The sequence below is a fragment of the Saccharothrix sp. CCNWYY140 genome (assembly GCF_037401995.1).
In the GTDB taxonomy this organism is placed as follows: domain Bacteria; phylum Actinomycetota; class Actinomycetes; order Mycobacteriales; family Pseudonocardiaceae; genus Actinosynnema.
Window position 1 is genome coordinate 133,226 of the sequence record NZ_JBBEGC010000001.1, and the last position, 111,570, is coordinate 244,795.

Consider the following 111,570-nt stretch of genomic DNA (forward strand, 5'->3'; position numbering starts at 1 on the left):
TCGGGCGCCTCGCCCTCGTATAGCCGCCGGTCCGCGATCCAGTCGTACAGGCTGCCGCCGGGGACGTACTCCGCGAACACCCGCGGCACACCTCCGAGCACGCGCACGTAGTAGCAATGGCACACCTGCGGGTGCAGCCCGAGCGACACCCAGGTCTCCGCCTCGTCGACGAACCGCTGCCTGCTAGCCGAACTGTCGAACAGCTCCGGCCGAGGACACTTCACCGCGAGATCGATGTTCCACCCCAAGTGCCGGACCCGGTACACCACACCCATCCCGCCCTGTTCGTGCACCGCCGTCACCGCGTAGCGGTCGTCGACCACCTCGCCTTTCCGCCACATCGGCGCCGGCTCACTCATCCGCATCGCCGAACACGTTCAGGTCGGACGGCACCAGCGTGCTGGTCCGCAGCAGCGCCAGGATCAGGTTGTGGTTCAACGCGTTGCCCACCGGCTCGCCGACGCCGTCCTCGCGCCGGAGGCCGGGAACCGGATCCGGGCCCGCGGCGAGCCGCTTGCGCACGGCGTTGACGGTGTGCGCCGCCTTGTTCTGCGTCCACCGCCTGCCGTCGTCCAGTTCGTTGAGGTCCTCGGCCACCTGTTTCCACGACACCGGCTGGGCGTAGCGGTCCTGCCGCAGGTACCGCTGGGCCAGCGCGGTGAGCACCAGCCGTTCCTCCGGGCTCAGGTCGTAGACCTCAGGGGGCTTCGTCCGCTCGTGCTCTCCGCCTTCGGAGCCTGCCGTCCCGGCACCGACGACATGCAACTCCAGCAGGTGTGCCCGGTGCTTCGAGGAACAGATGAACAGCGGGGTGTAGCCGGGCGCGAGGGCCATCTCCTGACCGGCGAGCAGCAGGAGATCGCCGGGAAGCTGAAGCGGCAGGCTGCCCTTGTTGTTGTGGATCCACCACTCCCGGCCGTCACCGACCACCGTCCCGTGCGACCGGCTGACGTAGGGATCGGTGACGCCGATGGGCACGTGCACGTCGTCCCTGCTCCGCCCGAAGCGGAGGACGAACTCCTGCTCCTGGGGCGGCACGACGAACCCACCGTCCGCCGCCAGCGCGAAGATGGTGCCCGTCGGCATGTCCGGCACCCCACGCGCCAGGCTGGGGGTGCCCGCCGGCAACGGATGGGGCCGAAAATTCCCGTTCGTCACGCAGGCTCCTTTCAGGCGACGGCAGGCTATCGCGCACGTCTTGAGACCGGTCTCAAACGCGCACCCACCCCGCGTCCACCTGCGGCGATAGTCCGTGACGCCGGGTCCGCGCTCAGAAAACGCGGCGTTTGATCCGCCATGCGACGAGTGCCAGCAGGGCTGCCGCGAGGCCGACGAAGATGGCCGCCTCGACGAGTTGGAACGTCCAGAAGCGATCAGCCGGTTGGTACAGGACCCATTGCTGGATGCCGCGCTCGTGCAGGTACGCGCTGAAATCCACTCCGGCGCCTCGTGCCGCGACGTCCATCTCCACGGCCTCGTAGACCGAGAGGTGACGGCCCGACGGGTCCGCGTAGCCCGACGCGAGGATCCAGTCGGCGCGGTCGCCTGTCGACAGCCGGGAACCTCCGGGGTCGAGGGTCGGGTCGTCGGCGGCCACGCGTTCCATGATGCTCCGCGGCGCTTGGACGTTCGGGCGCAACCACCCCGCCACGACGACGCGGACGGCGAGGTAGGCGCCGAGCGCGACCGCGAACGCGGGCAGGCTGCGCCGCAGCAACGCGCCCGCCACCGTGGCGGCGGCGAACGAGAACAGCGCGTACCCCGCCGGAACGAGCCCTTCCAGGTCGAACGCGTCGGTGGTGAACCGGCTGTTGAGCACGTCCAACGGCTGCCGGTACCAGGTGATCGACGCCGTGAGCGCGCCGGCGAGCACCGCGGTCAGCGCGCCCAGGGCACCCAGTTTGACCGCCAGCCAGCGCATCCTCGGCACCGCCTGGGTCCACGCGAACTGCCAGGTGCCGGCTTCCAGTTCGCGGGCCACCAACGGTGCGCCGAGGAACGCGCCGATCAGGAACGGCACCAGGTTGAACAAGGTCAGCATCTTGGACGCGTACCCGTGCTCCTCGTTCAACCGCCTGATAGCGGTCGAGCACGCGTCGGAACCGTCGGTCAGCCCGCCCGCGCAGGCCGCGGGTCCGTCGGGGAACAGGGAGCGCATCGACGACCCGGCCACGAGCAGGAAGAGGCCGATCACCGCCACCAGCAGGGCAAGCGTGAACACTTCGGCGCGGTGTTGCCGCCAGGTCAGCCACGTCATGCCGACACCTCGGAGACGGCCGGGACCTCGGCGTCGTGCCGGGTCGGGCGGCGCAGGTAGGCCAGCACCAGGTCTTCGAGCCCGATCGGGTCGGCCTGCCACCCGGGCGCGGTCGGCCCGCCGCCGTCGCGCACCAGCAGCGTGGTGTGCCGGTCGCTGTGGGACGCCTCGACGACCGTGCCCGCCCTGTCGAGATCGGCGGTCGTGCGCGGACCGACGAGCAGTCGGTGCTCTGCCAACAGGGTCTCGATGTCCCCGGCGAGCGCGACCCGGCTGTGGTCGAGCACGATCAGGTGGTCGCAGACCCGTTCCAACTCGGGCACGACGTGGGACGAGAACAGCACGGTCATACCGTCGGCGGCGACCGCGCCCATCAGTGCCCGGAGGAATTCGAGTCGGGCGACGGGGTCGAGGCTGGCCATCGGCTCGTCCAGGACGAGCAGATCCGGCCGCTTGGCCAACGCCAACGCCAGTGCCACCTGGGCTTGTTGGCCGCCGGAGAGGGCGCCGGCCTTGCGGTCCAGCGGGATGTCCAGTTGCGCCAGCCGCCGTTCGGCGAGGCCCTGGTCGAAGCGCAGGTTGCAGGAGCGGCCCATGCGGAGCAGGTCCGCGACGGTGAAGTGCTTGTAGAGCGGGTGCTCCTGGGCGAGGAAACCGATGCGCGACAGCACCTGCGGGGTGTTGGTGGCCGGGGACTGGCCGAGCACCTCCACGGTTCCGGACGTCGGCGCGAGCAACCCCACCACCAGGCGCAGCAGCGTGCTCTTGCCCGCACCGTTGGGGCCGACCAGAGCGATCACCCGGCCGGCCGGCACGGACAGGGTGCAGTCGCGCAGCGCCCACGCCCGGCGGTAGCGCTTGCCCAACCCGTCGGTTCGCAGCGCGTACTCGGTTGTCGTCATGCGATGTTCTCATTCTTCGCTCGGTTGACCACGGCGGTGAAAAGCGCGTTGACCGCCTGCTCGTCCAGCCCGGCGGCGTGGGCCCGGTTCAACCAGCTCTCCAGGCCACGCCGCAACGAGGTGTACGTCGTGGCGGGGATCCCCGCGGTGGGCGTCTCGTTGACGAACGTGCCCTGCCCGGGGCGCCCGGTGACGAGACCTTCCTGCTCCAACTGCCGGTACGCCTTGGCGACCGTGTTCGGGTTGATCGCCAAGCTCTCGACCACCTCGCGGATCAACGGCAGTCGGTCGCCCTGCCGCAGGAAGCCCAGCAACGCGGCTTGACGCACCTGCTGGACGAGTTGGAGATAGGGCGGCACACCCGAGCGGTTGTCGATCCGGAAGACGAACACGAGACCCTCCTCCTGCTTTACTAGTAACATAGTAAAGCAGTAAAGATCGGCTCCCGGCAAGCAGACGCGTCTCTCACGCGCAACAGCTCGAACTGGCGGACACCGGCACCACGCCCAGGCGATGAACCGCCGTCGAATTTCGCCCGATCGGCATCCCGGCGCGCGATTACAGTGTGATCCGTTCAAGTTCCGAGGGTGGGGAGTGCTCCGATGCAGACGATCGGGATCAGAGGGCTGTTACCGGCGGTGCGGCGATCCTTCGCGAGCGTCGTCGTCGCGATGCTGGCCGCGTTCGGGGTGGTGGCCGCCGCGCCCGTGGCCCAAGCCGCGGACACCGAGTTGCTGTCATGCGTGGGCAGCGGCGCCAACACCTACCAGCCGGGGGTGACCGCGCAACCCAGGGTCGTCTCGATCACCTCCAGCGCGGACTACGGCTCCTGTGCCTCCACCGGATCACCCGCCATCACCTCCGGCGGGTTCGCGATCACGGCGAACGGCCTGGTGTCCTGCCTCGGGGGCGGCGTCTCGATCACCGTGACCATCACCTGGAACACCGGCGAGACCACCACCGTGGCCGCAGTCGGACTCGTGGTGCTGCGCCCGGCCAACGAAGTCGTCGTGGTCTACCAGGGCACGGTGACCGCGGGCAGGTTCACCGGCGCGGCCGTCGTGATGACCGCGGCCCTGCTCAACACCACCCCCGCGCAGTGCTTCACCCCCGACGGGGTCACCGGCACCAGCGGACCCGCCGACATCACCATCACCCAACTCGCCTGACCCGGCCGGCGCACAAGTCCCCGACCCGCACGCCGTCTGCGCGAGGGGATGTCCGGCCAACCGCTACTCTGGGCAACCCGCGGTGATCCACACGTGTCAGCGCACCTCGGTGGACGACGAATCGAGGCCGACCGATGTCGACTCGCCGGAGACCTTGGCGGGGACGGGCGATGCTCCGCCCCGGCATGCTGATCTACGCGGGTGAGATCGCGTCCGCGCACCGGCATCGGCACGCCGCGGTGCAGATCGTCGCCACCCGGGACGCGGTCGAGTTGCGCGACGCGTCGGGCGACCGGGTCCGCGGCGGTTCGATGGTGATCCCGGCCGGTGCGGAGCACGAGATGGTCGGTGGTTCGGCCGGTCTGCTCGTGTTCGTCGATCCAGCCGGGGTCACCGGGCACGCGCTGACCGCGCGGGTGCGGCGAACCGGGTTGCCTGTCGACTCGGCCGCGGCCTGGGCCGCCGCGGGCCTGGCACCGCTCGACGTCGAGTTGTGCTCCCTCGAACCAGGGCAGTGGGCGGACCGACTGCTCGGCGAGGTCGGGGGTGACGTTCCGCCGCGCTCGGTGCACCCGGCGCTGCGCCAGGCGACGGCCCTGCTCCCGTCGATGCTCGACGGTGAGGCCGGACTCGGTCGGCTGTCCGCGGCCGTGGGCCTGTCGGCATCGCGGCTCGGACACCTGTTCGGCGAGGAACTCGGATTGCCGTTTCGCGCGTATGTGCGGTGGGCTCGGCTCCGGCGCGCGATCGATCACGCGCGTGCGGGTGGGACGCTGACCGCGGCGGCGCACGCCGCCGGGTTCGCCGACAGCGCCCATCTCACCCGTGTCAGCCACGAGATGTTCGGCCTGGCGCCCTCACACCTGGTCGGCACGGTGCGCTGGTGTGAGCCGGATCGCGAGGGTCAGCGAGTTCGTCCAAGTCGCCGCCCGCCTGTGGCCAGCAGGCTTGGGACGTGCGAACACTCGTGAGATACGGCTACGTGCCGTTCATGCTCCTCGCCGTCAACGGCGCCGGCATCGCCATCGCCGCGGCAGGGGCCCCCAAGTTCTGGTTGGTCGGTCTGGTCTTGTTGGCCATCGCCGTGTCCTTCGCCGCCGAACGCGTCCTGCCCTACCGGCAGGAGTGGAACGCGGCGCGTGGCGACGACCGGCGCGATGCCGCCCATGCGGCGGTCAACGAATCCCTCACGATCGCCAGTCTCGCCGTGGTGCCCGTGCTCACCGCGATCACGCCGTTCGACGGGATCTGGCCCGGCGAGTGGCCGTTCGTCGCGCAGGTGTTGGCGGCGATCCTCGTGGCCGATCTCGGTATCACGCTGGTCCACCTGGCCAGCCACAAGGTCCCGGCACTGTGGCGGCTGCACGCGGTGCACCACAGCGTGAAACGCGCCTACGGGTTCAACGGGCTGATGAAACACCCCCTGCACCAGACCCTGGAGACCGCCGTGGGATTCACCCCGCTCATTCTCCTCGGCCTGCCCACCAGCGTGGCCTACGCGGTCGCACTGTGCGCCGTCGTCCAACTGTTGCTACAACACTCCAATGTGGACTACCGCGTCGGGCCGCTGCGCGTCGTGCTGGCGCTGAACCAGGCTCACCGCTTCCACCACCTCAAATGGGCGGGCGTCGGCGACGTCAACTTCGGCCTGTTCACGCTGCTCTGGGACCACCTGCTCGGCACCTACTCCTACGATCCCAAGCGTGAATTCACCAGCGACGACCTCGGCATGGCCGCCAAGCCCGACTACCCGGACGCCTACCTCGCCCAACTCGCCGAACCATTCCGCGCCAGCGGGGCCTGCACGTCCGACGACCTCGACGCGCAGGCGTCCACCAAACCGGCAGCATCCACTTCACCCTGACCACGCGCGTGCGCTCGCTGCGGGCGGCGGCCCGCAGCGAGCGCACGGCGTTCCTCGACGCGGCAAGCACGTGGAGCCTCGGACCACTCACGCACCGGCGACCGGCGTCACCGAGATCGCCCAGAAATCGGCATAGCGGCTGCCGCGGCGCAACAACTCGTCGTGACTGCCGTCCTCCACGATCCGGCCGCCGTCCAGGAAGACGACGCGGTCGGCACGCCGCACGGTCCGCATCCGGTGCGCCACCATCACCACCGTCCGGCCCGCCATCAAGCGTTCGATGCCCTCGTGGACAGCCGCCTCGTTCACCGGGTCCAGTGCCGAGGTCACTTCGTCCAGCAGCACGATGGGCGCGTCCTTCAACAGTGCTCGGGCGATGGAGACACGTTGGCGTTCCCCGCCCGAGAGCAGTGCGCCGCCCTCGCCGACGTTCGTCGCCCACCCGCCGGGCAGTCGCTCGATCACCTCGTCGAGCCGCGCCGCGGTCGCCGCCGCCCGCACCTCGACGTCGGTCGCGTCGGGACGGCCGAGACGCACGTTCTCCTCGATCGTGCCGTCGAAGAGGAAGACGTCCTGGAAGACGAAGGCGATCTGGGCCATCAGCACCTCGGTGTTGATCGCACGCACGTCCACACCGCCCACGCGCACCGCACCCGCGTCCACGTCGTAGAACCGCGCGAGCAACCGCAACAGTGTGCTCTTGCCCGCACCCGAGGGCCCGACAACGGCGAGTCGTTGCCCCTGCGGCACGGACAACGACACGTCGTCGATCACCGTGCGGTCGCCATGCCGGAACGCGACGGAGTCGAACTCCAGGTCGTGTCGGTCCGGCTGGATCGGTTCGCGGGGCTCCGGCAGCGACTCGGTGCGCAACACGGTGTCGAGTCGTGACAGCTCGGATCGCGCGCCGCGGAGTTTGCCGCCGATGTCCGCCAGCGACAGCAGCGGATCCGCGCAGCGGGCAGCGAGCACCAGGATCGCCAGGACCTCCGCCACCCCGACACTCCCGGCGAGCGCGAGGTGGGCGCCCAGCGCCAGCAACACGGTGAACATCGCCTGCACCGTGAGCGTCAAGCCCACCACACCCGGAAGCGCCGACAGCGTCTGACGGCGAGACGCGCGCTCGACCTCCCGCAGCGCGTCATCGAGCAACCGGAAGCGTTCGATGGTCCGGCCGCCTGCGCGCAGCACCGGCTGGGCTTGGAGGTACTCGATGACCCGCCCGGTAGCCTCGTGGCCGCGCTCGGCGCTGTCCGCGTCGCGGGCGGCCATCGAGCGTCCGGTCCAGAGCTGGATCGCCGCGACCACCGGCACGGCGACCACCGCGGCCAGGCCCAACTGCCAGTTGAAGGCGAGCAGCACGACGAGGATCGTCAGGGGAGTCACGCAGGCGGAGATGAACGGTCCCAGCAGGTGCGCGATGACACCCATCGCGTTCAGCACACCGGTGCCCGCCAGGACCGACAGCTCCCCGACCCGGACCGCGCTGTACCAGCCGATGGGCAGCCGGGCCAGGTGATCGCCGAGCCGGTGGTACATACCGCTCAACAACGTGGTCGCGGAGCGGAACCCGGACAGATCGCTGCCGAAGCGCAGCGCCGCGTAGACCGCGACCGCGGTCCCGAACGCGATGAGCCAGGGCCAGGCATCTCCGGGTCTGGTCCCCAACAGCGCCCGTAGAACGGGAACCAGCAACGCGTAGGACAGACCCTCGGCTATCGCCGTCGTCGTCATCAGCGCCACGGTGCGTCGCACCGGCAGGGCGTACACGGGCCCCAGGACCCGCAGCAGCATTCGAATCACCGGGGTTCGTCTCCTTGGTGGGATCGCCAGAACGCGGCGAACTTCCCGTTCAGCGCCAGCAGTTCGGCGGGCTTGCCGCGCTCGACGATCGACCCGTTCTCCAGCACCACGACGGTGTCGGCGTCGGCGATCGTCTCCAGGCGGTGTGCGATGACCAGGATCGTCCGGTCCTCCAGCGTGGCCAGGGCCCGGCGCACCGCCTGTTCGGTCTGCGGGTCGGCGAAGGCGGTCGCCTCGTCGAGCACCAGGACCGGCGTGTCGGCGAGCAGTGCGCGGGCGATCGAGATCCGCTGCGCCTCGCCACCGGAGAGCCCGGCGTCCTCACCGATCACCGATTCGTAGCCGCGCGGCAGTTCGAGGATCCGGTGGTGGATGTTCGCCAGCCGGGCGGCGCGCACCACGTCGTCGAAGTCGGCGTGCGGCACCGCCAGCGCGATGTTGTCGGCGACCGACGCCCGCAGCAGCGCGGTGTGCTGGAAGACGAAGGAGACTTTTCCGTAGAGCTCCCGGCTGGCGAGCTCGCGCAGGTCGACACCGCCCAGGACGACCGAGCCGTGTGTGGGGTCGAAGAACCGCGGCAGCAGCTGGACCAGCGTGGACTTGCCGCTTCCCGACGGCCCGACGATCGCGGTGACCGTCCCCGGTTCGAGCACCAGGTCGATGCCGCGCAGCACCTCGTGATCGGCCTCGTAGCCGAAGCGGACGTCACGGAGTTCCACCCGGTGGCCCTGCGGCACGACCGGGTGTGCGGGCTCCGGAAGTGACCGCACCGCGAGCAGGTCGCGGATCCGGCCGACGGCACGCCGCGCGGCCTGCAAGTCGTCGAAGCCGTGGCCCAGCGCCGCCACCGGAGCGGTCAAACCCAGTCCCAGCAACAGGAAGGGCAGCAGGTCGGCCGGAGCCAGGCCACCGCCGGTGATCAGCACCGCACCACCGATCAGCACGACCAGCAGCACGAACGGCGGCGACAGCGCCAGCTGCATCGCGGCGGCGGGCCCGGCCATGCCGCGCACCCACCGGGTGAAGGTGCCGACGAAGTCGTCCGTGGCGGTGCGGAACCTGCGGTGGGCGCGACCGGTCCCACCGAACGCCTTGACCACCGAGATGCCCTGCACGAACTCGACGACCGCATTGGAGATCCGGCCCATCGCCCCGTCGAACTCCTCCTGCTCGCGCAGCCGGGTCGGGGTCATCATCAGCGGGACCAGCGCCACGGCCAGCACGACCGGTATCAGCGTGATCAGCGTGAGCCGCCAGTCGATGGCGAACAAGTAGACCAGCGACACCATCGGCACCACGAACGCCGAGACGAGCTCGCCTGGCGCGTGGGCGATGAACGGGTGCACGGCGCTCACGTCCTCGCCGACGACCTTCGCCAGCTCCCCGGTCCGGCGCCGGGAGAACCAGCCGATCGGGACCCGCCCCAGCCGCGCGGCCAGTCGCAGGCGGAACGCCAGCTGCACCCGGCCGTCGAGGACGTGCCCGATCCCGGCCGACGCGGCCGTGCACACCAGCCGGACGAACAAACCGGCCGCACCCGCGATCACCACGAACCGGACGTGGGACTGGTCGACCGGGCCAGGTGACAACAGGGTGCGCCCCAGTTCGACGACCGCCAGCAGCGGCGCCAGACCCGCGACGGCGCCGAGGACTTGCAGGACCACCACGGCGGCGAAGCTCCCGAGATGGGGTCGGAGCAGCCGCGCCGTGCTCGGCTCCGCGTCGGTGAGGTCAGTCGCGGTCATCGCACATCGCCCGCTGCTTGAAGGCCGACAGCGCGCCGTCGATGGGGTGGGGCTGCGGATTCCCGGAGGAGTCCAGCTCGTTCCACCGCGCCAGGTTCACCGCGAAGGACACCTGCCGCCGCCCGTCGGCTCGGATCCAGGACTCCGACTGGGCTCCCCAGGTCGAGCCGTCGTGGCCCCAGAAGGTCCCGCAGCCCGGGATCTCGGCCTTGTGCAGGCCCAAGCCGTAGTCGACCAGCTGCCCGTCCTGGGCGATGACCGGGACCGTGTGCTGCATCTGCGCCAGCGATGACCGGTTCACGATCCCGCCGGCGAGCAGCTGGGCGAAGAAGCGGTTGAGGTCCTCGACGGTCGAGACCAGACCGGCTCCCATCATCACCCAGGACATGTTGTAGACGCTGTAGTCGCGCGGCGGGTCGACCAGGCCGAACAGCGCCTCGTACATCCGCGGGTGCGGCCCCCTGATCCGCGGCCCGTCCGGGAACTCGGTGTGCCGGAGCCCGGCGCGCTCGATGACGTTGCGGGTGATGTACCTCTCGGCCGTGGTGCCGGTCACCCGCTCCAGGAGTTCGCCGAGCAGCAGGTAGTTGGTGTTGGAGTACACCCCGGGGGTGCTGCCGGGCTCGCCCGTGGCGGGCGCCCGGACCCCCATCCCGATCAGGTCGGCCGTGCGGAACTGCTTGAACCGGTTGTCGTCCACGCTCTGCGCCGAGATGTCCGGCAGCGAAGGCCACGGCTTGAACGACGGGTAGGCGTAGGGGAGGTATTCGGCGAGGCCGCTGGTGTGGTTGATCAGCATCCGGACCGTGATCTCGCGCCCGCGCTCCCCCGGCACCAGGTGCGGCAGGTAACCGCCGATCGGCGCGTCGAGCTGGATCCGGCCCCGCTCGACCTGTTGCAGGACCGCGGCGGCGACGAAGGTCTTGGTGATGCTGCCGACGCGCTGTCGCATGTCCGCCCGGATGGGGCGGCCGGTCCGGACATCGGCGACCCCGGACGCGCCGCGCCAGGTCCGGCCCGCATCACGCACCTCGGCGAAGACGCCCGGCATCCCGGCGCGGTGCACACCGTCCAGGGTGGACTGAAGTGCGGCGGGATCGAGGCTGGGCGTGGCGGCCACCGCCACACTCGCACCGACGACCAGCGCGGCCACGCTTGCCGTCGCGACCAGTTGGATCTTCAAGACCCGTCCTCTCAATCGGCCAGGGCGCGGCGCACGGCCGCGGTGATTTCGGCGAACTGCCGCTGCGAGACGTCGGCGGGGACCGCCCCCGACCCGTGGAAGGTGCCGGGCCACTGGTGCAGCTCGACCGACACGCCCGCCTGGAGCAGCCGCAGCGCGTAGGTGATGCACTCGTCGCGGTTCGGGTCGAACTCCGCGCTGGCGATGTAGGCCGGTGGCAGGCCGGACAGGTCGGTGGCCCGAGCGGGTGCGGCGTACTGCGTGGCGGGCGTGGAGCCCAGGTAGTACGCCCATGACCGGGCGACCTTGTCGCGGTACAGCCAGGGCGTCTCGGTGAAGGTCCGTGCCGACCACGTCTCCAGCCGGTCGTCGAGTCCGGGCTCGTTGAGCACCTGGAAGCGGATCGCGGGTCCCTGCTCGTCGCGAGCCCGCAGCGCCACCGCGGCAGCGAGGTTCGCGCCCGCGCTGTGGCCCCCGACCGCGATCCGTTCCGGGTCGATGCCGAGTTCGGCCGCGTTCTCGGCCGCCCAGGCCAGCACGGCGTAGACGTCGTCGAGGGCGGCCGGGTACCGGTGCTCGGGGGCCCGGCGGTAGTCCACCGAGATCACCACCGCGCCCGCCGCGTCGGCGATCCGGATCGCCCACGGGTGCTCGGTGTCCAGGTCGCCCATGACATGTCCGCCGCCGTGCGACCAGATGATGGCGCCCTGCGCCCCGAGCGGTCGGTAGATCCGCACGGGCACGTCCGGGTCGGCGGGCACCGTGCGGTCCTCGATCTCCATTCCGGTCGTGTCCGGTGCGGGCCGCGCGCCCGCCAATTCGGAGTAGGTCTTGCGGTCGGCGACCGGGTCGGTCAGGTCGGCCCGCGGGAAGAACGGGATGAATGCTTCGAGTTCGGGGTCCATGCCGACCATCCTTCTGGTCGCCGGCCCCGGGATCACGCGCCACGCGTCGGGCGTTCCGCCAAGATCACGCGCCGATCGTCGCTATTCTCCGGTCATGGAGGCACTTGTCGCACGACTGTCGCAACTGGACTCGGAAGCCGAGGGCATGGTCCGGATCGTGATGTTCTACGACACGCTCATGCGCAGGCGGGTGGATCTCCCGGCGCTCGTCCGGGCCACGGCGGGCCTGGCGGAGTGCGTCGCCGGGATCCGGCTGCACGGCACGGGCCGAACGGTCCGCGTCTCGTACGACGGCAGGGCGGCGTCCGACCCGCCGCTGCCCGCGTCCACCGCGGCACCGGTCACGCTCGACGAGGAGGAGATCGGCACGGTGTGGTTGGAACGTCCCGGCCCGCCCGTCGCGCTCGACGACGTCCTGCTGGACCGCCTCGCCATCGCCGCCGCGGCGGTCGTCGAGCGGTACGGCCCGGCCCGCACCACGATGGCCGACCCGGCCCTCGTCGAACTGGTGATCAGCTCCGACAGCGACGACGCCGCGAGGAGTCGGGCCCTGCGACTGCTGGGGTTCGGCGCCGACCTACCGGTCCGCGTCGTCGCCGTGCGGTCGAAGCTGCCGCTCGACCAGATCGGCGGCCTGATCAGCCCGACCCACCTGGTGAAGGCGGCACCGCTTGCCGACGTGGGCGTCATCCTGGCCACCACGATGGACCCGACCCGGTTCCCGGCAGGCGTGCTCGCGGGCCTCGGCGCCGCCGACAGCCCGGACCGGTCCTGGCGGGAGGCCCGCACCGCGTTGCGCTTCACCACCGAACGCCGGCCGGTCGTCCACCACGACGACCTCGGCGCCCTGGCCCTGCTGGCACACCTACCCCCGGACGCCGCACGCGACAACGCGGACGTGGCCGCGATCGCCCGCCTGGCAGGCAATCCGGAAGATCTGGAGACCCTGGACACCTACTGCGCCGCAGGTTCGCTCCGCCGAGCGGCCGACCTGCTCCACTTGCACCACAGCAGCGTCGCCCGCCGACTCGAACAGATCGGCAAGGCACTCGGCGTCGAACTGACCGAGCCCACCGGACTGCTGCGGGCCAGGATCGCCCTCACCGCATGGAGACTGTGCAACGACACCTGAGATCCCGATGTCGACAACTGCGATTCATCGACCTACGACGCACACCGTGTCCTCGGACCATCCGCTGACGACAGCAGCGTTCACAAGGGCTTCGGCCCGGTGGTCACGGGCGGGTCGTGCCCAGGCGCTCGGCGAGTTCGGCGGCGTCGGGGGTGTGTTCGGGCCGGCGGGCGTCGATGGCGCCCAGGGGTGGGTGCCCTCCGCCGACCCGGACTTCCTCTGGGTTGCCGGCCGTGGCCATCCAGAGAGACTGGTAGAGCCGCGTATTCCGGTGTCGCGTAGTCGTGCCGACTGCTCCAGGTCGGCTGATCCGACTGGCGCGGGTGCGGTCGGGGGAATTCCGCCGATGCTGACCGGTGCCCCGATGGTCCGGTGCGACGCTGGGGGACTCACCAGCGGCTCGGTGGTCCAAGCCGGCGAACTCCGGGTCACGCACGCCCCTCCTCGGACCTGCGAGGAGCCTCGCCGACTCGGCCGCGCGGTCGCTGGAGGCGATTCGTGTTCACCAAGAGGTGCTGACCCAAGGAGATTTCATGAACGGGGCAGGAAAGCTCGGTAGGCTCGGCCTCGCCATCACCGCTGTGATCGCGAGCGTCGCTGTGAGCGTCACGCCGGCACGCGCGGACGGAATCGTGCGCTACGAAAACGTGGGCAACCCTGGCTGGTGCATGAGTGCCGTTTCCGGCGATGTGACGCTCAACTACGTGTTGCTCGTGCGCTGCAACAACAATGATAGCCGCCAGCGGTGGTTGTGGTCCGTCCAGCCGACCGGGCCGATGGCCGGCATGATCATGCTGAGTGAGTCCAGCTACCCCAGGGTGTACTGCCTGACGGCTATCAACGGGTATGCCGCAATTGACACGTGCAATGTCAACAACAACAACAACCAGTACTGGAGCGTGTGGGGCCAGAACGGCTGGGTGGTCTACCAACTGGCGAATACCCTCCAGTGCCTCCGACCGTTCAACACCGATGTGATCGGGTCCAGCTACTACATCGGGTTGCAGACATGCCCCGTCCGGACGAACGTGCCGAACATCTTTGCGTGGCGCTATTAGCACGCGCCCCTCACCGTCACCTCGAACCCGTCACCACGACCCGACGAGCACCGACGGAGCGCCCCTTCCACGGGCGGGCTTCGCCGTATCCATCCGCTCTCTCATTCGCTGCGGACCGGTGCCCACGCGGTCGCACCACCGAAGCAGTACCCCGACCGAGTTGCAGCGCCCTTTCAGTCCAACATGAACTAGTCGGATCGATCCAGCGGCGAGCCGTGCACACAGACGTCCAACGGCGTGGACATCGGGGTTCCCCATTGACAACCTGCCGGGAAAGTTCGTGTAATTCTTTCAGATACCACTCCCCCGCCCGCCCCTGCACGCAGAGCAAAGGGAGGTATAGCCGTGTCCCCGTCACGCCCAATCCGGTTCGTGGTCTCGACGGTCGGCGTCCTCGCGGTCACCGCCGGCCTGGTGACCGCGCCGGCGCACGCCGCGCCCACCGAGGCCCCCGCACCCACAGGCTCCGTCACCGCGATCACCGACCGGATCGCCGCACGACTGGCAAGCGAGTTCGCCGACGAGGCGCGGCGGGCCGGCCTGCTGTCGGCCACCTCGACCCACGCCGTGCCCCTCGCGCGCGCCGCCGGTGACACGGCGCTCGGCCGGGCCGTGCGCGAAGCCGACCGGGCGGTCCTGGCCGCCAAGGGGCTGACGCAGGACGGCACTTCCCTGCTCACGATCCGCCTCGCGCACGCCGACATGGCAGCCGCACTGCGCCGCGGCACCGAGCCGCTGGTCGCGTCCTCCCCCACCGACGACGCGGCGACGACCGTGACGGCTTACGACCTCGCGGGCCGGCGGGTGGCATTGGCCGCCGACCGGGTGCCGCTGCGCCCGGTGTACCTGATCGAGGTCGACACGGCGACCGCGCTGGCCAAGGGCGCGGAAGTGCTGCGCTCAACCCTGTCGCAGCGGGGCCTGTCCCCCGCCTCGGTCGCACCCGCCTCGGGGTACTGGGCCACGCAGCTCAAGTCGATCCGCCTGGAGGACGACAAAGAGCCGTGGCACAAGGGTGACGCGGAGATCTTCACGATCACCGCCGGGTTCGGCCTGGACGGCAAGGTCAAGGTCGACACGGTTCAGCTGCCCTACCTCGACGAGGACGGCAAGACCTACTACCCCAACCAGCTCCTGGTCCACTTCTCCGAGTACAAGTACAACCTCGCCGACATCGTCATGATGGAGGAGGACGGCGGCACCAACTACCGCGACCTCGCCCTCGCGCTCACCCAGGCGTTGCTGACCATCGTCGACGGCGGCGCCTACATCCCGCTGGTCAACGCGATCATCAACGCCCTGCCGGACGACTGGTGGACCGACGACCCGGACTACGTCGACTCCTGGTACACCCTGTCGACCGCGACCGGCGGCACCCTGCGCGGCGCGGCGGGCAACGGCACGATGACCGTCGCCCCCTACTGGGTCGCGCCGCTGTAGCGCGATCACCCGGCGGATCGCCGTTGGCCCAGCCTCACGTGGTGGGGCGGAGCCCGCGGTGTCGATGGCGCTCCGGGACTCACCGCGGCCCCGCAACACGGTCACGGTCAGAAAGCTCTCGGCCAACGGCGACCTGCCCGCCCCTCTGGGCGATTTCCCGGACTGTGCCCACACCGCCGCGGAACTGCTCCACCAGCGCGACCTACCCGCCGGCGCCGCGACCTGCGGCTGCCACCCGCCCGGTCAGGTTCAGCGGTGCCTGGAATGGCTCCGAGCAGTGGGGCGGGTGCTCGGGCTTCTTCAGCGACCCGGACGGCTACCTGTGGAAGGTCGTCACCGCCTCCTGAACGAGGTCTGCCCGCCCGCGCGACCCGGCGGGCGGGCAGGCCTCGTTCAGCCCTGCTTGGTACGGCGCTTGCGGCTCACGAACGCCAGTGCCACGCCCACGCCGAGGGCCAGGACCCCGGCGAGGACCACCCAAGGCAGACCGGACGAGACACCGGTGGACGCCAGCGGCCCCTTGTTGGACGTCGTCGTCGTCGGCACGGTCGTGGTCGTCGGCGGAGTCGTCGTGGTCGGCTCCGGCTCCGGGACGTGCACGCCGGCGTCGATGGTGTGGTCGACTTCGCCGGGGTTGGCCGGCGCGGTGACGGGCGCGTACCCGTCGCACAGCTGTCCGCTGGTCGGCGGGACCACGTTGTTGTCGTGCACCCGGTCCGTGCCGACCACGGGGAGCGTGAACCGCAGGTCGCCGGCGGGCGGCCGGCCCGGCACCTTGCCGGTGTCCGCCGTGCACACGTTGAACCGCACCGTGTACTCCGCGCCCCGGGTGAGTTCGTACGCGGCGCCGACCCCGCCGAAGTAGTACTCGCCCGCCGCGTCGGTCCTGGTCGTGGCGACCTGCTTGCCGGTGGCGTCCAGCAGGGTGATCGTCGCGCCGGGCAGCCGCACGTCCGCCGGGTCCTGGACGCCGTTGCGGTCCCCGTCGAACCACACCAGGTTGCCGATCTGGATGGGCGCGTTCGCCGCCTGGTACGCGACGGCCCCGAGCCCGCCCGCCTTGCCGAACCCGTTGTTCGGGCTGCGCCCGACGAACTCGTACCCGTTGGCGGTCGAGTCGTTGCCCGGCCCCAGGCCGGTCGTGACGTGGTAGTAGCCGGTTCCGGCGGTGGCGGCGTTGACCGTCGGGTCCATCTGCGTGCTGATGACCCATTGCTGCTGCGGCACATACGCGACCGACCCCAACGCGGACTCCTGGTGCGCCGCGGGGTTGCGGAAGTAGTCGCCGGGGAAGTACTCGACGACGTCGCCCGCCTGGCCGGCGGTGTTGTCGGGTTTCGCGTGGTTGGCGCAGTTCCCGGTGCCCTCCCACGAGTAGCCGCCGGAGGGGTTGGCGCAGGCCATGTTGATGTCGCCGCCGGCGAACCCGCGTTCCGTGCCGGGCACGCCGGGGCGCGGGTCGAAGGAGTCCCAGCCCACCACGTCCATGAACCGGTCGCGGAACCCGAGGATCATCGACCCGTCGCGCGCGAAGGCCAGGCTGGCCAGTTGCGGCTGCGGATCGATGAGCACGCCCTGGTTGTTCACGTCGTGCTTGTCCCACGTGGCAAGGGAGCTGTCCCACGGGTTCCAGCGGTCGGTCTGGCCGGCGATGGTCTGGTTGACGAGGACCTCGCCGCGCTTGAAGTTCAACGGCTGGGTCAGCACCGTGGTGAACCTCGTGCCGTCGTAGGTGTAGACGACGGCCTTCAGGTCCGAGCGGTTCTTCGTGCTCTCCGCGTTGCACACACCGCCGACGTACAGGGTGCTGTCGTGTGCGGTGACGCTGAACGGCCGCCAGTCGGTGGGCGCCGCGCAACCCGGGTCCGGGATCGGCACCGTGGCCGCGGGCGCCGACGCGGTGGCCCCGGTGGCGTCGAAGCTGACCAGGCTGCGGGTCAGCAGGTTCACCGCGTACAGCGTGGCGCCGTCCTCGGACAGGGCCAGGCCGCCGATGCTCTCCTTGCCGGGGGCTTCGGTGAACCCGCCGTCCTTGCGCATGTTGCCGGTGTCGTGGGGTGTCAGCACGGCGTTCGGCACCTTCGCGAACAGGGCCGGCGCGCCGCCGCCGTCGACCGGCACGGTGTAGATCGCGTCGCCGCCCTCCGGCCCGTACGCGGCGTGCCGCCGGGCGAACGCGCCCTGGAACAGCCGGCGCCGATCCGTGTCGTAGGCCAGCCCGTACGTCGTGCCCACCTGGTCCTGGGTGGCGAGCGTGGTCGGGCACCCGACGTCGGTCGGGCACGTGCCTCGGGTGTCCAGCCCGAACGCCACCAGCGCCCGGTTGTCCTCGCCGTTGGCGCTCTTCTGGATCGGCACGAAGTACCGGGAGTCCGGCAACGTGTGGTGGTCGGGGTTCCAGACGCCGGTGATCACCGAGTCGTCCTTGCCGTCCGCCACGTCGACGAACGTGGTGAAGCTGTCGAAGTGGTTGGCCGCCGTCGAGGCGGGCGCCGCTCGCAGGTAGTCGCTGTAGGGCTCCGGAACGGTGACGTCGACGCCGTAGTGGCCGCCGCGCAGCGCGCTGGACGGCGGCACGACGACCTTTCCGGTGGCGTCGGTGACGCCGGTGACGTGGTGGCCTTCGCGGTCGGAGACGTCGACTTCCATCCCCTGCTGCGGCACGTCCATAGTCGTGTTGATCACGCCCGTGCCGAAGAAGTCCCGCAGCACCTGGACCGTCAGCGTGCCGTCCGGCGGTGACGCGGCGGCGGTCCCCGTCACCCCGGTGATCCCGCTGCCGGTCAACAACAGACCGGCCAACCCCACCCGCGCCAGTCTCCCCGGTCTTGTCCGGGTTCTCCGGCTCATCGCATCCTCTCGTAGCAGTGGTGGTGAACCGCGACAGACAACCAGAACAGTGTTATGGACGGGGCCGGCGTTCGGGTGAAACACGGGGGTGTGCAGGCCGGCGTGCCTGTTAGCATCCCGCCGCGTGCCCAAAACCCAAGTCCGGCAACGCTTTCCGCGGTCCCGTCGCCGCCTTTTTGCGGTCGCCGTCGGCGTCGTGGCCGCGGTCGCGGTCGGGGTGACCGCGTTCCTGGTCGTCTCCCGCCCGGAACCCACCGGGCCGCGCGCGTTGACCTCGGACGAGGTGAACCGGCTCGCGATCACGCGGTTCCGCAACTTCGAGTCCGGGGGCCGCGCGGTGACGATCACCGTGCCGACCACGGCCGGCGGGCTGGTTCTCACCGGGTCCGTCGATTACCGAGCGGGGCTCGGTTACGGGGTCGTGCGCGGCACGGGGCGCGACACGTCCAGCAACGGGCTGATCCAGTGGAACTCCGGCACCGTGTTCGTCCACCCGGTGGCGGACGCCCCCGAAGAGGCGCCGGCGTCGCCGCCGGGATCGGGGTGGCACCGCCGTCCGCTGCGCACGTCCGGCAGCGCGCTGGACAGCTCGCTGCTCATCGCGCTCAGCCTCGGCAGCGACCGGCCCGACAACGCCGAGCTGCTGCCGCAGAACGGCGCCGCCTGGGTCGGGCGGGACGAGGTGCGCGGCCACCGGGTCGACGTCCTGAGCGGTCCCGCCGCGCGCGGCCGGCCCGGCACCGCCGGGAACGTCCGCTACTGGGTCGACGCGGACGGCACGATGCACCGCGTGCAGGCGGACGTGGACTCCGAGCCGCACCCGGTGGTCATCGAGTTCGACACCCGCGACTACGTCCCGGTCCAGCCCGTGCCCGGCGCGACCCCGACGCGGTGAACGCCGCCGCTCAGGACGTGCGCACCACGGCGTGATCGGCGAGCAGCGACCGCGACGGCAACGGGATCGCGGCGATGTCCGGCAGCGCGGGAACAGCCGGAACGGCGGTCGGGCCGGCGGTGGCGGCGTTCGGGAACTGTGGCTGCGCGGCGGGCGCGGCCACGTCGGTGAACGGGATGCCGCGGGGCGGCGTCGGCCACGTCCACGTGCCGGACGGTGTGGGCTGGTCGGCGACCGGGCAGGGCGCGGTCACCGCGAGCTGCTCGGGCACCGTCCTGGCGAGGGCGTTGCCGCGCAGGCAGTTCCCCCGGCCCCGGGTGGCGGTGGGGAACGTCCAGCCGACGTCGACACCGTTGGCGCTGAACGTGTTGTCCACGATCTGGTTGCCGTTCGGCGGGATGTCGGCGGTCGCGGTGATCACCAGCCCGGCGTTGGCGTTGCCGTCGATCAGGTTGCGGACGACCTGGTTGTCGCTCCCACCGTCGATGCCGACGCCGATGCCCCACCCGCCGTCCGCCTGCTCGGGCGTCGCGCCCTGCTGGTTGGCCGCGATCAGGTTGCCCGCGACGTGGGCGCCCTCCTGCGGGAGCAGCTTCTCCTGGTGGTCGGAGTTGGTGGTGAGCCCGACCCGGTTGCCCGCGAAGCGGTTGCCCACCACGTACATCTCGCCGCTCGCGTTCGTGCCCTCGTAGCCGACCGCGTTGAGTTCGGCGACGTTGTCCCGCACCACGATGCGGCAGGGTTTGCACTGCCCGACGTAGATCCCGGAGTCGGCCGAACCCGACGCGTAGGAGTGCTCGATGACGCCGTCCTGGGCCGAGAACGCGTAGATGCCGTACAACCCGTTGCGGGTGGCGGTGACGTGCGAGACCAGGAACGACTTGAGGAAGGTGACCGGCTCGTCGCCTGTGTCGTAGCCGCCCTGACCCGGGGTTCCGGTGGCGGCGGACGCCGAACCGGTGACCAGGACGCCGTTCTGCGTGTTGTTCCGCACCGTCAGGTTCTGCACGGCCACCCCGGGCGCGGTGACCACGATGCCGTTGGGCTGCTTCAACCGCCCGTCGACGACGACCTCGTCCCGCGACTCGCCGCGCAGTGTGACCCGCGCTTTGTCGACCTTCACCGCCTCGTGGTACACCCCCGGCCCCACCAGGACCAGATCACCCGGCTGGGCGAGCGACACCGCGGCGGAGATCGTCGGCGCGTCGGACGGCACCCGGATCGTCACGTTCGTGCCGGCCGGTCGGGTCCCGGCGGCCGGTCCGTCGGCGGCGCCGCAGCCCGCCAGCGCCAACGCCGACACCACCGCGATCGCGGCAAGACGAAGCATGTGCCCCAGTCTGGCACGGGCAGCGGATTCGCCTGCGGCAGGGCGAAGACGGGCGGTTCGCCTGCGGCAGGGCGGATCTGGCACTCTCCACACCGTGCGCCGAGCCGACGACCACCCGTCACGCCGCACGTTCCTCGGCGCGGGCGCCGCCGCCGTGCTGGCCGCGGGCCTCACCGCGGCGTGCGAACCGGGTGCCGCCCGACCGGGTCCGGCCGGCGGGCCCGAAGCGGTGCCGCCGACAGGTCCGCACCAAGCGGGAATCGCGCTCCCCCGCGAAGCCCAGCCCAACCTGCTGGTCGTGGTGGCCGACCTCGTCGACGACGTGGCGGTCGGGCCTCTGCTGGCCGAACTCGGCGAGGCCGTTCGCGCGCTCACCGCGGGGACCGATGCCCGGCTGCTGGGCCTGCCGCCGGGCGACCTCACCGTGACGATCGGCGTCGGCCCCCGACTGGTGCGCGCGGCCGACCCCGCGTTGCCCGGCGCCACGGACCTCCCGCGGTTCTCCCGCGAGGCGATCGCCCCGTCCGCCCGCGGCGGCGACCTGCTGGTGCAGATCTGCGCGAGCGACCCGGTCCTCCTCTCGGTCGTCGCCGCCGCGTTGCTGGGCCAAGCGGGTGACCGCGTGCGCGAGCGCTGGCGGCAGTCGGGCCGGCGCGGTTCGGCCGTCCCGGTGAACCAGGAGATCACCGCGCCGCGCAACGTGTTCGGCTTCGTCGACGGCATCGTGGGCCCGCACACGACCGCCCACCAGGGCCGGGACCTGTGGCTGGCCGGACCCGCCGCGGTCGCGGGCGGCACGATCGCCGTGCTGCGGCGCATGGAACTCGACCTGCGGGCGTTCGCCGCGTTGCCGGTCGAGGCACAGGAAGCGGTCTTCGGCCGACACCGGGACAGCGGCACACCGCTCTCCGGCGGCACCATCGCCACCGACCCGGACCTCGGCGCGAAGACACCCGACGGCCGCTACCTGATCCCAGCCGACGCCCACCTCCGCCGAGCGCACTCCGCGGTGGTCGGCGTCGGCCTCATGCTGCGCCGCTCCTACAGCATCGACGACCCCGCGCCCGGCCTGCTGTTCATCAGCTTCCAGAACGACATCCGAACCTTCACCAACACCCTCACCCGCATGGACAACGGCGACGCACTGCTGCCCTTCACCACCACCACCGCAAGCGCGACCTTCCTTGTCCTGCCTGGGTTCGACCAGCAGAAGCCACTCGGCGCCACGCTGTTCGGCTGATCCCCTGGTTCAGCGGCGGGTGAAGGCCTAACTGCCGACGCTGCCCGTCCGGCAAGTGTGGATTTTGAGCAGCGTGGAAGTCCCGTGCCGTACCGCGACACCTCTTCACGACCGACGAACCGTCCACCTCCGCAGGCGCGACCGTGCCTGCCCAGGCGGCGGTGTGGCGAACTGATCGTCCGCCTCCCGCTCGAGCGGTTCGCAGCATCGCTAGGCGGACAGGTAGCCGCCGGTCGCGTCGAGGTCGTGGCCTACGACCGCGCTGGCGTCGCCGGAGGCCAAGAACATGATCACCTTCGCGATCTCCTCGGGCCGCACGATCCGCTTGATCGGGTAGTCCTGCGCGATCTGCTCGTAGGTCAGGTCGAACGCCTCCGCCGCACGGCGCAGCATCGGGGTGTCGACGGCACCGGGTGCGAGCGCGTTGACGCGGATGCCGTCCGCCGCGTACTCGAGCCCGGCGACTTTGGTGAGCGACGCGACCGCGTGCTTGCTCGCGTTGTACGGCGCGATCGTGGCCCACCCGACCTCCGCGGAGACCGACGCGGTGTTCACGATGGCGCCGCCGCCCTGCTCGAGCATGCGTGGGATCTCGTACTTCATACCGAGGAAGACACCGGCGGCGTTGGTGCGCCACACCGACTCCAGATCGGCGAGTGTCTGCTCGTGCAGGCGGACGGCCCGCGGGCTCTCGATGCCGGCGTTGTTCACGGCGATGTCGAGGCTTCCGTACCGGCGGACGCAGGCGGCCACGAGATCGCGGACCTGGGCCTCGTCGCGGACATCGGCGCGGCGGTAGGTCGCGTCGCCGCCCGCGTCACGGATGGCAGCCGCGACCTGGTTGCCGAGTGTCTCGCGGCGGCCACAGAAGAACACCTTCGCACCCTCGGCGGCGAAGGCACGGGCGGCGGCCTCGCCGATACCGGAGGTGGCGCCGGTGATCAGCACGACCTTGCCGGCGAACCGGCCGGATCGGGACACGGCCGCAGCCGTGCCGGCGGTGACGGCCGTGCCGGTCGCGACGGCGACGACGGTGGCGGCGCCAGTGGTGAGCATCTTCCTACGGGATGGCAGCCCTTCGAGGCCCTGCTTGGTCATGTCCCCCAGGCAAGCAGCGAAAACTCACCGCCGGCCAATACCTGCGCTCATACATTTCGGGCATCGACGGTCGCTTTGGATGGTGACATCCGCGTGCTCGCTGCTTCGTCGCCGTGGCCGAGCAGCTGAGCTTCACCCAGGTCGCCCGGGACCTCCAGGTCGCGCAACCGTCGCCGTCGCGGCAGGTCCGCCGGCTGGAGACCCGGCTCGGCGTCGACCTGTTCACCCGCCCGAAGGTCTGGCACGAAGCCGACCTCAACGTCAAAGCACACCCGGGAGCACCACCCGCCGCCGCCTGCTGTGCACACCGGGGCCGACGAAGTCCAGGATGGTCGCCGAGTAGTAGTAGAAGCAGGCCAGTTCGCCGACCAGCGCGCTGAACCGGGCGTCCCCGGAGGTCGGGACCATCTCGCGGATCAGCCGGCGTAGGCCGTCCGCGTCGACGTCGGACCCGCGGACCTGATCGCACACCAGCAGGAACGGGCTGAGGTGGGGTTCGGCGTCCGGGCGTCGGGCCGCCACCGCGACCGCGCGGGTCTTGCGCCGCACGTCGTCCGCGACCAGCCTGCTCATCACGCGCGCGAGCCCGGTCGGCAGTGTCGCGTCCTGCACTGGGATGACGCCCAGGGTGACCCGCTGCATCGCCGGGGCCATCGGGAGGTGGGGTGTGACCGGAGTGGGCGCACGCCGCGAGGGCGGTGACGTGGAACTGCTGAGGCGTCGCGCCTCCTTGTGAGGCCAACGGGCCACAACCACCTCCCTCACATGATCTGCGGGACCAGACTGGCCCGTCACCTACTGGAGTCGATTACCGGGTCACCCCTCCGAGACACACCGCCAGAGGCGGGCTAGACCATTTCCTCCCGGGCCACGTCCAGGTTCGTGAAGTGCACCGGGCCATCGCAGAGCGCGGCCATCTCCTTGGCGAACCTGTCGACCTCGGGCCGGCTGGAGTTGCGCATCGCCTCCTCGTAGGACGGGAACTCGACGATCTCGACGTAGTGGTTCGGGCGGTCGTGGTCGGCCGTCAGCACCGCCCTCGTCACAGTCGACTCGCCGCCGCTCTCCTCGCGCCACCGGTCCAGCAGGCGGTTGATCTCCTCGGGCTTGTGGGTCTCGTACTCGATCAGCTGGATGAACTTCACGACCGGCTCCCGTCTGGAGTGGACCCCCTCGATCCACCAGGGTGCGCCTTCCGGCTCAAGGTCGCCACGGCACAGGACCGGTGCCGGGGGCCTCGCCGCGACGTCTACATCGAACACTCGTCGACCGGCAGTCCAGGCGATGCCGGGTGGAGTGTCACGCCGCAACCGTTCGCACACCACGAGTTCGCGGGCTTCAGCCGCCGAGCAGGAGGTGGTAGGCGGCCTGGGTCTCGGCGCTCGGGTCGACGCCGAGTTCACCGGCCAGCAGGCGACGGCAGCGCTCGTAGGCGCGGAGACCTTCCGCGCGGTTGCCGGCATCGAGGTGCACGCGCATCAGCCGCACGTGCCCGGACTCGCGGAACGGCTCCAGTAGTACCGCCTCCTCCGCGCGCCGCAGCGCGTTGTGCAGGTCACCACGAGCGTGCAGCACGTCGGTCGAGATCTCCAGCGCGTGCACCAGGGTCAGCCGCAGCACGGCCCGCGCGTGGTCCAGCCACAACGCCTCCTCGCCGGGCAGCAGGGGCTGGCGCGCGAGGTTGGCGGCGGTCTCGGCGGCGGGCAGGGCCTCGTCCGGACGCCCGGCGCGCATCGCGACCTCGGCGTGTTCGAGGTGCCCGGCCGCCGCGTGCACGTCGACCTCCACCCACCGGGGGAGCCTGAGCTCGTAGCCGCCCTGGCCGGTGGCGAGGACGTCCGGATCGGTCAGTCCCACGCGGACGAGCAGGGCGCGCAGCTTCGAGACCAGTGCGGCGAGGTTGCGCTCCCAGCCGTCCGGCGGCGCGCCGCACCAGACCACGCCGGCGAGTTCGTCCCGGGTGACCGGCCGCCGCTGGATCGCCAGGTACGCCAGCGCGAGCCTGCCCTGCCGTCCGGGGAACTCGGAGCCGCGTACCAGCACCGTTCCGGCCCGGATGGTCATCAGACCCAGCAGTCGCAGGTGGACCCGCATGCCCGCCTCCAACATGACGCCAACATCGCGCCAACGGCCCTTCGTAGTGTCCCACTCGCGGGCGAAGGAGGCAGTCATGAGTCTGATCATCAATTGCGAGTGCGGGTACGTGGTGCGCGGCGAGACCGAGGACGAGTTGGTGGCGGACGCGCAGAAGCACGCACGGGACGTGCACGGCATGGAGATGACCCGCGAACAGGCGCTGTCGCTGGCGACGGTCGTGGAGGCCTGAGGTTTCACCCGTTCGGGCGCCTCTCCAGCGGAGGTCGGAGAGGCGCCGCACTTCTTGCCGGGCTGGGAACAAACCAACCGGTCGGTAGTTCAGAGCGCAGTGGTCTGGACGGACGATCCGATCTCGGTGCGCAGCCGGTCGGCGATGGCGAACGGTCTCGTGATCGACGGCACCGCTTTGGGGATCGACCAGGTCGTCGCGGTGGCGACCCGGCCGGCCGTGGCCTATGCCGCATTGCCCCATGCGTCCCGCATGGTGCCGCCAACATGACACGTTCACCGAAGTGTGCGGTCGCCTTCAGCCGACGGGGAACTTCACTCCGGTGAGTTCCTCCGACACGGTCCACAGTCGCTGCTGGGTGGCAACGTCGTAGGACAGCGGGCTGGAGACGACCACTTCGGGGTGACCGCGGTACCCGCCCAGCCCGTCGGGGCCGTAGTACTGGCCGCCGAGAGCGCCCGGATCGGTGGCGGCCCGCAGGATCGGGAGCGCGCCTCGCTCCGCGTTGTGGCTGATCAAGGGGGCGAGTGCACGGACGACGGCGGGAGAGTTGCGCACCAGCTCCGTGCTGGCCACGCCGGGGTGGGCGGCGATGGACGCGGTGGTGCCGTGCGGGGCGAGGCGGCGCTGAAGTTCGTAGGCGAACATCAGGTTGGCGAGCTTGGCTTGCCCGTAGGCCGCGACGCGGTCGTAGGAGTTCTCCCACTGTAGGTCGTCGAAGTGGATCGCCGCGCGGATGCGGTGGGCGACGCTCGCGACCGTCACCACCCGGGAGCCCTCGACCGGCAGCAGCAGGTCCAGCAGCAGGCCGGTGAACGCGAAGTGCCCGAGGTGGTTGGTGCCGAACTGCAACTCGAACCCGTCGCGGGTCGTCTGCCGGGGCGGGTACATGACGCCGGCGTTGTTGATCAGCAGGTCGATCTTCGGCAGGGTGGCGTGCAGATCGGCCGCCGCGGCGCGGACGGACTCCAGCGACGCGAGGTCCAGCTGCTGCACGGTGACGTCGGCTCCCGCGCCGAAGCGGGCCGCTGCCTGCCTGCCCTTTTCGACGTCGCGGACGGCCAGCACCACCGTGGCGCCGCGCTCGGCCAGCACCTTCGCGGTCTCGAACCCCAAGCCGGTGTTGGCACCGGTCACCACCGCCACCCGGCCCCGCTGGCCGGGGACGTCGCGGTCGGTCCAGTGTTCGCCCATGTCGCTTCCTTTGCTCGGCGGCCTTGCAGACCGGCGGTCTGTTATGCCTCCGACCGTAAGGAACCGGCGGTCTGTTGTCAAGAGACTGCCGGTCTCTAAACTCCGCGCGAAGCGTTACCCTGGGCACATGACCTTCCAGCGAGCGCGCAGCGCGGAGCAGCGAGAGGAGCGGCGTCGCACGATCCTCGACACGGCACTGGCGATGCTCGGCGAGATGCCGGTGGCCGAGGTGAGCCTGAACGAGCTCAGCCGCCGGGTCGGGCTGGCCAAGTCGAACGTGCTGCGCTACTTCGAATCCCGCGAGGCGGTGCTGCTCGAACTGCTCGAGCCGGCCCTGCGGAGCTGGCTGGCCGAGGTGGCGGACGAACTGGGCGCCGGCGTGGATCCGGACCGGCCCGCGCGGGACCGAGGAGACCGGTTCGCCGCGGTCGTGGCCCGCTCGCTGGCCCGGCGCACGGTGCTGTGCGACCTCATCAGTGCGCAGGCCGGAGTGCTGGAGCACAACGTGTCCGTCGAGGTTGTCGTGCGCCACAAGCGATCCGCGCTCGCGAGTCTCGACGCGATGGTCGAACTCCTCCGCCGGCACGTGCCGGAGGTCGGGGACGACGCGAAGCCGGTGTGCTTGCTGGCCATGATCATGGCCGGCGGGCTGTGGACGCACGCCCGGCCATCGGCCAGCGCGCTCGCCGCGTACGAAGCGGACCCGGTCGTGGCCGAGTTCCGGCTGGACATGGCGACCGCCTTGGAACACGGCCTCGCCACGCTGATCGCGGGGGCCGTGGCGCGCCACCATCGAACAGCACTCACAAACTGATCAACCAGCTCGATCATCACGAAGTTCTCCGCGCTGCCGACCACTCCGCCGATGTCGCCCGCGCGTTGAGCGCCGTTCGGATGCAACGCGACAAGAGCCTGCACATCCTGCTCGCACGTGGTGTCGAGGTCGCTGAACCTCCCGCGACCGCGTAACGGTGCTCGTCATGGGCGCGAATACTGAGATGGGCGTCACAACCGGTGGATCTGCTGCCGGGTGCCCAGGCGGTGAGCGGGTGGTTCCCATGCGTGAGCACGGACGTCGTTTGTGGGCGGCGACGGCGGCGGTGGTGTTGGCGGTGGGGTTGACGACGGCCGTCGCGGCGCCCGCGCAGGCGGCGCCTTCGCCGTATCCGTTCCCCCTGCCCGACTTCAGCCACACGTCGACGCCGCACGCGCCGCTGTTCAAGCCGAGGACGGAGGGGTTGACCCCGTTGCTCGTCGTCTACGGCACGTTCACCGACCTGACGAACGTGACCGAGACCGTGATCGAGGACAAGTTCTTCTCGATCTTCGAGTTCGGCACGGTCGCCGACTACTACCTCACCCACGGTTTCACCGTGCTGGTGCCGGTCGTCGAGTCCTCCGGCATCGCCGACAACGGCGTCATCACCGTCGACCTCGGCAAGTCCGCCGACGCGCTGGCGCTGGACCCGGCGCAGCGGCGGCGCAAGATGGTGGACCTCGCCGACCAGTTCATCGACTTCGCCCGCTACGACCGGGACAAGGACGGCACCGTCGAGGACACCGAGCTGTCCGTGGCCACCGTCTTCACCTCCCGTCCCGGGACCGACAACTGCGGGCAGGCGCGCGAGGTGGCGGCGGGCAACAAGCTCGACGGCAAGACGATCGGGTTCCGCACCGGCGACGGCGGCACCGCGACCAACGTGATCACCTTCGCCCACGAGCTGGCGCACCAGACCTACGACCTGTTCGACCACTACGGCTACGGCGTCGGCTCCTGGGACATCGCCGGGCCGACCTGCACCAGCGGAGAGGTCTGGTTCGAGCCGAACCCGTGGCACAAGATGCACATCGGGACCGAGAAGCCGCAGATCGTCACCTCGGACGGGTACGTCGTCATCTCCAACGACAGCCGGATCCGCCAGAGCTACCTGCTCTACGACCCGGGCCGCGGCACCGAGGACTACTTCCTCGTGGAGGCGCGGACCCCGCGCGCGAACACCTACAACCAGAGCGTGCCGGACACCGGTGTGGTCATCTGGCGCATCGATGAGCGCAATGTGCGCAGCGGCTTCGAGCACATCCGCGGCGTGGAGGTGATGCGGCCGGACGGCACGCGCGCGCCGGGCTGCGTCGACGAGGACGTCGACGGCATGGCCAACGAGGACCCGCCCGGCGGCGGCGACAGCGACAGCGATGGGCGCACCGACGAGGACGGCCCCGACGGCCAGCTGGACAACGACACCGACGGGCAGTCCAACGAGGACCCGCCCGGCGGCGGCGACAGCGACGGCGACGGCCGCACCGACGAGGACGGTCCCGACCCCGACACCGCGGTCTGTTCCGGCGGCACCGACACCGACGCGTGGGACCCGACCGACTCGAGGACCCCGAAGCGCGAGATGGACTACCCGTGGGCGGACAACACCCCGGCGAAGGTCGCGGTCCGCGCCATCGGCCGCCCGTTCTTCAACGACCCGGGGAACTCGGAGTGGCAGCAGGTGTACTTCGACGTGGCGGGCCCGGGCATCCTGGTCGACCCGGCCGACGCCAACGGCAACGCGCCCCGGCCCAGCGTCGCCCTCGGCGACTCGTTCGACCTGCCCGTCGCGGTGATGAACACCGGCGAGGCCACCGACACCTTCGACTTCAGCGCGCTCCTGCCGACTGGCTGGTCGGCCCCCACGCAGCGAATGACGCTCACCGCGGGGCAGCGGGCCACCGTCACCCTGCGGATCACGGTCCCGCAGAACACGGGCGTCCACCCGCACCGCATCTTCGTGCGGGGGCAGAGCGTCTCCGACGCCACCGTGCGCACCGACTACGACTTCCTGGTCGACGTGGTGAAGCGGCGGGCCGGCGTCTCCTATGTGGGTGACGTCTCGGTTGACCACTCCGACCCGGCCACGCTCTCCGCGGTGGTGACGGATCGGTCGACCGGTGCCCCGCTGAGCGGCAAGACCGTCACGTTCACGGTGTCCGACCAGGTCTTCACCGCGACCACCGGGGCTGACGGCATCGCCGGCGCCCAGTGGCTCGCCACGGTCGCGCCCGGGAGCTACGAGGTGCGGGTCGCGGTCGCCGAGGACGGCCTGCACGGGGCGACCGGCACCTTCGGGTCGGTCACCGTCGAGCCGGAGAACCTCACGGTGAGCGTGACCAGTCCGATGGTCCAGCCCGCCTCGGGCACGCTCGTGCTCAAGGCCTTGGACGAGCAGGACGGCTACCCCGCCGACCTCACCAAGGCGGGCGCGAGCATCACCCTGACCCCGACCCTGACGGCCGCACCGCAGACCTACTCGACGACATTCGACGCGGGCGGCAACGCGGTCGTCCCGCTGGGCGCCCCGGTTGATGTGTGGTCTCTGGCGGTCGCGGTCAGCGGCGACCACTTCACCGGCCCAGGCGTGACCGGCGAACTGGTGCTGTTCAACCCGGACGGCGCGGTGTACGGCACCGAACGCGGCACTGACACGGCAGGCGCGACGGTGCGGCTGACGACGTCGATCGTCTACCAGGACACGACCCCGGTCGGCTACGTCCGCATGGACGTGGGGACGAGCCGGTTCACGAGTGACAAGCCGCAGTGGCTCGTGGTGGTCGGCAACACGGCGATCTACCAGGCGGCTGGTGTGCTGAACGGTCAGCCGGCGGTCGTGCGCGGCAAGATCGTCGACGAGGGGAACGGCGGGGCCACCCAGGACCGGTTCACGGTGACGGTGGGCGCGTACAGCTCGGGAGAGGTCACGGCCAGGACAGGCAACCTGTTCGTCCGGATTGGCTGACGCAAGCGAGGCCCCCGCCCCCACGCGGGTGCAGCGGACCCCCAGCGAGGACGAGGGAAGTGGGGTTCACCGAGGTGCACCCGGGACGGTTACGGCGCTGGCGGCGGGTTGCCGTCAGACGCGCCGTCTCCCGTTCGAGCCAAGCGCTCGCGACTCGGATGTCGAACCGGCTTGCCGAGCGACTCCGCGTAGGCAATCTCCCGTCGCGTCGACTCACCTGCTTAACCGCCCGGATCCACGATGTGCACCTTGTCATCCTCGCCGACCACCCCGACGAACTGGCCCGCGACCCGGAGCTGCCGGCCGTCGCGCACGTGGTGTCGGCCGCCGCCGACTTCCCGATCATCACGGCCAGCACCACGCGCATCCACGCCTTGGGCCCTCGCCGCGAGGTCGAACTCCTCTGGCGCGGCTAGCGGCGCTGGTCAGGCGCGGCGGGAGGTCGGCCGGGTGTTGAGGCCGGTCCCACATCAGCTCCAGGGAGACGCGGTGAGCCAGCTGGTGTCCTGGGCCCACGTCGTCGTGGCGTCCCAGGCGTTGGAGCCGCCGTTGGCGGCCACGTAGACCCCGAACCTGTAGTGGCGGATGTACTTCGTCGGGAAGTTGACGGATTGGAAGGAGTTGCCGACCCCGCTCTTGCCCGGTGTGGAGCAGAAGGTGGCGTCCTGCGCGAAACTGCTCCCACCGCTGTCGGCGTCCAGGCGGAGTTCGAAGGACTGGTGGCGCAGGAAGCGGCCGGGTTGGTTGGCGGACTCGAAGGTCAGGCAGGAGGTGTTGGCCAGGCCGGCGCGGACGATCCAGGTGGCGTTGGCCTTGTCGCCGGCCGGGCTCGCGGAGGTGACTGGCGCGATGACGACCTTGTTGTCGGTGTCGTTGTGGCGCAAGTAGTGGGACGTGCAGCACGCGGTGGTGGCCCGCAGGGAGACCCGGGAGCCGGGGGTGAGGGTTCCGGTGCCGGTCGAGGCGCCGCTGTAGCCGGCCGCGGTGATGTTGGCCTGCACGGCCTCCTCTGTGGCGTTCGACGGGTAGCCCGAGGTCATGACGCCCTCGTAGAACGTGCCGGCGCCGACCGTGCTGTTGTCGCCGCCGATGCCCAGCACGATCGCCCCCTCCTTCTTCATCGGGTGGTAGCCGGCGGGGCGCGGCCCGTCGAACACGGTCGTCAAGCCACCCGACTGCGCATTCCCGCTCCGGATCGCCCAGTGGTTCGGCTCGCCCTTGACGATGGCGGTCACGAAGCGGTGGTTGATGCTCGGGTTCTTGTTGTAGCGCGGGTTCACGCCGGAGAACAGGCCCCACTCCAGGTCGGCCATCACCCAGGGACCGGGGCCGTCACCGTAACCCCAGCCCCGGTTGGCTCCGAAGTAGACGGTCTCCATGATGCCGCGCTCGTCGGCCAAGCCGTCGGTCTGCGCGTTGCCGTAGTCGAAGCAGCACCCCGCGTTGTAGTGGGCGCCGTCGACGACGGCGTAGATGCCCTCCGGCTGGTCGCCGGTCGCGATGCCCGACGTGCGGTTGTTCCGGTAACCGGTGCCGGGAGCCACGTAGACGCCGTACGCCTTGTGGCCGCCGACCGTGACCGGCGCCTCGAAGGCGTTGGCCAGGTTGTCGTACCCGCCCGGCGCCGGGCCCGGCCAGTAGCCGGGGGGCGCCTGCGTGAGGTGGTTGCCCTTGCCGGACTCGTCGTAGATGACGGTGATGACGCAACTCGTGTTGGCGCAGAAGGAATCCTGCGCGGCGGCGTTGGCGTGTCCGCCGGTGCTCAGGACGCCGATGTCCCTGGTCGCGTTGTCGGAGGCACGCCTGACCTGGTACAGCGGGCCGCTGTAGGCCGCGTACAGGGCGCGGGTGGTGCTGTGCGCGGCGACGCACGGCGTGCCGCCTGCCGCGTAGATGTCGCACGGCCCTTGTGTCGCGGCCTGCGAGGCGCCACTGAAGGTGACGAGGCTGCTTAAGGCGAGCGCCGCCACGGCTGTGGAGGCGACCAGCCCTCGGCGCAGTCGGCGAACACTGTGGAGCACAGGCACCATGAACTCCCTTGTTCATCGCGAAGGAACGCGGGCCGCGCCTCGACCAACCGGCGAGCGGGCACCTCGGTTCGGCCAGCGAATGTTAGCGCTAACATTCTCCAGCCGAACCGGCTGCCGCTCGGCCGTCCGGATTGAGCCATCACTTTTCACGAACTCCAACCGGACGTCAAGACCATCGAGCTGGCTCATTGCCCGGCACTCACCACGCGATCCGTCATCATTCGCCCGCTCTCGTCGGTAGCCCGCTCGGCCGACGCTGATAGCGCTAACAGCGCTGGCTCGAGGCCAGGTGGGCACGGACCCGTCAGCGCCGCCGCCGGACGACGGCGCGGACGTGAGCGGAACAGCTGCCTGTCCCCTGGCGTCAGAAAACGACGCAGAAGTTCGCGTCGGCGCGGCCCGCGACCCGGGTGAACGTGGCGTCTGCGGCGAAGCCGGACGTCCCGTCGTTCTGCATGAGCTTGGCCTCGAAACCCTGGTGCCGCAGGAAGTACCCCGGCCGGTTGACCGACTCGAACGACACCGCGTTCGGGTCGGACAGACCGGGCCGCAGTCGCCACTGCGAGTCCTGGTAAGGCTCAAACGGTTGCTCGTCGATGCGGCCCGATGGAGTTCGCGTGGCGGACGTAGTGGCCCGGGAAGTTGAGTGACTTGACCTGTGGGGTGCCAGAACTCTGCACTGGGATGCTGAGCTGCGACGATCGCGCACGCAGGACCTCCAGGGCACGATCGTGAGATGTGGCGTTACGACTGCTATACCTGATCTTCGTCCGACTCGGCGACTGGCTGGTTCTCCTCAGCCGGTCCTCCACGGCCAAGGACGTCGAACTGCTGGTACTGGGAGAACGCCGCGTGGGACTACCGCAGGATCCAGGGGGAGCTGCTCAAGCTCGGCCACCGGGTGGCCGCTTCAACGGTTCGCCGCGTGCTCAAGCGCCTGCGAATACCACCCGCACCCCGGCGCGACACCGACATGTCATGGCGACGGTCCCTCCGCGCGCAGGCCGCTAGCCTGCTGGCCTGCGACTTCTTGCACGTCGACTGCGCGGTCACCCTCAAGCGGGTTCACGTGTTCTTCGTGATGGAGGTCGCCACCCGCTACGTCCACATCCTCGGTGCCACCACCAACCCCGATGGCCCCTGGACGACCCAACAGGCCGGCAACCTGCTCATGGACCTGGGTGACCGGGCAGACGACTTCCGGTTCCTCATCCGCGACCGGGACGGTCAGTTCACCACTTCGTTCTGCGGTCCTCTCCCGCGAAGGCATCAAAGTCGTGAAGATCCCTGTGCCTGCCGATAATCTCATCCGCGCAGGTAGAGGTTGTACGGAGACCAAGACCTCAAAACGCTCATCGGCACGGCTGCCATCCGCCGTGCCATCGCCAAGCACGGCATGATGAACGGCTGTGCTGCTCCGACTGGCCTACCTGGGCGTGACCAATGCCTTCGCGCTGCTGCGCCTGCTGCCCAGGAGCGATCGGGACAAGGACGTGGAGGCCCTGGCGCTGCGGCACCAGATCACGATCCTGGAACGTCAACTGGATAACGCCCGTCCGCGGCTCTCCCGGCGATCGAGCGTTCCTCGCGGCACTGCTGCACCGACTTCCCGTCGACACCCTTCGTCAGGTCCGACTGCTGGTGCGTCCGGAGAAGGTGCTGCGGTGGCATCAGGACTTCCTCGCACGCCGTCACGCGGTCAGATCCCGTCCCAAGCGGCCCGGCCGACCACGAACCATCCGCTCGATCCGGCTCCTGGTGCTGCGCCTGGCACGCGAGAACCCCACCTGGGGGTACCGCCGCATCCACGGCGAACTCCTCGTCCTCGGCATCACAGTCGCCGCCTCCACCGTCTGGCAGATCCTCCAGGACGCCGGCAACGACCCGGCACCCGAACTCACCACGACGACGTGGTCGGCCTTCCTCACTCGCAGGCCGACGCCCTGCCGGCCTGCGACTTCTTCGAGACCACCACCCTGAGCGGCACCCACGAAAATGGCTATACTTGAAGACGGTCGATCACTTTGAGCCGACACTCGAAGCAGCGACAGGGAATAGTTCAAGCGCACATGGCCGCAATTAAAGAAGATCGAACTCGACCGGGGCGCTCTCGACGTCGTGACCAGCGCAAACGTGGCGCAGATCCCGTACCCCTCGATCTGATCTTGTTTGGTTGGCGCGACATAGCTTCCTCATACGAGCGAGTCGATTCCCCACTTGGCAATTCCGACCATGTGGCCTGGACTCAATAACAAATCCTTACGAAGAATCCCACGATCGGCGTTGACCTGACGGACGACCGCCTGGACTCCTCGGGGTTGGGTGATGGCTATAGTTTGCTGAACAAATTCGATTTCATGGTTCCAGGAGCCGAAGTCCGTTACCCACAGCTCATCGTTAAGCGCTTCGATGGCGCACGACGTATCCCCATTTGGCGGCGGCGGACATTCGCCGTCTGTGGCCCGACGTTCGCTCCAGTAAATTTCAATGTGAACCAGGGTAGCGCCGAAGCTGTCGCGAACTTTCGCCATTGCACTGAACCGGCCGCCGATCACGATGAATTCGAACGGTTCTTGAATATACAGGTCATTACCTTTCTCTAATGTCAGGCCGTTCGGGATCAGATCCGCATCTTTGAACTTCGCCGTAAGTCGTTCAGCAACCATGTTCGAGTGTGGATTCAGTGGCGTAGGGTTGATGACTCCGACAGGTGGAACGCTTGCGGGATTAGCCTTCGACGACTCGTTGCCGCGACTCGACTCCGACTCGATATTCGGATGGCTTTCGTTTGACCGTGACGGCCGATCCGAAGTGAGCGCTGTTCCAAATATGATAATGACTGCAATGGGTAAGACCCTTTGAAGCCACGTGCCAGCCCTTTGAGTTCGACCAAGTCGCTCGTTAGCTTGGCGGTACAGTCTGCGAGGTCTGGTATGTGCCGGAAATTTCAAGCGATATGGGTTAGCTTGATAGACACTGATCTTGACGTCGCGACCTGCTTGTACCACGACTGCTGAGCCCGAGGCCACGGCCTCCTGGGAAACCCGATTGGTTGAGTCGCCCCGGATAGTGTCATCGTCTATCGTCTCGCTCACCCCGCGATCCTAGTGCTGCATCACGCAACCTTGGCCGGGTAATCGGCGAACGCGCGGATTGGTGACTCGGCGGCGAAGCCGGTCTTGGGTCGGCTCAGGCGTTGCGCCAGCGGATGTAGGCCCCGATCGCGGCGTTCTGCTCGGCGTGGGTGCGGTGGTCGATGCTGTTGAGGCGAAAGTAGCGCAGGGCGGTGAACTCGGCCTCGGTTCGGTTCAACCAGCTCAAGCAGGTCGGCAGGAACACCAAGTTCGTCGATCGTCTCGGCGATCACGCAGACTCGTGACACCAGCGCCGTGAGGGTGCCGTTGCGCGACCAACGCCAGAACCGGTTGTAGACCGTGTTCCACGGAACATAACGTTCCCGGCAGGTCACGTCACGCCACACCGGTCTTGGCCCTGAACAGCATCCCGTTGACCACCCGACAGTCGTCCACCTGAGGGCGACCCCCCACCCGAAGCGGGCCACAACGGCTCGATCACCTGCCACTGCTCATCGGTCAACTCATGCCTGCGCACCACGACCCAAGATCAAACCAGACCCCCGCCGCCCGCTTTGAGGACAGGCTCTAGCACGTCTGCTCGGTCGTACCGGACCTGGACAGCAGCAGTGACCAACGCCAGCTCATCATCGGCATGACCGCGCGATGGTTCAGGTAGCGCTGGCCATGCAGGCGGCGAGGATGTAGTTGGGGTGGCGGTCGAGGTTTTTGGGGGCGCGGTCGTAGCGCATGGTGGAGCGTGGGTCGGCGTAGCGTGCGGCGATCTGGACGTCGCGGAGGTCGACTCCGGCGTCGAGCAGGGTGGGAGGAATAGTCATGCCCAAGTCCGACCAGGACATCCGCCCCGCCGACAACAACGCCGGTGCTGGCGATGAGATCGACCAGGACGACGTCGACGCCGACCCAGGCGATGCGTCGGAGACCGAGGACGTCGACAAGGACGAGGTCGACCGCGATGACGCGGACCCCTGCGGTGCCGACCAGCTCGGCGACCCGGGCAAGCGCGCGCTGAAGGCGCTGAAGGTCAAGCTGCGCGGCGAAGGCGAAGCTGGCTAGCCGCGACCTCGGCGGCGGCCCGCCCCGGTGCTCGGGGCGGAGAAGCGCGCGAACCAGAAGACCCTGCGCGCCGGGGTCCGCGCGGCAGTGGACAAGCTCGCCGACCCCGCCGACGCGGCTGTACCTGGACCTGGACCAGCTCGAGAGGTCGAGCCGGACGGCGAGGAGATGGCCGCGACCATCGCCGGGCTGGTGCAGCGCAAGCCCCAGCGGACCCTGCCCACCAACCACACGGCCCGGTCCCCATGACCGGACATAGCCCCAGGCGCCCGCTGCGCGACGTCTGCCCACGTTGTCACCACCAAACACGCCCAGCGCAGCAGATGCAGGCGTGCGCAATCCATGAGATCACCGGCCAGGACGACCTGGATGACGCCGCCGCACACGCCGATGACGGGTAGCAAGAACACCCGTACGGGGGACACGATTCGCTTTAGCCAACGCGACCCCATTTCACCCTGCGCGACCCGATCCTCCCAGAATCCTCCCAAACACCGGGTTACCAATCAGTACTGACCAGTGTGGACAGTCGCCTCAAGATCGACACGAGTGCACGAAAAAGCCCGCTGACCTGGGCATATACCCAGAGCCAGCGGGCTCCTTCAGACCGTCGGGACGACAGGATTTGAACCTGCGACCCCTTGACCCCCAGGACGTCCGAAGACCCACCTACCTGCCAAAACGACGTCTCCCGAGATTGCTGACGCACCCCATCGCCTCCCTCTTCCCCACCCTTGCTCAGTTTGCGGTCCACAGATGGTCCACACCGCTCCGCCTGCCGCAACACCTCGCCACCCCAACCGCCACCTCTACTCCACCACTGGAGGCCCGGCCACCCCATCGAGTGACAGTCGGTAACGGCTTGCCCCGGCGTGTCGATCCACCGTTACACCGAAGAAGACTGCGTCGGACCTAAATGAGGGGTTGTCATGTCAGTAAAATGGCTCAACCCAAAAATCGATTCCGAAGAATTCGGCACACTAAGCCTCTGGCGGGACGACATCGCCGAAATAATCCAAACCATCAAGGTGGCAGTAACCGAGCCACTTACCATCAAGACTACCGACCACGAAGGCGACGACCTTGACGAAGTTCTCGATAAGGAGCCACCCAAGATTGAACGGCTACAAGTAAGCACCCCATCGGGCCGACTTACGCTCACACTGTCGGAAAAGCAGTCGTTTATGAACATTAGCGACGCGACGGCGAGTGAGCGCGCGATGTTGACCGAGGTAGCAAGGGTCGTCAAGAAACATCGACAGAACGTAATCTGGTCGAAGTTTGGCGAGGTTTTGACCTTCTTCTTGCTCGGCCTTCTCATAACATTCGGCGCGGACCTTTACCACCGCATCGAGAACGCCCTCACCGACACCGGCCATACGATCGTGCTGACGTTCTCGAACGGCGCACTCAGCTTGCTCGTGTTTATCGCCGCCGCGACCCTCCTAGTTGTCGCGGCGGTCGTTCAGCCCGGCGTTTCGGTAATACGCACCCAGACACGCGCCGATGCTCCGGGGTTTTGGCGGCGCAAGGGTGACGATCTTAAGATTACGATCATATCTAACTTGATTTCCCTGGCGCTTGGCGGCGTCATCGGATACTTCGTGAACACCATCAGCTGACTTGACCAGCCGAGCCTACCGGACGACTGCTGCAACATTGAGGCTGAAACAGCTCATGACGGCGAAACATGGCCGCAAACACCCGCCACCGTCAATGTTAAGCAGAGCGGCGAATATCTCGAAGATGCGCCAAGTATTCTCGGGCCACCTCTTCGTTCGGATAGCGGCTCATCAACACATCGGCCAGGTCCCGTGAAACCATAGCAAGTGAGGGCAACGATCGACGCTCACCGACAATCGCCCTCGCCCAGGCAAGCGCGGACCCGCTGCGTCTCGGCGGGCGAAGCGGCCCGGCCCGGGCTGCTCAATAGGGCGGTCATCAGGCCACCTCCGCCTCGGACTGGGCGGGCAGCGTGCACGCCTCCACGTAGGCGGTGATCGCCTCACCGGGGATCCGGAGCGCACGCTGCCCACGGACGGCTACCGCGACCTGCTGTGCGACATACCCTCGCCATGCTCGTGCGGGTCATGGAGCAGGCGCTCCGCGACGGCATCATCGACCGCAACCCGGCGCGCATCACCGGCTGGCAGAAGCAGTACGCGCGCGTCGAAGACGAGCTGGACGACCCGCGGTCGCTGGCCCTGCCCGACTGGGCCACACTCCAGCGCCTGGCCGACACGCTGGCCGCCAGGTCGGCCGGCCAGTACGGGGGTGGCGCGACGTCGTCCTGTTCGCCGCGTGCACGGCCGCGCGCATCGGGGAAGTGTCCGGAGTCCGGGTGAAGGACATCAACACCACCGAGTGGACCTGGACCGTCCGGCGCCAGACCACCACCGCTCCGGGGGCCTGGTGGACAAGGGCACCAAGGGCAAACGCGCCCGCATCGTGCCGCTCATCGAGGAGATCCGCGAACTCGTCCAGCGCCGGATCGCGGCTACGGACGGCACCAAGGACGCCCGGCTGTTCGTCGGCCCACGCGGTGGCCGCATCACCACCGCAGTGCTCCGTGACGCGACCCACTGGGACGACGTGGTGACCAAGCTTGGCTTCGACCGCCTCAAGCGCCACAGCCTCCGCCACACCGGCCTGACCTGGATGGCCGACGCCGGAGTGCCGGTCCACCACCTTCAGCGAATCGCCGGCCACGGCTCCCTCACGACCACCCAGCGTTACCTCCATCCACATCGTCAAGCCGTTACCGATGCAGGTGCACTGTTGTCCGAACATCTACAACGATCGGCCAAGGGCAAACGGCTCCGGGCGGTGTAACGCCAGTCCTCAGCGAAGCCACTTCATTCGATCACACCACGCTTAACGTTTCCGTTTCACCCGTCACGCACACCCGGTCAGAACACAAGCTTGGCAAAAAGTTCCTCGAAGCGGTTCAATGTTTCGTCATCAACCTGTGCGAAAAACAGGTCATGATCCTTCGTAAGCTGATGCGCTGGCCCAGCATGGTCAAACTTCCCTCGGGCGAGACTAATTCGCCGTAGAATCGGCTCGGGCGTCTGCGGAAGTTCGGACTCTTCAATTACGGGAAGGGCTCGATTATAGAGCCACAGATAGTCCTTCACTGTGAAGAGGTCTTCAATATCTGCAGTGTTCGGCAGCCCAGGGGTTTCACCGAGAATTACAATCTTCTTGCGATCGACGCCGACAGACCTTGCAACTAGTTGGATCCTTTCGGCAACCTTGTTAGTTTCTGCTCCATCGACAAGAGCCCGCACGTCTAGTCGTCGGCCGAACAGTGCGATGAACGCCGGCATGTTGGTCACACCGCCAATGGGAATAATCGAAATCCGAGGGTCGAGACCCTGTCGATCTCGAGCGGTCAAGTATGCAGACATTTTCATGAGGTACACGAAGTCACTGCTACCCTCAACGACGAGGTGTGGGCCTCGCCCAAGGAATAGGTGTTGAGCCACTGTGTAGCCGAGAGCGGCCTCGACCGGAAGAACTGTACCTCGATCCGCAGACAGGTCGACGGGAGTTATCACCACACCAAGCTCTGGCTCTTCAATCGTCGCGCGGTCGTGCACGGCACGCATCGTCTCGTACTTGGTGGGGTCGAGCATGTGCTGCGAATGCGTGGTGTACAGCACCTGCTGATGAGTACCCAATTCGTCGAAAATGTATGACACGAATTCCCGCTGAGCCTCGCCGTGCAGACTTGTCCCCGGCTCGTCCAACAGGACTACTACGCGCTCATCCGAGTCCTGATAGATGCTGAAGGCAGCGAGAAAGGAAAAGAACCACTGGAACCCGGCCGAGCGAGTAGCGAAGTTAGTGTCGACATCATGTCGGGCGTCATGCAACTCTACCTTAAGAAAGCGGTGGCGAACAGCAGTGCCGTCCGGCGCGTGAGACACAATCGGCATGTCGGTGTCGAAGCGGACGGAAAGGGCAGGATTCTGCTTCCAGTACTTCATGACTTGACGCGTGAGATCGGAGCTAGCTGCCTGCAACTCGGCTTTTCGAGTTACGTATTCCTCGTCGAGAAAGCTCTTGGGCTCCTGCCCTGCCAATCCCAACAAAGCGATCATGGTCTCGTCGCCGCGTTCAAGTTGCCCAGCTTCGACACGCTTAGCCAACTCTTCGAGGTCAGTCTCGCCCTGCAACAACTCGTAGTCTGAGAAGTAGAAGAACCTCGGCAACAGGGCGGCGATCTCATCGCTCTGCTCGTCGGTTACTTCCCAGTCATGAAGGAGAGGTTCGTAGCGCTTCAACTCATCCAAGAGATTGTTCAGTGCTGTCGCCCTAGGCACGTTCCCGTTCGCCCGGTGCGACTCGCTCACTTCTGCGACACGGCGCTGCACCGTCGCCAGGTCAGGCAGTGCGGCCAACTCGGCGATGTCCTCGGGGTCAACGCCTACAGCAGAACCAGCGGCTTCCAAGGCCGTTGACAAGGAGCACGTGACGTCAACCCATAGGTCGTCATCATAGGTACGCTGTGCGCGCACCTCCGTTCCATCTGGCGGCTCGAATCCCAAAGTCGCCGTGACCTTCGGGATGTCGCCAGGCTCCAGCGAGAACCAGGCCACGATCGGCGATACCTCACCGAGGTTGTCCTTACGGCGATCTCGAGCAAGACGTCGACGGGGGTACTCAACAGCGAGGTCGAACTTATCTGGGCTGTTGGCCGGGTTGAGGCGGTGCAGAGCCTTGAGAACCGTAGTCTTCCCGGACTCGTTCTTGCCGACGAGGCAGGTCACGTTGGGTTCCACCTGCATGGTTTGCGCATCGGTGAAGTTACGAAATCTTTGAACCATGATCGTTACCAAGCGCATGTGAGCGTCCTCGTCCCAGATGGCAGCGGCAGGTCGAACACAGTACCCGCTGGCCACGACGAGCGATCGGATTGACACGGCCCCTCGGGTCGGTCGTGACGCTGGCGCGAGCGACCACAACCTGACGAAGTCGTCCGGTCCACCGATGGTCCACAGCCGGTCCCCGGAGTGGATCAAGGCAAGATCACGCCCGTAAACGGAGAAACGCCCTCTGAGCTGGAGTTTCACCAGCCCAGAGGGCGCCTCACGCGACCGTCGGGACGACAGGATTTGAACCTGCGACCCCTTGACCCCCAGTCAAGTGCGCTACCAAACTGCGCCACGTCCCGGCCGCATCCCGTTGTGGGGTGCTCGCATAGCTTAGCGCACCCCCAACGGGCCCCCGACAGCGGCCCCCCGGTTGTGGATCTGGAGGGGGGTGCAGAGGTCCGCGGGTGGGCGGACCTCTGCGGGTTCCCCTCGGTTGATCCTGCTCCCCCGGATCGACGCCTGTTCACTATGCGTTCGTCGGGTTTCGTGCACTACCGCCGAAAGTCGAGTCATCTCTGTCAACTTTCGACTGAGTCGGCGGGGTGAGGGGGAGGGTGGCGGTGAGGGTGAAGGTGTCGGTGTCTTGGCTGGTGGTGAGGGTGCCGCCTACCAGGCGCATGCGTTCTGAGAGGCCTGCTAGGCCCTTGCCGCCCTCGGTGGGGATGGTGGGGGTGGTGGTGGGGTGGCCGTTGGTGATCTTGATTGTCAGGGTGTTGTCGGTGTCGGTTAGGCGGACCTGGACGGGGGCGCCTGGGGCGTGCTTGGTGACGTTGGTTAGGGCCTCTTGGACTACCCGGAAGGCTGCGCGGCTGATGGATGGTGGCAGCGGGGTGGTGGTGCGGTCGTCTAGGCGGATGGGGAGGCCTGCTGCCTTTGCCCTGTCTACGAGGGTGGGGATGGAGGCGTAGGTCTGGGGTGGGTCGGTGTTGAGGAGGCCTAGGGCCGTTCGCATCTCCGACAGGGACTCTTTTGCCAGGGAACGTAGGCGGTGGGCGGTTTCTCTGGTGGTGGGGTCGGTGGTGGTGGCTGCCAAGGCCGCCGCTTCGACGGCTATCAGGGTGGTGTGGTGGCCTACCGCGTCGTGGATCTCGCGGGCGATCCTGGCTCGTTCCTTCGCCCTGGCCGACTGCTCCTGGGCCTCCAACTCCGCCGCCCTTGCGGTTGCGGCCTCGTGGAGGCTGGCGGTGAGTTTGTGGCGGGTGGTGATCAACGCGCCCAGGGCTGTGGGAGCACCTGACATGAAGAGGGTGAAGGTGTAGGTCAGGAGAATGCCGCCGGGGGTTAGGTGTTGGGTCAAGACCACCAACGTGGCGGGGAGGGTTGTGGTCAGGGTTACTGCTGTGGCCATCGTTCTTGTGGAGGACGTGCGGCCTACCTGGTAGAGGGCTACCACCGTGGGGGGCCAACCTAGGCCTCCTAGGAGGGCCGGTAGGCAGAGGATCAAGGTGGGGAACGGCCAGCGTCTGCGTAGTGGGAGTAGGGCGCAGGCGGCCAGGGCTGTGGGGATGGACCAGGTGTACGGGATCTGGTCGGCCAGCAGGACCATCGCGGCGGGGATGGTGATGGCCAGGAGTTCGATCAAGATCACCATGAGCCGCCCACCTGGTGTGCGACCAGAGCGGCCTGGACCCGGTTTTCCACGCCCAATTTGGTCAAGACCGTGGAGACGTAGCTCTTCACCGTGGCCTCGCTCAGGCCCAGCTCGCCGGCGATGGTGCTGTTGGATTGGCCATTCGCGATCAAGGCCAGGACCTGGCGTTCACGGGCGCTCAGGGAGTTCAAGTGGGGGTTGTCGCGCAGGCGGCCGGCGCCGCGGAGCTTGGGGAGCAGGCGGGCGGTGATCCTGGGGTCCAGGACTGCGCCGCCGGCGGCCAGGTCGACCACGGCTCGGACCAGGGCGTCGGGTTCGGCGTCCTTCAGCAGGAAGCCCTGGGCGCCCAGGTCCAGGGCCGTGGTGACGTAGTCGTCCAGGTCGAACGTCGTCAGCACCGCTACCGCGGGTGGGGTTGTCCAGGCCAGGAGGGCGCGGAGTGCGGACAGGCCGTCCATGCCGGGCATCTGGACGTCCACCAGCGCCACGTCGGGGCGGTGGCGGCGGACGGCGTCGAGCAGGCCCGACCCGTCGGCCGCCTCGCCCACCACCTCGACGCGGCCGTCCGCCTCCAGCAGCACCCGCAGGCCTCGGCGCAGCAGGGGCTCGTCGTCCGCGAGGACCAATCGCACCGGCACGTCGTGAAGGCAACCGCATTCCGCATGCCGGGGCAACCGATCACTTCCGCGGCTTCTTCTCCCTCACCCGCACCGAGATCCGCACCGGGCTGCCCTCGAAGCCGAACTCCTCGCGCAGCTTGCGCTCGATGAACCGCCGGTACCCCGCCTCCAGGAACCCGGTCGTGAACAGCACGAACGTCGGCGGACGGGTGCCCGCCTGGGTGGCGAAGAGGACCTTCGGCTGCTTGCCGCTGCGCACCGGTGGCGGGGTCGCGGCGAGCAGGTCGGTCAGCCACGAGTTCAGCCGTCCGGTCGGCACGCGGGTGTCCCACGAGTTCAGCGCGGTGCGCAGCGCGGGCGCGAGCTTGCGCACGGCCCGGCCGGTCAGGGCCGAGATGTTGACCCGCTCCGCCCACGGCACCCGCACGAGGCCGCGTTCCAGCTCGCGCACCATCGCGTGGCGCCGGTCCTCGTCGACCAGATCCCACTTGTTGAACGCCAGCACGCACGCGCGCCCCGACTCCACGACCATCGTCAGCACCCGCAGGTCCTGCTCGCTGATCGGCTCGGACGCGTCCAGCAGCACGACGGCCACCTCGGCGGACTCGATGGCCGCCTTGGTGCGCAGCGACGCGTAGTACTCGGCGCCGGAGGCGAAGTTCACGCGCTTGCGCAGGCCCGCCGTGTCGACGAACCGCCACACCTCGTCGTCCAGCTCGACCAGCGAGTCGACCGGGTCCACGGTGGTGCCGGCGACCGAGTCGACCACCGAGCGCTCCTCGCCGGTCAGGCGGTTGAGCAGCGACGACTTGCCCACGTTGGGCCGCCCGACCAGCGCGACGCGCCGAGGACCGCCCGCGCCGGAGGAGAACGTGTCGCGCGGCGTCTCGGGCAGGGCCTCCAGGATCTTGTCGAGCATGTCGCCGGACCCGCGCCCGTGCAGGCCGGACACCGGGATCGGCTCGCCCAGGCCCAGCGACCACAGCGCGGCCACGTCGCCCATCACGCGCTCGTCGTCGACCTTGTTGGCCACCAGCAGCACCGGTCGCTTGGACTTGCGCAGCACGCGCACCGCGGCTTCGTCGGTGGTCGTCGCGCCGACGGTCGCGTCCACCACGAACACGATCGCGTCGGCGGTGGCCATCGCCAGCTCCGCCTGTGCCGCGACCGACGCGTACATGCCGGTGGCGTCGGGCTCCCAGCCGCCGGTGTCCACCACGGTGAACTTCCGGCCGCTCCACAGCGCGTCGTACGCCACCCGGTCTCGGGTCACGCCCGGGACGTCCTGCACGACCGCCTCGCGGCGGCCGATGATCCGGTTGACCAGCGTGGACTTGCCCACGTTCGGCCGGCCGACCACGGCCAGCACGGGCTGCGGAACACCGCCGCCCTCGTCACCGTCGTCCGACTCGCCGTCGAACGCGGTCCACTCGGACTCGTCCGCCCACGTGCCGTCCAAGTCCGTCATCGCGCTTCTCCACTCCGCCTGCTGTCCAGCTCGGCCACCAGCGTGGCCAAGCGGTCGCGGACCTGCTCGGTGGCCTTCTCCAGCGCCTGCCGACCCTTGTCGGAAGGCAGCTCGAAGGGCTCACCCACCAGCACGTCCACCACCGGTCGGAACCTTCGCCCGGTTCCGGGTGGGCGCAGGGTGCCCCGCGTCGCGACCGGCACGACCACCGCACCGGTCGTCCGCGCCAGCCACGCCGCGCCCTGCTGCGCCTGCGCCACGTCGCCCGCGCCGCGCGTGCCCTCGGGGAAGACCCCGACGACTCCACCGGCACGCAGCACCTTCTGCGCCGCGAGCAGCGGCGCGCGGTCGGGTTCGCCGCGGCGGACGGCCAGCTGGCCGATCCGGCGCAGGCCCCACCCGGCGAAGCCGCGGAACATCTCCTGCTTGATCAAGAAGACCACACGACGGGGCAGTACGCCGAACAGGATAGGCCCGTCGACCATCGAGCTGTGGTTCGCGACCACGACGACCGGCCCGCGCCGGGGGAACCGGTCGCGCCCGCCGACCCGCAGCCGGAACGCCCACGCGAACGGCCCCCGCGCGATCGACCGGGCGACGTCGGTCAGCCACGGCCACCCGTCGGGGGGCAGCTCCCCGCTCACCCACCCACCGCCACGACCCGCAACCCGCGCTCCTCGACCAGGTCGAGCAGGGCGGCGACGACTCCGGGCAGGTCCAGCGGCGTGGTGTCCAGCTCGACCGCGTCCTCGGCCGCCCGCAACGGCGACACCGTCCGCGACGAGTCGTAGGCGTCCCGCCGCTGCACGTCGGCGAGCGTGGCGTCCACCGTGGACTCGCGGCCGGACGCGTTGTCCTGCTTGGTCCGCCGCTGGGCACGCGCCTGCGCGTCCGCGGTCAGGTACACCTTCAGCTCGGCCTGGGGCGCGACGACGGTGCCGATGTCGCGACCTTCGACCACGATGCCGCCCGCGGTCTCCAGGGCGTCGGCGATGATCGCGCGCTGGTGCTCGACCAGCAGCTCCCGCACCTGCGGCACGGCCGACACCGGCGACACGGCGAGGGTGACCTCGGGACCGCGGATCTCCGCGCCGACGTCCACGCCGTCCAGCAGCGTCCGCGACGCCTCGGGGTCGTCGGTCTGCGTGAGCTTCACCGCGCGGGCGACCTCGATCACCCGTTCGGCGTCGGCCGGGTCGACACCGGCCCGCAGCACGGCCAGCGTGATCGCCCGGTACATCGCCCCGGTGTCCAGGTAGCGGGCGCGCAAGGTCGCCGCGAGTCGGCGCGCGGCGGAGGACTTGCCGGTGCCGGACGGCCCGTCGAGGGCCACCACGCCACGCAGCTCACCGTGTCCCACCGGGGGTCTCCTCACTCGAACGGACGGGCAACCCCACAATTGTGCCTGGTGCGACGCGTCACACCGGCATCGGGCACCACGCCCACCGCTTTCGCGCCGAAGGCGCTCGGAGTGGCTGCCAGCCACAGGAAGGGCCTCGGTTCCTTCCCCCCGTACGGCCTGGGCGCAGCCCAACCGCGCTTTGGCCCTGTTTGCAACCACGCTTCACCGGTTGCAAACAGGGCCAAAGGGTGGTTGCCTCCGGCAGGCCGTACGGGGGGAAGGAACCGACGCCCTTCCATCCCCAGGGGCCTGCCGCGCGGCGAGCGCCGCTTTTAGCTTTTGATCTTGAGAGCGCGCCAGCGCGTTCAGCTTGAGAGCGCGAAGCGCCTACCGGCTCAAGTCCGTCCTCAAGCCGGCGGCGCCGCGCAGGTAAACATGCTTCACCGACGAACGCGGCAAGTCGGTCTCGACATGCGCCAACAGCCGGATCACGCGAGGCATCGCACCCGGCACGTCGATCTCCGTCGCCGACAGCAACGGCACGTCCGCCAACCCGGCCATCCGTGCCGCATAAGCCGGGAACTCCGACACCACATCGGGTGTCGCCGTCAGCACCACGCTGATCAAGTCCTCCGACGTCAGCCCGTTGCGCTCCAGCACCTCGCGGACCAGCTCCGCCGTCGCCTCCAGCACCTGTTCGCGCTCGTCCGCGTCAATCTGGGTCGCACCGCGAACCGCCCTCACCGCCATGCGCCCGAGCCTAGGTCAGGTCGGCCAGCAGCAGCCCGCTGCGCGGCTTGGGGGTGAAGTACGTGCTCTTCCGGGGCATCCGCCCGCCCCCGGCGTGCACGGCCAGCACCTCCTCCAGCGGTACCGGAGCGATCAACAGCACCGCGTCCGCGTCCAGCGGCACCCCGGCCGTGACCGGGTGGACCAGCGGGCTCTCCGGGTCCAGCCCCAGAGCCTTCTCCAGCAGAACCGACTCCACGAACGCGTGATCCACCCCCACCGCCGGCAGCGACACCCGCAACGCCCGCGCCCCGGACACCGCGACCACCACCCCCGGCGACGGCCGAGCCGACACATCGGTCCACTCCACCCCCACCCCCAACGACCGCCACGCCGCCGCCAGGTCCTCCAACGACAACCCCGTGCCCACCAACGCCCGGTGAATCGGCCCCACCCGCAGGTCGGGACCGGCCGTGACCAGCGCCAACAACCCCGGCAACCCGGCCGCCGCCGCAGCCGCCACCCGGTGGTTCCCATCCGCGACCATCAACAGCTGGGCACCGGCAGCGGCCAGCAAGGCGTCCTGGCGCGGCCCCGGCCCCTCGATCCACAGCCAGTGCCGCCGCCCGCTCGGGTCCACCATCGACACGTCCGCCGGCGTGTCGAAGGACGCCACCAGCCGCGTCAGCTCCGTCTCCCCCACCGGCACCAGCAGGGCCGCACTGGTCACGCACCCCAGCCCCGACAGCACCCGCGCCCGTTCGGCGACCACCTCCGGGTACACCTCCTCTGTGTGCCCGACCGCCGCCGGATCGGCCATGCACAGCAGCCCGTAAGCCGTCCCGTCCGGCCCGTCCACCCGGTAGGGCGCGACGACGTCGTGAACCCGCCGGTACGCCGTCCGGCACAGGTGGGCCAGTTCCTCCCGTGCCCCGCCCAGTGCGTCCACCAGGCTCAACCCGGCGGCCAGGGCGGCGGGCGTGCGGTGCGGGTGTTGGACGGCCAGCAGCGTCCGGCCCCGGGACGCGGCCAGCGCCTCGACCACCCGCTCCGGCTCGGCGAACTCGTCCACGTCCGGTCCCGGGACGCGGTCCCGCACCACCCAGCCGCTGCGCACGGCCCGTACCCGATCAGTCATGCCGACTACTATCGATCTCATGAACGTCGAGGTCACGCCCTTGCCGGGAATCGGAACCCGCCAGGACTTCATGATCCGCGCGGGACGCCGGATCGGGGTCATCACCCATCGGGACGGCAAGTTCGAGCTGATCGTGTCCAGCAAGGACGATCCCGACGACTGCTCGGCCTCGATCGCGCTGACCCCGGCGGAGGCGGGCACCCTCGCGGGCCTGCTCGGCGCGCCGCAGCTGGTCGCGCACCTGGAGGAGCAGCACCGGGACGTCGCCGGCATCTCCACCCGGCAGTTCCCGATCGTGCCCGGCTCGACCTTCGACGGCCGCACGCTGGGCGAGACCGAGCTGCGCACCCGCACCGGCGCGTCCATCGTGGCCGTGGTGCGCGCCGGCACGGTGCACCCGTCGCCGCGCCCCGACTTCACGTTCACCGGCGCCGACCTGGTCGTCGTCGTGGGCACGGCCGAGGGCCTGGCCAAGACAGCGGACATCCTGGACGGCTGAGCACTTGCACAACACCGCGATCGCCCTGGTCCAACTCGGCGCTGTCTTCTTCGGCCTCGGCCTGCTGGGCAAGATGGCCTGGCGGATCGGCATCTCGCCGATCCCCCTCTACCTGATCGGCGGCCTGGCGTTCGGCCAGGGCGGGCTCGTGCCGCTGCACGGCATCGAGGACTTCACCCACATCGCCAGCGAGATCGGCGTGATCCTGCTGCTGCTCCTGCTGGGCCTGGAGTACTCGGCGGCGGAGCTGGTGACCGGCCTCAAGCGGTCGTGGACGGCCGGGGTCGTGGACATCGTCCTCAACGCGGCCCCCGGCGCCATCGCCGCGCTGATCCTCGGGTGGGGGCCGGTGGGCGCGCTCGCGATGGCGGGCGTCACCTACATCTCCTCCTCCGGGATCATCGCCAAGGTGCTCGGCGACCTGGGCCGGCTGGGCAACCGGGAGACGCCGGTCGTGCTGTCCGTGCTGGTCTTCGAGGACCTGGCGATGGCGCTCTACCTGCCGATCCTGACCGCCGTGCTGGCGGGCGTGAGCTTCCTGGGCGGGCTGAGCGCGGTCGGCGTCTCGCTGCTGGCCATCACCGTCGTGCTGGTCATCGCCCTGCGGTTCGGCAAGTACGTCTCCGCGCTGGTGGACAGCCCCGACCCCGAGGTGTTCCTGCTCAAGGTGCTCGGCGCGGCGCTGCTCGTGGCGGGCGTGGCCTCGCAGCTCCAGGTCTCGGCGGCGGTGGGCGCGTTCCTGCTCGGAATCGCGATCTCCGGCTCGACCGCGGAGAACGCCACGCGAATGCTGGAACCGCTGCGTGATCTTTTCGCGGCGATGTTCTTCGTCGTCTTCGGGTTGAACACCGACCCGGCCTCCATTCCGCCCGTGCTGGCGCTGGCGGTCGCGTTGGCGTTCGTGACGACGCTGACCAAGGTCGCCACCGGGTGGTGGGCGGCCAAGCGGCAGGGCATCGGCCGGTTGGGCCGGGCGCGGGCGGGTGCGGCGCTGGTCGCGCGGGGTGAGTTCTCGATCGTCATCGCCAGCCTGGCGGTGGCCTCGGGCGGGGTGGACGGCGAGTTGGCGGCCCTCGCGACCGCGTACGTGTTGTTGATGGCGGTCCTCGGACCGGTTGCGGCGCGTGTTGTCGAACCGCTCGCGAAATTCACCCGAAAGCGTGGAACAGAACCGGCTACTGCGTGATCTGTATCTCGAACCGACAACTTCTCTCCGGTATGGCATAAACACCCACGAACGGCCGCTTGAGCGTGAGCGCGTCGCGGGGTTAAACCTGACTGCCCAACCCCGAGAGAGGGGTCGTCATGTCCGAACCGACCGACACCACGACCGGCCGCTACCTGGTCCTGCTCCAGGACGGCTCGGCCGCCGCGAGCGCCCGTGAACTGTCGAACGTGGCCGGCATCCGCACCGCGAGCACGCTCGAGGGCGCGACCGCCGAGTCGCTGGGCACCGTGGACGGCGTCATCTACGCCAACGTCGGCGTCGCCGTGGTCAACGCCCAGCCCGACCAGGTCAACGCGCTGGCCACCGCCGCCGAGGCGCCCGGCCCCATCGCGCTCGTCGAACCCGAGCGCGTGGTGCAGGCCCTGACCGCGCCCGCGCAGGAGGCGGTGGAAGCCGCCGTGGACGAGTCCGTGTTCACGTGGGGCTTGCAGGCCGTGGGCGCGAACATCAGCACCGCGACCGGCAAGGGCATCCGCGTGGCCGTCCTGGACACCGGTTTCACCGTGAACCACCCGGACTTCGCCGGCCGCACCGTCCTGACCCAGTCCTTCATCACCGGCGAGACCGTGGACGACGCCCACGGCCACGGCACCCACTGCATCGGCTCCGCCACCGGCCCGCGCAAGCCCGCCTCCGGCGGCCCCGGCTACGGCGTCGCGTACGAGGCCGACATCTACGCGGGCAAGGTGCTGTCCAACGCGGGCTTCGGCTCGGACGGCGGCATCCTCGCCGGCATCGACTGGGCGCTCACCAACGGGTGCGCGGTCATCTCCATGTCGCTGGGCTCGGCCGTGCGGCCGGGCACACCGCACTCGCAGATCTACGAGACCGTGGGTCAGCGCGCGCTCTCCAAGGGCACGCTGATCGTGGCGGCGGCGGGGAACGAGAGCCGGCGGCCGGACAAGATCGCCCCGGTCGGCCACCCGGCGAACTGCCCGTCGATCCTGGCCGTCGGCGCCATCGACGACCAGCGGGCCGTCGCGTTCTTCTCGTGCGGCACGGTCGACACCGTCGGCCAGGTCGACGTGGTCGCCCCCGGCGTCAACGTGTACTCCAGCTGGAACGGCAAGACCGGCGACAGCCTGCACAAGCGCATCCAGGGCACCAGCATGGCGACCCCGCACGTGGCGGGCGTGGCCGCGCTGCTGGCGCAGCAGTACAACGCCCGCGGCTGGGAGCTCTGGGCACGCCTGATGCAGTCGGCCCGGCGGCTGGGCCTGCCCGCCACCGACGCCGGCGCGGGCCTGGTCCAGGCACCCTGAGGTGGTGCCCGTAGCGGTCACCGTCACCGACGGTGTGGCCCCCTCGACCGTCGTCCCGGCCCTGGAACGGGCCGGGATGGCGGTCGACCGCGTCCTGGACGCCCTGGGCGTCGTCACCGGGACCGCCCCGGAGGGGGCCATCGCCACCCTGTGCGACCTGCCCGGCGTCAGCCACGTCGAACGGCAGCGCCAGGTGGGACTACCAGGGGTTTGAACCGACCACCTCGGGTAACCGGTTCGGTGAGACGAACCACTCCCCCCGAGGAGGTCGAACGATGAACGCCCTGCTCGCCGTGCAGACGGCGCAGGCCCAAGGGATCGGTGAGGCCACCGGTGACGCCTTGCGGTCCGTGGTGACGTTCCTGCCGAAGCTGGTCGGGTTCCTGCTCGTCCTGCTCATCGGGTGGATCGTGGCCCGCCTGCTCCGCACGGCCGTGAACAAGGTGCTGGAACGCGTCCACTTCGACCGCGCCGTGGAGCGGGGCGGCATCGGTGACGCGCTGTCCCGGACGCGCTTCGACGCGTCCGGCCTGGTGGCGCAGATCGTGTACTACGCGGTGCTGCTGATCGCACTCCAGATCGCGTTCGGTCTGTTCGGGTCGAACCCGGTGAGCAACCTGCTGACCGAGATCGTGGCCTGGCTGCCGCGGGCGATCGTCGCGATCGTCATCATCGTGGTGGCGGCGGCCATCGCGCGTGCCGTGAAGGACATCGTGTCGCGCGCCCTGGGCGGCCTGTCCTACGGGCGGATGGTCGCGAACGCGGTGTCGTGGTTCATCATCGGTCTGGGCGCCATCGCGGCCCTGAACCAGATGGGCATCGCGACCACCGTCACCATGCCGATCCTGATCACCCTGCTGGCCACCATCGGCGGCATCGCCATCGTGGGCGTCGGCGGCGGCCTGGTGAAGCCCATGCAGCAGCGCTGGGAGGGCTGGCTGACCCGCGCGGAGAACGAGGTGCCGCAGGCCAAGGCGCAGGCGGAGGCCTACCAGCGGGGCCGCGAGGACATGCGCCGCACGGCCGAGGCCCCGACCCAGCAGGTCCCGCGCCCCACGGAGACCCCGGCCCACGCGGCCTCGCGCTCCGGCGCTTCCACGCCGGGTTCGGCTCCTGGTTCCATGCCGGGTTCGGCTGCGGGCTCGACTCCGGGTTCCGCCACCCAGAGCGCTCCCCCGACCACCCAGAACATGCCCACTCCTCCGGCCGGGCAGCCGGTACAGCCCCAACCGCGGCCCGGCCAGTACCCGCCGCCGACGCAGTAACCGGTGGCACCGAACCGGGACGGTGGGCCAGTCACCGTCCCGGTTCGACCTGCGCTCACCGCCCCCGACCGGTCTTCTCCTGGAGCCGGTCGATCAGCTGGGAAGCCTCGACCTTGGTGAGGTCGGCGGGCACCTCCTCGCCCGCTTCCTGGGCGAGTGTGTGCAGGTAGGACTCCTGGGGACCGGTCATCGGCTCGTCGCCGGTCGTCCAGTCCTCGGGGTCCTTCTCGGGGGTCCGGTTCACGACGTCTCCCTTCGCTCGAACGCCCGTTCGAGGTACCCGGGAACCAACCGGACCAATCCCGGCTCAGGCCTCCAGGGCGAGTTCGGGTTCGTCGGACCGCCTAGCCAGCTCACACACCGCGGCCAGCCGTAGCGTCGTCCAGTCCGCGTGCGCCCATTCAACGATCGACGGCAGGGACCACCCGTGCGCCGTCGCCTCGTCCAGCACGCCCCGCGCGTACCCGGCCAACAAGATCGCCGCCGCTGCCGCCGGCGTGCCGTACGCGAGGATGTCGCGCACCGCCGCCCCGTGTTGGTCGATCGCCGCAAGCACGCCCACCGGGGCCAGCGCCGCCGTCGCCATGCCGATTTCGCCGCCGAGTCGGTCCAGGAACCGACGGGCGGACATGTCCCTCCAGCCACTCACAAGCCCGACACCCTACGCTGTGCGGGGCGGTCGACCCACCATCGAACATCTGTTCTAGGATCACGGCCGGGTCGAGCCGGAGGCAGAGAGGAAACGAGAACGTGCAGGCGGACACGCTCGTGGAGCAGGAAGACCAGGTGGACGCCGAGCAGGCGCCCACGCAGCAGGAGGAGGCGCCCGCCACCCCGGAGGCGCCCGAGGCCCCCGCGGCCGAGGCGCCCGCGCCCAAGCCCGCGAAGGCCAAGGCGACCAAGAGCACGGCGAAGAAGACCCGCACGGTCGAGCTGACGCTGACCGTCACCGGCACCGCCGACGGCGAGTGGCAGGCCGACCTGGTGCACGGCACCAAGCGGGTCGTGCAGGGTCTGTCGATCTCGGCGGCGGCCGTGTCCAAGGCGGCCAAGGAGCTGCACGAGGACATCGCCGGCGGCATCGACGAGGTCATCGAGGCCGCTCGGGCCCAGCACCGCACCCGCATGGAGGAGCTGGAGGCCGAGCTGGCGAAGGTCAAGGCCGCGCTGGCCGAGCTGAGCGAGTGAGCGGCCCGGCCGGTGGGTCCCCGCGACCCACCGGCCGGTAGCACTACCTCGACGGGTCGAGCACCAACTTGCCCGTGGTCCGCCGCGACCGCAGGTCCTCGTGCGCCCGGCGCACCTCCGACAGCCCGTACTCGCCGCCCGCGATGGCCCGCAGCTCGCCAGCTTCCACCAGCGCGAACAGCTCGTCCATCGCGCGGTGCACGACCCGGCCGGGCAGCTTGAACGCGTGCGGCAGCCACATGCCGGCGATGGCCGTCGAGTGCACCAGCAGCTTGCCCAGGTCGACCGGCGAGGGCCGTTCCCGGCTGGCCATCCCGTAGAACGCGAGCCGCCCGAACGGGGCCAGCGCCGCGACGCTCTGGTCGGTCACCGCGCCGCCGGTCATGTCCAGCACGACGTCCACGCGCCGGCCCCCGTTGGCCTCGCGCAGCGCCGCGGTCATGTCCTCGGACGTCGAGTCCACGGCCACGTCCGCGCCCAGGTCCAGCGCCAGCTTGCGCTTGTCCTCGCTGCTCGCGGTCGCGATGACCCGGCCCGCGCCCCACTTCTTGGCCAGCTGCACGGCGATCGACCCGACCCCGCCCGCGGCGGCGTGCACGACGACGGACTCCCCCGGCTCCAGGTGCACGCTCTTGCGCAGCAGCAGCCACGCCGTGGCGCCCTGCACGACCATGCTCAGCGCGGTCACGTCGTCCACGGCGTCGGGCACGTCGAACGCGGTCGCCGCGGGCACGGCGGCCTTCTCGGCGTACCCGCCGAAGTTGGTCAGCGCCACGACCCGGCGGCCGTCGGGCGTGCGGCCCACGACCTCGCCGCCGGGCACCAGCGGCAGCTCCATCTTCGCCAGGTAGGAGTTCTCGGCCTGGTGGGTGTCGGCGTAGTTCAGGCCCGCGCGGCTGACGTCGACGAGCAGTTCGCCCGGACCGGCGACGGGGTCGGGCAGCTCGACCTCGGTGAGCACCTCGGGGCCGCCGAACTCGGTGATCTGGATGGCACGCAACGGATCTCAGCCTTCCTGGGACGGGTCGTGCAGGGTGACGCGCTGCCCGGACGCGGTGCGCGGGCCGGGCGGGTTGGGGAACTTGAAGGGCTCGCTGGTGCGACCGGCCTGGACGTACCAGCACTGGCCGGTGTCGCCCGACCGCAGCGCGGCCAGGTACGCGTCCACCACGTCGTCCACGGTGAGGATCGGCATCCCGGCGGACTCCAGCGTCTCCTTGAACCCCGCGATGATGTTGGTGTCGGCGAACGCGGGGCACACGGCGTTGACCAAGACACCATCCCCAGCCAGCGTCGGCCCCAGCGCCCGCACAAGCCCGACCACCGCGGCCTTGTTGGCACCGTAGATGGGGTCCATCGGCATCGCCATCAGACCGGCCATGCTGGCCGTGGCCACGATGTGCCCGCCGCCGCGCGCCTTCAACGCCGGGAGGGCCGCGTGCACGCCGTAGACGACGCCGTCGAGGTTGATGCCCATGACCCGGCGGTAGCGGTCGGCGTCGAAGTCGTCGCCGACGCCGAAACCGGTGGCGATGCCCGCGTTGAGGACGGCGATGTCGAGCCCGCCGAACGCCTCGACGGCCTGGGCGACCGCCTGCTCGCTGTGCCGGGGGTCGCTGACGTCGCACAGCGCGAACAGCCCGTCGACCTCGTCGGCCACGGCCTTGCCGCCGTCCGCGTCGACGTCCGCCACGACGACCTTCGCGCCCAGACCGGCGAGTCTGCGGGCCACCCCCGCGCCGATGCCGTTCGCGCCGCCGGTGACCCAAGCGACCTTGCCCTCGAACTCCATCCGCGCCTCCCTTGGCGACATTCCGACCAGTCGGTATGGTCGTCGCACCGGGCTGTGGCGTCAAGCCGTGTCGGCCGGTAGTTTCCAAGCGCTTGCTTAGCCCGTATCAAGGAGGATTTCGTGGCCGAGACCAACGCACGGGTGGCCATCGTCACCGGCGCGGCACGGGGCATCGGCGCGGCCGTGGCGACGCGGCTCGCGCAGGACGGCTTCGCCGTCGCGGTGCTGGACCTCAACGAGGAAGGCTGCTCCGACGTCGTCGGCAAGATCAACGCCGCCGGTGGCCGGGCGCTCGCCGTGGGCGTGGACGTGGGCGACAGCGCCTCGGTCGACGCCGCCGTGCAGCGGGTCGCCGACGAGCTGGGCGCGCCCACCGTGCTGGTCAACAACGCCGGCATCCTGCGCGACAACCTGCTGTTCAAGATGTCCGACGACGACTGGGACGCGGTCATGACCGTGCACCTGCGCGGCTCGTTCCTGATGAGCCGGGCCGTGCAGAAGTTCCAGACCGAGGCCAAGTGGGGCCGGATCGTCAACATGTCCAGCACCTCCGCGCTGGGCAACCGCGGCCAGGCCAACTACGCCGCCGCCAAGGCGGGCTTGCAGGGCTTCACCAAGACGCTGGCGATCGAGCTGGGCAAGTTCGGCGTCACGGTCAACGCCATCGCGCCGGGCTTCATCGAGACCGACATGACCGCCGCCACCGCCGCCCGCGTCGGCGTGGACTTCGAGGACTTCAAGAAGGGCGCGGCGGCGATGATCCCGGTCGGCCGCACCGGCACGCCGGAGGACATCGCGCACACCGCGTCGTTCCTGGTCAGCGAGGGCGCCGGGTTCGTGTCCGGCCAGGTCATCTACGTCGCCGGCGGACCGAAGGACTGACATGAGGACCTTCGCGAACCTGGACGAGCTGGCCGCCACCAAGGGCGAGCACTTGGGCTTCGGGCCGTGGCACGAGGTCACCCAGCAGGAGATCAACCTGTTCGCCGACGCGACCGGCGACCACCAGTGGATCCACATCGACCTCGAGAAGGCGGCGGCCGGCCCGTTCGGCGCGCCGGTCGCCCACGGGTACCTGACGCTGTCGCTGATCCCCTTGCTGGTGCGGGACATCTACACCGTGCAGGGCCTGTCGATGGGCGTGAACTACGGCCTGAACAAGGTCCGCTTCCCCACGCCGGTCAAGGTCGGGTCGCGCATCCGGGCCGGGGCCGAACTGGTGGAGATGACCGATGTGGCGATGGGCAAGCAGGCCGTGGTGAAGGTGGTCGTGGAGATCGACGGCGAGCCGAAGCCGGCGTGCGTGGCCGAGACGGTCGTGCTGCTCGTGCCGTGAGACGCGGTCAGGGTGCGCCCAGGAACCACAGCCGGGGCGCACCCCGGTCGGTGATCACGTTGAGGATGCCGTAGACGCAGCGGTGCCCGACGAACGCGCCTTCGTCCGGCAGGTCCAGCACCTCCACGCGGGGTGATCCCGGCGTCCAGCGCGCGAGTTTCCCTTCGCTGGGCCAGTAGACGTGCGCTCCGCACCGCTCGGCCCCGCGCCCGGAAGTGTCCACAGTGGACCACTCAGGAGTGGCCGGGACGGTGAGCCACTCGCCGACCACCGCGACCCGCTCGGCGAGGTCCCCGGCCGGCGTGCGGGTGAAGGACACCGGCGCGAGCGGCGCGGTGGTGAGCACGGTGGTGAGCGTGGTGGGGCTGGGCGGCTCGACCGGCGCGGCGGTCACCGGCGGGCGGGTCCGGTCGCGCAGGATCGCGACGACCGCCACCAAAAGGCAGGCGGCCACGACGACCAGCGCTTTCCGGCCCATTCCACCAGAGTGCCCCCACCGCTCCCGCACGGCAACGACCGGCTTTGTCGGTACCCCGTGCGATGATCGAACCGGGGGCCGGAGGCCAAGCCGCCATCAAGCGCGCAGCGCCATCAGGGACGCAGGGAGCCCAGCAGCAGGTCGGCGTAGTGGCGGCCGATCTGCTTGGCCGACAGCGGCCCCGTGGTGTGGTACCAGGTGCCCAGGTGGTGGACGGTGCCGAAGAAGAAGTGCACGGTCACGTCCGCGGGCACGTCACCCCGGAACACGCCCTCCTCCTGCCCCTCCTCCACCAACGACCGGAACCGCTCGTGGTACCGCCGCCGCTCGGCGCGCATCTCCCGCCGCTTCGCCTCGGGCAGCTGGTCGGACGACCGGAAGTACACCTTGGCCTGGTCGAAGTTCTCCACCGAGGTCACGACGACGTCCACCGCCACGGCGTGCAGCCGCTCGGCCACCGGCCCCGCCCCGGACGCGATCGCCTCCAGCCGCTCGGTCTGCATCCGCAGGAGGCTGCCGTAGATCTCCTGGAGCAGGTCGTCCTTGGACCCGAAGTAGTGGTACATCGCGCCCTTGGTGACCCCGGCCAAGTCCACGATCTCCTGCACCGCCACGCGGTCGTAGCCCTTGTCGGCGAACAACCTGGTGGCCGCCCCGATCAGCCGTTCCGGCACAGATGCCATGCCGAGCAGCATAAACACCTACTGGAACACCGCGATCGCGCGAACGACCAACTCCCGAGACTCGGCGTGCCACGCCTGCACCCGCCCCAGGCACACGGCGTCGAACGGCCCCTCGGACACGTCGGGGTCCAGCCCGTCCTCCTGGCACTCCACCCGCACCACGTCCCCGGTGCGCCCGATCGGCGCGGTCAGCACCGGAGCGCCGTCCGCGAGCTGGAACTCGCCCTTCACCAGCACGTACGACTTGAGCTTGCGCAACCGCACCTCCTTCGCCCGGTGCGCCACCCGGTCCAGCACGGCGCCGCGCGTGACGGTCCGCTCCTCCAGGTCCACGCGCACGACCTCGCCGACCCGGTCCAGCGCGTCCATCAGCACACCCACCACGGTGATCGGCTCGAACCGCTCCAGGTAGGTCTTGACCACCTCGCGGCCCGACGACACGCCCACCCCGCTCTCCGCGAGGCCGGGCAGCGCGATCTTGCCGTCCTTGGTGGTGCCGACCCGGTCCACGACCTCCTTGACCACGGCGTCGCCGAACCCGCCGACCTGGTAGAGGTCCATGACGTACTTGGCGTTGAGGTACACCGTCAGGCCGGGCACCTCGCGCGCCCGCACGAACCGCCGCCGCGACCGCCACGCGAGGACGAACACCCCGGCGGCGACCGGCACGGCCAAGGCGGTCACCAGCCACACCACCGCCCACGGCCACCACACCGACCACCACAGGGCCCTATCGACAGCCACGGATCTCCTCCACCGCCTCCGCCAACGACCCCTCGGTCGCCGGCACCAGCCGACCGCCGGTCTCGTCGGCCACCCGCGCCAACTCCGCCGGATCGGCCTCCCCGAACGGGATCGCGTACGTCCGCGCCGGCGACCCCCGCCACGCGGCCAGGAACTCGTCCGGGCCGATCCCCGCGTTGTTCTCGCCGTCGGTCATCAGCACCACCGCGCCCTCCCCCGCCTGCCGGTGGGCGTGGTCGAGGGCCGACCAGATCGCCGTGCCGTCGCGCAGGTCGTCGGAGGCCAGGAAGTCGTTGAGCGCGGCCACGTCCGCCGGCGACCGGATGGTCGTGGTGTGCTCGGCCAGCACGGTCCCGGCGAACCGGACCACGGTGATCCGCTCGCCGACGTGGAAGGCCTCGAACCCGCTCAGCGACGCGAACGCCGACCGCAGCTCCGCGATCCGCGCGCCGCGCATGGACGTCGACCAGTCCAGGGCGAACACCACCCGGCTGCCCCGGCCCGCCCGGTCGTACGCGGCCAGGAGGGTGTCCAGGACCTTCTGGGTGGCCGGGAAGTACAGGGACGTGCCCAGTTCCGCACCGAGTTCGGCCGGGCGCGGCACGGCCGGGTCGACGGGCCGCCGCCCGGTGTGGCCCATGATGTCCTCCTGGGCCGGGCGGTCCCGCAGCCACGCCACCACCTTGTCGTACACCGCGCGCTTGTCGGGGTCGAGCAGCATCAGCGGGTAGTCGGCGAGCACGATGCCGTCGCGGGGCCGGACCACCTCCAGCGGTTCGCGCAGCCGCCCCGAGGCGTTGAGCCGCACCACGGTCGACTCGTAGGTCAGCACCGCGTCCAGGTCGGCCTCGCGGGCCAGGTACTCGTCGAAGAGCGACTCGGCGGCGGGCGGGTCCGGCGCGCGGCCGGCGAGGAAGCCCTGGAGCTTGTCGCAGCGCACGTCCTCGTCGCGCAGCGCCGCCCCGGTGCCGGCGGCGGCCGTGGCGACCCCGATCAGCGCCGCCGAACCGCTGCCGGTCACCCGCGGGTCGGCCATGAGGTACTTGAAAGAACCCGAACCGGCCCGCGCGGCCACGTCCGCCCACGACGCCGACCGCAGCGCGTCCGCCTTGCCCCGCTTCACCCCGACCACCACCGGGGACAGCATCACGCTGGTGGACAGCGGGAGTGACGCGCCGAGCAGCTTGAGGTACCGGGTGGACGACAGCCACGCGAGGTCGTGCCCGGTGCGCCCGCGCGCCAGTTCCTCGCTGGCCCGGACCGTCCCGCGCAGGTCGAACCTCAGCTCCACCCCGGTGTCCCGGCGCAGCCGCGCCAGCACCGGTTCCAGGTCGGCCAGTTCGGCGCCGGCCAGCACGGTCAGCGTCTGCGCGGGCGGCGTGGTGGCCGTGCAGGCCGCGAGCAGCAGCACCACCAGCAGCAGGGCGCGCCTCACGTGCAGTCACCCACCTCGGTGATCATCTGCTCGAAGAGGTCGCGCGGCGGCAACCACGTCTCGGTGTCCCCGACGCCGCTGCGCGGGCTGGGCAGGCCCCGGCCGGTCAGGTGTGCGGACAGCTCGCTCTGGTCGAACGACCCACCGCTGCCGAACACCCGGAACCCCAGTTCCAGCGCCCGCCTGCGCAGGTCCGCGTCCTCCACGACGAGCTTGCCGAGGCGACTGCCGTTGGCGGTGAACGCGAGCAGTTCCGGCACGCTCTCGTGTTGCGCTTCCGGGTAGAGCAGGACGCGTTCGCGGTCCGCCGCGCCCGTGCGGTCGAGGATCCGGAACTGGTGCGCGAGGTACTGGTGCTCGTAGATCACCACGACCGGCGCGAACGTGGGGCCTTCCGGGGTGAGGTACTTCGGGCCGAGGTCGTCACCGTGCTGGCCTTCGATGTCGAACAGCGGCTTGACCTCCCGGGCCAGCCGCCGCGCGTCCGGCTCGTCCACCGGCGTCTGGTTGCGGTTCTTGGCGAAGGCCAGCAGGGCGAGGTAGGTCGAGCCGGAGTACGTGCGGCACGGGTCGGGCGTCTGCGCGATGACCCGGTTGCTGTTGGCCACCGGATCCTTTCCGCCCTTGCGCGGCAACTGGTTCCAGAACGTGCCCTGCTCGACGACCTCGATCAGCTTCGGCACGGAGAGGTTGTAGTAGAGGTCGCGGCCCTCGGGCTGGGGTGTGATGACCCCCCGCTGCTCCAACGCCTCCGCGTAGTCCCGGTACGTGCCCAGCACGATCGGCGTGAAGAACGGTCGGTACGGGCTGGTGGTCTTGCCCGTCCGCTTCCGGCGGACCAGGTCGGCCACCGACTGCCCGGACGGGAAGACGAAGTCGTACGAGTCGAGGTCCTCGCGGTCGGGCAGCTCGCGCGACCCGACCGGGGTGATCTCCACCTGCACCCGGTGCCGCATCAGGATGCGGCGCACCTCGGGGTCCTCGAAGAACTCGCGCTTGGACGCGAGCATCCCCCGGACGACCGTGACGTCCTGCCACGGCAGCGCCACGGTGCCCGAGGCGAACAGCGCGACCGCCCCGGCCAGGGCGGTCGCGACGGCGATGCCGAAGGGCACCAGGAAGCGTTTGCGGCGGAAGACCGATCGGGGCGGGTCGACGACGGTGAAGCCCGGCTCCAGGTTCACGAATTCCCCCGTGTGGAACGAAGTCCTCACACAGGGTAAGTCGTCGAGCCGGGCTCCCGGGTTACACGCCGATCACCCGCCGAGGGTGACGCCGCCGTCCACGACCAGTGTGGTCCCGGTGGTGTAACCGCCTGCGGCCGAAGCGAGGAACACCACCGCCGCCGCGAGTTCCTCCGGGTCGCCCGCCCGGCCGATCGGCAGGCGCCCGATGTGGGCCTCCAAGTAGCCGTCGGGGTACTGGTCGGTCATCTCCGAGGCGAAGAACCCGGGCGCGACCGCGTTGACCCGGATGCCCTTGCGGCCGGTCCACTGCTGGGCCAGGTCGCGGGTCAGGCCGATCAGGCCCGCCTTGGACGCCGCGTACGCCGCCTGCGGCAGGCCGCCGGACACCAGGCCCAGCACGCTGGAGATGTTGACGATCGACCCGCCGTTCTTCATCACCGCGGCGGCGGCCTGGGCCATCCAGTACGCGCCGTTGAGGTTGACGTCCATGACGCCCAGGAACTGCTCGGGCGTCTCCTTCGACGCGGGCACCGCCGAGGCCACGCCGGCGTTGTTCACCAGCACCCGCACGTCGCCGAACTCGGCGGCGGCGCGGGCGACCTCGCGGCAGTCGTCGGGCTGGGCCACGTCGGCCCGCACGATCAGCGCACGCCTGCCCGCGGCCTCGACCAGGGCGGCGGTCTCCTTGAGCTTGTCCACCCGCCGCGCGGCCAGCACGACGTCCGCGCCGGCCTCCGCCAGGCCCTTGGCGAACGCGACCCCGAGGCCGGAGGACGCGCCGGTGACGATCGCGGTCTGGCCGTCGAGCCGGAACTTGTCGAGGATTCCCATCAGCTACAGCCTTTCCAGGATGATCGCCATGCCCTGCCCGCCGCCGACGCACATGGTCTCCAGACCGAACTGCGCGTCGCGGGCCTGCATCCCGTTGATCAGGGTGGTCATGATGCGGGCGCCCGTCGAGCCGAACGGGTGCCCCAGCGCGATGGCGCCGCCGTGCACGTTGAGGCGGTCCATGTCGATGCCCAGCTCGCGCCGGCTGCCCAGCACCTGCACGGCGAAGGCCTCGTTGATCTCCACCAGGTCGATGTCGCCGATGGACATGCCCGCGTGCGCCAGCGCTTGGCGGGTGGCGTCGACCGGGCCGAGGCCCATGACCTCCGGACTCAGGCCGGACACGCCGGTGGACACGATGCGCGCCAACGGGGTCAGACCCAGCTCGCGGGCGCGGGTGTCGCTCATGATCACGACCGCCGCCGCGCCGTCGTTGAGGGGGCAGCAGTTGCCCGGCGTGACCGTCCCTTGTGGACGGAACGACGGCGTGAGCGCCTGCACCGCTTCCAGCGTCACGCCGGCGCGCGGGCCGTCGTCGGTGCTGACGACCGTGCCGTCGGGCAGGGTGACCGGGGTGATCTCGCGGGCGAAGAAGCCGTCCGCGATGGCCTTCTCGGCCAGGTTCTGCGAGCGCACGCCGAACTCGTCCTGCTCGCGGCGGGAGATGCCGAGGTGGGTGGCCACGTTCTCGGCGGTCTGGCCCATCGAGATGTAGTAGTCCGGGAGTTCCCCGTCGAGACGGGGATCGGTCCACGGGGTGTTGTGCTCGGCGGTCTCGACAGTGCGCTTCTGAGCTTCCGCGAACAGCGGGTTGAAGTGCGGATCACCGTGTCGGTAACGGGAAACGCACTCGACGCCGGCGCTGATGAACGCGTGCCCCTCCCCCGCCTTGATGGCGTGGAAGGCCATCCGGGCGGTCTGCACGGAGGACGCGCAGAACCGGTTGACCGTCGTGCCCGGCACGGTGTCCAGGCCGAGCTGGACGGCGATGCGGCGGGCCACGTTCTGGCCGTGCTCGTCCTGCGGTTCGGCGCACCCCAGGTGCAGGTCGGTGATCGTGGCCGGGTCCAGCACGGGGACCTGGTCCAGGGCCGCCCGGATGACCTGGGCGGCCAGGTCGTCCGGGCGCAGGTCGACCAGGGAACCCTTGCGGGCCCGGCCGATCGGGGAGCGCGAGGTGGCTACGACGACAGCCTCGGGCATGGCTTCTCCTTGCGGGAACTGGTGACCGGGAATTACAGGCCGAGGTCGCGGCCGATGAGTTCCTTCATGATCTCGTTGGAACCGGCCCAGATCTTGGTCACCCGGGCGTCCATCCAGGCGCGGGCCACGCGGTACTCGGTCATGTAGCCGTAGCCGCCGTGCAGCTGCACGCAGGCGTCGAGGACCTCGTTCTGGATGTCCGCACTCCAGTACTTGGCCTTCGCCGCGTCCACGGCGCTCAGCTCGCGCTTGGTGTGCGCGAGGGTGCACTGGTCCAGGAACGCCTGGGTCACGTCGATCTTGGTGACCAGCTCGGCGAGCAGGAACTTGTTGTGCTGGAACGAGCCGATGGACTGCCCGAACGCCTTGCGCTCCTTGGCGTACTCGATCGTCTCCAGCAGGATCTGCTTGGCGTGCGCCAGGTTCGAGATCGCGCCGCCCAGGCGCTCCTGCGGCAGGCGTTCCATCATGTAGATGAAGCCGCGATCGACCTCGCCGATGACGTTCTCGGCGGGCAGGCGGACGTCCTCGAAGAACAGCTCGGCGGTGTCGGACTCGGGCTGGCCGACCTTGTCCAGCTTGCGCCCGCGCTCAAAGCCCTTCATGCCGGTCTCGACGGCGAACAGCGTGATGCCCTTGGACTTCTTCTCCGGGCTGGTGCGCGCGGCCACCACGACCATGTCGGCGGAGAAGCCGTTGGTGATGAACGTCTTGGAGCCGTTGAGGACCCAGTCCGACCCGTCGCGCACGGCGGTGCTGCGCAGGGCGGCCAGGTCGGAGCCGCCGGAGGGCTCGGTCATGCCGATGCCGGTGGTCAGCTCGCCGGAGCAGAACCGGGGCAGCCAGCGCTGCTTCTGCTCCTCGGTGCACAGGTCCACCAGGTAGGGCGCGACGACGTCGCCGTGGATGCCCAGGCAGCTGGCCACGCCCGCGCTGACCTTGCACAGCTCCTCGCCGAGGACGGTGTTGAAGCGGTAGTCGTTCGCGCCGCTGCCGCCGTACTCCTCGGGGATCTCCAGGCCCAGGAGCCCCTGGCGACCGGCCTCCAACCACAGCTCGCGGTCGATGTGCCGCTGCTCGACGTACTTCTCGTAGTTGGGTCGCACGGTCCGGTCGACGAACGCGCGCGCGGTCTCCCGGAAGGCGTGGTGGTCGTCCTCGAACAGGGTGCGCTGCACGTTCCCTCCACATACTAAGCGGTTGCTTAGGCCCTAAGCGTGTGCTTAGCCTGCGGTACGCTGTCGGTCCTTGTCAAGGAGGATGGAATGACGACCGCCGCTCAGGAGTTCGAGCTGCTGGAGCACACGTGGCGCGACGTCACACCTCCGGCGGCCCGGCGGATGCTCATCGCCGCGGCTGCCGCCTTCGCCGGCCGCGGCTACCACGCCACGACCACGCGGGACATCGCCGCGCAGGCCGGCATGAGCCCGGCCGCGGTCTACATCCACTACCGGTCCAAAGAGGACCTGCTGTTCCAGATCTCCCGCATCGGCCACCGCCGGGCGCTGGAGATGCTGACGGGCGTCACCGAGACCGAGCCGGTGGCCCGGATGGCGGCGGCGGTCAAGGCCTTCTCGTCGTGGCACGCGGAGTTCCACCTGACGGCCCGGGTCGTGCAGTACGAGCTGACGGCGTTGAAGCCCGAGCACCACGCCGAGGTGGTGGAGCTGCGCCGGGAGATCGAGTCGACCGTGCGCGAGATGGTCGAGGACGGGGTCGCGGCGGGGGCCTTCAAGGTGCCGGACGTGCGCGGGGCGACCTTGGCGGTGTTGTCGCTGTGCATCGACGTGGCCCGGTGGTACCAACCCGGCGGTCGCCGCACACCGGAGTCGATCGGCACCCTCTACGCGGACTTGGTCCTGCGGATGCTCGGCGCCTGAACACGCCGAAGGGCCTCCCGGTTCGCGCCGGAAGGCCCTTCGGGGCAGTCCTCAGTGGACTTGTTTCTTGCCGTAGAAGCCCGCGGCCAGGCTGACGCCCACGGCGGCGAGCACCACCTGAACGATGATCTCGATCCAGTCGATGCCGGGGGTGTCCTCGACGCCCAGCGCGCGGGCGACGAACGTGCCCAGGAACGCCGCCACGATGCCGACCACGAGGGTCAGCCAGATGGGGATGTTCTGCTTGCCGGGAGCGACGAGCTTGCCGAGGAACCCGATGATGAGACCCACGATCAGAGCGCTGATCACACCGCCGATGCCCACGATGCCTCCTGCGGGGTTAGTCGCCTTCGAAGAAGTCCCCGACCTCGTCGAGGGCCTCGCCGACAATCATCCCACCGAACACGCCGGCCGCAGCACCGGCGACGATCCCGCCGGCCCCGATTCCCCCGCCGTGGTGACCCCCGTGGTGACCCGGGTAGTGGCCCCCGTGCACGCCGTGACCGTGGCTTCCGCGCCTGCCGGCCACCTGGTCCATCCACTGGTGGAGGACGGCCGCCCAGTCCGTGCGGATCACCTCATCGTGGGACATGGCGAAGTGCCCGAAAGAGTCACCGCCGGCCCGGAACAGGCCGCCGCGGCGGTCGGCCTCCAGCACCACGTACAGGTGGTGCGGGTCGGTGACGAAGGTCAGCTCGATCTGGCTGATCTTGGACAGGAACTGCTGCGGCGGCAGGAACTCGATCTCCTGGTAGAACGGCAGCTGCTGCGGCACGCCGTGGATGCGGCCCTGCTCGGAGTCGGCCCGGGTGAACCGGAAGCCCAGCGCGCCGAACGCGTTGAGCACGTGCTCCTGCGAGCGGATGGGGTGCACGGCGACCGGGTCGAGGTCGCCGGGGTCGACGGCGCCGCGCACCTCCAGCTCGGTGCGCAGGCCCATCGTCATGCCGTGCAGGTGCTGGCCGTGCACGACGGTCAGCGGGGTCTCCAGCGGCACGGGGAACTGGAACGGCAGCGCGAGGTGCTGGCCGGGGCCGACCTGGATGCGCTGGCCGACGACGACGCGGGCGAACTCGACGTTGCGGTTGTGCTCGTTGTCACCGCTCTCCACCTCGACGCGGGTGACCAGCGACAGCTTCACGTGGTCGATGTCGGCGGGGTGGTCGCCGCCCGCGATGCGCACCTCGCCGGTGAGCACCTCGCCGGGACGGACGTTCGGGTTGGTCAGCACCGTGTCCACGGTCGGCCCGCCGACTCCGAACGCGCGCAACATCCTCTTGAACACCACGGTGGGTCCTCCTGACACCTGTGCGGCTCGCGTCCCTGGGGGAGCGTTTTGTCCCAAGGACGCCTTACTGGGTGGATCGGTTGGCTCTGGACGAACGCTAAGCGCAAGTGCCAGTATGCGACGGCAGTCACATACTAAGCGGTCGCTCAGGAGGTTGCGGTGTCCACACTGCTCGTCGCCAACCGGGGAGAGGTCGCCGTCCGGGTCCTGCGGGCCGCCGCCGACCTCGGGTGGCGGACCACGGCCGTGTTCACCGACGACGACCCCGGCCACGCCCGCCTCGCGGACCGGGCCGTCCGGCTGCGCGGCGAGGGGCCTTCGTCGTACCTGGACGTCGAGCAGCTGCTGGACGCCGCCGAGGGGTGCCGGTTCGTGCACCCCGGGTACGGGTTCCTGTCCGAGAACGCCGAGTTCGCGCGGCGGTGCGCCGAGGCCGGGCTGACCTTCGTCGGGCCGCCGCCGGAGGTGCTGGCGCTGCTCGGCGACAAGCTCAGCGCCCGTGCGCTGGCGACCGAGGTCGGGGTGCCGGTGCCGGCCGGGGCGACGTCCGGGTTCGAGGAGTTCTTCAAGGCGCACGGGGCCGTGATGGTCAAGGCGGTGTCCGGGGGCGGCGGCAAGGGCATGCGGGTGGTGCGGCGGTTGGGCGACCTGACGCCGGCCGTCGAGCGGTGCCGGGCCGAGGCGCTGGCCGCGTTCGGCGACGGCTCGGTGTACGTGGAGGAGCTGCTGACCCCGGCCCGGCACATCGAGGTGCAGCTGGTGGGCACGACCGTGCTGGGCGACCGCGATTGCAGCCTCCAGTCCGGGCACCAGAAGCTGGTCGAGATCGCGCCGGCGCCGGGACTCGATCGCGGTTTGAGGGCCGAGCTGCACGAGGCGGCGGCGGCCATCGCGCGGGCCGTCCGGTACACCGGGCTGGGCACGGTCGAGTTCCTGGTCACGCCCTCGCGGTTCGTGTTCCTGGAGGCCAACCCGCGGTTGCAAGTCGAGCACACCGTGACGGAGGAAGTGACCGGGCTGGACCTCGTGCGGGCGCAGCTGCTGCTGGCGGCGGAGGTCGAGCCGGACCTGACGCATGTCGCTCGCGGTGCGGCCGTCCAGGTGCGGGTCAACCTGGGGTCGGCGGGGCGGTTGTCCACGTTCGCGCCGCCCAGCGGGCCGGGGGTGCGCGTGGACACCCACGCGTACCCGGGGTTCCGGGCCGGGCTCGGGTTCGACGCGTTGTTGGCGAAGGTGGTCGTGCACGGGGACGACCTGGACACGGCGTTGCGGCGGGCCCGGCGGGCGCTGGGCGAGTTCGAGGTGGAGGGCGCGTCGACCAACCTGGGGTTCCTGCGGGGGCTCTTGGATCACCCGGACGTGTTGTCGGCGCACACCGGCTTTGTCGACGAGTTGCCGCGTGAGGACCGGGGGCCGCGTGCGCCTGTGCAGGGGACCGTGGTGGCAGTCGAGAACGGCACGGTCGTGGTCGAGGCGATGAAGATGCAGCACGTCGTGGTGGTCGGAGACGGTCGCGTGCTGGTGTCGGTCGGGGAGACCGTGGCCGAGGGTGCGTTGTTGGCCGATGGCGGGTCGGACGCGGTCGAAGAGAAGGTCGTGGACGTCGATCTGGATGAAGTTCGGCCCGATTTGGCGGAGACGATGGCTCGGCACGACTTCGCGCGGCCGGAAGCGGAGGCCAAGCGGCACGCTTCGGGTCACCGGACCGCTCGGGAGAACATCGCCGACCTGTGCACGGACTTCGTCGAGTACGGCGGGCTGGCGATCGCGGCGCAGCGGAGGCGGCGGTCGTTGGACGAGCTGGTGGAGCGGACGCCCGCGGACGGCATGGTCGCCGGGGTGGGGCTGGTCAACGGTCGGCGGGCCGTGGCGCTGTCCTACGACTACGCGGTGATGGCGGGCACCCAGGGGTTGCGCAACCACGCCAAGAAGGACCGGATGTTCGCCCTGGCCGAGGAGCAGCGGCTGCCGGTGGTGCTGTTCGCCGAGGGCGGGGGCGGGCGGCCGGGCGACACCGACCACGGCATGGTCAGCGGGCTGGACTGCATGGCGTTCCACCTGTTCGCTCGGCTGTCGGGGCTGGTGCCGCTGGTCGGGATCGCGTCCGGGCGGTGTTTCGCGGGGAATGCGGTTTTGCTGGGGACGTGCGACGTCGTGATCGCCACGCGGGACGCCACGATTGGTATGGGCGGGCCGGCCATGATCGAGGGCGGCGGGTTGGGGGTGTTCCGGCCGGAGGAGGTCGGGCCGATGAGCGTGCAGGTGCCCAACGGGGTGGTGGACGTGGCCGTGGCCGACGAGGCGGAGGCGGTCGCGGTGGCCAAGAAGTACCTGTCGTACTTCCAGGGCCCGGTGGACTCGTGGGAGGCCCCTGACCAGCGGTTGTTGCGGCACGCGGTGCCGGAGAACCGGGTGCGGGCCTACGACGTGCGGACCGTCGTGGAGACCTTGGCCGACACGTGGTCGGTGCTGGAGCTGCGGCGCGAGTTCGGCCGCGGGATCGTGACCGCGCTGATCCGGGTCGAGGGCAAGCCGCTCGGGTTGATCGCCAACGACCCGTCGGTGCTGGGCGGCGCGATCGACGCCGACGCGGCGGACAAGGCGGCGCGGTTCTTGCAGCTGTGCGACGCGTTCGACCTGCCGGTGCTGTCCCTGTGCGACACGCCGGGGTTCATGGTCGGCCCGCAGGCGGAGAAGACGGCCACCGTGCGGCACCTGACCCGGATGCTGGTCGGCGGCGCGAACCTGGACGTGCCGTTCGGGCTGGTCGTGCTGCGGAAGGCGTACGGGCTGGGCGCGCAGGCGATGGCGGCGGGGAGCTTGAAGGTGCCCCGGTTCGCGGTGTCGTGGCCCAGCGGGGAGTTCGGGCCGATGGGGTTGGAGGGGGCGGTGAAGCTGGGGTTCAAGCGGGAGCTGGACGGGATCGAGGACCCGGCGCAGCGGCGGGAGGCGTTCGAGGCGATGGTGGCTGCCGCGTACGAGCACGGGAAGGCTCTCAACGTGGCTTCGGCGTTCGAGATCGACGACGTCATCGACCCAGCTGAGACGCGACGCTGGGTGAGCACGCAACTACTGGCGGACGCGCCTGAGCAGCGGACCAGCAAGAAGCGGCCGTTCGTCGACACGTGGTGAGACGCGCTTCGCTCTTTGGGACGCGCTGCGCGCTCTCAAGCCGTCGCGCTTCGCGCTCTCGAGATTAAAAGCGCCTGCCGGCGGGCGAACCACCGATGGGGGGTGAAGGGCGTCGGTTCCCCCACCGCATGACCCGGCGGAGCCAACCACAGATTCTCCGGGTGCCGCTAAATTTTTTGCTCGTTCCTCACAAAAAATTCGGCTGCACCCGGAGAATCTGCGGTAGCCCTTCGGGCGGGCCATACGGTGGGGGAACCGAGGCCCTCCACTTGTAGGTGACACCTACCGCGCGCTCCGCGCGCGAAGAACCGCGCTGCGCGGGGATCGTGCCGATGTGGTCAGCCGAGGGGTGAGTGAGTGAAGAGTCAACCGGGTGACGTGCGGAACGTTGGGCGCGTGCCGTACGTTGCCGTGCCGTGACCACTCTCCTGGGACGGTTCAAGCAGCAGCTGCGTCGGTTCGCGCAGAAGCCCGGCTCCGCCGACCTCTCGCCGTACCGCAAGCTGCTCGACGAGGTGAACGAGCTGGCCGAGCGGATGAGTGCGCTCAGCGACGAGGAGCTGACCGCCAAGGCCGCCGAGCTGCGGGAGAAGGGCGCGTTCGGGCGGCCGGAGCTGGTCGAGGTGGTCGCGCTCGGGCGCGAGGCCGCGGACCGGGCGCTGGGGCTGCGGCCGTTCGACGTGCAGATCCTCGGCGCCCTCGGGTTGCTCGAAGGGCACGTCGTGGAGATGGCCACCGGTGAGGGCAAGACGCTCTCCGGTGCGATCGCGGCGGCCGGGTTCGCGTTGCGCGGCGACCAGGTGCACGTCGTCTCGGTGAACGACTACCTCGCCCAGCGCGACGCCGAGTGGATGGGGCCGCTGTACGACCTGCTCGGCGTGTCGGTCGGGTGGATCTCGCAGTCGAGCAAGCCCGAGGAGCGCCGCGCCGCCTACCAGGCCGAGGTCTGCTACGCGTCGGTGTCGGAGATCGGCTTCGACGTGCTGCGCGACCGGCTCGCGGTGGACGAGGCCGACCGGATCGTGCCCGCGCCGCGCGTCGCGCTGGTGGACGAGGCCGACTCGGTGCTGGTGGACGAGGCCCGTGTGCCGCTGGTGCTGGCCGGTTCGACGGCGGGTCCCGCGGTGGACCCCGCGCTGGCCGACCTGGTGAAGCGGCTGCGCCGCGACCTGCACTTCGAGGTGGACGACGAGGAGCGCAACGTCTACCTGACCGGCGCCGGTTCCGAGCTGGTCGAGCGGGCGCTGGGCGGCATCGACCTGTACTCCGACGAGCACGTGTCGACCACGCTGTCCAAGGTCAACGTGGCCCTGCACGCGCAGGTGCTGCTGCACCGGGACGTCGACTACATCGTGCGCGACGGCAAGGTGCACCTGATCAACGACACCCGGGGCCGGATCGCGAAGCTCCAGCGCTGGCCGGACGGCTTGCAGGCGGCGGTGGAGGCCAAGGAGGCCGTCGCCACCACGGACGCCGGCGAGGTGCTGGACTCGGTCACCGTGCAGGCGCTGCTGTCGCGGTACCCGACGGTGTGCGGCATGACCGGCACGGCGGTGGCCGTGGCCGAGCAGCTGCGCGACTTCTACAAGCTCGAAGTGCTGGTCATCCCGTCGAACGTGGAGTGCGTCCGCGAGGACGAGGCGCCCCGGCTGTACACGACGCTGGAGCTCAAGGAAGCCGCGATCGTCGAGGAAATCAAGACCGTCCACGAGACCGGCCGGCCGATCCTCGTGGGCACGCTGGACGTGGCGGAGTCCGAGCGGCTGTCGCGCAAGCTGGAGGCGGCCGGGCTGGAGTGCGTCGTCCTCAACGCCAAGAACGACGCCGAGGAGGCCGCGATCATCGCGGACGCGGGTTCGTTCGAGCGGATCACGGTGTCCACGCAGATGGCCGGCCGCGGTACCGACATCCGCCTGGGCGGGCACGAGTCGACCGACCGGGAGCGGATCGCCGAACTGGGCGGCCTGTACGTGATCGGCACCGGACGGCACTCGTCGTCGCGACTGGACGACCAGCTGCGCGGCCGGGCGGGGCGCCAGGGCGACCCGGGCGGGTCGGTGTTCTTCTCGTCGTTGCAGGACGACCTGGTGACCCAGTACGTGCCCGACCACGACGAGCCCGCCGAGGTCGAGGAGGACGGTCGGGTCGTGGACGCCGGCACCCTGCACACCGTGGAGCACGCGCAGCGCGTGGCCGAGGGCGTGCAGCTGGAGATCCACCGCAACACGTGGCGGTACAACAAGCTGATCGAGCACCAGCGGACGTTGGTGCTGGAGTTCCGGGACAAGCTGCTGACCACCGAGCTGGCGTGGGAGGAGCTGTCCAAGCGCAACCCCGAACGCGCGGAAGACCTCTCCGGCCTGGACCACGAGGTCTTGGTCAAGGCGGCCCGCCTGATCGCCCTGCACCACCTCGACCAGCGGTGGAGCGACCACCTGGTGTTCCTGACCGACCTGCGCGAGGGCATCCACCTGCGCGCCCTGGCCCGCCAGAACCCCCTGGACGAGTTCCACCGCGAAGCCATCCCGGCGTACCACCGGATCGTGCCGGACTCGTGGGACGAGGCGGAGGAGACGTTCAAGAAGGTGAAGATCGACGAGGACGGTGCGCACCTTGCGGAGGCCGGGGTGCAGCGGCCGAACACGACGTGGACTTACCTGGTGAACGACAACCCGTTCTCGTCGGGCTTGGAGGAGACCTTCAAGGGCTTGGTGAAACTGGTCCGCCGCCGCTGAGGTGGCGAGGCCGAGGTGGCGAGCCGAGGCTTGAGCGGACGGCCCCTGTCGGCGACGGCGGGGGCCGTTCGGCGTTCCGGGGCGTCCGGCGTTTCCGGGGCGTCCGGGAGCGGTGTGGAGCGCGGACGGCGGGCCGGGTGGGCGGCGGGCCGGGGGCGGTGAGGTGGCCCCGGCCCGCGGCGGCGTCAGTGGATGCGCAAGGGGAGGTTCTTGTCCTCGACCGGGTCTGCCTGGCGGGGCAGGGTGGTTCGTCTGCCGAATCTCGCCGCTACCGCCTGCTCGGTGAGAGCGCGGATCTCCGCCAGGATGTCCAGGTGTTCCTGGGACGGTGGCGGGCCGACCAGGTTCGAATGGTTGAACGCCGTGCGTTCGGCTCGGCGGGCCAGGTTCTGGATGCGGCGGATCAGGTCCGATTCCTGGTCGAGGGGCAAAGAGCTCCGTTGCTCAGTCACCCCGGAAGCGTTCACCTCACGCCGGGTGAACGTAAATCACCTGGGAGTGCGAACTTCGCTGGGGCATCTCAGCTATCCCTCCGATCCGGTGAGAAAACAGCCCGATCGTGCGACTCAAGTCGCCACCGCCGGGCGAACCATCTGAACACCTCCCCGCCCTCTCCACCACAAACCCGAGAAGTGTCAAGAACGTCGACCACTTGGCCGTGACCCGTACCGGTGATGCAGCACCCGTCGATCACTGGTGACGCGGTGCATCCGCATCCATCCGCCGGGGGTCACCTGGGGTGGCTATCGCCGACACACGTAACCGGAGCGGCATGGTGCGGGGAACCATTACCGCGTCCGTGCGCCGGCCTTACGGTGCGACGGGTGAACATCGCCGTTCCGCTGGTCGCAGCGCTTGTCGCCACGTTGGCGCAGGCCACACCCGCCCTCTCCGCACCCGAGGGCTGTGGTCCCCTGCGCGTTCCCGGTGCCGCCCACCAGGAACTGACCCACCTCGACGACCTGTCCACCGCGGGTGGCCGCACGGACCCCGCCGACTGGGCCGGTCTCACCCCCGCCGGTCTGCCCGCGCCGACGCCCGTCGCGGGCACGCAGGTCGACGGCTACTTCCCCGACGACTCCACCTCCAACACCAACCACGGCTGGGCGCACGACTCCCAGTTCGTCATCCGCCTGCCGAAGAACTGGAACGGTGGCCTGGTCGTCGCCGGCTCGCCCGGCGTGCGCGAGCAGTACGCCAACGACCGGGCGATCAGCGACTTCGTGCTGGCCCGCGGCTACGCCTTCGCCGCCACCGACAAGGGCAACACCGGCGTGGCCTTCTACCGCGACGGCGACCGACCCGGTGACGCGATCGTGGAGTGGAACCGCCGCGTCACCCAGCTCACGATCGCCGCGAAAGCCGTTGTGGCGCAACGGTACTGCCGCCCGCCGAGCCGCACGCTGGCCACCGGCCTGTCCAACGGCGGCTACCTGGTCCGCTGGCAGCTGGAGAACTTCCCCTGGCTCTACGACGGCGGCGTCGACTGGGAGGGCACGCTGTGGTCCAACCAGAACCTGCTCACCTTCCTGCCGCCCGCGCTGGCCGCCTACCCCAAGGGGGACAAGGCGTCCGTGATCGCGGCGGGCTTCCCGGCCGAGTCCGAATTCCTCTGGGACTTCCACCACCGCGTCTACTGGGACCTGACCCAGCGCATCTACCGCGAGGAACTCGACCCGACCTGGGACGGTGACGCGGAGGCCGGCACCCCGTTCTGCGCGTCCGGCACCCCGGCGTGCGACGCGGACTACGACTACGCGTCCCGGCCGCAGGCCCAGCGAGCGGTCGCGCGCATCGCCCTGACCGGCCGCATCGGCAAGCCCCTTCTCACCCTGCACGGCACGCTCGACACGCTCCTGCCGATCTCGAAGGACTCGGACGTCTACGCGCAGATGATCCGGGACGCCGGCCGGGGCCACCTGTTCCGCTACTACCGGATCGAGGGCGGCACGCACGTGGACGCCCTGTTCGACGCCTACCCCGACCGCCTGCGCCCGCTGACCCCGTGCCACCGCACGGCGTTCGCGGCCCTGGAGGGCTGGCTGCGCGGCACCCCGCCGCCCGCCTCGACGACCGTCGCCCGTCCGCCAGTGGTCAGTGCGACGGACTGCGCCCTGTCCTGACAACCCCGAGCCCGCTCGGCCGCACTGGGGGCGGCCGAGCGGGCTCAGCCCGTGATCTTCAACAGCCGCAACGCCAACTGGACCTCCAGCACCCGCTCGGGCGACTGCCAGTCCTCGCCCAGCAGGCTGGCCACCCGGTCCAGCCGCTGCACCACCGTGTTCACGTGGACGTGCAGCTCGTCCTTGGCGCGGCTCAGGTTCTGGCCGCACGCGAAGTACGCCGTCACCGTCCGGACCAGCTCGGTGCCCCGGCTCGCGTCGTAGTCCAGCAGCGGACCCAGGGTCGCGCGCACGTACCCCGCCACGTCCGCCCGGTCGCCCAGCAGCACGCCCACGAAACCCAGGTCCGCCAGCGTCCCGCCGGTCCCCCGCCGGTCCAGCACGAGCAGGGCACGCAGGCACCGCACGGCCTCGGCGTGCGCGTCGGCGATCCCGGCCGGGCCGAGCGCCGGACCACCTGACCCCACCGTCACCGGCAGGCCGGCCGCCTTGCCGAGCACCCGGGCGACGTCCCGCGCCGCGCCGGCCAGGTCGGTGCCGGGCAGCACCAGCACGACGTGGTCGCCGTGCACGCCCGCCAAGCCCCGCGACGAGGACACCAGGTGCGCGGCGGCGGGCAGGAGGCGGTCGCGGGGGCCGTCGGCGACCAGCACCACGTGTTCGGCGGCCAGGTCCACGCCGACCCGCCGCGCCCGCGCCTTCAGTGCCACCGGGTCGACGGAAGCGCCCAGCAGGTCCGTGATCAGCTCGCCGCGCACCTTGTTCTCCGCCTCGGCGACGGTCCGGCGCAACAGCAGCAGCAGCGCCGTCACCACGGAGGCGCGCTCGAACAGCCGCCGGTCGGCGTCGCCGAGGTCGGGGCGGTCGGTCAACGCGATGCTGCCCAGCAGCTCACGCCCGGCCAGCACCGCGCACACCCACGTGCCGTCCTGCGGGATGGCCCGGCCCGAGGCTCGGGAGGCGTTGACCGCCGCGCGGGGCGCGAGCGTTTGCGCGGTGCCGATGCGGGCCAGTTCGACGCCCTCGTGGTCGTGGACGACGATCCCGCCGTCGAGCACCTTGGCCACGGCCGCCGCCACCTCGGGCACGTCCGCGCCGCGCAGCACGAGGTCGGTGAGGCGGTCGTGGGCCTCCTCGGCCCGGCGCATGGCCTCGTTGTGGGCGCGGATCGTCTCGCCCGCCGTCCGCGTCTCCTCCAGCAGGTGCGCGGTGTCCAGCGCGATGGCGGCGTGGTCGGCCAGCGACGACAGCAGCGCCACCTCGTCGGGCGGGAACTGGCGGGGCGAGCGGTTGGCCGCGTAGAGCACGCCGATGACCCGGCTGCCCAGCTTCAGCGGCACGCCCAGGATCGCCACCAGGCCCTCGTCGCGGACCGCGGTGTCGATGGTGGTGGTGTGGTTGAACCGGTCGTCGGTGGAGTAGTCCGCGGTCACGTACGGCTGCGCCGACTGCGCCACCAACCCGCCCAGCCCCTCCCCCATGCCCAGCTTGAGCTGCTGGAACAGCGGGGAGATCGACCCATCGGTGACCCGCATGTACGTGCTGTTCTCGCCCGGCGCGTTCATGCTCAGGTACGCGATGTCCGCGCCCAGCAGCTGCCGGGCGCGGCGCACGATCGAGCGCAGCACGCCGTCCGGGTCGCGCACGCCCGCGAGGTCGCTGGCGGTGTCGAACAACGCCTCCAGCTCGGCCTCGCGGCGGCGGTGCGCGGTGAGCGTGCGGCGGATCTTCAACGCCCACTGCGTGGCCCGGCCGATCCGGTCCAGGTCGGTGTCGGCCACGCCCGCCGCCCGCGCGGCGGGGAGCACCCGCGCGAGCCGCTCGCTGCTCGCGTCCTCCGCGAGCAGGTCCAGCAGCTCCAGCAGGTGCTCCACCGCGTCCGCCCGGTCGGTCATGCCCTCATGCTGACACCGTGGTGCGCTCGGTGTCGGTCCGGTCCAGCGAGGTGCCCTTGGTCTCCCGCGAGACCAGGACCGCGATCACCGTGATCACGCACATCGCCAGCACGTACAGCACGATCGGGAACGAGCTCTTGAAGTCCCGCAGCAACGCCGTGGCGATGAGCGGGGCCACCGCGCCGGCCGCGATCGACGCGAGCTGGTAGCCGACCGACGCGCCCGAGTAGCGCACCTTCGTGCCGAACAGCTCGGAGAAGAAGGCCGCCTGCGGGCCGTACATCGCGCCGTGCAGCACCAGGCCGACGGTCACCGCGAGCACGATCGGCCAGAACGACTTGGTGTCCAGCAGCGTGAAGAACGGGAACATCCACGCGCCGATGCCGACCGCGCCGATCAGGTACGTGGTGCGGCGGCCGATCTTGTCCGACAGCGCGCCCCACAACGGGATCGTGATCAAGTGCGCGCCCGACGCGATGAGCACCGCGTTGAGGCCGGTGGAACGTGGCAGGCCCAGCGTGGAGGTGATGTAGACCAGGATGAACGCGGTGATCACGTAGTAGGACACGTTCTCCGCCATGCGGGCGCCCATCGCGACCAGCACCTCGCGCCAGTGGTCGCGCAGCACCCCCACGATCGGCGGCTTCTCCGCGACCTTCGTCTTCTCCGCCTTCGCCTGCGCCTCCAGGAAGATCGGCGACTCGGACACGCTCAGCCGGATCCACAGGCCCACCAGCACCAGCACGCCGGAGAGCAGGAACGGCACCCGCCAGCCCCAAGACAGGAACGCCTCGTCGGTCTGCACCGCCGCCAGCACCGCCAACACGGCCGTGGCGAGCAGGTTGCCCATCGGGACACCGGCCTGCGGCCACGACGCCCAGAACCCGCGCCGCTCGGCGCTGCCGTGCTCGGACACGATCAGCACCGCGCCGCCCCACTCGCCGCCCAGCGCGAAGCCCTGCACCAGGCGCAGGAACGTCAGCAGCAGGGGCGCGCCGACGCCGATCGCCGCGTACGTGGGCAGCAGGCCCATCGCGAAGGTCGCGCCGCCCATGAGCATCAGGCTGAGCACGAGCAGCTTCTTGCGGCCCACCTTGTCGCCGAAGTGGCCGAACACCAGGCCGCCCAGCGGACGGGCGAGGAAGCCGATGGCGTAGGTGGTGAACGCGAGCAGCGTGCCGGTCAGCGGGTCGGCGTTGGGGAAGAACAGCTTGTTGAACACGATCGCGGCGGCCGAGCCGTAGAGGAAGAAGTCGTACCACTCGATCGTGGTGCCGATCAGGCTTCCTATGACGACCTTGGCGAAACCTGGCTTGGGTGGGGCGGCGTTGGTCATGGCGGGTCACCACTTCATTGGGGGAGTGTGCATTACCGGGTTTTCGGGGGCTTACTGGGCGGTCCAGCCGCCGTCGAGGGTGAACGTGGCGCCGGTGACGTGGGCGGCGTGGTCGCCGCACAGCCAGTGCACGAGGTTGGCCACCTCGTCCGGCTCGACGAGCTCCTTGATGGCGTGCTTGGTGAGCAGGACGTCGGTGACCACGCGGTCGCGGTCCACGCCGTGCGCCCTGGCCTGGTCGGCGATCTGGTTCTCCACCAGCGGCGTGCGCACGTAGCCGGGACTGACGCAGTTGCTGGTGACGCCGTGCTCCGCGCCCTCCAGCGCGATGACCTTGCTCAGGCCTTCCAGCCCGTGCTTGGCGGCCACGTAGGCGGACTTGAACGCGCTGGCGCGCTGCCCGTGCACGCTGGAGACGTTGACGACCCGGCCCCAGCCCCGCGCGTACATGTGCGGCAGGACGTGGCGGGCGAGGAGGAAGGGCGCGGTCACCATGACCCGCTGGAGCAGCTCGAACGTGGCCGGCGGGAACTCGTGCACCGGGGCCACGTGCTGGAGGCCCGCGTTGTTGACCAGGACGTCGACCTCGGTGGGCAGCTGCCGCGCGGGGTCGTCCCCGGCGAGGTCCACGACGTGGGCCGTGCCGCCGAGCTCCTCGGCGACCCCGCGCACACCCTCGTCGCGGTCCACCAGGTGCACCTTCGCACCGGCCGCGACCAGCACCGCGGCACACGCCCGCCCGATACCGCTCCCGGCGCCCGTGACCAGGGCGGTGCGTCCGGCGAGGTCGGGGCCGCTCCCGCTGTGACCGGGGACACTGTTCATGCCCGGAAACGCTAGGTGTCGCACGCCACCGAGCCCATGTCGCACCCGCACACAACCTGCGGGTTCGGGGTGTGTTTAGCCACCAGTTAGCGACACGGCCTCGCACTTCGTCGATACCGCGTGGAATGGGCGGGGTCTCGTGAGTAGGCTGCGTTGGTCCTATCGGGGGATGAACCAGACTTTGGGGGTCACGAAGTGTCACTCACGCCGATATACGACGACCTGCTGCGCGAGTTCGACGGGATCATCGAGAGCATCCTGGCCGCCGACGCGCCCGAGGCTCCCGCGCCGGAACAGGTCGAGCCGGCTGTGTTGGATGGCGCGACTCCGTCGCGCGGCTCGGCCGCCCAGTAGTCGGCTCATCGCGCCGCGTTTCCCGCCGATCGAAGAGCGTGATCGTCGGGAAAGGCGACGCGACAAGCCGACGGCGGCCTCGCGGTTCACCAAGAAGGGGCGCCCCGCGGCCACCGCCGTTGGACGCCCCTTCTCGCTGTTCGACGGGCTACTTCGGCTGCTCCAGCAGGTCCGCGGGCACCGGCTGGTCCTTCTCCAGCGCACCGAACAGGCGCAGCGCGTTCTCCCGGTCCCACTGCACCACGGACCCGACGCCCGGCATCGTGGGCGTGCCGCCGATCGGCACGGTGACGTTGTCCACGCCACCGCCCATGCCGAACACCATCCCGGCCAGGTTGTGCAGGTGGTCGTCGTCGTCCACGGAGATCGAGTCGGTGGTCGCGAACAGCAGCGGGAACGCCTTGAACGGGTTGATCAGCGTCCCGACGCTGGTCGCCTCGGCCGACAGCGCCGACAGGAACTCCCGCTGGTTCTGCACGCGCTGGAGGTCCGCCGTCGCGAACGCCCGGGTCCGCACGAAGCCCAGCGCTTGGGCGCCGTTCAGCTCCTGGCACCCCGGCTGGAGGTCCAGGCCCGCCAGCGGGTCCTGCATGGGCTCCTTGATGCACATCTCGACCCCGCCGACGGCGTCCACGATGCCCGCGAAGCCGCCGAAGCCGATCTCCATGTAGTGGTCCACCCGGACGCCGGTCGCCCCTTCGACGGTCTGCACCAGCAACGGCGCGCCGCCGAACGCGAAGGCCGCGTTGACCTTGTTCTTGCCGTTGCCCGGGATGTCCACATAGGAGTCCCGGGGGATGCTCACCAGCGTCGCCTTCCCCGAGCCCTCGGGGATGTGCAGCAACATGATGGTGTCGGTGCGCCGCCCGCCCGCGTCCCCTGTGGACAGTTCGGACTTCTGCTCCTCGGACAGCCCGTCGCGGGCGTCCGAGCCGACCAGCAGCCAGTTGGTGCCGGGCGTGTCGGCGGGACGTCCTTCGTACTCCGGCAGGGCGTCGATGCGGCGCAACGACGAGTCGACGTACACCCACAAGCCGACCGCGAAGGCCAGGAGCACGACCAGGACCACCGCGATGATCCGACCGACCCTCGGCTTGCGCCGCTTGGGCACCGGCCGATACCCGGCGCGTTGCTGGTAACCGTGCTGGTAGCCGGCGCTCATGTTCAGCGACCCCGATCCCGTGTGTTGGCTACTGCTTGCAGCTAAAGACGCGGCATACGTCGAGAGGTTGCCACCCTAGTGCTCCGGGGGCAGCACCAGCGCACGCAGCAGGCGGTCCAGCTCGCCCTCCGGGTCGTCGGTCAGGCCCGTGTGCGCCGGTGAGGTCTGGATGATCGTGCTGCGAGGCGCGATCAGCCACCGGAACCGCTGTCCGGGAGTGGTCTTCGACACGGGACCGGCGACGGGGTCGCCGTCGCACGAGATGCCCAGGTGGTCCAGGTTCGCCTTGAGGAGTTCGACGTCCAGGAACGGGTCGAGCGCACGCAACCGCCGCTCGTCCACGTGCACGCGCGCGCCCAGGAAGTTCAAGGGCGCGCAGTAGACCAGCACGCCGACGTTGAGGAACTCCCCGCGTTCCTGCCTCGGCACCGCGCGCAGCAGCGCGTACTCAAACACGTGCGGCACGGGCGGCCTCCAGGTCGGCGACCCAGGAGCGCTGGGCCAGGCGGGTCGCGAAGAACTCGGCGTAGGCGGCGCGGCCCCCGGCGCCGAAGGCCTCGTCCTGGGCCAACCACTCGTCCGGGACCAGCGCCAGCACCTCGTCGAGCAGGTCGGGCGTGATCCTGGCACCCAGCTCCGCGTCGACGTCGGCCAGCGGACCGGCGAAGGGCAGCATCAGGTGGTCGGCCGCGTCGAACCGGTAGGTCTTCGCCGGGAAGCGGTCGGGGTGCCAGGAGTGGTGGAAGTACAGCGAGGCGCCGTGGTCGATCAGCCACAGCTCGCGGTGCCAGAGCAGGGTGTTCGGGTTGCGCCAGCTCCGGTCGACGTTGAGGGTCAGGGCGTCCAGCCACAGCAGCCGCGTGGCGGTCTCGGTGCTCGGCTCCCGCACGACCGGGTTGTAGTCGAACGAGCCCGGCAGGTAGTCCAGCCCGAGGTTCAGCCCGCCGCTGGCCTTGAGCAGCTCCTGCACCTCCTGGTCCGGCTCGGCGCGCCCCAACTCGGGGTCCAGCTCCACCAGCACGATCTCGGGCACCCGGAACCCCAGCCGGCGCGCCAACTCCCCCACGACGATCTCGGCGATCAACGCCTTGACCCCCTGCCCCGCACCGCGGAACTTGAGGACGTACATCCCGAGGTCGTCGGCCTCGACCAGCCCCGGCAACGACCCGCCTTCCCGGAAGGGCGTGACATAACGCGTGGCCGCGACTCTCCGCAGCCCGTTGGTGGAGTTCACGCGAGGCATCATGGCCGCTCGCCCCACGCCCCCGCCAACCAGTTGCGCGCGGCCGGCTACCCCAACGCCTCGAAGCCCGCGCGACCGGCGCTCCGGGCCTTCGGGAGCTCCGCGGGGACCAGGCGACCGGACAGCTGCGCCACGGCCCGCACCCGCCTGGGCAGGTCCGTGCCGACCGCCACCGGTTCCGGCGTGGGCGGCATGCGTTCGAGGCCGACCCCGGCCACGGTGAACCGCTGGACGTGGGGCCAGAAGATCGCGAGCAACCCCAGCGCGGTGCCCAGAGTGCGGTCGACGGGCGAACCCGACAGGACGGCGAACCGGCCCAGGGGCAGCGTCAAGACCAGCAGGACCAGTCCCACCACCACCAACGCCGTCCGCGCGCCGCGACGCAACGGCCGCCGCCACCGCAGCCGGCGGAGCATCCGCGCGTACCGGGCGGCCTCGCGGCTCTCCGTGCGGCGGAGCAACCGGATGGCCGCCAGGCCACCCCGGTACACGACCCGGTCCACCGGCAGCTTCGCCTTGACCAGCGCCGAGGTGGCGTTGATCGCCGCGATCGCGTTCTGGCGCGCCACGTGCAGGCGCACGTCGGCCGGCAGGCCCGCCGAGGCGACGGCCGGTCCCGGGTCCCGGCCGGTCGCCAGGAAGTCGTCGAGGTCCCGGTCCAGCCGCAGCACCTCCGCGTACGCCGTGGCCGCCTCGACCAGGCGCGGGTAGTCGTCGCCGTGCTCCGCCCCGACCAGCAGCGCCTCGGCGTGCAGCAGGTGGGCGGTGGTGTGGCCGGGGGCGAAGCGGGTGAGGGACTCGGCGTCGCGGCGGGCGGCCTCGACCCGTCCCGCGGCCAGTTCGGCCTGGACGTGCAGGCAGCGGCGGTCGAGGTCGTGGCGGCGGTTCACCAGCACCGGCGCGAGGAGCTTGAGCGCGTGCTCGGGACGGGCGGCGCGCAGGTCGAGGATCGCCCGCAGCAGGGTCTCCCGCCAGGTGTGGTCGGACTCCGCGACGCCGGCGAGGATGGTCGTCGCCGCCACGTCGTCGTCGACCAGGAGCGCCGCGTACGCGGCCTGGCGCCGGCAGGTCGAGTCCGCGTGCTCCGGAGGTGGCGTGTCGGGCCGCCACAGCTGTGCCACGACCTCGCGTGCGGCGTTCTCCGCGCCGGAGAGCGTGCCCTCGCCGCGCGCGGCCAGGGAGAGCGCCATCTCCGCGTGGCCGATCCTGATGCGCCGCCGCTCCTCGTCGCTCAGGTCGGGGGCGTCGACGAGCGCGGCCAGGTCGCGGAGGGCGGCCTGGCCCGCGGTGCGGTCGAGCGCGCACCGGCAGACGACGATCGCGGCCCGCGTGGTCGTCGGCAGGTCGGTCGGGTCGGTCTTCGCCACCTCTTGGAGGTCCCACCAGTAGCCGCGGAAGTGGCCGCGGTCGTACCGCACGGCGGCCCGCGACAGGAACGCCTGGACCTTGATCTCCCGCGTCGGCCCGGTGTCCGCGTCGGGCGAGCCCGCGCGCAGTTCGTCCAGCAGGTCGGTGAACCGCGCTTCCGCCGTGTCCAGCCTGCCGATGTGGTGCAGCGCGGCGGCGTGGACGAGCCGCGTCCACGGAGCGGCCTTCGGCAGCCACGGGTCGAGCAGCTCCAGCACCTCGTGGTACTCCTCGCGGTCGTACCGGACCGCGGCCCGCAGCTCGGCCGTCGGCTGCTTCAGCTCGGCGGGCACGTCGGCGAGGCCCTCGAGCAGTCGGTCCACGTAGCCGGTCGCCCCCTCGCGCAGCGCCAGGCGAGCGGCTTCCAACACCGTCTTCGGGTGGTCGCGGTCGGTGAACTCGGCGATCTCCAGCCGCTTCTCGCGATAGCGCCCGTGCCACGGGCCGCCTTCCGACAGCAGGGCCGCGGCCACCCACACCAACCGGTACGTCGTGTCCTGGCGGCGCTCGACGTCGTCGCGGGGCACGCTCCGCACGACCGCCTCGGCGGCGTCCAACGCCCCGGCCCGCACCATGAGGACCGCGGCGCGGGACAGCACGTCGGCGTCGGCGGGGTACCGGGCGCAGAGGCGGCCGACCGCGTCGACCGCCTCCGACCGCCTCGGCGGTCGCGCGGCCAGGAGCCGGTCGGCCCAGGTCACGTAGGCGCCCGGGGACAGGCCGTCGACCTCGTCCGCCCGCCGGTAGTACTCGCCCGCCTCGTCCACGTCCTCCGTCAACGCGGCGACGTAGGCCAGGGCGAGCGGGTGGTCGGGATCCCGCGCCAGCACGTGGTCGAACAGGTCGAGCGCCGACGACTTCACCCCTTGGTGCGCCAAGCGACGCGCCTCGGCCACCAGGTCCTCAATCGGCACGTCGTCCGACGGGTGCGTGCTCATCTCGACAACTCCGCCCCGGCGGCCGGGCGATCCGTCGAGGTCACCGCGTCGGCGGCCGGCTGTGTCGCCGCCATCGCGTCGGCCGCGCCCGGGTCGACCGCGATCGAGCGCAGCACGTCGGTGAGCACGCGCCGGTGGTCCCACATCTCCGCCCGGGTCGTGGTCGCGGTGGCGGTGAAGCCCCGGCCCCGCCGGACGGTGTAGGCCTGGATCTGGCACACCGGGTCGGAGCCCTCCGGCCGCCAGGAGAACTCCCGCAGCCAGGCCTCCGCCACGCCCCGGACCCGCCAGGGCTGGATGTCGCCCAGTGGCTCGTAGCCCGGGAACTCCCCCGCCAGCAACCCGCCCTGGGTCTCGGCGTACTCGCGTGCGGTGATGGCGGGGTCGAGCGGTTCGCTGGAGACGATGACGTTCGCCCGACCCGTGGGTTCGAGCAGGGTGTAGCTCTCCTTGAAGAACCAACCGGCGGGCAGGTCGATCGTGATCGACGGGCGCGTTCTGGTCGGCTTCGGCGGTGTGGTCACGGCGGACCTCCTCGGCCGGTGGACCTGTGATGCCCGTTCGTCGCGCGCCGAGGAGGTGCCGTTACGTCGATCGGCCCAGGGTCGGGGTCAGACGACCAACGCGTACCGCTCGAGCAGGCCGCCCCACCCGCCCTCGCCGGCGACCCGCTCGGCGATGTGGTCGCCGTCGGGGGCGTGGCGGTCGAAGTGGCGGTGGACGAGGGTGACCACCGTGGTGGCGCCGGAGGGTTCGAAGGTCAGTTCGACCTCGCTCGCGCGGCTCGGGTCGGGGTCGTAGGACCACCGGCCGTCCAGGTGCCAGGACAGCAGCAGGCGGGCCGGCGGGTCGTAGGCCAGGACCGCGCCCCAGTCGCACTCGACACCGTCCACACCGCGCTCGAACCACCGGCCGCCCTCGAAGGGCTCGATCACGGCGGTGGCCGCGTCGGCCGTGCCGATGTGGTGGCTGGCCAACGGCCACCAGTCGCCGAACTTCGCCACGAACACCTCGAACGCGCGGTCCGGTGTGGCCGCGACCGTGACGGAACGGCGTACCTCGGTCATGTCTCCTCCTCCACGGCGCGCGCGAACGCGGCGAGCGCCTGTGCCCAGATGTCGTCGAAGTAGTCGCGCAACTCGCGCACACCCGCCGGGTCGACCCGGTAGACGCGCCGCGTGCCCACGGCCTCGTCCCGCACCAGCCGCGCCTCCTTGAGCACCTTGAGGTGCTGCGAGACGGCCGGCCTGCTCACCGGCAACTGCGCCGCCAACTCACCGACGGCCAGCGGACCGGCGGTGAGGCGCTCGAAGATCAGCCGCCGGGTCGGGTCGCCCAGCGCCGCGAGTGCTCCGTAAGTCCCCACGAACGGTAAGTATGAACTTACCGAGTCGCCTCCGTCAAGGCCGGGAGATAGCCGTCGCGGTGGCCGGCGGCGTTGGCGTGGTAGGACGACGTGATCGGGTAGGTCAGGTCGTTGACCCACGGGGCGGCGCCGCACGCGCCGTGACCCTCGAACGGGTCGCGCACGTCCACGAACGTGTAGCCGAACGACTCGGCACGGTCGCCCAGCACCTCGGCCAGCGCGTCGGAAGCGCGGTTGACGGCGGTGCGCTTGGCCGCGTTGAACGAGCACGGGTCGGACTGCTCGAACAGCCTCGGGTACCCCAGCACGACCACCTGGGCGTTCGTCCGCGACCGCAGCCCGCCGAACAAGCGGTCCAAGCGGCCCGGAAGCTCGTTCCGGATGAACCGCTCCGCCTTCGCCACGCGTTCGCCGCACGTCCGCTCGTCCGACAGCAGGCACGTGGTCATGACCTCGGTGAACTGCGCGTCGTTGCCGCCGACGGTGAGGGTCACCAGCTGCGTCGCCGACGACAACACCCCGGCCTGCCGCTCGACGTCCGCCGTCGTCGCGCCGGAGCACGCCTTGAAGTCCAGCTCGTAGCGGCCCTGCGCGAACAGCACCGGATAGGCGCGGTCCGAGCGCCCGCAGGACTCGCGGTCGGTGCCGACGCCCGCCGCGTAGGAGTCGCCCAGGGCGACGTACTCCGGCGCGGCGGGCGCGGGGACCAACGCCGTCAACAGCACTGCTGCCAAGAGGTTCATCCCTCCGGCGTACCACTGTGGACGGTCGAACGGGCCGAAGTAGACCCTAGAAGGCGACACACACCGGAACGGGTGCCGGGAACGTGCTCGTCAGCCGCAGCCGACCCGACTCCCGGTCCACCGCGAACGTGGTCACCGCGTGGGAGTTCTGGTTGGCCGCCAGCAGGAACCGCCCGGCCGGGTCCAGCGCCAGGTGCCGCGGGTACTCGCCGCCCACCGGCACCGCCTCCACCAGCCGCAGCTGCGCGCCGTCGCGCTCCACCGCGAACACGGCCACGCTGTCGTGCCCCCGGTTGGACAGGTAGACGAACCGGCCGTCCGCCGACACCAGCACCTCGGCCGGGTAGTTGCGCGGGGTGGTCGGGGCATCGGCCGGCAGGGTGCTCAGCTTCTGCCCGGGGGTCAGCTCACCGCGCGCGTAGGACGCCACCACGATCGTGGAATCCAGCTCGTTCGCCACGTACGCGAACCGCCCGTTCGGGTGAAAGGCGAGGTGCCGGGGGCCGGCGCCGGGGTGCAGGCGAGAGGTGGACACCCGGGTCAGCCGTCCCTGCGGGGAGAGCCGGTAGCCGAAGACCGCGTCCGCGCCCAGGTCCACCGCGAACACGAACTCGCCGGACGGGTCGGGCAGCACCTGGTGCGCGTGCGGACCCTCCTGGCGGCTCGGGTCCGGCCCGGAACCCTTGTGCCGCACCAGGTCCGTGCGCGTGCCCAGGCTGCCGTCCCGCCGCACCGGGTGCACCGACACGCTGCCGGAGCTGTAGTTGGCCGACAGCACGTGCCCCCGGTGCAGGACCAGGTGGCACGGGTCTGCGCCGCCGGTGCTCTGCGTGTTGAGCACCTCCGGCACGCCGTCGCGCACCTCGATCGCGGTCACCGAGCCCGCGGACTGCTCGTTGACCGCGTACACCCGCCGGCCCGCGGTGATCGCGAACGACGGGTTGGGCACGTCCCCGACCACGCCGGTGGACCGCAGCCGCCCGGTGGCCGGGTCGTACGCGCCCACCCCGAGGCCGGCGCCGCCGCCCGTCCAGGTGGTGTAGGTGCCCAGGTAGACCCGGACCTCCCCGCGCGCCTCGGCGACACCCTCGGTCATCAGCAACCCCGCTCCCACGCCCACGGCCCCCAGGAACCGCCGCCTGTCCACCGCCACGCCCGACCTCCGCTCGCCCGTGCCCGCGGCGGTTCCACAGTGGCCTAGACCACTACGACAGGGCAATAGGCGCAACGAAGATTGCGTCTAGCGCAACGGGTCGGCCTCCCGGAGGCGTGCCAACTCGACGAGGGGATCGTACGAGGGCTCCGGGTACACCGGGGCCACCTCTTGCAGCGTCTCCAGCAGGATCCGCGCCACCGCCCAGTTCCGGTACCACTTGCGGTCCGACGGGATGGCGAACCACGGCCCGGCGGGCGTGGCGCACTTGGTCAGCGCGTCCTGGTAGGCCAGCAGGTACTGCGAGAACTTCGCGCGCACGGCGATGTCGTGCGGGTTGTACTTCCACCGCTTGAGCGGGTCCTCCAGCCGCGCGATCAGCCGCTCCTTCTGCCGCTCGGGCGAGATGTGCAGGAAGCACTTGACGACCGTCACACCACCCTCGGCCAGCTCCGCCTCGAAGGCGTTGATCAGCTCGTACCGCTTGCGCCACTCGGCCGCGGGCACCAGCTTGTCCACCCGGGCGACCAGCACGTCCTCGTAGTGCGAGCGGTCGAACACGCCGATGCGCCCCGGCTCGGGCACCTGCCGCCGGATCCGCCACAGGAAGTCGTGCCGCAGCTCGGCCCGCGTCGGCTTCTTGAACGACGCGATGTGCAGGCCCTGCGGGTTGACCAGGCCCGCGACGTGCCGGATCGTGCCGCCCTTGCCCGAGGTGTCCAGGCCCTGGAGCACCAGCAGCACGCGCCGCCGGCCACCGGCGGAACCCTCGGCGTAGAGCGCTTCCTGGAGCTCGTCGAGCCGCCTGCCGACCTCGACCACGTCCACCGCGGCGGCGGCCTTGTCGCGCGGACCGACCGGCGTGCCGGCCGGGTCGACCTTCGCCAGGTCGAACTCGCCGGGCACCACGCGGAAGGCGTCGCGAATCGACTGGACCTGCGCCGACTTCTTGGCCATCGTCGGAGGGTAGCCGGGCGATCTTCGCTCCGCGCGCTGCGCAACAGATCGCCGCATTCTACGTCAAACGCGCAACGAAGTTAGCGAAGACGCAACACTCCCCGGATGAAATCGCTGGCGCAAGGCCCTTAGCCTGGTGACATGACCGCCATCGCCGTTCCCACCACTGGGCAGTTCATCGCGCTCGACGAGCAGTGGAGCACGCACAACTACCACCCGCTGCCGGTCGTGATCTCCCACGGCGAGGGCGCCTGGGTCACCGACGTCGAGGGACGCCGCTACCTGGACTTCCTGTCCGGGTACTCGTCCCTGAACTTCGGGCACCGCCACCCGGACCTGGTGGCCGCCGCGGTCGAGCAGCTCGGGCGCGTCACGCTGACCAGCCGCGCGTTCCACCACGACCAGTTCGGCCCGTTCTGCCGCGAGCTGGCCGAGCTGACCGGCACCGAGATGGTGCTCGCGATGAACTCCGGCGCCGAGGCCGTCGAGTCCGCGATCAAGGTGGCCCGCAAGTGGGCGTACCGGGTGAAGGGCGTGCCGGAGGGCACGGCGGAGATCGTCGTGGCCGGCTCGAACTTCCACGGCCGCACCACCACCATCGTCTCCTTCTCCACCGACGAGACCGCGCGCGCCGACTTCGGCCCGTTCACGCCCGGGTTCAAGGTCGTGAAGTTCGGCGACCTGGACGCCGTCCGGGACGCGATCACCGACCGCACGGCCGCCGTGCTCATCGAGCCCATCCAGGGCGAGGCGGGCGTGGTCGTGCCGCCCGCCGGGTACCTCGCGGGCATCCGGCGGCTGTGTGACGAACGCGACGTGCTGCTGATCGCCGACGAGATCCAGTCCGGCCTGGGCCGCACCGGCGAGCTGTTCGCGCTGGACCACGAGGGCGTCCGCGCCGACCTGTACACGCTGGGCAAGGCGCTGGGCGGCGGGATCATGCCGGTGTCGGCCGTGGTGGGCAGCCGCGCGGTGCTGGGCGTGCTGCGGCCGGGCGAGCACGGGTCCACCTTCGGCGGCAACCCGCTGGCCTGCGCGGTGGGGCGGGCCGTGGTGCGGCTGCTGGCGACCGGCGAGTTCCAGGAGCGCTCGCGCGAGCTGGGCGCGCACCTGCACGCGCGGCTGGGCGAACTGGTCGGCCGCGGGGTGGCCGAGGTGCGCGGGCGCGGGCTGTGGGCGGGCGTGGAGATCGCGCCGGGCGGCCCGCGGGGTCGCGAGGCGTCCGAGGCGCTGGCGGGGCTGGGCGTGCTGTGCAAGGAGACCCAGGACACCACCCTGCGCGTCGCTCCCCCGCTGGTGATCACGCGCGAGGACCTGGACCGGGGCATCGACGCGATCGCGTCGGTCTTGGGCCGCTGACGTCACGGTCTGTTTCCGCGCGACCACGTGCGGAAACAGACCGTATCAATGCGGTTCCGCGTGCGATATTGCGGTTATGGGTGAGCAGAGGCGGGCCGCGGCGGCGGTCGCGTTGGGGCGTTGGACCGAGCCCGAAGAGGTCCTGGCGCAGGGTCGTGCGCTGCGGGACACCGTGAGCCACGACGCGCACCGGAAGGCCGCGCTCGCCCCCGACCGCCCGTCCGTGGTCGAGTTCATCGAGGCCTCCAACGAGGGCCGGCGACCCGACCTGGTGCCGCTGCGCATCGGGCGGATGCTGGTCTCGCCGTTCGCGTTCTTCCGGGGCAGCGCGGGCCTGATGGCGGGCGACCTCGCCGTCGGCGCGCGCAGCGGTCTGGAGGCCCAGCTGTGCGGTGACGCGCACGCCGCCAACTTCGGCCTGTACGGCACGCCGGAGGGCCGGATCGTCATGGACATCAACGACTTCGACGAGACCCTGCCCGGTCCGTGGGAGTGGGACCTCAAGCGGCTGGTGACCTCGCTGGTGCTGGCCGGCCGCGAGGGCGGGGTGTCGGACAAGGGCTGCCGCGACGCCGCCACCGACGCCGTGCGCTCCTACCGGGGCGCGGTGCGGCACCTGGCGGAGATCCCGTTCCTGGAGTCGTGGTCGGCGCTGGGCGACGAGTCGGTGCTGTCCAAGACCAAGGCCGACGACCTGCTGGACGAGTTCGCCAAGGCCGCGTCCAAGGCGCGCAAGAACACCAGCGCGAAGGTGGCCGCGAAGTGGACCCGGCGGGAGGGCGAGCACTGGCGGTTCATCGCCGACCCGCCCGTGCTGACCCGCATCCCCGACGCCGAGGCGGAAGCTGTGGTCGCGGCACTACCGTCCTACGTGGACACCCTGCGCGAGTCCCGGTACAACCTGATCATGCGCTACGGCGTGTCGGACGTGGCCTTCCGCGTCGTCGGCACCGGCAGCGTCGGCCTGCGCAACTACCTGGTCCTGTTGCACGGCAACGGGAACGAGGCCCTGGTGCTCCAGGTCAAGGAGGCCCGCCCGTCGGCGCTCGCGCCCTTCCTGGACGTGCCCGAGGCCAAGCACGAGGGCAAGCGGATCGTGCACGGCGCCCGGCTGGTCCAGGCGGAGAGCGACATCCTCCTCGGCTGGACCACCATCGGCGACCGGCACTTCATCGTCCGCCAGTTCCGCAACCGCAAGGGCGAGATCGACGCGACCACCCTCAAGCGCGACGACCTCGACGACTACGGCCGCTTCGCCGGAGCCCTGCTGGCCCGCGCCCACTCCCGCTCGGTCGACCCGCGACTGCTGGCCGGCTACTGCGCGAACGGCGAGTACCTGGACGACGCCTTCGCCCGCTACGCCTTCGACTACGCCGACCAGACCGCCGCCGACCACGAGGACCTGGCCAAGGCGGTCAAGTCCGGTCGGCTGCCCGCACTGGTGGAGTGACCTGCCGCGTGATCCCCACCGCCACCAGGTAGAGCACGACGGCGTTGAGCAGGTGCCAGAAGTAGTGCGTGCCGCTAGGCCAGACCCCGCACAGGGGCTCGTCGAGCGTCCGCAGGGTCAGCGACACGACGAACACCCCGGCCGCCCAGGCCAGCTCCCGCCACCGCTGCCCGCGCACCGCCGCCACCACGGTCAGGATCACGAGCGCCAGCCAGGGCGCGACATAGGCCCCCGACCCGCGCGGCAACAGCCCCGCGACCGGCCCCGTCACCACCGCGAGCACCACGAACGCGGGCACCGCGACCCACGCCCAGCGCCACCGAACGCCCAGGAACCAGTGCGCGAAGCACACGAGGTACCAGAGCACGTACACCGCGATGAACCCGACGTCCAACGTGCTCGTGGCGGGCGTGGCGAAGGTGTGGAAGGTCAGGCTCCCCAGCCCGACCAGCGCGAGCAACACCGGCAACGCCCGCAGGCTGCGCGGCCGAGGCCGGTGCCGGACCCACAGCAGCAGGGCGGCGACGAGGAAGGCCACGTTGCTGACGGCGTTGAGCGGCTCGGCCCAGAACCCGTCGGACAGGCGCTCGCAGTAGACGTCCACGCCGCGCTTACTACCCCATCAAGATGACAACTTTCCCGAACGCGTCGCCCTTGGCGTAGTACCGGTATGCCTCGGCCGCCTCCTCGAACCCGAACACCCGGTCCGCCCCACCGGCCGCGCGGCCTTCGCCGGACCGCGGGTCGTGGCGACCACCCGCGCGCCGAGCAACTTCCCGAACTGCACCGCGAACAGCGACACACCCCGGACCCGCGCGTGACCACCGTCTGCCCCGGCCGCACCCCGTCGAGGGCGTTCCACTCGGTCAGCGCCGCGCACGGCAACGTGGCCGCCTCCTCGAACGAGAGGTGATCGGGCACGCTCACCAGGCCACTCGCCTCGAGCACGACCCGTTCGGCGAGTATCCCGTCCAGCGACCCGCCCAACTGCGGCAGGTGCTCGTGCCCGAACGGCCCGTGCTGCCACAACGGGAACACCGCCGCCGCGACCCGGTCACCGACCGCCCACTCCGCCACCCCGTCCCCGACCGCGACGACCACACCCGCACCGTCCGCGTTCGGCACCAGGTCGTCCTTGACCGGCAACGGGTACGTGCCGCGCTGGACCATCAGTTCCCGGTAGTTCAGCGAAGAGCCCGCACCTCCACGAGCACCTGCCCCCGACCCGGCTCGCCGACCTCCCGCTCCCGCAGCACCAGCTCACCGGCCTCCAGGCGGTAGGCGCGCATCAGGCGGGGACCTTCCCGTAGCCGAGCGCCTCGACGATCAGCCCGTCCCGCACAAGCATCAGGTTCACTCCGCGCATGGACCCGCCGTCGAACGCGTAGTGCCACCGGATCGTCGCCCGCTCCCCTGCGACCTGGACGTCCTCGGGCGTGAACCGCACCGCGGGGTCCTCGATGAGCACACCCCACCACCGCAGGCACTCCTCCCGCCCGACGACCCGCTCCCCGTCCGGCGCCGGCGACACCGCCTCCATCACGCACCCCTCCCCGACCAGGTCGACGAGCAACCCCGCGTCCCGCTCGACGAACGCCCGGTTGAACCGCTCGACCACTGCCGCCGTGTCCCGCACCGCAACCCCCAAAAGTAGAACGAAAGGCCGCCAACGTGGCCCGCCGTTCGCTGTACGAGCACTTCGGCGGCAAGGACGGCCTGATCGCGGAAGTCCTGCGACGCACCGCCGAGGAAGACCTGACCAAGTACGCCACCACGATGGACCACGCCGGCGACGACCCCCGAACCCGCCTGCTGGCGATCTTCGACGAACTGGACAGGGTGGTCGCGACCCCGACCTTCCGAGGCTGCCGCTACCTGGCCGCCGACCTCTCCCTGACCCCAGACCACCCGGCCCACGAGGTAACCAGGACCTACCGCGCCCGCCTGCACGCGTTGCTGCGCAAGGAACTCGACCGCCTCGCCCACCCCAACCCCGCCACCGCCGCGGACCAACTGCACCTGCTGGTGGAGGGCGTCCTGGCGACGGGCGCGGCCAACCCGGGGACACATCCGGGGCGAGCCGCGAAGGCCCTCGCGGAAACGATCATCTGACGCCGGCGCGGACCTGATCCGGCACACACCCGGCCCGACACACCGACCTGGCACGCAGCCGACCCGGCACGGCAGAGCTGCTCAGCGAGGGGTTGGCGCAGCGCGGCGGCGGGGGCGGCAGGGGCGGTGTGGGGTGGGGAGGTAGGGCTGCGGGTGTTTTTGTGTTGGACGCCGGCGAGGTTTCTGCGGGAAAAACTGTGCGAGCGTCCAACACGTTTCACATGTGCCCCCGCGACGAGCCCCGGCCCTACCGTGCTCGGCGGACGCGCTCCTCGTCCCACACGGGTTCGGGGACCTCGACCACCTCGCCGTCCGACCGGAACAGCAGGAACCGGTCGAAAGACCTCGCGAACCACCGGTCGTGCGTCACCGCCACCACCGTGCCCGTGAACTCGGCCAGCGCCGACTGGAGGGCCTCCGCCGAGTTCAGGTCCAGGTTGTCGGTCGGCTCGTCGAGCAGCAGGAGAGTCGCGCCCGAGAGTTCCAGCAGCAGCACCTGGAAACGTGCCTGCTGCCCACCCGACAACGTCTCGAACCGCTGATCACCCGACCGTGCCAACCCGTACCGGTTGAGCGTCGCCATCGCCGCGCCCCGATCGCGGCCGGCGCGGCCGTCGGAGCCGTGCCACAGGATGTCCACGAGGGTTCGGCCGATCCACTCGGGGTGCTGGTGGGTCTGTGCGAACAAGCCGGGCACGACCCGGGCGCCGAGTTTCCACGCGCCGGTGTGCGCCACCTCGGAACCGCCGAGCAGGCGCAGGAAGTGGCTCTTGCCCGACCCGTTCGAGCCCAGGACCGCGACGCGGTCGCCGAAGAACACCTCGGCGTCGAACGGCTTCATCAGGCCGGACAGTTCCAGGTCCGCGCACGTGATCGCCCGCACGCCGGTTCGGCCGCCGCGCAGGCGAGGGGCGACCTTCTCGTCCGACGGGAGTTCAGGGGGCGGTCCGGCCTCCTCGAACTTGGCCAGCCTGGTCTTCATGGCGCGGTACTTCGCGGCCATGACCTCGCTGATCTTGGCCTGCACCTGGAGGGTGCGCACCAACTCCTTGAGCCGCGCGTGCTCCTCGTCCCAGCGGCGGTGTTGTTCCTCCAGGCGGTCGATGCGGGCCGACCTTGCCGCGTGCCAGGTGCCGAACGAGCCGACGTGTGTCCAGGCGCTGTGGGCCTCCACCGTCACGACGTGGGTGGCGGCGATGTTGAGCAGCTCGCGGTCGTGGCTGACCAGCAGCACCGCCTTGCCGGTCTCGACCAGGCGCTGTTCCAGCCAGCGCTTGCCGGGCACGTCCAGGTAGTTGTCCGGCTCGTCGAGCAGGAGCACCTGTTCCGGGCCGCGCAGCAGCGCCTCCAGGACCAGCCGCTTCTGCTCGCCACCGGACAGCGTCCGCACCTCGCGGAAGCGCGCCCGGTCGAACGGCACGCCCAGCGCCGCGACGGTCACGGTGTCCCACAGCACCTCGGCGTCGTAGCCGCCGGCCTCGCCCCACTCCGCCAGCGCCGCCGCGTAGCGCAGTTGGGTGGGTTCGTCGTCGGTCTCCATGAGGGCCAGTTCGACGGCGTCCAGCTCGGAGGCCGCGTCCCGCAGCGGTCGGGGTGACGCGGCGAGCAGCAGGTCGCGGACGGTCGACGAGTGGCGCACGGATCCGACGAACTGCGGCATCACGCCCAGCCCGCCCTGCACGCGCACGGAACCCTCGGCCGGGGTCAGCTCGCCGGACAGGATCCGCAGCAAGGTCGTCTTGCCGACGCCGTTCGCGCCGACCAGTGCCACCACCGCGTTCGCGCCGACCTTGAACGACACGTCGCGGAACAGCTCGCGGCCGTCCGGCAGGCGGTAGGCGAGCCCGTTCGCGTCGAGGAATCCCACGCGGGGCATGGTCGCCCGTCACCCCACCGCGAGGCGAACGGGTTTCCTACCTCCAGGTGTAGCCGCGCATCAGCAGGGCCAGGGAAGCACAGCCGAACGACGCGAGCGCGGGACCCAGCGCCGCCAGCACCATCAGCAACACCCCCAGGGCCGCGAAGACCGCGGCCAGCACGTGGGCACAGGTCATGCGGCGCGGACGACCCGAGGCCAGCACGCCGGCCAGGTCGGGGGCGTCCGCCGACAGTCTGTGCTCTATCTCGCGCAGAGTCCGGCGTTCCGCATCGCTCATCACGCCCGCTGGGATACCCGGCGCCTACCGGGCAAAACTAGCGCGAAAGGGCTACCAGGCGGGACACCGCGCGGAGGTACTTCTTGCGGTAACCGCCGCGCAGCATGTCCTCCGTGAACAGCTCCGACAGCGCCTCGCCGGACACCGCGACCGGGATGTCCCGGTCGTAGAGCCGGTCCCCGAAGGCCACCAGCCGCAGCGCCACGGCCTGGTCCGGCGCCGGGTGGACGCCGCGCAGGAACACGGCCGACACCCCGTCCAGCAGGCGCCCGTACCGGGACGGGTGCAGCTGCGCGAGCCGGGCGCACAGCGCGCCGAAGTCGTCCAGGGTCGCGCCGGGGGTGCTCTCGGCCTTGGCGACCAGCTCGTCGTCCGACATCGGGTCGGGCGCGTCGGGCAGGCCGCGGTGCCGGTAGTCGGGGCCGTCCACGCGCACCACGGTGAACTTCGCCGACAGGGACTGGATCTCGCGCAGGAAGTCCGCCGCCGCGAACCGGCCCTCGCCCAGCTTGTCCGGCAGCGTGTTGGAGGTCGCCGCGACCGCCACGCCGGCCGCCGTCAGCTCCTTGATCAGCCGGGTGACCAGCATGGTGTCGCCGGGGTCGTCCAGCTCGAACTCGTCGATGGCCAGCAGCTTGTGCCCGGACAGCCGGGCCACGGTCTCGGTGAACCCGAGCGCGCCGACCAGGTTGGTCACCTCGACGAACGTCCCGTAGGCCTTCGGGCCGGGCACGGCGTGCCACAGCGAGGCCAGCAGGTGGGTCTTGCCGACGCCGAACCCGCCGTCCAGGTACAGGCCGGGCTTGCCCTCCTCCGCCGAGCGCCGGAACAGCGAGCCGAACCAGCCCTTGCCGCCGCCCTCCGACACACGCTCGGCGAACGCGCGGCACGCCTGCACCGCGGCGGCCTGGCTGGGCTCGTCCGGGTTGGGCAGGTAGGTGGCGAAGCGGACCCCGTCGAAGCGGGGCGGCGGGACCATCGCCCCGACCAGTTCGTCCGCCTCGACGTGGGGCTCGCGGTCGGACAGGCGCGGGGCAGACATGCCCGCAGCGTAACGGCGTGCTGGGATGGGGACGTGCAGATGTTGTGGCCGCCACCCGCCGCTGAGACCACCACCACAGAGCTGACCGACGCCGACCTGGAACGGCTCTACGACTACCCGCCGGACCTGGACCGGCCGTGGGTGCAGGTCAACTTCGTCTCCAGCCTGGACGGCGCGGTGTCGGTGTCGGGCCGGTCCGGCGGCCTGGGCAACCCGGCGGACAAGAAGGTCTTCGCGCTGGGCCGCGACCTGGCCGACGTGGTGCTGGTCGGCGCGGGCACCGCCCTGGTCGAGGGCTACCAGGGGGTCAAGGCGGGCGAGGTGCGGCGCGAGCGGCGGGCCCGGCTGGGCCTGGCGGAGGTGCCGCCGATCGCCGTGGTGACCGCGAACTGCTCGATCACGCCCACGTCCCCGCTGGTGGTGAACACCTCCGTGCCCCCGATCCTGATCACCACGGCGGCGGCTCCGGCGGACCGGCGCAAGGCGCTGACCGAGGCGGGCGCGGACGTCGTGATCGCGGGCGACGACCGGGTGGACCTGGTGCGGGCGCTCAAGGCGCTGGACGACCGCGGGCTGCGGCGGGTGGACTGCGAGGGCGGGCCGACGCTGTTCGGCGGGCTGATCGCGGCGGACCTCGTGGACACGCTGTGCATCACCTACGCGCCGCTGCTGGCCGCCGGGGACGCGGGCCGCATCGCCACCGGTCCGCTGCCCGAGGCGCCGCGTGACCTGCGGTTGGCGTCGATCCTGCGCTACGAGAGCGCCCTGCTCCTCCGCTACCACCGGAAGTGATGCGCGTCACATCGCCGTGAGGACCCGGCCACGCTCCGCATCCGAACCAGTGCACAGCGGAATGCGGAAAGGACCGACATGGCTGACCGGAACACGGCCGCGAAACCGGACGGCGTGCCCGCCCGCCTCGCCGACGACACGGCGCAGGGCAAGACCACCATCGCGTCCTCGGTGGTGCAGAAGGTGGCGGGCATCGCCGCGCGGGAGATCTCCGGCGTGTACGCGCTGGGCGGCGGGGTGCAGCGCGCGTTCGGGGCGTTGATCGAGCGCATCCCGGGCGCGGGGACGGCGACCACGACCGGCGTGACCGTGGAGGTCGGCGAGAAGCAGGCCGCGATCGACCTGGACATCGTCGTCGAGTACGGGGCCGGGATCGTGGACCTCGCGCGGGCGGTGCGGCGCAACGTGATCACCAGCGTCGAGCGGATCACCGGCCTGGAGGTCATCGAGGTCAACATCGCGGTGAACGACATCCACCTGCCCGACGAGAACGGCGACGGCGAGCAGGCCCAATCCCGGGTGGAGTGAGCCGTGGAACCCGCAGAACCCGCCCAACCCGTGGAGCGCGCCGAACGCCCGCACCCCGCGGAGCCCGCCGAACGCGTGTCAGCCGCGGTGCTCGCCCACCCCTCCGTGGCGCGGCTGCACGGCGGCTTCGCCTCCTACCTGCCCGGCCGTCGCGTGGACGGGGTGCGGCTGGCCGAGCGGACGGCGGTGTCGGTCGTGCTCCGCTCAGGCCGCCCGATCCCCGAGGTGGTCGCCGAGTTGCGCGCCACCGTCCGGGAGGTCGCCGGCCCCGCGCCCGTGGACATCACCGTGGCCGACCTCGCCGACCCCGCCGACCCCGAACCCGAACCCGACCACCGTGCGGAGGACCTGTGACGACTCGCGCGGACATCCGCGCCTTCATCCGGCAGCACCACCCCGACGTGGGCGGCGACCCCGAGCACTTCGCGCGCGGGCTCGCCGAACTGCGCGCCGCGCGGCGCGACGGCACCGGCAGCCGGTTCGACGCGCCGGTGGTCGTCGTGCGGCGGACGTGGTGGACCCGGCTGTTCACGCGTCGACCCCGGCGCGTCCTGGACTAGGAGCACTGACGTGGGAGCACTCGCATGAACGCAACCCAGACCGGACTGCTCGCGGGCCTCGTGCTCGGCCTGGCCGCCACGAACGGCTTCACCGCGTTCCTGGTGACGCTCGCCGTGGGCGTCATCGGGCTCGTCGCCGGCCGCGTGCTGGACGGGCAACTCGACCTCAACGACCTGTTCGGCCGCGGGCGGGGCCGGGACCGGTGAACGACCGCGGGACGCTGGAGATTCACCCGTCCGTGGTGCGCAAGGTGGCGGCGCGGGCGGCCGGTCGTGGTGCGTCGGTGAAGGTGACCGGGGAGGGCAGCACCGTCGACGTGGCCGTGCGGCTGCCGCTGCCCTACGCCGTGCCGGTGCGGGTGGCGGCGTCCGAGGTGCGCCGCGTGGTCACCGAGGAGGTCCAGCGGATCACCGGCTACCGGGTGCGCGGGGTCGACGTGACGGTGTCCGCGCTGGTGTCCCAGCCCCGACCGCGAGTGGAGTGAGCCGTGCGCGTGCTGTTGCGGGTGCTGTCCCCGTTCCTGGGCCTGGCGGTGGCCGCCGCCGGGGCCGTGCTGGTGGCCGAGGTCGCGTGGCACTGGTCCGGGCGCGGTCACCTGGTGCCGTGGTCCCGGGTGGCCGGTCTGCGGTGGACCGACGAGCGGGTCCGGGCGGTCGCCCTGCTCACCGTCACCGCGGGCGTGCTGCTGCTGGTGCTGGCGGCGTTCGCGCGGCGGAAGTTCGTGCGCCTGCACTCCCCCGCCGACGGCGTCGTGGTCGTCACCACGCCCACCGCGCTGGCCCGGGTGGTCGGGAACCGGGTGCGCGCGGAGGACGGCGTGACCAGCGCGTCCGTGACCGCCTCGAAGCGGCGCGTGCACGTCCGCGCCACGAGCGGGCTGCACGACGAGGCCACGCTGCGGCCCCGGCTGCTGGCGGTGGCGCGGGAGGCCGTGACGAACCTGCCCCTGCCCCATCACCCGAAGGTGTCGGTCGTCGTCCACTCCCCCAAGGACCGCCCGTTCCAGGACCGCCCGCTCAAAGAACGCGCCGCCGAGGACACGCCGTGATCACCCGCTCCTACCGCACCGAACGCGTCTGCGCGACCCTCCTCGGCGGCCTCGCGCTGCTGGTCGGGGGCGGTGCGCTGGCCCTCAACCTGCTCCGGGTCGACCGTCCGCTGCCGGACCTCGACCTGCTGCGCCCCTACCTGCTGTGGGTGCGGATCGGCGCGCTGGTCCTGGGCGTCCTCGCCGTCGTGGTGGGCCTGCGCTGGGCGTGGCGGGCGCTGACCCCGGAACGCCACCCGGACCTGTACCTGGAAGACGGCCTGACGGTCACCTCCGACGCCCTCGCCCAGGCCGTGGCCACCGACGCCTTGCAGGTCACCGGGGTCGCCGCCGCTCGCGTGAAGGTGATCGGCGATCCCGCCCTGCGGGTCAGCCTGACCCTGCGCCAGGGCGCGGACGTGCGCCGCGTCTGGCAGGACCTCGACGGCGTCCTGACCCGCGCCCGCGACGCCCTGGGCCTGCCCGCGCTGCCCGCCGCCGTCCGCCTCGACCTCGCCGCCCGCGCCAAGCGCCGCGTCCGGTGATCGGCGACCGGCGTGCGCCGCGTCGGGTGATCGGCGAACCGCGTGCGCCACGCCCGCCGGCCCCTGACCGGCGTGCGCCGCGTCGGGTGATCGGCGAACGGCGTGCGCCACGCCCGCCGGCCCCGACCGGCACGCGCCGCGCCCGGTCATCGGCGAACGGCGTGCGCCGACCGGCCCCACCAGGCAGGATGGCCGCGTGGCCCTTCCGCTGAACCCGCCCGTGCAGCCCATGCTGGCCAACGCCGTGGACGAGATCCCGGCGGGCGAGGGCTGGGTGTTCGAACCCAAGTGGGACGGTTACCGCTGCCTGGTGTTCCGCGACGGCGACGAGGTCGTCCTCCAGTCGCGCAGCGGCAAGCCGCTCAACCGGTACTTCCCCGAGGCCGTGGCCGCGCTGCTGCGCACCCTGCCCGAGCGGGTCGTCGTGGACGGCGAGCTGGTGGTCGCCAAGGACGACAAGCTCGACTTCGACGCGCTGTCCGAGCGCATCCACCCCGCCGAGAGCCGCATCAAGCTGCTCTCCGCCCAGACCCCGGCCGTCTTCGTGGCCTTCGACCTCCTGGCCCTGGCCGACGACCTCCTGCTGGACCGCCCCACCACCGAGCGCCGCGCCCGTCTGGAAGAGCTGATCACCCCCGGCGACTCGCTCTACCTGACCCCGTCGACCGACGACGCCGACCTGGCCCGCCAGTGGTTCGACCTGTTCGAGGGCGCGGGCCTGGACGGGGTCATCGGCAAGCCCGCCGCCGGCCCGTACACGCCGGGCAAGCGCACGCTGGTCAAGGTCAAGCACGCCCGCACCGCCGACTGCGTGGTCGCCGGCCTGCGCTGGCACAAGGACACCGAACCCGGCACCGCCGTCGGCTCGCTCCTGCTGGGCCTGCACGACGACAACGGCGTCCTCAACCACGTGGGCGTGGTGGGTTCCTTCAAGGCCGCCGAACGCCGGGCGCTGGCCCAGGAGCTGTCCCCGCTGATCACCACCGAGGACCACCCGTGGCTGGTGGAACCCGACGGCCGCCGCCTGCCCGGCGAGATCAACCGGTGGCGCAGCAAGCAGGCGGACTGGGTGCCCCTGCGCCCGGAACGCGTGCTGGAGATCGCCTACTCCCAGACCGAGGGCGCGGAACCGGTCCGGCTGCGCCACAACGGCCAGTTCCGCCGCTGGCGCCCGGACCGCGACCCGGAGTCCTGCCGCTACGACCAGTTGGACCAACCGGCCCGCTACGACGTCGAGTCGGTCCTGCGCGGCGAGGTCCGCCCGGCCTGAAACCCGCACACGGCCTGGATCACCTCGCTACCGTTGCCCATCGTGGCTACGACTGTCGAAGCTCTGGTCCAGGAAATCGACGACCGGATGGTCCACGACGTCCGGCTCCTGACCCGGTGGCGGCTGGTGCACCGGACCGTGGGCGTGTTCTACACGATCATCCTGGTGTTCGTCCCGGCCGTGCTGGCGGTGGGGTTCACGTCCTCGGAAACGCCGCTCGGCAAGACGTTGCTGCTGCTCGCGGCCGTCGTGGGCGGTCTCAACGTGACCTTCAAGCCCTACCTGCACAGCCAGAAGCGGCGGGCGGACGTCAACAACATGCGCCGCCTGCGCGACCAGTTCCGGATCGAGGTCGCGGCCGGCGGGGACGTCGGGGCGGTGTGCGAGAAGTACTCGGCGCTCTACGCGGAGGTGTTCGAGGCGCGGGGCCGCGAGCTGGTGGACGGCCACCTGGGCCGGGAGGAGATCGTCAAGGAGGAGACCGGGAGGCAGTGACTCACTCGCCGCGCACGGCCCGCACCTGGGCGAGGAACTCGTCGACCGACTGCCGGGCGACCTCCCGCCCGATCACGTCCAACGGCAGGTCGTCGAGCTTCCGGAACCGAACGCAACTGCGCCCCATGTCCAACTTCCGCCCGGTCGCCTCGAACGCGGCCCGGAACTCGTCCTCCCGGTGCCCGTAGACGCCCATGAGGTAGAGCGAGAGGTAGTTCTTCTGGGAGGCCAGGGCGACGTACCCGAGCGGCTGCCCGTTGTAGGTCTTGCCGGACCGCCGCAGGGGCACGGAGTAGGTGATCATGCCCCACGCCATGCCCTCTTCGTACCCTTCGGGCAGGTTGGCGAGCACCACCGCCCGCACGGCAGCGACCACCTCCCGCCGCTCAGCGGGCAACTCGTCCAGATAGGCCTCAACCGTAGAAGCCGCACTCCGCACCACGCCCCGAGCCTAACCGCCCACCGCACCGCCCGCGGGGTCGCTTTCTAGGCTTCTGGTCGCGCACTCCGGGTAGCGCCCACCGAGGCGAGAACCACGCACACCACAGCCACCCACTGCGCGAGCCCGAGTTCCTCCCCCAGCACGAGCAGCCCGGCCACCGCGGCCACCGCCGGCTCCAAGCTCATCAAGATCCCGAACACCCGCGGAGGAATCCGCCGCAGCGCCTCCAGCTCCAGCGAATAAGGCACCACCGACGACAGCAAAGCCACCGCCGCACCCGCGACCAGCACCACCGGGTCCAGCAGGGCCGTCCCCGCGTCCGCCACACCGAACGGCAACGCGACCAGCGCGCCGAAGACCATCGCCAGCGCCAGCCCCTTGCCGTCCGACGTGCGGCTGCCCAGCGACGCCGTCAGCAGGATGTACCCCGCCCAGCACGCGCCCGCGGCCAGCGCGAACAGCACGCCGACCAGGTCCAGGCCGCCGTCCACCCCGGTCAGCAGGACCACGCCGGTCGCGGCCAGCAGGGCCCACAGGCCGTCCAGCCAGCGTCGCGAGCCCAGCACGGCCACCGCCAGCGGGCCGAGGAACTCGATGGTGACCGCCGCGCCCAGCGGGATGCGTTCGATGGACTGGTAGAAGGTCAGGTTCATCACGCCCAGCACCGCGCCCAGGCCCGCGACCACCAGCAGCGTCCGCTTGTCCATCCGGAACGACGGACGCCACACCAGCGCCAGCACCACCGCCGCGAACACCAGGCGCAGCGTGACCGTGCCCGCCGCGCCGGTCATCGTGAACAGCTGCTTCGCCACCGCCGCGCCGACCTGGACGCTCACCACGCCCAGCAGCACCAGGGCGGGTGGCGGGATGGCGCCGAACGCCCTCGCCGCGGCGGCGAGCGGTCCCGACGGGGAGAACCGGCGCTCGGGGATGCCTTCGATGTTCACCATGACCACGCCGGCCATTCTCACCCGGCCCGCTCACCGAAGTCTCACGGGTTTTGTGTGAGGCTCTGCACCAGCGACTGGAAGAGAGTGGGAGGGACGCACTGTGCCGCGTCGGCGTCACGCCGCCATGTTCCTGGTGGCCCTGAGCGCGCTGACCGCGTGCAGCGCGGGACCCTCGACGCGCCCGGTCATCGCGGTGCGCGGGGACACCCAGTCCACCGAGAGCGCGCAGCCCACCGGCCCGCGCGAGGTACCGCCGCTGGAGAACTACGACTCGCAGCTGTCGTGGTCGCAGTGCACCGAGTCCACCAGGCTGCGCATGGGCGACACCGCCCCGGCGGGCGGCTGGAACTACGAGTGCGCGCGGCTGACCGTGCGGCTCGACGCCACCGCCCGGCCCGGCAAGGGCAACCTGGGGCTGGCGCTGCTGCGGGTCGGCACCGGCGGCACTCCCCTGGTCGTGGTGGGCGACGCGACCGGTGAGCCGGGGACGGTGAAGGCGGCTCGGCTGGCCGCGTCCCTGCCGCCGGAGACGCTGGGCACGTTCACCCTGATCGGCGTGGACCGGCGCGGCACCGGCAAGTCCGACCCGGTGCAGTGCGTGCCCGAGGTGGCGCGGGCGGGGATCGTCGAGTCCGATCCGGACTCCCCCGACCAGGACGACATGCTGGAGTGGGTCGGCCGGGCCAGCCACGAGTGCGTGCTGGACCTGGAGAACAAGCTCACCGCCGTCGACTCGTGGCGGGCGTCGGCGGACCTGGAGCAGCTGCGGGAGGCGCTGGGCGTCGGCGTGCTCAACGCCATCGGCATCGGCGACGGCTCGAAGGTGCTGACCACGTACGCGAGCCGCTGGCCGGACCGGATCGGCCGGATGGTGCTCGACGGCGTGCCGGACCCGACGCTGGACGTGCCGGGCGTGGCCGAGGCGCGGGCCGTGGCGGCGGAGGCGGCGTTCAGCGCGTTCGAGAAGGACTGCGTGGCACGCGGGTGCCCGCTGGGCGCGGACGCCACGAAGCGGTACACCGCGCTGGTGGCGAAGCTGCGGGACCGGCCGCTGCGCGGCAACGACCTCGACCTGACCGCGGGCACGGTGGTGTCGGCGGTGCTCGCGGGCCTGGCCGACCGGGCGCGGTGGCCGGCGCTGGCGGACGCGATCGTGGCGGCCGAGGGCGGCGCCCCCGCGCCGCTGACCGACTTCGTCCGGCGGCAGGTCGTGGACCGCGACGACAACCCGCCGCAGCTGGACGCGGCGCTGGTGACCGCGTGCAACGACACGACGACCCGGATCCCGCCCGAGCGGGTGAAGGTGATGACGGAGGACTGGCGGTCCAAGCACCCGCTGTTCGGGTCGTGGTTCGCGCGCCGGCTGCTGGAGTGCGGTCCGTTCCCGGTGCCGCAGGCGGTGAAGGTGCCCAAGCTGGGCAGCGCGCCGCCGATGCTGGTGATCAGCACGGCCAACGACCCGGTCACGCCGCAGGGCGGCAGCGAGCGGGCGGCGCAGTCGCTGCCCGCCGGGGTGCTCGTCGGCTGGCAGGGCAGCGGGCACGGCGCGCTCGGGCAGTCGACCTGCGCCACGGCCGCCGCGCACGATTTCCTGGTGAATGCGAAAGTCCCCGCGAGCGGCACCGTCTGCCCGCCCTGATCGATTTTTCACTTATCAATACGAATATCGCACAAAAGGGGTCCCGCACCGGCCGGTGCGGGACCCTTTTCTTCGACCACCGGCTTTCGATCAACAGCTGGAGCAGCAGCCGCAGCCGGGACCCGTGCAGCCGCCGCAGCAGCCGCAACCGCTCATCTGGGCCTGCTCGGCCGTCGTGATCTCTACCGCCATCATGGCCTCCCCGTGATCGCGCGGACATCCAGCACACGCAAGGTATGACGGAGCCCACGGTGCGCCCTACCGCCGGGCAGGGGAAGTGCCATCACCCGATCGCTGAACATTTGTCATCAGGATGTCGCACCACGTGACGTCAATTCAGCCGGTCAGCTCGTCCAATGCGCGTTGAGCGGCTTCCAACTCCGCGCGGAGTTGTTCGACCCGCGCCATGTGCCGTTCCCGAGCGGCGCTCAGAACCCCTTCGACGGCTTCCTCGACCTCGGGCGGCAGGAGCTTGGACGCCTGCGCCACCGCGGACGCGGCGACCGGCGCCGCCTTGAGCACCCGCCGGGTGCCGGTCTGCACGTCGACCGTCCACTCCCCCTCGGCCGTGGACGTGAGGGTGACCGTCACCTCGGCCGGCTTGGCCTGCTTGCGGGCGGGCCGCGCCGGGGTCGCGGGTTTGGGCTCCGGCTTGGGTTCGGGCGCGGGCTTGGGCGTCGTCTTGGCGGGCACTGGTCTGGGCTCCGGTTCGTAGGGGTACTCGATCGGGGCGGGCGGGGCGGCCTGGGCGGGCTCGGGTGTCGGCTTCGCCGGGGCCTTCTTGCGCGGGGCGGGCTTCTCCAGGGTCAGCTCTCCGGGCGAGAACGACAACTCGTCCTTGGCCCCCGTGGGCCGCACCTGGATGAAGTCGCCCTCCTCGGGCTCGGTGAACGCGAGCACCTTGGCCGACCGCCCGGCCTCCACCCCGACGGCGGCGGTGGTGAACCACACCATCGGCGAGCGCCCCTCGGCGAGCTCCGCGCGCAGGTGGTCGAGGTCCTCCGGGGAGAGTGACTTCTGCTTCGCCTTCACCATCGGGCACCTCCGCTGCGGTCGAGATCGGTCAGCGTGCAGCTTGCCCTACGGCACCGACAATTCCGCGGGCTCGTACCCCACTGTGCGGCGGCACACCCGGCGACGCAAGGGCCGTGTCAAGTCCACTGTGGACTCGACACGGCCCCTGAGGTGCACCGGGACCAGTCGGACCCGGGTCGTGCGATGACGCGGACTAGATCGGGTTCCCGTTGGTCCCGCAGATGCGGCCGGCGTTGACGCAGTCGCGCACCCGCCGTTCCAACTCACCCTGGTCCCACGCGTTGATGAAGTCGCCGTGGAACGTGTAGCCCGGGGCCGTCGTCACGTTCACCCCGTTCACCGTCCCGCCCAGCGACAGCCCGCCGCCGTTGACCGGGTAGGTGATCAGGAACTCCAGCCTCGGCAGGACCACGTTGTGCGTGGCCGGGCAGGACCCGTTCCAGAACACGATGTGGTCCTTGTGGTTGGGGCTGTCCAGGTCCCGGCCGTTCCAGCAGGTCGGGAAGTCCAGGTAGGTCTCCAGCTTGGTGCCCGCCGGGCAGTTCATGAAGTCCCGGCTGGACGGCGACTGGGTCGTGCACGACCACCGCGCGGACGGGTTCTGGTCCGGGCTGGTGGCCTTCGCGTTGCCCACGACGTACCGCAGGTTCGCGGGCGGCACCACGGCGCGCTGCATGTCGTGGATGCCCTGGTAGTACACGGTCACGCTCTCCGGTGCGACCGGCTGGCCGTTCTTGTACAGGGTCGGCACCCAGTACGCGGACAGGTCGACCACCGGGTCGCACGTCGTGCCGGCCGCGCGCAGCGAGGTGTAGGTGGAACTCGCGTTGGTCGACCGGTTGCCGAAGAACTCGTGGACGTGCGAGACACCGGACTGGCCGGGGTAGACGATCGGGTCGTTGCCGGCCCGGTGGCTCGCCCGGCAGTTCGCGCGGAACTCCGAGCCGGCCAGGATCCCCGGCTGCGCCTGGATCGCCGCGGCCTGGGCCGCATCGGGCGCGCCGGGGTGGCCGCTGTGGTCCACGTGGTTCGCTCCGGCCGGCTGGAGGCCGACCACGGCGCCGATCAGGACGACCGCGACGGCGACCGCCGCCGCCCCGATCGAGCCGCGTGTTCGGACGTGCATGTGCCTCTCCCTTCTCGTGGCGGGATGCGGCGGCGGAGGTGCTACTGGCCGAACGTGAGCCAGTTGACGTTCACGAAGTCGGCGGGCTGGCCGCTGGTGAACGTGAGGTAGACGTCGTGGCGGCCGGTCGTGCCGGTGATGTTCGCCGGGACGGTGCGCCAGCTCTGCCACCCGCCGGTGTCGGCGATGGCGAAGCTGCCCAGCACGGCGCCGGTGGGGCTGCCCAGGCGGATCTCCACCAGGCCGCTCACCCCGCCCGCCGCGCCGCTGGCGACCCGCGCGGAGAACTGGGTGGCGGTGCGGGTGCCGAAGTCCACGCCCCGGTACACGGCCCAGTCGCCGTTGGCGATGTGGCTGAGGTTCGCACCGCCACCGGTGTCGGAGGTGGTCTCGGACGTCACGCCGTTCTGCTGGTCGTGCGACTCCGCCTGGATGGTCGAGAACGCGTCGCGGCTCGCCGGCGGAGCAGTGGTCGTGGTCGTGGTGGTTGTTGTCGTAGTGGTCGTGGTCGGGGTGGTGCCGGAGCCGGAGTCGGTGCCCGAGCCGGCCGGACCCCGCCACGCCGTCGCGCCGGCCGGCACGGCAAGCGTTTGCCCGTCGGAGAACGTCACGGTGACCGCCGACGCCGTGGGGTTGTAGGCCACGTAGGTCCGAGCGCCGTTCTTGGCCAGCACGGCGTGCGTGGGCGTGTTGGCGGTGACGGAGGTGTCCGGGGTGCCGTAGGTGTTCAGGGCCGTGAGCCAGTGGTACGCGTGAGCGCGGGAGTCGCCGCTCTCGGGCTCCAGGCCCGAGCCGTACGCCGACAGCGCCTGCGCCGGGTCGGCCAGCGCCTGGAACTGGACGATGATGTCCTTCCACTCCACCTCGGTGCCGCCGTTGTTCGCCCGCAGCTCCGCGATGTTCTGGGTGATGTCGGACTTCCAGGCCGCGTGGTAGAGCGAGCCGCCGGTGATGGGCAGCATGTTGATGCCGTGGATCTCCTCGGGGTTGGCGGTCCACCACGTCCCGTAGGTGCCGCCGGCGCCCCAGACGATGCCGAGCGTGTCGTGGCCGAACGCGGACGGGAAGACTGCGCCGTCCTTGTCGAACCAGTACTGCCCGATCGCGGTCTCCTGCGTGGTGTGCAGGTAGATGCCCGCGTCCCGCAGCGCGGTGTCACCGGTCGCCTGGCCGAACAGCACGGCGGCGGTCGCGAACATCATCGCCTCGGACGAGGACTCCTCGTTGTTGCCGTGCGCGAAACCGGCGTGCCCGGACGCCCAGCCGTGGCCCGCGTAGGCGTCGAAGTGGCGCAGGAACGGGAACCGCGTCTCCGACCGGTCGTAGTTGTTGGCGTCCTTGACCAGCAGCTTGACCATGCCGCCGTAGCGGGAGTCCGACGCCCACGCCGGGTCGTGCTGGGCCAGGACGGCCGCCGCCAGGACGTAGTAGCCGTAGTGGAAGTGGTGGTCGTTCAGTTCCTGGTCGGAGCCGTAGGACGCGCGGTAGCCGATGAGCGTGCCCCAGGTCGAGTCGTAGGCGAAGTGGCGCTCGGTCTCGCCGGACCCGGCCGTGAGCCAGTCGGTGAGGCGGTCGCGGACCAGGGTCAGCAGGCGGTCGCGGCCGGCGGTGTAGCCGATCTGGTTCGCCACCCGGGCCAGCGCGGCCAGCCGCCACAGCGCCTTGCCGGTCCAGTACGTGTCCACCGCACCCTTCCACGGGTCGGCGGCGTTCAGCTCCTGGTCGATCTCGGCGCGCAGCCGGTTCTGGTCGGCCTGCGCGGACAGGGGCAGGGCGGGCAGGACGCCGTTGAACGCGGTGCGGGTGCTGAAGGACGCGCCCTCGCGCAACCGCATCTCGCCGCGCGGCGAGGTGTAGCGGTGGGCGGTGACGGCGTCGGTCGAGGTGAGCCACTGGTGCCGGTAGAGCGCTTGCAGGGTGCCGGTCTGGGTGCCCTGGCGGGCGGTCGTGGTGGCGGTGTAGGTGGCGGTGAGCTGGGCGGACGCGGTGTCGTAGGTCCAGGAGACCTTGGTGTCGGTGACGAAGGAGAACGCATAGCGCTGGAACAGGCTCAGGGCGTCACGGCTGGGCAGGACGGCGACGGAGAAGAACGCGGCGTTCGCGGTGGCCTCGGCGGTGCCGGTCAGGGTCCACGCGCTCGGGGCGAACAGGGCGTAGTCGTGGCCGTTGACCGTGACGCCGAGCGTGGTGCCGGTGTTGCTCCAGACCGTTGTGGGGCCGTTGAAAGCGACCCGGGCGAGGCCGCCGGACGCCTCCGCGTAGACGTACGGGGAGCCGTGGCCGATGGTGGTGCGCAGGGTGCGGGCACCATCGGTCCACAGTGGACTCACCGTCCAGTCGGACCAGCCATCGACCTGGGTGCGGGGCGCGTTGAGGCCGCCGACGCCCACGAACAGGTCGTCCCGGTGCATGAACTCGTAGAACCGGCCGTCCGGCGTGACCACCGGGCTGGTCGGGTAGCCGACGCCGAGGCCCTGGGCCGCCGCGTGGAAGGTCAGCGGGTGGGCGTACATGTTCTCGGAGTACGGGTTGCCCGGGTAGCGCTGGAAGACCAGCGAGGACCACCAGTCGTTGGTGGGCACGGGTTTCCCGGCCATCCGGGCGGTGACCTTCGGGGTCAGCGCGGCGCCGGAGGAGTCGACGGGACCTTGGGCGCCGACCGGCCTGGACGGGGCGTAACTGCCCGCCCCCACCGGTACGGCGCCGGCCGGTCCGGGCAGGGCGAACGGGACGAGGGCCGCGACGAGCAGGGCCGGCACGGCGAGGCGAAGGCAACGCACAGGGAACCTCCCGACCAACGGTGAGAGCGCTCTCACGCTGTTGCGTACGGTAAACCCCGTGTTGCCGGCTGTCTACGGTCGAGTTCTGTTTACGGTTCCTCGACCCGCAGGTGGTACTCGCACCCGTACTCGACCGCGTACCGCAGGTCGTAGTGGTGCACGATCTTGGGTCCCTCGTGCAGGTGGACGTGGGTGACCGTGGGTCGCGGCGCGTCCGCGGGCATGCTCACCGAGTCGACGCGCCCGTCGAGGGGACCACCCACGAACCGCACCACGTAGGTGTTCGCCATGCCGGGCCTCCCTCTCTTCGGCGTCCCCGCCCATCGTACGAGAGGTGCAGTGCCGGCACGGCTGAACTGCGGCGACAATTAGCCGGTCGGACCAAACCAGTGCTCCGCGAGCCCGTCGAAGGTGGTCGCGGTGGTGGGCACCTCGCGCAGGTACCAGGCGAGGTTCGAGTAGACGTGCAGGAGCGTGCACGCCATGACCTTGCGCGCATCCACCTCCCGCCCGTAACCGTCCAGCAGGGCTCGCTTCGGGCCGTCCTCGCCGCGGGTCAGGAAGACGCCGGTGGCCACGAACTCGTACTCGCGGACGGCGCGCATGGCCGGTTCGAAGTCGAACAACCCGGTGACCTTGCCGTCGGTGGTGAGCAGGTGGGCGCTCATGACCTCGGTGTGGGTGAGGACGGGTTCGGCGTCACGCAGGTCGACGGTGGCGAGGAAGTCCGGGATCTGCTCCACCCAGACCGGGTCGAGCCCCCGACTGACCTGCCGGGCCACACACCCAGCGGTTTGTCGATCGACGAACGCACCCCAGTCAGCGGGCTCCTTGACCGGCGACTCGATCTCGTGCAGGGCCGCGAGCGCTTCCCCGACCTGCCGGGCGAGGTCGGCTCTGACCTGCGGGTCAAGCCCCGGCCAGACGTCCTTCACGACGTCCCCGTGCAACCGTTCCATGTGCACAAAGCCCCAGCCACCGAACTCACCGGCGGCGAACAACTCGGGCGTGGCGACCGGCAACCGCCCGTGCACGGCTTCGAGCACGTCCCGCTCGGTGGCCACCTCGTCCAGGTGAACAGCGGGGAAGAGCTTGAGCACGTGCCGCTCCCCCACCGAGTACACCGGCAGGGACCCGTCCGCGAACCTCTCGACGTCCCCGTGGATGCCGAGGTACCGACACAACCCCTCCACCCCGGGCCGCAACGCCTCCTCGTCGTCGACAACGGCGTCGTAGAGCTCTTCGGTGTCTGCAAGGGGGAACGTCACGGCGGGAAACTAACCGTGTCCACAGAGGCGCGTCATCAGGTTTTCGCCGCTTCGGCCCGGGAGACGCCGGCGAGCCGGTCCTGGAGGGTGGCATGGCGGAACTGGTAGACGGGACCGACGACCCGCAGGACCCCTCGCCGGTGCGCGTCCTCGAGGAACCTGCCCAGCCGCCAGGGAACCCCGAACGACGTCGCGATGAAAACCTGGCAGACGCCCGCGACCCACGCCCGCGACGTGGTGAGCCCGAGCATGATCCCCACGCTCCCCGCGATGACGACCGTGCGGGCCGACCCGGTCGCGACCCCGACGCCAACCGCGCTGACCGCGGTGATCAGCAGACCTTGCACCAGCCAGTGGAGGAGATCCCCGCGCCAGGTGTCACGCGGCTGGGCGGCCTTCGACGGGTCGACGGACCTCAAGGCGCGCATGACACCGCCCACCACGACAAGCCCCACTGTGGTCCCGAGCCCGATGAGCACACCGTCGAGGACCCCCAGCCTCAGCCACATCACGACGCCGAACAGGGCGCCCACGGGAAGGGCTCCGCCAAGTTGCCAGACCCACCGCGCCTGCGCCCAACTGAAGGTGCTGAAGCGCACCGGCCAGTCCACGTCGAGACGCGCGACGGCGACGCCGCCGGACACCCCGGCGAGCGTGCCGGCGAGGTTGCCGGTCAGCGCCCCCTGCAACATCCCGTAGGTGAACAGTCCGACGAGTCCGCCGACGACGACGCCGACGAGTCCTCCCACGGCTCCACTCACGGCGGCATTGAAGGAGACCCGCCGTCTCCTGGGAATCAAGCCGGGGAGGTCCCACCAGGCGAAGTCCCTGGTCCCCCACGCGTGGAGCACCTTCGCCACCACGGTGAGGGTGCGGCGGGCCGTGGTGACGTCGTAGCGGGACGCCGGCACGCCGGCGCGCGGTGAGTAGGCGGTGGTCACCGCGAGGTCGAGCAGGTGGTCGGTGATCTCGGCGCGGGTGGGGAACAGGTCCTGGTCCAGCACCTTCCCGACCGAGTCGCCCGACGAGCCGTAGGCGGCGCGGAGCAGGGTGACCAGGAGGGGGTTGTCCAGGGCATGGACGACCGGCGCGGCGGCGCCCCGGTCGAGCGCCTCGAGCACCGGCCGCCACGGGTCGGGCACCGGGTCCGGCAGGCTGTGACGGAGGTAGCGGGCCGCGTCGCGCGAGGTCAGCGGGGTCAAC

Annotated in this window: 119 protein-coding genes, 1 tRNA gene and 3 pseudogenes (2 of these 123 only partly in view); 48 read left to right on the forward strand and 75 right to left on the reverse strand. The window is 70.6% G+C overall.

All coding sequences use genetic code 11. The features are described 5' to 3' along the window. The 5 genes from WBN91_RS00555 to WBN91_RS00575 form a co-directional block, all read right to left on the reverse strand. On the reverse strand, positions 1-359 hold the start of the coding sequence (locus tag WBN91_RS00555; RefSeq protein ID WP_337721868.1) for a protein kinase domain-containing protein. 3,151 nt of this gene lie to the left of the window's left edge; the window shows 359 of its 3,510 coding nt (coding positions 1-359); its start codon is at positions 357-359; its stop codon lies beyond the left edge, outside the window. Further along, the gene (locus tag WBN91_RS00560; protein WP_337721869.1) at positions 352-1,086 is read right to left on the reverse strand and encodes an FHA domain-containing protein; all 735 of its coding nucleotides are present in this window, start codon (positions 1,084-1,086) and stop codon (positions 352-354) included. Before WBN91_RS00560 ends, WBN91_RS00555 begins: the two co-directional genes overlap by 8 nt. Before the next feature lie 184 nt (positions 1,087-1,270). Further along, positions 1,271-2,257: a hypothetical protein gene (locus tag WBN91_RS00565; protein ID WP_337721870.1), complete on the reverse strand. Its 987-nt coding sequence runs from the start codon at positions 2,255-2,257 to the stop codon at positions 1,271-1,273. Then, positions 2,254-3,159 (reverse strand): ABC transporter ATP-binding protein, encoded by a 906-nt coding sequence (locus WBN91_RS00570; RefSeq protein WP_337721871.1) that lies wholly within the window; start codon positions 3,157-3,159, stop codon positions 2,254-2,256. The genes WBN91_RS00565 and WBN91_RS00570 overlap by 4 nt, the downstream gene beginning before the upstream one ends. Then, on the reverse strand, positions 3,156-3,551 hold the full coding sequence (locus WBN91_RS00575) for a GntR family transcriptional regulator (RefSeq protein WP_337721872.1): 396 nt from the start codon (positions 3,549-3,551) through the stop codon (positions 3,156-3,158). The genes WBN91_RS00570 and WBN91_RS00575 overlap by 4 nt, the downstream gene beginning before the upstream one ends. A 210-nt stretch (positions 3,552-3,761) precedes the next feature. Between WBN91_RS00575 and WBN91_RS00580 the strand changes: the two genes are divergently transcribed. From WBN91_RS00580 to WBN91_RS00590, 3 genes are all read left to right on the forward strand, one after another. After that, a complete protein-coding gene (locus tag WBN91_RS00580) occupies positions 3,762-4,328 on the forward strand; it encodes a hypothetical protein (protein ID WP_337721873.1) in 567 nt (188 codons plus the stop codon). Positions 4,329-4,498: 170 nt separating this feature from the next. After that, positions 4,499-5,299 carry an AraC family transcriptional regulator gene (locus WBN91_RS00585; protein ID WP_337721874.1) on the forward strand — a complete coding sequence of 267 codons (801 nt, stop codon included), beginning with the start codon at positions 4,499-4,501 and terminating at the stop codon, positions 5,297-5,299. 20 nt (positions 5,300-5,319) lie between these two features. Beyond that, entirely contained in the window at positions 5,320-6,192 is an 873-nt protein-coding gene (locus tag WBN91_RS00590) for a sterol desaturase family protein (protein ID WP_337721875.1), read from the forward strand. Positions 6,193-6,279: 87 nt separating this feature from the next. On the opposite strand, the gene WBN91_RS00595 is transcribed toward WBN91_RS00590, so the two are convergent. From WBN91_RS00595 to WBN91_RS00610, 4 genes are read right to left on the reverse strand one after another with little or no spacing between them, the layout of a single operon-like run. Next, positions 6,280-7,986: an ABC transporter ATP-binding protein gene (locus tag WBN91_RS00595; RefSeq protein ID WP_337721942.1), complete on the reverse strand. Its 1,707-nt coding sequence runs from the start codon at positions 7,984-7,986 to the stop codon at positions 6,280-6,282. A 5-nt stretch (positions 7,987-7,991) separates the two neighbouring features. After that, positions 7,992-9,740, reverse strand: a complete 1,749-nt coding sequence (locus WBN91_RS00600) for an ABC transporter ATP-binding protein (RefSeq protein ID WP_337721876.1) — start codon at positions 9,738-9,740, stop codon at positions 7,992-7,994. Next, positions 9,727-10,923 (reverse strand): serine hydrolase domain-containing protein, encoded by a 1,197-nt coding sequence (locus WBN91_RS00605; RefSeq protein WP_337721877.1) that lies wholly within the window; start codon positions 10,921-10,923, stop codon positions 9,727-9,729. The genes WBN91_RS00600 and WBN91_RS00605 overlap by 14 nt, the downstream gene beginning before the upstream one ends. 11 nt (positions 10,924-10,934) lie before the next feature. Further along, positions 10,935-11,828, reverse strand: coding sequence for an alpha/beta hydrolase (locus WBN91_RS00610; protein ID WP_337721878.1), 894 nt, complete (start codon positions 11,826-11,828; stop codon positions 10,935-10,937). 94 nt (positions 11,829-11,922) lie between these two features. Here WBN91_RS00610 and WBN91_RS00615 point away from each other — a divergent pair, with 94 nt between their 5' ends. Next, entirely contained in the window at positions 11,923-12,960 is a 1,038-nt protein-coding gene (locus WBN91_RS00615) for a helix-turn-helix domain-containing protein (protein WP_337721879.1), read from the forward strand. A gap of 103 nt (positions 12,961-13,063) precedes the next feature. Here the strand turns inward: WBN91_RS00615 and WBN91_RS00620 are convergent, their stop codons facing one another. Beyond that, the gene (locus WBN91_RS00620) at positions 13,064-13,201 is read right to left on the reverse strand and encodes a hypothetical protein (protein WP_337721880.1); all 138 of its coding nucleotides are present in this window, start codon (positions 13,199-13,201) and stop codon (positions 13,064-13,066) included. A gap of 292 nt (positions 13,202-13,493) precedes the next feature. Here WBN91_RS00620 and WBN91_RS00625 point away from each other — a divergent pair, with 292 nt between their 5' ends. Beyond that, entirely contained in the window at positions 13,494-14,018 is a 525-nt protein-coding gene (locus WBN91_RS00625; protein WP_337721881.1) for a hypothetical protein, read from the forward strand. A gap of 345 nt (positions 14,019-14,363) precedes the next feature. Next, positions 14,364-15,458 (forward strand): DUF3103 family protein, encoded by a 1,095-nt coding sequence (locus WBN91_RS00630; protein ID WP_337721882.1) that lies wholly within the window; start codon positions 14,364-14,366, stop codon positions 15,456-15,458. Between the two features lie 393 nt (positions 15,459-15,851). Here the strand turns inward: WBN91_RS00630 and WBN91_RS00635 are convergent, their stop codons facing one another. Next, positions 15,852-18,266, reverse strand: coding sequence for an SdrD B-like domain-containing protein (locus WBN91_RS00635; RefSeq protein ID WP_337721883.1), 2,415 nt, complete (start codon positions 18,264-18,266; stop codon positions 15,852-15,854). 238 nt (positions 18,267-18,504) lie between these two features. Here WBN91_RS00635 and WBN91_RS00640 point away from each other — a divergent pair, with 238 nt between their 5' ends. Next, the gene (locus tag WBN91_RS00640) at positions 18,505-19,203 is read left to right on the forward strand and encodes a hypothetical protein (RefSeq protein ID WP_337721884.1); all 699 of its coding nucleotides are present in this window, start codon (positions 18,505-18,507) and stop codon (positions 19,201-19,203) included. A 10-nt stretch (positions 19,204-19,213) separates the two neighbouring features. Here WBN91_RS00640 and WBN91_RS00645 read toward each other — a convergent pair whose 3' ends face one another. Then, on the reverse strand, positions 19,214-20,533 hold the full coding sequence (locus WBN91_RS00645) for a right-handed parallel beta-helix repeat-containing protein (protein ID WP_337721885.1): 1,320 nt from the start codon (positions 20,531-20,533) through the stop codon (positions 19,214-19,216). Between the two features lie 94 nt (positions 20,534-20,627). Between WBN91_RS00645 and WBN91_RS00650 the strand changes: the two genes are divergently transcribed. Further along, a complete protein-coding gene (locus WBN91_RS00650) occupies positions 20,628-21,773 on the forward strand; it encodes a Dyp-type peroxidase (protein ID WP_337721886.1) in 1,146 nt (381 codons plus the stop codon). 210 nt (positions 21,774-21,983) lie between these two features. On the opposite strand, the gene WBN91_RS00655 is transcribed toward WBN91_RS00650, so the two are convergent. Then, positions 21,984-22,829, reverse strand: a complete 846-nt coding sequence (locus tag WBN91_RS00655; RefSeq protein WP_337721887.1) for an SDR family NAD(P)-dependent oxidoreductase — start codon at positions 22,827-22,829, stop codon at positions 21,984-21,986. Between the two features lie 152 nt (positions 22,830-22,981). Here WBN91_RS00655 and WBN91_RS00660 point away from each other — a divergent pair. Further along, positions 22,982-23,251: pseudogene (locus WBN91_RS00660) on the forward strand (helix-turn-helix domain-containing protein); the annotation flags it as partial. Here the strand turns inward: WBN91_RS00660 and WBN91_RS00665 are convergent. The 3 genes from WBN91_RS00665 to WBN91_RS00675 form a co-directional block, all read right to left on the reverse strand. Continuing rightward, positions 23,133-23,513, reverse strand: a complete 381-nt coding sequence (locus tag WBN91_RS00665; RefSeq protein ID WP_337721888.1) for a hypothetical protein — start codon at positions 23,511-23,513, stop codon at positions 23,133-23,135. The pseudogene WBN91_RS00660 and the gene WBN91_RS00665 sit on opposite strands and share 119 nt — an antisense overlap. Before the next feature lie 206 nt (positions 23,514-23,719). Then, complete coding sequence (locus tag WBN91_RS00670; RefSeq protein WP_337721889.1) at positions 23,720-24,016, reverse strand: hypothetical protein; 297 nt, start codon at positions 24,014-24,016, stop codon at positions 23,720-23,722. Between the two features lie 193 nt (positions 24,017-24,209). Next, positions 24,210-25,043: an AfsR/SARP family transcriptional regulator gene (locus WBN91_RS00675; RefSeq protein WP_337721890.1), complete on the reverse strand. Its 834-nt coding sequence runs from the start codon at positions 25,041-25,043 to the stop codon at positions 24,210-24,212. Here WBN91_RS00675 and WBN91_RS00680 point away from each other — a divergent pair. Together WBN91_RS00680 and WBN91_RS00685 are read left to right on the forward strand one after the other, a co-directional pair. Next, positions 25,042-25,197 carry a DUF1059 domain-containing protein gene (locus tag WBN91_RS00680; protein WP_337721891.1) on the forward strand — a complete coding sequence of 52 codons (156 nt, stop codon included), beginning with the start codon at positions 25,042-25,044 and terminating at the stop codon, positions 25,195-25,197. The two genes, WBN91_RS00675 and WBN91_RS00680, sit on opposite strands and share 2 nt — an antisense overlap. 99 nt (positions 25,198-25,296) lie before the next feature. Beyond that, positions 25,297-25,467 carry a hypothetical protein gene (locus WBN91_RS00685; RefSeq protein ID WP_337721892.1) on the forward strand — a complete coding sequence of 57 codons (171 nt, stop codon included), beginning with the start codon at positions 25,297-25,299 and terminating at the stop codon, positions 25,465-25,467. 27 nt (positions 25,468-25,494) lie between these two features. Here WBN91_RS00685 and WBN91_RS00690 read toward each other — a convergent pair whose 3' ends face one another. Continuing rightward, a complete protein-coding gene (locus WBN91_RS00690) occupies positions 25,495-26,391 on the reverse strand; it encodes an SDR family NAD(P)-dependent oxidoreductase (protein WP_337721893.1) in 897 nt (298 codons plus the stop codon). Between the two features lie 127 nt (positions 26,392-26,518). On the opposite strand from WBN91_RS00690, the gene WBN91_RS00695 reads away from it, so the two are divergent. From WBN91_RS00695 to WBN91_RS00705, 3 genes are all read left to right on the forward strand, one after another. Next, positions 26,519-27,205: a TetR/AcrR family transcriptional regulator gene (locus tag WBN91_RS00695; RefSeq protein WP_337721894.1), complete on the forward strand. Its 687-nt coding sequence runs from the start codon at positions 26,519-26,521 to the stop codon at positions 27,203-27,205. Between the two features lie 244 nt (positions 27,206-27,449). Continuing rightward, a complete protein-coding gene (locus tag WBN91_RS00700; RefSeq protein WP_337721895.1) occupies positions 27,450-30,173 on the forward strand; it encodes a COG1470 family protein in 2,724 nt (907 codons plus the stop codon). A 242-nt stretch (positions 30,174-30,415) separates the two neighbouring features. Beyond that, positions 30,416-30,589 carry a hypothetical protein gene (locus tag WBN91_RS00705; protein WP_337721896.1) on the forward strand — a complete coding sequence of 58 codons (174 nt, stop codon included), beginning with the start codon at positions 30,416-30,418 and terminating at the stop codon, positions 30,587-30,589. A gap of 54 nt (positions 30,590-30,643) precedes the next feature. On the opposite strand, the gene WBN91_RS00710 is transcribed toward WBN91_RS00705, so the two are convergent. Then, the gene (locus WBN91_RS00710; RefSeq protein WP_337721897.1) at positions 30,644-32,203 is read right to left on the reverse strand and encodes an alpha-L-arabinofuranosidase B; all 1,560 of its coding nucleotides are present in this window, start codon (positions 32,201-32,203) and stop codon (positions 30,644-30,646) included. A gap of 364 nt (positions 32,204-32,567) precedes the next feature. Then, positions 32,568-32,930, reverse strand: a complete 363-nt coding sequence (locus tag WBN91_RS00715; protein WP_337721898.1) for an AbfB domain-containing protein — start codon at positions 32,928-32,930, stop codon at positions 32,568-32,570. A gap of 198 nt (positions 32,931-33,128) precedes the next feature. Between WBN91_RS00715 and WBN91_RS00720 the strand changes: the two genes are divergently transcribed. After that, on the forward strand, positions 33,129-33,506 hold the full coding sequence (locus WBN91_RS00720; RefSeq protein ID WP_337721899.1) for a hypothetical protein: 378 nt from the start codon (positions 33,129-33,131) through the stop codon (positions 33,504-33,506). A gap of 140 nt (positions 33,507-33,646) precedes the next feature. Continuing rightward, positions 33,647-34,183, forward strand: a complete 537-nt coding sequence (locus WBN91_RS39085; RefSeq protein WP_443217634.1) for a helix-turn-helix domain-containing protein — start codon at positions 33,647-33,649, stop codon at positions 34,181-34,183. A gap of 212 nt (positions 34,184-34,395) precedes the next feature. Here WBN91_RS39085 and WBN91_RS00730 read toward each other — a convergent pair whose 3' ends face one another. The 4 genes and pseudogenes from WBN91_RS00730 to WBN91_RS00745 all read right to left on the reverse strand — a co-directional run bounded on the left by WBN91_RS00730 (position 34,396) and on the right by WBN91_RS00745 (position 36,116). Next, complete coding sequence (locus WBN91_RS00730) at positions 34,396-34,869, reverse strand: hypothetical protein (protein ID WP_337721901.1); 474 nt, start codon at positions 34,867-34,869, stop codon at positions 34,396-34,398. Between the two features lie 523 nt (positions 34,870-35,392). Next, positions 35,393-35,515 (reverse strand): hypothetical protein, encoded by a 123-nt coding sequence (locus tag WBN91_RS00735; RefSeq protein ID WP_337721944.1) that lies wholly within the window; start codon positions 35,513-35,515, stop codon positions 35,393-35,395. Between the two features lie 58 nt (positions 35,516-35,573). Next, a pseudogene (locus tag WBN91_RS00740) lies at positions 35,574-35,818 on the reverse strand (transposase); the annotation flags it as partial. 130 nt (positions 35,819-35,948) lie between these two features. Continuing rightward, on the reverse strand, positions 35,949-36,116 hold the full coding sequence (locus tag WBN91_RS00745; protein WP_337721902.1) for a hypothetical protein: 168 nt from the start codon (positions 36,114-36,116) through the stop codon (positions 35,949-35,951). Between WBN91_RS00745 and WBN91_RS00750 the strand changes: the two genes are divergently transcribed. From WBN91_RS00750 to WBN91_RS00770, 5 genes are all read left to right on the forward strand, one after another. After that, positions 36,115-36,354, forward strand: coding sequence for a hypothetical protein (locus WBN91_RS00750; RefSeq protein WP_337721903.1), 240 nt, complete (start codon positions 36,115-36,117; stop codon positions 36,352-36,354). The genes WBN91_RS00745 and WBN91_RS00750 overlap by 2 nt on opposite strands. Before the next feature lie 27 nt (positions 36,355-36,381). Then, the gene (locus WBN91_RS00755; RefSeq protein WP_337721904.1) at positions 36,382-36,603 is read left to right on the forward strand and encodes a hypothetical protein; all 222 of its coding nucleotides are present in this window, start codon (positions 36,382-36,384) and stop codon (positions 36,601-36,603) included. Positions 36,604-37,283: 680 nt separating this feature from the next. After that, positions 37,284-37,976: a hypothetical protein gene (locus tag WBN91_RS00760; protein ID WP_337721905.1), complete on the forward strand. Its 693-nt coding sequence runs from the start codon at positions 37,284-37,286 to the stop codon at positions 37,974-37,976. 435 nt (positions 37,977-38,411) lie between these two features. Further along, positions 38,412-38,699, forward strand: a complete 288-nt coding sequence (locus tag WBN91_RS00765) for a hypothetical protein (protein ID WP_337721906.1) — start codon at positions 38,412-38,414, stop codon at positions 38,697-38,699. A gap of 19 nt (positions 38,700-38,718) precedes the next feature. Beyond that, on the forward strand, positions 38,719-39,186 hold the full coding sequence (locus WBN91_RS00770; RefSeq protein ID WP_337721907.1) for a tyrosine-type recombinase/integrase: 468 nt from the start codon (positions 38,719-38,721) through the stop codon (positions 39,184-39,186). Between the two features lie 77 nt (positions 39,187-39,263). Here the strand turns inward: WBN91_RS00770 and WBN91_RS00775 are convergent, their stop codons facing one another. From WBN91_RS00775 to WBN91_RS00815, 9 genes are all read right to left on the reverse strand, one after another. Then, the gene (locus tag WBN91_RS00775) at positions 39,264-41,204 is read right to left on the reverse strand and encodes an AAA family ATPase (RefSeq protein WP_337721908.1); all 1,941 of its coding nucleotides are present in this window, start codon (positions 41,202-41,204) and stop codon (positions 39,264-39,266) included. A gap of 255 nt (positions 41,205-41,459) precedes the next feature. Continuing rightward, positions 41,460-41,533 (reverse strand) — tRNA-Pro (locus tag WBN91_RS00780). A gap of 167 nt (positions 41,534-41,700) precedes the next feature. Continuing rightward, positions 41,701-42,825 (reverse strand): sensor histidine kinase, encoded by a 1,125-nt coding sequence (locus WBN91_RS00785; RefSeq protein WP_337721909.1) that lies wholly within the window; start codon positions 42,823-42,825, stop codon positions 41,701-41,703. Next, positions 42,819-43,463: a response regulator transcription factor gene (locus WBN91_RS00790; RefSeq protein ID WP_337721910.1), complete on the reverse strand. Its 645-nt coding sequence runs from the start codon at positions 43,461-43,463 to the stop codon at positions 42,819-42,821. Before WBN91_RS00790 ends, WBN91_RS00785 begins: the two co-directional genes overlap by 7 nt. Before the next feature lie 40 nt (positions 43,464-43,503). After that, positions 43,504-44,913: a ribosome biogenesis GTPase Der gene (gene der, locus WBN91_RS00795; protein WP_337721911.1), complete on the reverse strand. Its 1,410-nt coding sequence runs from the start codon at positions 44,911-44,913 to the stop codon at positions 43,504-43,506. Then, entirely contained in the window at positions 44,910-45,557 is a 648-nt protein-coding gene (locus WBN91_RS00800; protein ID WP_337721912.1) for a lysophospholipid acyltransferase family protein, read from the reverse strand. The genes der and WBN91_RS00800 overlap by 4 nt, the downstream gene beginning before the upstream one ends. Continuing rightward, positions 45,554-46,273, reverse strand: coding sequence for a (d)CMP kinase (gene cmk / locus WBN91_RS00805; RefSeq protein WP_337721913.1), 720 nt, complete (start codon positions 46,271-46,273; stop codon positions 45,554-45,556). The genes WBN91_RS00800 and cmk overlap by 4 nt, the downstream gene beginning before the upstream one ends. 369 nt (positions 46,274-46,642) lie before the next feature. Continuing rightward, a complete protein-coding gene (gene aroH / locus WBN91_RS00810; RefSeq protein ID WP_337721914.1) occupies positions 46,643-47,005 on the reverse strand; it encodes a chorismate mutase in 363 nt (120 codons plus the stop codon). A gap of 10 nt (positions 47,006-47,015) precedes the next feature. After that, positions 47,016-48,122, reverse strand: a complete 1,107-nt coding sequence (locus WBN91_RS00815; RefSeq protein ID WP_337721915.1) for a DUF1015 family protein — start codon at positions 48,120-48,122, stop codon at positions 47,016-47,018. 19 nt (positions 48,123-48,141) lie between these two features. Between WBN91_RS00815 and WBN91_RS00820 the strand changes: the two genes are divergently transcribed. The 5 genes from WBN91_RS00820 to WBN91_RS00840 all read left to right on the forward strand — a co-directional run bounded on the left by WBN91_RS00820 (position 48,142) and on the right by WBN91_RS00840 (position 52,376). Further along, a complete protein-coding gene (locus WBN91_RS00820) occupies positions 48,142-48,621 on the forward strand; it encodes a cation:proton antiporter regulatory subunit (RefSeq protein ID WP_337721916.1) in 480 nt (159 codons plus the stop codon). Between the two features lie 4 nt (positions 48,622-48,625). After that, positions 48,626-49,807 carry a cation:proton antiporter gene (locus tag WBN91_RS00825; protein ID WP_337721917.1) on the forward strand — a complete coding sequence of 394 codons (1,182 nt, stop codon included), beginning with the start codon at positions 48,626-48,628 and terminating at the stop codon, positions 49,805-49,807. A gap of 119 nt (positions 49,808-49,926) precedes the next feature. Then, complete coding sequence (locus WBN91_RS00830) at positions 49,927-51,111, forward strand: S8 family serine peptidase (RefSeq protein ID WP_337721918.1); 1,185 nt, start codon at positions 49,927-49,929, stop codon at positions 51,109-51,111. Between the two features lie 4 nt (positions 51,112-51,115). Then, positions 51,116-51,325: a hypothetical protein gene (locus WBN91_RS00835; RefSeq protein ID WP_337721919.1), complete on the forward strand. Its 210-nt coding sequence runs from the start codon at positions 51,116-51,118 to the stop codon at positions 51,323-51,325. Positions 51,326-51,386: 61 nt separating this feature from the next. Beyond that, entirely contained in the window at positions 51,387-52,376 is a 990-nt protein-coding gene (locus tag WBN91_RS00840; RefSeq protein ID WP_443217635.1) for a mechanosensitive ion channel family protein, read from the forward strand. Positions 52,377-52,431: 55 nt separating this feature from the next. On the opposite strand, the gene WBN91_RS00845 is transcribed toward WBN91_RS00840, so the two are convergent. Beyond that, positions 52,432-52,620, reverse strand: a complete 189-nt coding sequence (locus WBN91_RS00845; RefSeq protein ID WP_337721920.1) for a DUF3072 domain-containing protein — start codon at positions 52,618-52,620, stop codon at positions 52,432-52,434. A 63-nt stretch (positions 52,621-52,683) separates the two neighbouring features. Then, a complete protein-coding gene (locus tag WBN91_RS00850) occupies positions 52,684-53,007 on the reverse strand; it encodes a DUF6401 family natural product biosynthesis protein (protein ID WP_337721921.1) in 324 nt (107 codons plus the stop codon). A gap of 119 nt (positions 53,008-53,126) precedes the next feature. On the opposite strand from WBN91_RS00850, the gene WBN91_RS00855 reads away from it, so the two are divergent. Further along, positions 53,127-53,564, forward strand: a complete 438-nt coding sequence (locus WBN91_RS00855; protein WP_337721922.1) for a DUF6319 family protein — start codon at positions 53,127-53,129, stop codon at positions 53,562-53,564. Between the two features lie 43 nt (positions 53,565-53,607). On the opposite strand, the gene WBN91_RS00860 is transcribed toward WBN91_RS00855, so the two are convergent. Continuing rightward, complete coding sequence (locus tag WBN91_RS00860; RefSeq protein WP_337721923.1) at positions 53,608-54,564, reverse strand: quinone oxidoreductase family protein; 957 nt, start codon at positions 54,562-54,564, stop codon at positions 53,608-53,610. 6 nt (positions 54,565-54,570) lie between these two features. Next, positions 54,571-55,356 (reverse strand): SDR family oxidoreductase, encoded by a 786-nt coding sequence (locus WBN91_RS00865; protein ID WP_337721924.1) that lies wholly within the window; start codon positions 55,354-55,356, stop codon positions 54,571-54,573. Between the two features lie 120 nt (positions 55,357-55,476). Between WBN91_RS00865 and fabG the strand changes: the two genes are divergently transcribed. Together fabG and WBN91_RS00875 are read left to right on the forward strand one after the other, a co-directional pair. Beyond that, entirely contained in the window at positions 55,477-56,238 is a 762-nt protein-coding gene (gene fabG, locus WBN91_RS00870) for a 3-oxoacyl-ACP reductase FabG (RefSeq protein ID WP_337721925.1), read from the forward strand. Between the two features lies 1 nt (position 56,239). After that, positions 56,240-56,692, forward strand: a complete 453-nt coding sequence (locus WBN91_RS00875; protein ID WP_337721926.1) for a MaoC family dehydratase — start codon at positions 56,240-56,242, stop codon at positions 56,690-56,692. A 7-nt stretch (positions 56,693-56,699) separates the two neighbouring features. Here the strand turns inward: WBN91_RS00875 and WBN91_RS00880 are convergent, their stop codons facing one another. The 8 genes from WBN91_RS00880 to WBN91_RS00915 form a co-directional block, all read right to left on the reverse strand. Beyond that, the gene (locus tag WBN91_RS00880; protein WP_337721927.1) at positions 56,700-57,170 is read right to left on the reverse strand and encodes a hypothetical protein; all 471 of its coding nucleotides are present in this window, start codon (positions 57,168-57,170) and stop codon (positions 56,700-56,702) included. 113 nt (positions 57,171-57,283) lie between these two features. After that, a complete protein-coding gene (locus tag WBN91_RS00885) occupies positions 57,284-57,853 on the reverse strand; it encodes a TetR/AcrR family transcriptional regulator (protein ID WP_337721928.1) in 570 nt (189 codons plus the stop codon). A gap of 18 nt (positions 57,854-57,871) precedes the next feature. Next, entirely contained in the window at positions 57,872-58,597 is a 726-nt protein-coding gene (locus WBN91_RS00890) for a hypothetical protein (protein WP_337721929.1), read from the reverse strand. Next, positions 58,584-60,032, reverse strand: a complete 1,449-nt coding sequence (locus WBN91_RS00895; RefSeq protein WP_337721930.1) for a vWA domain-containing protein — start codon at positions 60,030-60,032, stop codon at positions 58,584-58,586. The genes WBN91_RS00890 and WBN91_RS00895 overlap by 14 nt, the downstream gene beginning before the upstream one ends. Beyond that, positions 60,029-61,216 (reverse strand): hypothetical protein, encoded by a 1,188-nt coding sequence (locus WBN91_RS00900; RefSeq protein WP_337721931.1) that lies wholly within the window; start codon positions 61,214-61,216, stop codon positions 60,029-60,031. Before WBN91_RS00900 ends, WBN91_RS00895 begins: the two co-directional genes overlap by 4 nt. A 72-nt stretch (positions 61,217-61,288) precedes the next feature. After that, positions 61,289-62,050 (reverse strand): SDR family NAD(P)-dependent oxidoreductase, encoded by a 762-nt coding sequence (locus tag WBN91_RS00905; RefSeq protein WP_337721932.1) that lies wholly within the window; start codon positions 62,048-62,050, stop codon positions 61,289-61,291. Between the two features lie 3 nt (positions 62,051-62,053). Then, positions 62,054-63,253, reverse strand: a complete 1,200-nt coding sequence (locus tag WBN91_RS00910) for an acetyl-CoA C-acetyltransferase (protein ID WP_337721933.1) — start codon at positions 63,251-63,253, stop codon at positions 62,054-62,056. Between the two features lie 32 nt (positions 63,254-63,285). After that, on the reverse strand, positions 63,286-64,431 hold the full coding sequence (locus WBN91_RS00915; RefSeq protein WP_337721934.1) for an acyl-CoA dehydrogenase family protein: 1,146 nt from the start codon (positions 64,429-64,431) through the stop codon (positions 63,286-63,288). Between the two features lie 87 nt (positions 64,432-64,518). On the opposite strand from WBN91_RS00915, the gene WBN91_RS00920 reads away from it, so the two are divergent. Beyond that, positions 64,519-65,133: a TetR/AcrR family transcriptional regulator gene (locus tag WBN91_RS00920; RefSeq protein ID WP_337721935.1), complete on the forward strand. Its 615-nt coding sequence runs from the start codon at positions 64,519-64,521 to the stop codon at positions 65,131-65,133. Between the two features lie 51 nt (positions 65,134-65,184). On the opposite strand, the gene WBN91_RS00925 is transcribed toward WBN91_RS00920, so the two are convergent. Next, on the reverse strand, positions 65,185-65,457 hold the full coding sequence (locus WBN91_RS00925) for a GlsB/YeaQ/YmgE family stress response membrane protein (protein ID WP_337721936.1): 273 nt from the start codon (positions 65,455-65,457) through the stop codon (positions 65,185-65,187). A 16-nt stretch (positions 65,458-65,473) separates the two neighbouring features. Continuing rightward, positions 65,474-66,418: a sporulation protein gene (locus WBN91_RS00930; RefSeq protein WP_337721943.1), complete on the reverse strand. Its 945-nt coding sequence runs from the start codon at positions 66,416-66,418 to the stop codon at positions 65,474-65,476. Between the two features lie 162 nt (positions 66,419-66,580). Between WBN91_RS00930 and WBN91_RS00935 the strand changes: the two genes are divergently transcribed. Both WBN91_RS00935 and secA2 read left to right on the forward strand, forming a co-directional pair. Continuing rightward, a complete protein-coding gene (locus tag WBN91_RS00935) occupies positions 66,581-69,553 on the forward strand; it encodes an acetyl-CoA carboxylase family protein (protein WP_337721937.1) in 2,973 nt (990 codons plus the stop codon). 416 nt (positions 69,554-69,969) lie between these two features. After that, positions 69,970-72,288 (forward strand): accessory Sec system translocase SecA2, encoded by a 2,319-nt coding sequence (gene secA2 / locus WBN91_RS00940; RefSeq protein WP_337722926.1) that lies wholly within the window; start codon positions 69,970-69,972, stop codon positions 72,286-72,288. A gap of 185 nt (positions 72,289-72,473) precedes the next feature. On the opposite strand, the gene WBN91_RS00945 is transcribed toward secA2, so the two are convergent. Then, a complete protein-coding gene (locus WBN91_RS00945; RefSeq protein WP_337722927.1) occupies positions 72,474-72,740 on the reverse strand; it encodes a hypothetical protein in 267 nt (88 codons plus the stop codon). Positions 72,741-73,112: 372 nt separating this feature from the next. Between WBN91_RS00945 and WBN91_RS00950 the strand changes: the two genes are divergently transcribed. Next, entirely contained in the window at positions 73,113-74,411 is a 1,299-nt protein-coding gene (locus tag WBN91_RS00950; RefSeq protein ID WP_443217636.1) for a tannase/feruloyl esterase family alpha/beta hydrolase, read from the forward strand. A gap of 44 nt (positions 74,412-74,455) precedes the next feature. Here WBN91_RS00950 and WBN91_RS00955 read toward each other — a convergent pair whose 3' ends face one another. From WBN91_RS00955 to WBN91_RS00965, 3 genes are read right to left on the reverse strand one after another with little or no spacing between them, the layout of a single operon-like run. Further along, on the reverse strand, positions 74,456-76,306 hold the full coding sequence (locus WBN91_RS00955; RefSeq protein WP_337722928.1) for a helix-turn-helix domain-containing protein: 1,851 nt from the start codon (positions 76,304-76,306) through the stop codon (positions 74,456-74,458). A gap of 4 nt (positions 76,307-76,310) precedes the next feature. Next, the gene (locus WBN91_RS00960; RefSeq protein ID WP_337722929.1) at positions 76,311-77,642 is read right to left on the reverse strand and encodes an MFS transporter; all 1,332 of its coding nucleotides are present in this window, start codon (positions 77,640-77,642) and stop codon (positions 76,311-76,313) included. Between the two features lie 51 nt (positions 77,643-77,693). Further along, complete coding sequence (locus WBN91_RS00965; protein WP_337722930.1) at positions 77,694-78,467, reverse strand: 3-hydroxybutyrate dehydrogenase; 774 nt, start codon at positions 78,465-78,467, stop codon at positions 77,694-77,696. Positions 78,468-78,662: 195 nt separating this feature from the next. Between WBN91_RS00965 and WBN91_RS00970 the strand changes: the two genes are divergently transcribed. Further along, a complete protein-coding gene (locus tag WBN91_RS00970) occupies positions 78,663-78,821 on the forward strand; it encodes a hypothetical protein (RefSeq protein ID WP_337722931.1) in 159 nt (52 codons plus the stop codon). Between the two features lie 148 nt (positions 78,822-78,969). Here WBN91_RS00970 and WBN91_RS00975 read toward each other — a convergent pair whose 3' ends face one another. From WBN91_RS00975 to WBN91_RS01020, 10 genes are all read right to left on the reverse strand, one after another. After that, on the reverse strand, positions 78,970-79,983 hold the full coding sequence (locus WBN91_RS00975; protein ID WP_337722932.1) for an LCP family protein: 1,014 nt from the start codon (positions 79,981-79,983) through the stop codon (positions 78,970-78,972). 75 nt (positions 79,984-80,058) lie between these two features. Further along, a complete protein-coding gene (locus tag WBN91_RS00980; RefSeq protein ID WP_337722933.1) occupies positions 80,059-80,448 on the reverse strand; it encodes a DUF3037 domain-containing protein in 390 nt (129 codons plus the stop codon). Then, the gene (locus WBN91_RS00985; protein WP_337723035.1) at positions 80,432-81,226 is read right to left on the reverse strand and encodes a HipA family kinase; all 795 of its coding nucleotides are present in this window, start codon (positions 81,224-81,226) and stop codon (positions 80,432-80,434) included. The genes WBN91_RS00980 and WBN91_RS00985 overlap by 17 nt, the downstream gene beginning before the upstream one ends. Positions 81,227-81,273: 47 nt before the next feature. Next, a complete protein-coding gene (locus WBN91_RS00990; RefSeq protein ID WP_337722934.1) occupies positions 81,274-83,571 on the reverse strand; it encodes a hypothetical protein in 2,298 nt (765 codons plus the stop codon). Beyond that, entirely contained in the window at positions 83,568-84,095 is a 528-nt protein-coding gene (locus WBN91_RS00995) for a DcrB-related protein (protein WP_337722935.1), read from the reverse strand. Before WBN91_RS00995 ends, WBN91_RS00990 begins: the two co-directional genes overlap by 4 nt. An 87-nt stretch (positions 84,096-84,182) precedes the next feature. Then, entirely contained in the window at positions 84,183-84,638 is a 456-nt protein-coding gene (locus tag WBN91_RS01000; RefSeq protein WP_337722936.1) for an SRPBCC family protein, read from the reverse strand. Next, positions 84,635-84,937, reverse strand: a complete 303-nt coding sequence (locus WBN91_RS01005; protein WP_121221434.1) for an ArsR/SmtB family transcription factor — start codon at positions 84,935-84,937, stop codon at positions 84,635-84,637. The genes WBN91_RS01000 and WBN91_RS01005 overlap by 4 nt, the downstream gene beginning before the upstream one ends. A gap of 17 nt (positions 84,938-84,954) precedes the next feature. Continuing rightward, complete coding sequence (locus WBN91_RS01010) at positions 84,955-85,680, reverse strand: SGNH/GDSL hydrolase family protein (RefSeq protein ID WP_337722938.1); 726 nt, start codon at positions 85,678-85,680, stop codon at positions 84,955-84,957. A 46-nt stretch (positions 85,681-85,726) separates the two neighbouring features. Further along, positions 85,727-86,833, reverse strand: a complete 1,107-nt coding sequence (locus WBN91_RS01015; protein ID WP_337722939.1) for a lactonase family protein — start codon at positions 86,831-86,833, stop codon at positions 85,727-85,729. 87 nt (positions 86,834-86,920) lie between these two features. Continuing rightward, positions 86,921-87,790, reverse strand: a complete 870-nt coding sequence (locus tag WBN91_RS01020) for a PPK2 family polyphosphate kinase (RefSeq protein ID WP_337722940.1) — start codon at positions 87,788-87,790, stop codon at positions 86,921-86,923. A gap of 141 nt (positions 87,791-87,931) precedes the next feature. Between WBN91_RS01020 and rocD the strand changes: the two genes are divergently transcribed. Further along, on the forward strand, positions 87,932-89,149 hold the full coding sequence (gene rocD, locus WBN91_RS01025) for an ornithine--oxo-acid transaminase (protein ID WP_337722941.1): 1,218 nt from the start codon (positions 87,932-87,934) through the stop codon (positions 89,147-89,149). A gap of 76 nt (positions 89,150-89,225) precedes the next feature. Then, positions 89,226-90,599 (forward strand): DUF2252 domain-containing protein, encoded by a 1,374-nt coding sequence (locus tag WBN91_RS01030; protein ID WP_337722942.1) that lies wholly within the window; start codon positions 89,226-89,228, stop codon positions 90,597-90,599. Here the strand turns inward: WBN91_RS01030 and WBN91_RS01035 are convergent. The 4 genes and pseudogenes from WBN91_RS01035 to WBN91_RS01040 form a co-directional block, all read right to left on the reverse strand. Further along, a complete protein-coding gene (locus WBN91_RS01035) occupies positions 90,565-91,203 on the reverse strand; it encodes a hypothetical protein (RefSeq protein ID WP_337722943.1) in 639 nt (212 codons plus the stop codon). The two genes, WBN91_RS01030 and WBN91_RS01035, sit on opposite strands and share 35 nt — an antisense overlap. A gap of 10 nt (positions 91,204-91,213) precedes the next feature. Beyond that, positions 91,214-91,300: a hypothetical protein gene (locus WBN91_RS39090; protein WP_443217638.1), complete on the reverse strand. Its 87-nt coding sequence runs from the start codon at positions 91,298-91,300 to the stop codon at positions 91,214-91,216. A gap of 271 nt (positions 91,301-91,571) precedes the next feature. After that, positions 91,572-91,769, reverse strand: a pseudogene (locus tag WBN91_RS39095) (alcohol dehydrogenase catalytic domain-containing protein); the annotation flags it as partial. 118 nt (positions 91,770-91,887) lie between these two features. Next, positions 91,888-92,235, reverse strand: coding sequence for a nuclear transport factor 2 family protein (locus WBN91_RS01040; protein ID WP_337722944.1), 348 nt, complete (start codon positions 92,233-92,235; stop codon positions 91,888-91,890). Between WBN91_RS01040 and WBN91_RS01045 the strand changes: the two genes are divergently transcribed. Continuing rightward, positions 92,217-92,711, forward strand: a complete 495-nt coding sequence (locus tag WBN91_RS01045) for a TetR/AcrR family transcriptional regulator (protein ID WP_337723036.1) — start codon at positions 92,217-92,219, stop codon at positions 92,709-92,711. The genes WBN91_RS01040 and WBN91_RS01045 overlap by 19 nt on opposite strands. Before the next feature lie 247 nt (positions 92,712-92,958). Here WBN91_RS01045 and WBN91_RS01050 read toward each other — a convergent pair whose 3' ends face one another. From WBN91_RS01050 to zapE, 3 genes are read right to left on the reverse strand one after another with little or no spacing between them, the layout of a single operon-like run. Continuing rightward, on the reverse strand, positions 92,959-94,587 hold the full coding sequence (locus WBN91_RS01050) for an ABC-F family ATP-binding cassette domain-containing protein (protein WP_337722945.1): 1,629 nt from the start codon (positions 94,585-94,587) through the stop codon (positions 92,959-92,961). Positions 94,588-94,624: 37 nt separating this feature from the next. Further along, positions 94,625-94,867: a DUF3040 domain-containing protein gene (locus WBN91_RS01055; protein WP_337723037.1), complete on the reverse strand. Its 243-nt coding sequence runs from the start codon at positions 94,865-94,867 to the stop codon at positions 94,625-94,627. Positions 94,868-94,904: 37 nt separating this feature from the next. Next, complete coding sequence (zapE, locus tag WBN91_RS01060) at positions 94,905-95,909, reverse strand: cell division protein ZapE (protein ID WP_337722946.1); 1,005 nt, start codon at positions 95,907-95,909, stop codon at positions 94,905-94,907. A gap of 39 nt (positions 95,910-95,948) precedes the next feature. Here zapE and WBN91_RS01065 point away from each other — a divergent pair, with 39 nt between their 5' ends. The 10 genes from WBN91_RS01065 to WBN91_RS01110 all read left to right on the forward strand — a co-directional run bounded on the left by WBN91_RS01065 (position 95,949) and on the right by WBN91_RS01110 (position 101,127). After that, positions 95,949-96,701: a pyrimidine reductase family protein gene (locus tag WBN91_RS01065; RefSeq protein WP_337723038.1), complete on the forward strand. Its 753-nt coding sequence runs from the start codon at positions 95,949-95,951 to the stop codon at positions 96,699-96,701. Positions 96,702-96,779: 78 nt separating this feature from the next. Further along, the gene (locus WBN91_RS01070) at positions 96,780-97,229 is read left to right on the forward strand and encodes an Asp23/Gls24 family envelope stress response protein (RefSeq protein ID WP_337722947.1); all 450 of its coding nucleotides are present in this window, start codon (positions 96,780-96,782) and stop codon (positions 97,227-97,229) included. Positions 97,230-97,232: 3 nt separating this feature from the next. Further along, complete coding sequence (locus tag WBN91_RS01075; protein WP_337722948.1) at positions 97,233-97,583, forward strand: hypothetical protein; 351 nt, start codon at positions 97,233-97,235, stop codon at positions 97,581-97,583. Beyond that, positions 97,580-97,789 carry a hypothetical protein gene (locus WBN91_RS01080; protein WP_337722949.1) on the forward strand — a complete coding sequence of 70 codons (210 nt, stop codon included), beginning with the start codon at positions 97,580-97,582 and terminating at the stop codon, positions 97,787-97,789. The genes WBN91_RS01075 and WBN91_RS01080 overlap by 4 nt, the downstream gene beginning before the upstream one ends. A gap of 24 nt (positions 97,790-97,813) precedes the next feature. Further along, positions 97,814-97,996 (forward strand): hypothetical protein, encoded by a 183-nt coding sequence (locus WBN91_RS01085; RefSeq protein WP_337722950.1) that lies wholly within the window; start codon positions 97,814-97,816, stop codon positions 97,994-97,996. Then, complete coding sequence (locus WBN91_RS01090; protein ID WP_337722951.1) at positions 97,993-98,274, forward strand: Asp23/Gls24 family envelope stress response protein; 282 nt, start codon at positions 97,993-97,995, stop codon at positions 98,272-98,274. Before WBN91_RS01085 ends, WBN91_RS01090 begins: the two co-directional genes overlap by 4 nt. A gap of 3 nt (positions 98,275-98,277) precedes the next feature. Then, positions 98,278-98,838 (forward strand): DUF6286 domain-containing protein, encoded by a 561-nt coding sequence (locus WBN91_RS01095; protein ID WP_337722952.1) that lies wholly within the window; start codon positions 98,278-98,280, stop codon positions 98,836-98,838. Then, complete coding sequence (locus WBN91_RS01100; RefSeq protein WP_337722953.1) at positions 98,835-99,362, forward strand: alkaline shock response membrane anchor protein AmaP; 528 nt, start codon at positions 98,835-98,837, stop codon at positions 99,360-99,362. The genes WBN91_RS01095 and WBN91_RS01100 overlap by 4 nt, the downstream gene beginning before the upstream one ends. Before the next feature lie 196 nt (positions 99,363-99,558). Further along, complete coding sequence (locus WBN91_RS01105) at positions 99,559-100,632, forward strand: ATP-dependent DNA ligase (RefSeq protein WP_337722954.1); 1,074 nt, start codon at positions 99,559-99,561, stop codon at positions 100,630-100,632. Positions 100,633-100,674: 42 nt separating this feature from the next. Then, complete coding sequence (locus WBN91_RS01110) at positions 100,675-101,127, forward strand: hypothetical protein (protein WP_337722955.1); 453 nt, start codon at positions 100,675-100,677, stop codon at positions 101,125-101,127. A 1-nt stretch (position 101,128) separates the two neighbouring features. Here the strand turns inward: WBN91_RS01110 and WBN91_RS01115 are convergent, their stop codons facing one another. Continuing rightward, positions 101,129-101,569 (reverse strand): DUF1801 domain-containing protein, encoded by a 441-nt coding sequence (locus tag WBN91_RS01115; RefSeq protein WP_337722956.1) that lies wholly within the window; start codon positions 101,567-101,569, stop codon positions 101,129-101,131. Between the two features lie 44 nt (positions 101,570-101,613). After that, positions 101,614-102,519 (reverse strand): EamA family transporter, encoded by a 906-nt coding sequence (locus WBN91_RS01120; protein WP_337723039.1) that lies wholly within the window; start codon positions 102,517-102,519, stop codon positions 101,614-101,616. 100 nt (positions 102,520-102,619) lie between these two features. Between WBN91_RS01120 and WBN91_RS01125 the strand changes: the two genes are divergently transcribed. Next, positions 102,620-104,158, forward strand: coding sequence for an alpha/beta hydrolase (locus tag WBN91_RS01125; protein WP_337722957.1), 1,539 nt, complete (start codon positions 102,620-102,622; stop codon positions 104,156-104,158). A gap of 336 nt (positions 104,159-104,494) precedes the next feature. Here the strand turns inward: WBN91_RS01125 and WBN91_RS01130 are convergent, their stop codons facing one another. The 6 genes from WBN91_RS01130 to WBN91_RS01155 all read right to left on the reverse strand — a co-directional run. Next, a complete protein-coding gene (locus WBN91_RS01130; protein ID WP_337722958.1) occupies positions 104,495-105,193 on the reverse strand; it encodes a DUF6319 family protein in 699 nt (232 codons plus the stop codon). 193 nt (positions 105,194-105,386) lie between these two features. Further along, positions 105,387-106,319 carry a DUF1996 domain-containing protein gene (locus WBN91_RS01135; protein ID WP_337722959.1) on the reverse strand — a complete coding sequence of 311 codons (933 nt, stop codon included), beginning with the start codon at positions 106,317-106,319 and terminating at the stop codon, positions 105,387-105,389. A gap of 41 nt (positions 106,320-106,360) precedes the next feature. Then, complete coding sequence (locus tag WBN91_RS01140; protein WP_337722960.1) at positions 106,361-109,099, reverse strand: glycosyl hydrolase; 2,739 nt, start codon at positions 109,097-109,099, stop codon at positions 106,361-106,363. A gap of 89 nt (positions 109,100-109,188) precedes the next feature. Next, positions 109,189-109,389, reverse strand: coding sequence for a hypothetical protein (locus tag WBN91_RS01145; protein ID WP_337722961.1), 201 nt, complete (start codon positions 109,387-109,389; stop codon positions 109,189-109,191). Positions 109,390-109,467: 78 nt separating this feature from the next. Continuing rightward, positions 109,468-110,367: a phosphotransferase family protein gene (locus tag WBN91_RS01150; protein ID WP_337722962.1), complete on the reverse strand. Its 900-nt coding sequence runs from the start codon at positions 110,365-110,367 to the stop codon at positions 109,468-109,470. Between the two features lie 35 nt (positions 110,368-110,402). Then, positions 110,403-111,570 carry the 3' portion of a hypothetical protein gene (locus WBN91_RS01155; protein ID WP_337722963.1) on the reverse strand. The gene runs 902 nt beyond the window's last position, so only the last 1,168 of its 2,070 coding nucleotides appear in the window; its start codon lies beyond the right edge, outside the window; the stop codon is at positions 110,403-110,405.

What these genes read in the sequence shown, in the direction of transcription:
- WBN91_RS00680 (WP_337721891.1), top strand. Translation starts at nt 25,042, where the DNA reads ATGAGTCTGATCATCAATTGCGAGTGCGGGTACGTGGTGCGCGGCGAG.
- WBN91_RS00750 (WP_337721903.1), top strand. Translation starts at nt 36,115, where the DNA reads ATGCCCAAGTCCGACCAGGACATCCGCCCCGCCGACAACAACGCCGGT.
- WBN91_RS01120 (WP_337723039.1), bottom strand. Translation starts at nt 102,519, where the DNA reads ATGGTGAACATCGAAGGCATCCCCGAGCGCCGGTTCTCCCCGTCGGGA.
- WBN91_RS00710 (WP_337721897.1), bottom strand. Translation starts at nt 32,203, where the DNA reads ATGGTGCCTGTGCTCCACAGTGTTCGCCGACTGCGCCGAGGGCTGGTC.
- WBN91_RS00625 (WP_337721881.1), top strand. Translation starts at nt 13,494, where the DNA reads ATGAACGGGGCAGGAAAGCTCGGTAGGCTCGGCCTCGCCATCACCGCT.
- WBN91_RS00905 (WP_337721932.1), bottom strand. Translation starts at nt 62,050, where the DNA reads ATGGGAATCCTCGACAAGTTCCGGCTCGACGGCCAGACCGCGATCGTC.
- rocD (WP_337722941.1), top strand. Translation starts at nt 87,932, where the DNA reads ATGACCGCCATCGCCGTTCCCACCACTGGGCAGTTCATCGCGCTCGAC.
- WBN91_RS00585 (WP_337721874.1), top strand. Translation starts at nt 4,499, where the DNA reads ATGCTCCGCCCCGGCATGCTGATCTACGCGGGTGAGATCGCGTCCGCG.
- WBN91_RS01065 (WP_337723038.1), top strand. Translation starts at nt 95,949, where the DNA reads ATGTTGTGGCCGCCACCCGCCGCTGAGACCACCACCACAGAGCTGACC.
- WBN91_RS01010 (WP_337722938.1), bottom strand. Translation starts at nt 85,680, where the DNA reads ATGAACCTCTTGGCAGCAGTGCTGTTGACGGCGTTGGTCCCCGCGCCC.
- WBN91_RS00760 (WP_337721905.1), top strand. Translation starts at nt 37,284, where the DNA reads ATGTCAGTAAAATGGCTCAACCCAAAAATCGATTCCGAAGAATTCGGC.
- WBN91_RS00580 (WP_337721873.1), top strand. Translation starts at nt 3,762, where the DNA reads ATGCAGACGATCGGGATCAGAGGGCTGTTACCGGCGGTGCGGCGATCC.
- WBN91_RS00785 (WP_337721909.1), bottom strand. Translation starts at nt 42,825, where the DNA reads ATGGTGATCTTGATCGAACTCCTGGCCATCACCATCCCCGCCGCGATG.
- WBN91_RS01085 (WP_337722950.1), top strand. Translation starts at nt 97,814, where the DNA reads ATGAACGCAACCCAGACCGGACTGCTCGCGGGCCTCGTGCTCGGCCTG.
- WBN91_RS01050 (WP_337722945.1), bottom strand. Translation starts at nt 94,587, where the DNA reads ATGCCCCGCGTGGGATTCCTCGACGCGAACGGGCTCGCCTACCGCCTG.
- WBN91_RS39085 (WP_443217634.1), top strand. Translation starts at nt 33,647, where the DNA reads ATGCCTTCGCGCTGCTGCGCCTGCTGCCCAGGAGCGATCGGGACAAGG.
- WBN91_RS01000 (WP_337722936.1), bottom strand. Translation starts at nt 84,638, where the DNA reads ATGACCGAGGTACGCCGTTCCGTCACGGTCGCGGCCACACCGGACCGC.
- WBN91_RS00880 (WP_337721927.1), bottom strand. Translation starts at nt 57,170, where the DNA reads ATGGGCCGGAAAGCGCTGGTCGTCGTGGCCGCCTGCCTTTTGGTGGCG.
- WBN91_RS00560 (WP_337721869.1), bottom strand. Translation starts at nt 1,086, where the DNA reads ATGCCGACGGGCACCATCTTCGCGCTGGCGGCGGACGGTGGGTTCGTC.
- WBN91_RS01030 (WP_337722942.1), top strand. Translation starts at nt 89,226, where the DNA reads ATGGGTGAGCAGAGGCGGGCCGCGGCGGCGGTCGCGTTGGGGCGTTGG.
- WBN91_RS00695 (WP_337721894.1), top strand. Translation starts at nt 26,519, where the DNA reads ATGACCTTCCAGCGAGCGCGCAGCGCGGAGCAGCGAGAGGAGCGGCGT.
- WBN91_RS01020 (WP_337722940.1), bottom strand. Translation starts at nt 87,790, where the DNA reads ATGGCCAAGAAGTCGGCGCAGGTCCAGTCGATTCGCGACGCCTTCCGC.
- WBN91_RS01135 (WP_337722959.1), bottom strand. Translation starts at nt 106,319, where the DNA reads ATGCACGTCCGAACACGCGGCTCGATCGGGGCGGCGGCGGTCGCCGTC.
- WBN91_RS00690 (WP_337721893.1), bottom strand. Translation starts at nt 26,391, where the DNA reads ATGGGCGAACACTGGACCGACCGCGACGTCCCCGGCCAGCGGGGCCGG.
- WBN91_RS00645 (WP_337721885.1), bottom strand. Translation starts at nt 20,533, where the DNA reads ATGCTTCGTCTTGCCGCGATCGCGGTGGTGTCGGCGTTGGCGCTGGCG.
- WBN91_RS00830 (WP_337721918.1), top strand. Translation starts at nt 49,927, where the DNA reads ATGTCCGAACCGACCGACACCACGACCGGCCGCTACCTGGTCCTGCTC.
- WBN91_RS00975 (WP_337722932.1), bottom strand. Translation starts at nt 79,983, where the DNA reads ATGAGCGCCGGCTACCAGCACGGTTACCAGCAACGCGCCGGGTATCGG.
- zapE (WP_337722946.1), bottom strand. Translation starts at nt 95,909, where the DNA reads ATGTCTGCCCCGCGCCTGTCCGACCGCGAGCCCCACGTCGAGGCGGAC.
- WBN91_RS00655 (WP_337721887.1), bottom strand. Translation starts at nt 22,829, where the DNA reads ATGCTCACCACTGGCGCCGCCACCGTCGTCGCCGTCGCGACCGGCACG.
- WBN91_RS00665 (WP_337721888.1), bottom strand. Translation starts at nt 23,513, where the DNA reads ATGCAGCGGGTCACCCTGGGCGTCATCCCAGTGCAGGACGCGACACTG.
- WBN91_RS00600 (WP_337721876.1), bottom strand. Translation starts at nt 9,740, where the DNA reads ATGACCGCGACTGACCTCACCGACGCGGAGCCGAGCACGGCGCGGCTG.
- WBN91_RS00565 (WP_337721870.1), bottom strand. Translation starts at nt 2,257, where the DNA reads ATGACGTGGCTGACCTGGCGGCAACACCGCGCCGAAGTGTTCACGCTT.
- WBN91_RS00745 (WP_337721902.1), bottom strand. Translation starts at nt 36,116, where the DNA reads ATGACTATTCCTCCCACCCTGCTCGACGCCGGAGTCGACCTCCGCGAC.
- WBN91_RS00595 (WP_337721942.1), bottom strand. Translation starts at nt 7,986, where the DNA reads ATGCTGCTGCGGGTCCTGGGGCCCGTGTACGCCCTGCCGGTGCGACGC.
- WBN91_RS00610 (WP_337721878.1), bottom strand. Translation starts at nt 11,828, where the DNA reads ATGGACCCCGAACTCGAAGCATTCATCCCGTTCTTCCCGCGGGCCGAC.
- WBN91_RS00910 (WP_337721933.1), bottom strand. Translation starts at nt 63,253, where the DNA reads ATGCCCGAGGCTGTCGTCGTAGCCACCTCGCGCTCCCCGATCGGCCGG.
- WBN91_RS00570 (WP_337721871.1), bottom strand. Translation starts at nt 3,159, where the DNA reads ATGACGACAACCGAGTACGCGCTGCGAACCGACGGGTTGGGCAAGCGC.
- WBN91_RS00615 (WP_337721879.1), top strand. Translation starts at nt 11,923, where the DNA reads ATGGAGGCACTTGTCGCACGACTGTCGCAACTGGACTCGGAAGCCGAG.
- WBN91_RS00775 (WP_337721908.1), bottom strand. Translation starts at nt 41,204, where the DNA reads ATGCGCTTGGTAACGATCATGGTTCAAAGATTTCGTAACTTCACCGAT.
- WBN91_RS01145 (WP_337722961.1), bottom strand. Translation starts at nt 109,389, where the DNA reads ATGGCGAACACCTACGTGGTGCGGTTCGTGGGTGGTCCCCTCGACGGG.
- WBN91_RS00675 (WP_337721890.1), bottom strand. Translation starts at nt 25,043, where the DNA reads ATGACTGCCTCCTTCGCCCGCGAGTGGGACACTACGAAGGGCCGTTGG.
- WBN91_RS00875 (WP_337721926.1), top strand. Translation starts at nt 56,240, where the DNA reads ATGAGGACCTTCGCGAACCTGGACGAGCTGGCCGCCACCAAGGGCGAG.
- WBN91_RS00920 (WP_337721935.1), top strand. Translation starts at nt 64,519, where the DNA reads ATGACGACCGCCGCTCAGGAGTTCGAGCTGCTGGAGCACACGTGGCGC.
- WBN91_RS00990 (WP_337722934.1), bottom strand. Translation starts at nt 83,571, where the DNA reads ATGAGCACGCACCCGTCGGACGACGTGCCGATTGAGGACCTGGTGGCC.
- aroH (WP_337721914.1), bottom strand. Translation starts at nt 47,005, where the DNA reads ATGGCGGTGAGGGCGGTTCGCGGTGCGACCCAGATTGACGCGGACGAG.
- WBN91_RS00820 (WP_337721916.1), top strand. Translation starts at nt 48,142, where the DNA reads ATGAACGTCGAGGTCACGCCCTTGCCGGGAATCGGAACCCGCCAGGAC.
- WBN91_RS00960 (WP_337722929.1), bottom strand. Translation starts at nt 77,642, where the DNA reads ATGACCAACGCCGCCCCACCCAAGCCAGGTTTCGCCAAGGTCGTCATA.
- WBN91_RS00955 (WP_337722928.1), bottom strand. Translation starts at nt 76,306, where the DNA reads ATGACCGACCGGGCGGACGCGGTGGAGCACCTGCTGGAGCTGCTGGAC.
- WBN91_RS01130 (WP_337722958.1), bottom strand. Translation starts at nt 105,193, where the DNA reads ATGGTGAAGGCGAAGCAGAAGTCACTCTCCCCGGAGGACCTCGACCAC.
- WBN91_RS00985 (WP_337723035.1), bottom strand. Translation starts at nt 81,226, where the DNA reads ATGCCTCGCGTGAACTCCACCAACGGGCTGCGGAGAGTCGCGGCCACG.
- WBN91_RS01055 (WP_337723037.1), bottom strand. Translation starts at nt 94,867, where the DNA reads ATGAGCGATGCGGAACGCCGGACTCTGCGCGAGATAGAGCACAGACTG.
- WBN91_RS00590 (WP_337721875.1), top strand. Translation starts at nt 5,320, where the DNA reads ATGCTCCTCGCCGTCAACGGCGCCGGCATCGCCATCGCCGCGGCAGGG.
- WBN91_RS01070 (WP_337722947.1), top strand. Translation starts at nt 96,780, where the DNA reads ATGGCTGACCGGAACACGGCCGCGAAACCGGACGGCGTGCCCGCCCGC.
- WBN91_RS00840 (WP_443217635.1), top strand. Translation starts at nt 51,387, where the DNA reads ATGAACGCCCTGCTCGCCGTGCAGACGGCGCAGGCCCAAGGGATCGGT.
- WBN91_RS00865 (WP_337721924.1), bottom strand. Translation starts at nt 55,356, where the DNA reads ATGGAGTTCGAGGGCAAGGTCGCTTGGGTCACCGGCGGCGCGAACGGC.
- WBN91_RS00850 (WP_337721921.1), bottom strand. Translation starts at nt 53,007, where the DNA reads ATGTCCGCCCGTCGGTTCCTGGACCGACTCGGCGGCGAAATCGGCATG.
- WBN91_RS00965 (WP_337722930.1), bottom strand. Translation starts at nt 78,467, where the DNA reads ATGAACAGTGTCCCCGGTCACAGCGGGAGCGGCCCCGACCTCGCCGGA.
- WBN91_RS00700 (WP_337721895.1), top strand. Translation starts at nt 27,450, where the DNA reads ATGCGTGAGCACGGACGTCGTTTGTGGGCGGCGACGGCGGCGGTGGTG.
- WBN91_RS00815 (WP_337721915.1), bottom strand. Translation starts at nt 48,122, where the DNA reads ATGACTGATCGGGTACGGGCCGTGCGCAGCGGCTGGGTGGTGCGGGAC.
- WBN91_RS00730 (WP_337721901.1), bottom strand. Translation starts at nt 34,869, where the DNA reads ATGGTTGCTGAACGACTTACGGCGAAGTTCAAAGATGCGGATCTGATC.
- WBN91_RS00885 (WP_337721928.1), bottom strand. Translation starts at nt 57,853, where the DNA reads ATGGCATCTGTGCCGGAACGGCTGATCGGGGCGGCCACCAGGTTGTTC.
- der (WP_337721911.1), bottom strand. Translation starts at nt 44,913, where the DNA reads ATGACGGACTTGGACGGCACGTGGGCGGACGAGTCCGAGTGGACCGCG.
- WBN91_RS00620 (WP_337721880.1), bottom strand. Translation starts at nt 13,201, where the DNA reads ATGGCCACGGCCGGCAACCCAGAGGAAGTCCGGGTCGGCGGAGGGCAC.